General features: G+C 29.2%; 123 protein-coding genes, 3 tRNA genes, 1 pseudogene, 2 riboswitches and 5 other annotated features (2 of these 134 cut by a window edge). Of the genes and pseudogenes, 25 read left to right on the top strand and 102 right to left on the bottom strand.

The genetic code is table 11. The features are described 5' to 3' along the window. The 5 genes from BQ9840_RS00990 to pepV form a co-directional block, all read right to left on the bottom strand. Positions 1-292 carry the beginning of a TrkH family potassium uptake protein gene (locus tag BQ9840_RS00990; RefSeq protein ID WP_097677445.1) on the bottom strand. 1,076 nt of this gene lie to the left of the window's left edge, so the window shows 292 of its 1,368 coding nt (coding positions 1-292); it begins with the start codon at positions 290-292; its stop codon lies beyond the left edge, outside the window. Between the two features lie 89 nt (positions 293-381). Next, complete coding sequence (gene rplT / locus BQ9840_RS00985) at positions 382-732, bottom strand: 50S ribosomal protein L20 (RefSeq protein WP_077367191.1); 351 nt, start codon at positions 730-732, stop codon at positions 382-384. 35 nt (positions 733-767) lie between these two features. After that, positions 768-962, bottom strand: a complete 195-nt coding sequence (rpmI, locus tag BQ9840_RS00980) for a 50S ribosomal protein L35 (RefSeq protein WP_077367189.1) — start codon at positions 960-962, stop codon at positions 768-770. An 18-nt stretch (positions 963-980) separates the two neighbouring features. Beyond that, entirely contained in the window at positions 981-1,523 is a 543-nt protein-coding gene (infC, locus tag BQ9840_RS00975; protein WP_077367187.1) for a translation initiation factor IF-3, read from the bottom strand. A 7-nt stretch (positions 1,524-1,530) separates the two neighbouring features. Further along, positions 1,531-1,665: a sequence feature (ribosomal protein L20 leader region), on the bottom strand. Positions 1,666-1,746: 81 nt separating this feature from the next. Beyond that, positions 1,747-3,144, bottom strand: coding sequence for a dipeptidase PepV (gene pepV / locus BQ9840_RS00970; RefSeq protein ID WP_077367185.1), 1,398 nt, complete (start codon positions 3,142-3,144; stop codon positions 1,747-1,749). Positions 3,145-3,292: 148 nt separating this feature from the next. On the opposite strand from pepV, the gene BQ9840_RS00965 reads away from it, so the two are divergent. Continuing rightward, entirely contained in the window at positions 3,293-4,843 is a 1,551-nt protein-coding gene (locus BQ9840_RS00965; RefSeq protein ID WP_077367183.1) for an ATP-dependent metallopeptidase FtsH/Yme1/Tma family protein, read from the top strand. Between the two features lie 19 nt (positions 4,844-4,862). Here BQ9840_RS00965 and thrS read toward each other — a convergent pair whose 3' ends face one another. The 13 genes from thrS to BQ9840_RS00900 form a co-directional block, all read right to left on the bottom strand. Beyond that, the gene (gene thrS, locus BQ9840_RS00960) at positions 4,863-6,767 is read right to left on the bottom strand and encodes a threonine--tRNA ligase (protein ID WP_077367181.1); all 1,905 of its coding nucleotides are present in this window, start codon (positions 6,765-6,767) and stop codon (positions 4,863-4,865) included. Positions 6,768-6,832: 65 nt separating this feature from the next. Continuing rightward, positions 6,833-7,041 (bottom strand) — a binding site (T-box leader). Positions 7,042-7,099: 58 nt separating this feature from the next. Then, the gene (gene hisS / locus BQ9840_RS00955; protein WP_077367179.1) at positions 7,100-8,416 is read right to left on the bottom strand and encodes a histidine--tRNA ligase; all 1,317 of its coding nucleotides are present in this window, start codon (positions 8,414-8,416) and stop codon (positions 7,100-7,102) included. A gap of 94 nt (positions 8,417-8,510) precedes the next feature. Continuing rightward, entirely contained in the window at positions 8,511-9,368 is an 858-nt protein-coding gene (ytxC, locus tag BQ9840_RS00950) for a putative sporulation protein YtxC (protein ID WP_077367177.1), read from the bottom strand. Between the two features lie 73 nt (positions 9,369-9,441). Continuing rightward, positions 9,442-10,188 (bottom strand): DUF6873 family GME fold protein, encoded by a 747-nt coding sequence (locus BQ9840_RS00945; RefSeq protein ID WP_077367175.1) that lies wholly within the window; start codon positions 10,186-10,188, stop codon positions 9,442-9,444. Between the two features lie 56 nt (positions 10,189-10,244). After that, positions 10,245-10,318: transfer RNA gene (locus tag BQ9840_RS00940), tRNA-Cys, on the bottom strand. Positions 10,319-10,439: 121 nt separating this feature from the next. Then, a tRNA-Gly gene (locus BQ9840_RS00935) sits at positions 10,440-10,514 on the bottom strand. 7 nt (positions 10,515-10,521) lie between these two features. Next, positions 10,522-10,597, bottom strand: a tRNA-Phe gene (locus BQ9840_RS00930). 50 nt (positions 10,598-10,647) lie between these two features. Next, a complete protein-coding gene (gene hslO, locus BQ9840_RS00925) occupies positions 10,648-11,517 on the bottom strand; it encodes an Hsp33 family molecular chaperone HslO (RefSeq protein WP_077367173.1) in 870 nt (289 codons plus the stop codon). Positions 11,518-11,609: 92 nt separating this feature from the next. Then, complete coding sequence (locus BQ9840_RS00920; protein ID WP_077367171.1) at positions 11,610-11,810, bottom strand: cold-shock protein; 201 nt, start codon at positions 11,808-11,810, stop codon at positions 11,610-11,612. Positions 11,811-11,959: 149 nt separating this feature from the next. Beyond that, positions 11,960-12,697: a class I SAM-dependent DNA methyltransferase gene (locus tag BQ9840_RS00915; protein ID WP_077367169.1), complete on the bottom strand. Its 738-nt coding sequence runs from the start codon at positions 12,695-12,697 to the stop codon at positions 11,960-11,962. A 3-nt stretch (positions 12,698-12,700) separates the two neighbouring features. After that, positions 12,701-13,444, bottom strand: coding sequence for an SIR2 family NAD-dependent protein deacylase (locus BQ9840_RS00910; RefSeq protein ID WP_077367167.1), 744 nt, complete (start codon positions 13,442-13,444; stop codon positions 12,701-12,703). 33 nt (positions 13,445-13,477) lie between these two features. Continuing rightward, positions 13,478-13,672: a small, acid-soluble spore protein, alpha/beta type gene (locus BQ9840_RS00905; RefSeq protein ID WP_077367165.1), complete on the bottom strand. Its 195-nt coding sequence runs from the start codon at positions 13,670-13,672 to the stop codon at positions 13,478-13,480. Between the two features lie 49 nt (positions 13,673-13,721). Continuing rightward, positions 13,722-14,642 carry a type II CAAX endopeptidase family protein gene (locus tag BQ9840_RS00900; RefSeq protein WP_159436053.1) on the bottom strand — a complete coding sequence of 307 codons (921 nt, stop codon included), beginning with the start codon at positions 14,640-14,642 and terminating at the stop codon, positions 13,722-13,724. 133 nt (positions 14,643-14,775) lie between these two features. Here BQ9840_RS00900 and BQ9840_RS00895 point away from each other — a divergent pair, with 133 nt between their 5' ends. From BQ9840_RS00895 to dapB, 3 genes are read left to right on the top strand one after another with little or no spacing between them, the layout of a single operon-like run. Next, entirely contained in the window at positions 14,776-15,771 is a 996-nt protein-coding gene (locus tag BQ9840_RS00895) for an aspartate-semialdehyde dehydrogenase (RefSeq protein WP_077367161.1), read from the top strand. 12 nt (positions 15,772-15,783) lie between these two features. After that, on the top strand, positions 15,784-16,662 hold the full coding sequence (gene dapA / locus BQ9840_RS00890) for a 4-hydroxy-tetrahydrodipicolinate synthase (RefSeq protein ID WP_077367159.1): 879 nt from the start codon (positions 15,784-15,786) through the stop codon (positions 16,660-16,662). Between the two features lie 12 nt (positions 16,663-16,674). Further along, positions 16,675-17,433, top strand: a complete 759-nt coding sequence (dapB, locus tag BQ9840_RS00885) for a 4-hydroxy-tetrahydrodipicolinate reductase (protein WP_077367157.1) — start codon at positions 16,675-16,677, stop codon at positions 17,431-17,433. 29 nt (positions 17,434-17,462) lie between these two features. Here the strand turns inward: dapB and hpt are convergent, their stop codons facing one another. The 3 genes from hpt to pdaB form a co-directional block, all read right to left on the bottom strand. Beyond that, the gene (gene hpt, locus BQ9840_RS00880) at positions 17,463-17,987 is read right to left on the bottom strand and encodes a hypoxanthine phosphoribosyltransferase (RefSeq protein WP_077367155.1); all 525 of its coding nucleotides are present in this window, start codon (positions 17,985-17,987) and stop codon (positions 17,463-17,465) included. A 312-nt stretch (positions 17,988-18,299) separates the two neighbouring features. Then, entirely contained in the window at positions 18,300-18,977 is a 678-nt protein-coding gene (locus BQ9840_RS00875) for a single-stranded DNA-binding protein (RefSeq protein ID WP_077367153.1), read from the bottom strand. A gap of 163 nt (positions 18,978-19,140) precedes the next feature. Next, positions 19,141-19,920 carry a polysaccharide deacetylase family sporulation protein PdaB gene (pdaB, locus tag BQ9840_RS00870; RefSeq protein WP_077367151.1) on the bottom strand — a complete coding sequence of 260 codons (780 nt, stop codon included), beginning with the start codon at positions 19,918-19,920 and terminating at the stop codon, positions 19,141-19,143. A 173-nt stretch (positions 19,921-20,093) separates the two neighbouring features. Between pdaB and BQ9840_RS00865 the strand changes: the two genes are divergently transcribed. Next, the gene (locus BQ9840_RS00865) at positions 20,094-20,294 is read left to right on the top strand and encodes an alpha/beta-type small acid-soluble spore protein (protein ID WP_077367149.1); all 201 of its coding nucleotides are present in this window, start codon (positions 20,094-20,096) and stop codon (positions 20,292-20,294) included. An 82-nt stretch (positions 20,295-20,376) separates the two neighbouring features. Further along, the gene (locus BQ9840_RS00860) at positions 20,377-20,904 is read left to right on the top strand and encodes a DUF4364 family protein (protein ID WP_077367148.1); all 528 of its coding nucleotides are present in this window, start codon (positions 20,377-20,379) and stop codon (positions 20,902-20,904) included. Between the two features lie 4 nt (positions 20,905-20,908). Here BQ9840_RS00860 and BQ9840_RS00855 read toward each other — a convergent pair whose 3' ends face one another. From BQ9840_RS00855 to pgsA, 5 genes are all read right to left on the bottom strand, one after another. After that, the gene (locus BQ9840_RS00855) at positions 20,909-21,889 is read right to left on the bottom strand and encodes a YncE family protein (RefSeq protein WP_159436052.1); all 981 of its coding nucleotides are present in this window, start codon (positions 21,887-21,889) and stop codon (positions 20,909-20,911) included. A 47-nt stretch (positions 21,890-21,936) separates the two neighbouring features. Continuing rightward, complete coding sequence (locus BQ9840_RS00850) at positions 21,937-22,158, bottom strand: hypothetical protein (protein ID WP_077367144.1); 222 nt, start codon at positions 22,156-22,158, stop codon at positions 21,937-21,939. Between the two features lie 55 nt (positions 22,159-22,213). Beyond that, positions 22,214-23,509: a bifunctional folylpolyglutamate synthase/dihydrofolate synthase gene (locus tag BQ9840_RS00845; RefSeq protein ID WP_077367142.1), complete on the bottom strand. Its 1,296-nt coding sequence runs from the start codon at positions 23,507-23,509 to the stop codon at positions 22,214-22,216. A 38-nt stretch (positions 23,510-23,547) separates the two neighbouring features. Next, the gene (locus BQ9840_RS00840) at positions 23,548-26,193 is read right to left on the bottom strand and encodes a valine--tRNA ligase (RefSeq protein ID WP_077367140.1); all 2,646 of its coding nucleotides are present in this window, start codon (positions 26,191-26,193) and stop codon (positions 23,548-23,550) included. A gap of 44 nt (positions 26,194-26,237) precedes the next feature. Next, positions 26,238-26,453: a binding site (T-box leader), on the bottom strand. 56 nt (positions 26,454-26,509) lie between these two features. Beyond that, complete coding sequence (gene pgsA, locus BQ9840_RS00835) at positions 26,510-27,043, bottom strand: CDP-diacylglycerol--glycerol-3-phosphate 3-phosphatidyltransferase (RefSeq protein WP_077367138.1); 534 nt, start codon at positions 27,041-27,043, stop codon at positions 26,510-26,512. A gap of 100 nt (positions 27,044-27,143) precedes the next feature. Between pgsA and BQ9840_RS00830 the strand changes: the two genes are divergently transcribed. Next, the gene (locus tag BQ9840_RS00830) at positions 27,144-28,154 is read left to right on the top strand and encodes an ABC transporter substrate-binding protein (RefSeq protein WP_097677444.1); all 1,011 of its coding nucleotides are present in this window, start codon (positions 27,144-27,146) and stop codon (positions 28,152-28,154) included. Between the two features lie 47 nt (positions 28,155-28,201). Here BQ9840_RS00830 and trpS read toward each other — a convergent pair whose 3' ends face one another. Together trpS and BQ9840_RS00820 are read right to left on the bottom strand one after the other, a co-directional pair. Continuing rightward, positions 28,202-29,200 (bottom strand): tryptophan--tRNA ligase, encoded by a 999-nt coding sequence (gene trpS / locus BQ9840_RS00825; protein ID WP_077367134.1) that lies wholly within the window; start codon positions 29,198-29,200, stop codon positions 28,202-28,204. A 41-nt stretch (positions 29,201-29,241) separates the two neighbouring features. Continuing rightward, positions 29,242-29,450, bottom strand: a binding site (T-box leader). 102 nt (positions 29,451-29,552) lie between these two features. After that, the gene (locus BQ9840_RS00820; protein WP_077367132.1) at positions 29,553-30,035 is read right to left on the bottom strand and encodes a hypothetical protein; all 483 of its coding nucleotides are present in this window, start codon (positions 30,033-30,035) and stop codon (positions 29,553-29,555) included. Between the two features lie 158 nt (positions 30,036-30,193). Beyond that, positions 30,194-30,450, top strand: a binding site (T-box leader). A gap of 133 nt (positions 30,451-30,583) precedes the next feature. Here BQ9840_RS00820 and BQ9840_RS00815 point away from each other — a divergent pair. Continuing rightward, on the top strand, positions 30,584-31,099 hold the full coding sequence (locus BQ9840_RS00815) for a tryptophan transporter (protein WP_077367130.1): 516 nt from the start codon (positions 30,584-30,586) through the stop codon (positions 31,097-31,099). A gap of 63 nt (positions 31,100-31,162) precedes the next feature. Here the strand turns inward: BQ9840_RS00815 and BQ9840_RS00810 are convergent, their stop codons facing one another. Further along, positions 31,163-31,696: a cupin domain-containing protein gene (locus BQ9840_RS00810; protein WP_077367128.1), complete on the bottom strand. Its 534-nt coding sequence runs from the start codon at positions 31,694-31,696 to the stop codon at positions 31,163-31,165. A gap of 306 nt (positions 31,697-32,002) precedes the next feature. Here BQ9840_RS00810 and BQ9840_RS00805 point away from each other — a divergent pair, with 306 nt between their 5' ends. From BQ9840_RS00805 to BQ9840_RS00795, 3 genes are read left to right on the top strand one after another with little or no spacing between them, the layout of a single operon-like run. Beyond that, positions 32,003-32,866 (top strand): TraX family protein, encoded by an 864-nt coding sequence (locus BQ9840_RS00805; RefSeq protein WP_077367126.1) that lies wholly within the window; start codon positions 32,003-32,005, stop codon positions 32,864-32,866. Positions 32,867-32,880: 14 nt separating this feature from the next. Next, positions 32,881-33,561, top strand: coding sequence for a response regulator transcription factor (locus BQ9840_RS00800; RefSeq protein ID WP_077367124.1), 681 nt, complete (start codon positions 32,881-32,883; stop codon positions 33,559-33,561). A gap of 2 nt (positions 33,562-33,563) precedes the next feature. Further along, positions 33,564-34,997: a HAMP domain-containing sensor histidine kinase gene (locus BQ9840_RS00795; RefSeq protein ID WP_159436051.1), complete on the top strand. Its 1,434-nt coding sequence runs from the start codon at positions 33,564-33,566 to the stop codon at positions 34,995-34,997. 8 nt (positions 34,998-35,005) lie between these two features. Here BQ9840_RS00795 and BQ9840_RS00790 read toward each other — a convergent pair whose 3' ends face one another. After that, complete coding sequence (locus BQ9840_RS00790) at positions 35,006-35,890, bottom strand: LysR family transcriptional regulator (protein ID WP_077367120.1); 885 nt, start codon at positions 35,888-35,890, stop codon at positions 35,006-35,008. A 110-nt stretch (positions 35,891-36,000) separates the two neighbouring features. On the opposite strand from BQ9840_RS00790, the gene BQ9840_RS00785 reads away from it, so the two are divergent. Continuing rightward, the gene (locus BQ9840_RS00785; protein ID WP_077367118.1) at positions 36,001-37,017 is read left to right on the top strand and encodes a YeiH family protein; all 1,017 of its coding nucleotides are present in this window, start codon (positions 36,001-36,003) and stop codon (positions 37,015-37,017) included. Between the two features lie 68 nt (positions 37,018-37,085). On the opposite strand, the gene BQ9840_RS00780 is transcribed toward BQ9840_RS00785, so the two are convergent. From BQ9840_RS00780 to ribD, 6 genes are all read right to left on the bottom strand, one after another. After that, positions 37,086-37,673: a YdcF family protein gene (locus BQ9840_RS00780; protein WP_200804836.1), complete on the bottom strand. Its 588-nt coding sequence runs from the start codon at positions 37,671-37,673 to the stop codon at positions 37,086-37,088. 53 nt (positions 37,674-37,726) lie between these two features. Further along, positions 37,727-38,491 (bottom strand): YwaF family protein, encoded by a 765-nt coding sequence (locus BQ9840_RS00775; protein WP_077367116.1) that lies wholly within the window; start codon positions 38,489-38,491, stop codon positions 37,727-37,729. A 144-nt stretch (positions 38,492-38,635) separates the two neighbouring features. Further along, entirely contained in the window at positions 38,636-39,097 is a 462-nt protein-coding gene (gene ribE / locus BQ9840_RS00770) for a 6,7-dimethyl-8-ribityllumazine synthase (protein ID WP_077367114.1), read from the bottom strand. A 13-nt stretch (positions 39,098-39,110) separates the two neighbouring features. Further along, on the bottom strand, positions 39,111-40,313 hold the full coding sequence (locus BQ9840_RS00765; protein ID WP_077367112.1) for a bifunctional 3,4-dihydroxy-2-butanone-4-phosphate synthase/GTP cyclohydrolase II: 1,203 nt from the start codon (positions 40,311-40,313) through the stop codon (positions 39,111-39,113). A gap of 10 nt (positions 40,314-40,323) precedes the next feature. Continuing rightward, on the bottom strand, positions 40,324-40,971 hold the full coding sequence (locus tag BQ9840_RS00760) for a riboflavin synthase (protein WP_077367110.1): 648 nt from the start codon (positions 40,969-40,971) through the stop codon (positions 40,324-40,326). A gap of 12 nt (positions 40,972-40,983) precedes the next feature. Further along, positions 40,984-42,075, bottom strand: a complete 1,092-nt coding sequence (ribD, locus tag BQ9840_RS00755) for a bifunctional diaminohydroxyphosphoribosylaminopyrimidine deaminase/5-amino-6-(5-phosphoribosylamino)uracil reductase RibD (protein ID WP_077367108.1) — start codon at positions 42,073-42,075, stop codon at positions 40,984-40,986. 103 nt (positions 42,076-42,178) lie between these two features. Next, a riboswitch (FMN riboswitch) is annotated at positions 42,179-42,294 on the bottom strand. Between the two features lie 201 nt (positions 42,295-42,495). Between ribD and BQ9840_RS00750 the strand changes: the two genes are divergently transcribed. Beyond that, positions 42,496-42,852 carry a DUF1667 domain-containing protein gene (locus BQ9840_RS00750; RefSeq protein ID WP_077367106.1) on the top strand — a complete coding sequence of 119 codons (357 nt, stop codon included), beginning with the start codon at positions 42,496-42,498 and terminating at the stop codon, positions 42,850-42,852. Here the strand turns inward: BQ9840_RS00750 and BQ9840_RS12465 are convergent. After that, positions 42,817-42,987, bottom strand: coding sequence for a hypothetical protein (locus BQ9840_RS12465; RefSeq protein ID WP_159436050.1), 171 nt, complete (start codon positions 42,985-42,987; stop codon positions 42,817-42,819). The two genes, BQ9840_RS00750 and BQ9840_RS12465, sit on opposite strands and share 36 nt — an antisense overlap. An 87-nt stretch (positions 42,988-43,074) precedes the next feature. Here BQ9840_RS12465 and splB point away from each other — a divergent pair, with 87 nt between their 5' ends. Next, a complete protein-coding gene (splB, locus tag BQ9840_RS00745) occupies positions 43,075-44,115 on the top strand; it encodes a spore photoproduct lyase (RefSeq protein WP_077367104.1) in 1,041 nt (346 codons plus the stop codon). A gap of 3 nt (positions 44,116-44,118) precedes the next feature. Here the strand turns inward: splB and BQ9840_RS00740 are convergent, their stop codons facing one another. After that, positions 44,119-44,304, bottom strand: a complete 186-nt coding sequence (locus tag BQ9840_RS00740; RefSeq protein WP_077367102.1) for a cysteine-rich CWC family protein — start codon at positions 44,302-44,304, stop codon at positions 44,119-44,121. Positions 44,305-44,427: 123 nt separating this feature from the next. Then, positions 44,428-44,586, bottom strand: coding sequence for an aspartyl-phosphate phosphatase Spo0E family protein (locus BQ9840_RS00735; RefSeq protein ID WP_077367100.1), 159 nt, complete (start codon positions 44,584-44,586; stop codon positions 44,428-44,430). Between the two features lie 141 nt (positions 44,587-44,727). Between BQ9840_RS00735 and BQ9840_RS00730 the strand changes: the two genes are divergently transcribed. Continuing rightward, positions 44,728-45,111 (top strand): helix-turn-helix domain-containing protein, encoded by a 384-nt coding sequence (locus BQ9840_RS00730; RefSeq protein WP_077367098.1) that lies wholly within the window; start codon positions 44,728-44,730, stop codon positions 45,109-45,111. A gap of 42 nt (positions 45,112-45,153) precedes the next feature. On the opposite strand, the gene BQ9840_RS00725 is transcribed toward BQ9840_RS00730, so the two are convergent. The 15 genes from BQ9840_RS00725 to BQ9840_RS00655 form a co-directional block, all read right to left on the bottom strand. Beyond that, positions 45,154-45,750, bottom strand: coding sequence for a peptidylprolyl isomerase (locus BQ9840_RS00725; RefSeq protein WP_200804841.1), 597 nt, complete (start codon positions 45,748-45,750; stop codon positions 45,154-45,156). Positions 45,751-45,930: 180 nt separating this feature from the next. Further along, the gene (locus BQ9840_RS00720) at positions 45,931-47,070 is read right to left on the bottom strand and encodes a DHHW family protein (protein WP_097677443.1); all 1,140 of its coding nucleotides are present in this window, start codon (positions 47,068-47,070) and stop codon (positions 45,931-45,933) included. An 18-nt stretch (positions 47,071-47,088) separates the two neighbouring features. Then, positions 47,089-48,342, bottom strand: coding sequence for an MBOAT family O-acyltransferase (locus BQ9840_RS00715; RefSeq protein WP_200804835.1), 1,254 nt, complete (start codon positions 48,340-48,342; stop codon positions 47,089-47,091). Between the two features lie 185 nt (positions 48,343-48,527). Then, the gene (locus tag BQ9840_RS00710) at positions 48,528-49,004 is read right to left on the bottom strand and encodes a DUF4358 domain-containing protein (protein WP_077367090.1); all 477 of its coding nucleotides are present in this window, start codon (positions 49,002-49,004) and stop codon (positions 48,528-48,530) included. A 34-nt stretch (positions 49,005-49,038) separates the two neighbouring features. Then, entirely contained in the window at positions 49,039-49,962 is a 924-nt protein-coding gene (locus BQ9840_RS00705; RefSeq protein ID WP_077367088.1) for a GDSL-type esterase/lipase family protein, read from the bottom strand. Between the two features lie 195 nt (positions 49,963-50,157). After that, positions 50,158-50,880, bottom strand: a complete 723-nt coding sequence (locus tag BQ9840_RS00700) for a lysoplasmalogenase family protein (RefSeq protein ID WP_077367086.1) — start codon at positions 50,878-50,880, stop codon at positions 50,158-50,160. Positions 50,881-50,981: 101 nt separating this feature from the next. After that, positions 50,982-51,542, bottom strand: coding sequence for an orotate phosphoribosyltransferase (gene pyrE / locus BQ9840_RS00695; RefSeq protein ID WP_077367084.1), 561 nt, complete (start codon positions 51,540-51,542; stop codon positions 50,982-50,984). Positions 51,543-51,547: 5 nt separating this feature from the next. Next, positions 51,548-52,450 carry a dihydroorotate dehydrogenase gene (locus BQ9840_RS00690; protein ID WP_077367082.1) on the bottom strand — a complete coding sequence of 301 codons (903 nt, stop codon included), beginning with the start codon at positions 52,448-52,450 and terminating at the stop codon, positions 51,548-51,550. Further along, a complete protein-coding gene (locus BQ9840_RS00685) occupies positions 52,450-53,178 on the bottom strand; it encodes a dihydroorotate dehydrogenase electron transfer subunit (RefSeq protein ID WP_097677442.1) in 729 nt (242 codons plus the stop codon). The genes BQ9840_RS00690 and BQ9840_RS00685 overlap by 1 nt, the downstream gene beginning before the upstream one ends. Continuing rightward, positions 53,159-54,028, bottom strand: coding sequence for an orotidine-5'-phosphate decarboxylase (gene pyrF / locus BQ9840_RS00680; protein WP_077367078.1), 870 nt, complete (start codon positions 54,026-54,028; stop codon positions 53,159-53,161). Before pyrF ends, BQ9840_RS00685 begins: the two co-directional genes overlap by 20 nt. Next, positions 54,018-55,217, bottom strand: coding sequence for a dihydroorotase (locus BQ9840_RS00675; RefSeq protein ID WP_077367076.1), 1,200 nt, complete (start codon positions 55,215-55,217; stop codon positions 54,018-54,020). Before BQ9840_RS00675 ends, pyrF begins: the two co-directional genes overlap by 11 nt. Before the next feature lie 10 nt (positions 55,218-55,227). Beyond that, the gene (locus tag BQ9840_RS00670) at positions 55,228-55,650 is read right to left on the bottom strand and encodes an aspartate carbamoyltransferase regulatory subunit (protein ID WP_077367074.1); all 423 of its coding nucleotides are present in this window, start codon (positions 55,648-55,650) and stop codon (positions 55,228-55,230) included. After that, positions 55,644-56,573 carry an aspartate carbamoyltransferase gene (pyrB, locus tag BQ9840_RS00665; RefSeq protein WP_077367072.1) on the bottom strand — a complete coding sequence of 310 codons (930 nt, stop codon included), beginning with the start codon at positions 56,571-56,573 and terminating at the stop codon, positions 55,644-55,646. The genes BQ9840_RS00670 and pyrB overlap by 7 nt, the downstream gene beginning before the upstream one ends. Before the next feature lie 220 nt (positions 56,574-56,793). Then, positions 56,794-57,060 (bottom strand): spore coat protein, encoded by a 267-nt coding sequence (locus tag BQ9840_RS00660; RefSeq protein WP_077367070.1) that lies wholly within the window; start codon positions 57,058-57,060, stop codon positions 56,794-56,796. Between the two features lie 23 nt (positions 57,061-57,083). Beyond that, complete coding sequence (locus tag BQ9840_RS00655) at positions 57,084-57,290, bottom strand: hypothetical protein (protein WP_077367068.1); 207 nt, start codon at positions 57,288-57,290, stop codon at positions 57,084-57,086. 137 nt (positions 57,291-57,427) lie between these two features. On the opposite strand from BQ9840_RS00655, the gene BQ9840_RS00650 reads away from it, so the two are divergent. Next, positions 57,428-57,694, top strand: coding sequence for a YkuS family protein (locus BQ9840_RS00650; RefSeq protein ID WP_077367066.1), 267 nt, complete (start codon positions 57,428-57,430; stop codon positions 57,692-57,694). A 51-nt stretch (positions 57,695-57,745) separates the two neighbouring features. On the opposite strand, the gene BQ9840_RS00645 is transcribed toward BQ9840_RS00650, so the two are convergent. Beyond that, positions 57,746-58,309: a TIGR01440 family protein gene (locus BQ9840_RS00645; RefSeq protein ID WP_200804834.1), complete on the bottom strand. Its 564-nt coding sequence runs from the start codon at positions 58,307-58,309 to the stop codon at positions 57,746-57,748. 31 nt (positions 58,310-58,340) lie between these two features. Further along, positions 58,341-58,937, bottom strand: a complete 597-nt coding sequence (locus BQ9840_RS00640; protein WP_077367064.1) for an HD domain-containing protein — start codon at positions 58,935-58,937, stop codon at positions 58,341-58,343. Between the two features lie 149 nt (positions 58,938-59,086). Between BQ9840_RS00640 and BQ9840_RS00635 the strand changes: the two genes are divergently transcribed. After that, positions 59,087-59,269, top strand: coding sequence for a CDIF630_02480 family spore surface protein (locus tag BQ9840_RS00635; protein WP_077367062.1), 183 nt, complete (start codon positions 59,087-59,089; stop codon positions 59,267-59,269). A 26-nt stretch (positions 59,270-59,295) separates the two neighbouring features. Here the strand turns inward: BQ9840_RS00635 and BQ9840_RS00630 are convergent, their stop codons facing one another. Together BQ9840_RS00630 and BQ9840_RS12460 are read right to left on the bottom strand one after the other, a co-directional pair. Next, positions 59,296-60,147 carry a YitT family protein gene (locus BQ9840_RS00630; RefSeq protein WP_097677441.1) on the bottom strand — a complete coding sequence of 284 codons (852 nt, stop codon included), beginning with the start codon at positions 60,145-60,147 and terminating at the stop codon, positions 59,296-59,298. Positions 60,148-60,150: 3 nt separating this feature from the next. After that, positions 60,151-60,306, bottom strand: a complete 156-nt coding sequence (locus BQ9840_RS12460) for a hypothetical protein (RefSeq protein ID WP_159436049.1) — start codon at positions 60,304-60,306, stop codon at positions 60,151-60,153. A 156-nt stretch (positions 60,307-60,462) separates the two neighbouring features. Then, positions 60,463-60,650: riboswitch (cobalamin riboswitch) on the bottom strand. Between the two features lie 176 nt (positions 60,651-60,826). On the opposite strand from BQ9840_RS12460, the gene BQ9840_RS00625 reads away from it, so the two are divergent. Together BQ9840_RS00625 and BQ9840_RS00620 are read left to right on the top strand one after the other, a co-directional pair. Next, a complete protein-coding gene (locus BQ9840_RS00625) occupies positions 60,827-61,141 on the top strand; it encodes a hypothetical protein (RefSeq protein ID WP_077367060.1) in 315 nt (104 codons plus the stop codon). 71 nt (positions 61,142-61,212) lie between these two features. Beyond that, a complete protein-coding gene (locus BQ9840_RS00620) occupies positions 61,213-63,123 on the top strand; it encodes a M28 family metallopeptidase (RefSeq protein ID WP_077367058.1) in 1,911 nt (636 codons plus the stop codon). Positions 63,124-63,238: 115 nt separating this feature from the next. On the opposite strand, the gene nifJ is transcribed toward BQ9840_RS00620, so the two are convergent. From nifJ to BQ9840_RS00540, 16 genes are all read right to left on the bottom strand, one after another. Further along, positions 63,239-66,763, bottom strand: a complete 3,525-nt coding sequence (gene nifJ, locus BQ9840_RS00615; protein WP_077367056.1) for a pyruvate:ferredoxin (flavodoxin) oxidoreductase — start codon at positions 66,761-66,763, stop codon at positions 63,239-63,241. Positions 66,764-66,925: 162 nt separating this feature from the next. After that, the gene (ppsA, locus tag BQ9840_RS00610) at positions 66,926-69,289 is read right to left on the bottom strand and encodes a phosphoenolpyruvate synthase (RefSeq protein ID WP_077367054.1); all 2,364 of its coding nucleotides are present in this window, start codon (positions 69,287-69,289) and stop codon (positions 66,926-66,928) included. A 134-nt stretch (positions 69,290-69,423) separates the two neighbouring features. Continuing rightward, positions 69,424-71,016: a methyl-accepting chemotaxis protein gene (locus BQ9840_RS00605; RefSeq protein WP_077367052.1), complete on the bottom strand. Its 1,593-nt coding sequence runs from the start codon at positions 71,014-71,016 to the stop codon at positions 69,424-69,426. A gap of 74 nt (positions 71,017-71,090) precedes the next feature. Next, positions 71,091-72,449, bottom strand: a complete 1,359-nt coding sequence (locus BQ9840_RS00600; protein WP_077367050.1) for a L,D-transpeptidase — start codon at positions 72,447-72,449, stop codon at positions 71,091-71,093. 117 nt (positions 72,450-72,566) lie between these two features. After that, the gene (locus BQ9840_RS00595; RefSeq protein ID WP_077367048.1) at positions 72,567-72,764 is read right to left on the bottom strand and encodes a hypothetical protein; all 198 of its coding nucleotides are present in this window, start codon (positions 72,762-72,764) and stop codon (positions 72,567-72,569) included. A 28-nt stretch (positions 72,765-72,792) separates the two neighbouring features. After that, positions 72,793-72,975 (bottom strand): hypothetical protein, encoded by a 183-nt coding sequence (locus tag BQ9840_RS00590; RefSeq protein WP_077367046.1) that lies wholly within the window; start codon positions 72,973-72,975, stop codon positions 72,793-72,795. A gap of 90 nt (positions 72,976-73,065) precedes the next feature. Further along, positions 73,066-73,608, bottom strand: coding sequence for a class IV adenylate cyclase (locus BQ9840_RS00585; protein ID WP_077367044.1), 543 nt, complete (start codon positions 73,606-73,608; stop codon positions 73,066-73,068). Further along, complete coding sequence (gene nagA, locus BQ9840_RS00580) at positions 73,593-74,753, bottom strand: N-acetylglucosamine-6-phosphate deacetylase (RefSeq protein ID WP_077367042.1); 1,161 nt, start codon at positions 74,751-74,753, stop codon at positions 73,593-73,595. Before nagA ends, BQ9840_RS00585 begins: the two co-directional genes overlap by 16 nt. Positions 74,754-74,777: 24 nt before the next feature. Beyond that, positions 74,778-75,512, bottom strand: coding sequence for a glucosamine-6-phosphate deaminase (gene nagB / locus BQ9840_RS00575; RefSeq protein ID WP_077367040.1), 735 nt, complete (start codon positions 75,510-75,512; stop codon positions 74,778-74,780). A gap of 21 nt (positions 75,513-75,533) precedes the next feature. Continuing rightward, complete coding sequence (locus BQ9840_RS00570; RefSeq protein WP_077367038.1) at positions 75,534-76,217, bottom strand: metallophosphoesterase; 684 nt, start codon at positions 76,215-76,217, stop codon at positions 75,534-75,536. 33 nt (positions 76,218-76,250) lie between these two features. After that, complete coding sequence (locus BQ9840_RS00565; protein WP_077367036.1) at positions 76,251-78,986, bottom strand: ATP-binding protein; 2,736 nt, start codon at positions 78,984-78,986, stop codon at positions 76,251-76,253. After that, positions 78,983-80,083 carry a metallophosphoesterase family protein gene (locus BQ9840_RS00560; RefSeq protein WP_077367034.1) on the bottom strand — a complete coding sequence of 367 codons (1,101 nt, stop codon included), beginning with the start codon at positions 80,081-80,083 and terminating at the stop codon, positions 78,983-78,985. Before BQ9840_RS00560 ends, BQ9840_RS00565 begins: the two co-directional genes overlap by 4 nt. Before the next feature lie 85 nt (positions 80,084-80,168). Further along, a complete protein-coding gene (locus BQ9840_RS00555) occupies positions 80,169-80,660 on the bottom strand; it encodes a PTS sugar transporter subunit IIA (protein WP_077367032.1) in 492 nt (163 codons plus the stop codon). 101 nt (positions 80,661-80,761) lie between these two features. Further along, positions 80,762-81,697 (bottom strand): DUF5700 domain-containing putative Zn-dependent protease, encoded by a 936-nt coding sequence (locus BQ9840_RS00550; RefSeq protein ID WP_077367030.1) that lies wholly within the window; start codon positions 81,695-81,697, stop codon positions 80,762-80,764. Positions 81,698-81,814: 117 nt separating this feature from the next. Further along, on the bottom strand, positions 81,815-82,276 hold the full coding sequence (locus BQ9840_RS00545; protein WP_077367028.1) for a ribonuclease H-like YkuK family protein: 462 nt from the start codon (positions 82,274-82,276) through the stop codon (positions 81,815-81,817). A gap of 201 nt (positions 82,277-82,477) precedes the next feature. Then, entirely contained in the window at positions 82,478-82,675 is a 198-nt protein-coding gene (locus BQ9840_RS00540) for a hypothetical protein (protein WP_077367026.1), read from the bottom strand. 140 nt (positions 82,676-82,815) lie between these two features. Between BQ9840_RS00540 and BQ9840_RS00535 the strand changes: the two genes are divergently transcribed. Beyond that, on the top strand, positions 82,816-83,307 hold the full coding sequence (locus BQ9840_RS00535; RefSeq protein WP_077367024.1) for a superoxide dismutase family protein: 492 nt from the start codon (positions 82,816-82,818) through the stop codon (positions 83,305-83,307). Positions 83,308-83,428: 121 nt separating this feature from the next. Here BQ9840_RS00535 and BQ9840_RS00530 read toward each other — a convergent pair whose 3' ends face one another. Both BQ9840_RS00530 and BQ9840_RS00525 read right to left on the bottom strand, forming a co-directional pair. Beyond that, a complete protein-coding gene (locus tag BQ9840_RS00530; protein ID WP_159436048.1) occupies positions 83,429-84,433 on the bottom strand; it encodes a 3-oxoacyl-[acyl-carrier-protein] synthase III C-terminal domain-containing protein in 1,005 nt (334 codons plus the stop codon). Positions 84,434-84,515: 82 nt separating this feature from the next. Next, on the bottom strand, positions 84,516-84,872 hold the full coding sequence (locus tag BQ9840_RS00525; RefSeq protein WP_077367020.1) for a hypothetical protein: 357 nt from the start codon (positions 84,870-84,872) through the stop codon (positions 84,516-84,518). A gap of 750 nt (positions 84,873-85,622) precedes the next feature. On the opposite strand from BQ9840_RS00525, the gene BQ9840_RS00520 reads away from it, so the two are divergent. Continuing rightward, on the top strand, positions 85,623-86,288 hold the full coding sequence (locus BQ9840_RS00520; RefSeq protein WP_097677440.1) for a DUF6143 family protein: 666 nt from the start codon (positions 85,623-85,625) through the stop codon (positions 86,286-86,288). Positions 86,289-86,348: 60 nt separating this feature from the next. On the opposite strand, the gene BQ9840_RS00515 is transcribed toward BQ9840_RS00520, so the two are convergent. From BQ9840_RS00515 to BQ9840_RS00450, 14 genes and pseudogenes are all read right to left on the bottom strand, one after another. Continuing rightward, complete coding sequence (locus BQ9840_RS00515) at positions 86,349-87,230, bottom strand: patatin-like phospholipase family protein (RefSeq protein WP_077367018.1); 882 nt, start codon at positions 87,228-87,230, stop codon at positions 86,349-86,351. A 181-nt stretch (positions 87,231-87,411) separates the two neighbouring features. After that, positions 87,412-89,466, bottom strand: a complete 2,055-nt coding sequence (locus BQ9840_RS00510) for a serine hydrolase (protein WP_077367016.1) — start codon at positions 89,464-89,466, stop codon at positions 87,412-87,414. A gap of 171 nt (positions 89,467-89,637) precedes the next feature. After that, positions 89,638-89,958 carry a hypothetical protein gene (locus BQ9840_RS00505; RefSeq protein WP_077367014.1) on the bottom strand — a complete coding sequence of 107 codons (321 nt, stop codon included), beginning with the start codon at positions 89,956-89,958 and terminating at the stop codon, positions 89,638-89,640. Between the two features lie 167 nt (positions 89,959-90,125). After that, positions 90,126-91,904, bottom strand: a complete 1,779-nt coding sequence (locus BQ9840_RS00500) for an ABC transporter ATP-binding protein (RefSeq protein ID WP_077367012.1) — start codon at positions 91,902-91,904, stop codon at positions 90,126-90,128. After that, entirely contained in the window at positions 91,897-93,687 is a 1,791-nt protein-coding gene (locus BQ9840_RS00495) for an ABC transporter ATP-binding protein (protein ID WP_200804833.1), read from the bottom strand. Before BQ9840_RS00495 ends, BQ9840_RS00500 begins: the two co-directional genes overlap by 8 nt. Before the next feature lie 44 nt (positions 93,688-93,731). Further along, positions 93,732-95,177 carry an ABC transporter ATP-binding protein gene (locus tag BQ9840_RS00490; RefSeq protein WP_077367010.1) on the bottom strand — a complete coding sequence of 482 codons (1,446 nt, stop codon included), beginning with the start codon at positions 95,175-95,177 and terminating at the stop codon, positions 93,732-93,734. Then, on the bottom strand, positions 95,140-95,697 hold the full coding sequence (locus BQ9840_RS00485) for an energy-coupling factor transporter transmembrane component T (RefSeq protein WP_077367008.1): 558 nt from the start codon (positions 95,695-95,697) through the stop codon (positions 95,140-95,142). The genes BQ9840_RS00490 and BQ9840_RS00485 overlap by 38 nt, the downstream gene beginning before the upstream one ends. A gap of 6 nt (positions 95,698-95,703) precedes the next feature. Then, the gene (locus BQ9840_RS00480) at positions 95,704-96,309 is read right to left on the bottom strand and encodes an MptD family putative ECF transporter S component (RefSeq protein ID WP_077367006.1); all 606 of its coding nucleotides are present in this window, start codon (positions 96,307-96,309) and stop codon (positions 95,704-95,706) included. 148 nt (positions 96,310-96,457) lie between these two features. After that, a pseudogene (locus BQ9840_RS13035) lies at positions 96,458-96,694 on the bottom strand (helix-turn-helix domain-containing protein); the annotation flags it as partial. A gap of 33 nt (positions 96,695-96,727) precedes the next feature. Then, positions 96,728-97,447 carry a hypothetical protein gene (locus BQ9840_RS00470; protein ID WP_077367004.1) on the bottom strand — a complete coding sequence of 240 codons (720 nt, stop codon included), beginning with the start codon at positions 97,445-97,447 and terminating at the stop codon, positions 96,728-96,730. Between the two features lie 137 nt (positions 97,448-97,584). Further along, positions 97,585-97,842 carry a putative signal transducing protein gene (locus tag BQ9840_RS00465; RefSeq protein WP_077367002.1) on the bottom strand — a complete coding sequence of 86 codons (258 nt, stop codon included), beginning with the start codon at positions 97,840-97,842 and terminating at the stop codon, positions 97,585-97,587. A 4-nt stretch (positions 97,843-97,846) separates the two neighbouring features. Next, positions 97,847-98,998: a DUF362 domain-containing protein gene (locus tag BQ9840_RS00460; RefSeq protein WP_077366999.1), complete on the bottom strand. Its 1,152-nt coding sequence runs from the start codon at positions 98,996-98,998 to the stop codon at positions 97,847-97,849. 19 nt (positions 98,999-99,017) lie between these two features. Continuing rightward, positions 99,018-99,218 (bottom strand): hypothetical protein, encoded by a 201-nt coding sequence (locus BQ9840_RS00455; protein ID WP_077366997.1) that lies wholly within the window; start codon positions 99,216-99,218, stop codon positions 99,018-99,020. Positions 99,219-99,272: 54 nt separating this feature from the next. Then, the gene (locus tag BQ9840_RS00450; RefSeq protein WP_077366995.1) at positions 99,273-99,821 is read right to left on the bottom strand and encodes a DUF6512 family protein; all 549 of its coding nucleotides are present in this window, start codon (positions 99,819-99,821) and stop codon (positions 99,273-99,275) included. 215 nt (positions 99,822-100,036) lie between these two features. Here BQ9840_RS00450 and BQ9840_RS00445 point away from each other — a divergent pair, with 215 nt between their 5' ends. Continuing rightward, positions 100,037-101,452 carry a DDE-type integrase/transposase/recombinase gene (locus tag BQ9840_RS00445; protein ID WP_077366993.1) on the top strand — a complete coding sequence of 472 codons (1,416 nt, stop codon included), beginning with the start codon at positions 100,037-100,039 and terminating at the stop codon, positions 101,450-101,452. Between the two features lie 376 nt (positions 101,453-101,828). Here BQ9840_RS00445 and BQ9840_RS00440 read toward each other — a convergent pair whose 3' ends face one another. After that, on the bottom strand, positions 101,829-102,377 hold the full coding sequence (locus BQ9840_RS00440; RefSeq protein ID WP_077366991.1) for a hydrolase: 549 nt from the start codon (positions 102,375-102,377) through the stop codon (positions 101,829-101,831). Between the two features lie 115 nt (positions 102,378-102,492). On the opposite strand from BQ9840_RS00440, the gene BQ9840_RS00435 reads away from it, so the two are divergent. Next, on the top strand, positions 102,493-102,762 hold the full coding sequence (locus tag BQ9840_RS00435; RefSeq protein WP_369800151.1) for a GIY-YIG nuclease family protein: 270 nt from the start codon (positions 102,493-102,495) through the stop codon (positions 102,760-102,762). Positions 102,763-102,783: 21 nt separating this feature from the next. Here the strand turns inward: BQ9840_RS00435 and BQ9840_RS00430 are convergent, their stop codons facing one another. The 9 genes from BQ9840_RS00430 to BQ9840_RS00390 all read right to left on the bottom strand — a co-directional run bounded on the left by BQ9840_RS00430 (position 102,784) and on the right by BQ9840_RS00390 (position 110,789). Beyond that, positions 102,784-104,145: an MATE family efflux transporter gene (locus BQ9840_RS00430; RefSeq protein WP_077366987.1), complete on the bottom strand. Its 1,362-nt coding sequence runs from the start codon at positions 104,143-104,145 to the stop codon at positions 102,784-102,786. Between the two features lie 137 nt (positions 104,146-104,282). Then, entirely contained in the window at positions 104,283-105,014 is a 732-nt protein-coding gene (locus BQ9840_RS00425; RefSeq protein ID WP_077366986.1) for an HAD family hydrolase, read from the bottom strand. 36 nt (positions 105,015-105,050) lie between these two features. Beyond that, a complete protein-coding gene (locus tag BQ9840_RS00420; RefSeq protein ID WP_077366984.1) occupies positions 105,051-105,458 on the bottom strand; it encodes a C-GCAxxG-C-C family (seleno)protein in 408 nt (135 codons plus the stop codon). 13 nt (positions 105,459-105,471) lie between these two features. Continuing rightward, complete coding sequence (locus BQ9840_RS00415; protein ID WP_077366982.1) at positions 105,472-106,533, bottom strand: DUF2804 family protein; 1,062 nt, start codon at positions 106,531-106,533, stop codon at positions 105,472-105,474. A gap of 89 nt (positions 106,534-106,622) precedes the next feature. After that, positions 106,623-106,823, bottom strand: a complete 201-nt coding sequence (locus BQ9840_RS00410) for a cold-shock protein (RefSeq protein WP_077366980.1) — start codon at positions 106,821-106,823, stop codon at positions 106,623-106,625. A 219-nt stretch (positions 106,824-107,042) separates the two neighbouring features. After that, positions 107,043-108,092 (bottom strand): sensor histidine kinase, encoded by a 1,050-nt coding sequence (locus tag BQ9840_RS00405; RefSeq protein ID WP_159436047.1) that lies wholly within the window; start codon positions 108,090-108,092, stop codon positions 107,043-107,045. Between the two features lie 182 nt (positions 108,093-108,274). Continuing rightward, positions 108,275-109,066 (bottom strand): hypothetical protein, encoded by a 792-nt coding sequence (locus BQ9840_RS00400; protein ID WP_077366976.1) that lies wholly within the window; start codon positions 109,064-109,066, stop codon positions 108,275-108,277. Continuing rightward, entirely contained in the window at positions 109,067-109,990 is a 924-nt protein-coding gene (locus BQ9840_RS00395) for an ABC transporter ATP-binding protein (RefSeq protein ID WP_077366974.1), read from the bottom strand. Positions 109,991-110,153: 163 nt separating this feature from the next. Then, positions 110,154-110,789, bottom strand: coding sequence for a response regulator transcription factor (locus BQ9840_RS00390; RefSeq protein WP_077366972.1), 636 nt, complete (start codon positions 110,787-110,789; stop codon positions 110,154-110,156). A gap of 150 nt (positions 110,790-110,939) precedes the next feature. Between BQ9840_RS00390 and BQ9840_RS00385 the strand changes: the two genes are divergently transcribed. Then, the gene (locus tag BQ9840_RS00385) at positions 110,940-111,983 is read left to right on the top strand and encodes an alpha/beta hydrolase (protein WP_234978585.1); all 1,044 of its coding nucleotides are present in this window, start codon (positions 110,940-110,942) and stop codon (positions 111,981-111,983) included. A gap of 18 nt (positions 111,984-112,001) precedes the next feature. Then, a complete protein-coding gene (locus BQ9840_RS00380) occupies positions 112,002-112,985 on the top strand; it encodes an alpha/beta hydrolase (RefSeq protein ID WP_200804832.1) in 984 nt (327 codons plus the stop codon). Between the two features lie 18 nt (positions 112,986-113,003). Here BQ9840_RS00380 and BQ9840_RS00375 read toward each other — a convergent pair whose 3' ends face one another. Both BQ9840_RS00375 and BQ9840_RS00370 read right to left on the bottom strand, forming a co-directional pair. Next, positions 113,004-114,500: a hypothetical protein gene (locus tag BQ9840_RS00375; protein ID WP_077366970.1), complete on the bottom strand. Its 1,497-nt coding sequence runs from the start codon at positions 114,498-114,500 to the stop codon at positions 113,004-113,006. Beyond that, positions 114,497-115,343, bottom strand: the 3' portion of a protein-coding gene (locus BQ9840_RS00370) for a sensor histidine kinase (protein ID WP_234978584.1). Its footprint extends 590 nt past the window's final position; 847 of the gene's 1,437 nt are visible here — the last part of the coding sequence; its start codon lies off the right edge, out of view — the gene reads right to left on this strand; it ends in the stop codon at positions 114,497-114,499. The genes BQ9840_RS00375 and BQ9840_RS00370 overlap by 4 nt, the downstream gene beginning before the upstream one ends.

Genomic DNA, 115,343 nt, shown 5'->3' with positions numbered 1-115,343 from the left:
AACCTAATCCACCCATTTGAATAAGACATATAATTACAATCTGTCCAAATAAAGACCAAAATTCTCCTGTATTAACAACTACCAGTCCAGTAACACAAACTGAAGAAGCAGATGTAAACAAGGCATCTAAAAACCCAATACTTTCACCTGATTTTGTAGCTATAGGAAGATTAAGTAGTATTCCTCCCAAAATTATTAATCCAGCAAATCCTAAAGCCAATACTCTAGGTGGATTAAGTTCTAATGCATTAATCTTCTTTCTAATAAATGTCAATTTAATATCACCTACCATGTTTGATATCAATAACTATTATAACTGATTAATATAGATTATAATACTTTTTTAAAAAAATAAAAGCTCCGAAATCGGAACTTTTATAATTACATACCTTTTGCTATTTCTACTAATTTTGAAAAACCTTCTAGATCGTTTATTGCCATTTCGGATAACATTTTTCTGTTAATGTCTATATTTGCTTTCTTTAAGCCACTAATAAGTGTGCTGTAGTTCATTCCATTTAGTCTTGCAGCAGCATTTATTCTAGCAATCCACATTTTTCTAAAGTCTCTCTTTCTTAGCTTTCTACCTACATATGCATAGTCAAGTGACTTCATTACTGCTTGATTTGCTGGTCTATATAACTTACTTTTAGCTCCATAATATCCTTTTGCTTGTTTTAGAACTCTTTTATGTCTTTTCTTTGCATTAACTCCTCTTTTTACTCTTGCCATCTAAACTACCTCCTTCGCTCCTATATGTGTTTTTTCTAGTAAGGCATTACTTTATTCATTCTCTTTATATCAGCGTCGCTAACTAATGCAGATTTTCTTAAATTTCTGATTCTCTTTGGTGACTTTTTACCAGTCTTATGGCTCTTATATGCTTTATATCTCTTTAACTTTCCAGTTCCAGTTCTTTTAAATCTCTTAGCTGCTCCTCTATGTGTTTTCATTTTTGGCATAATTATTACCTCCTCTATCTATTCTGTTTTAGGCATTAAATACATAACCATATTCTTGCCTTCCAGTTTAGGATGTTTATCTATAACCCCTACTTCTGAGGTTATTTCAGCAAACTCAGATAATACTTCTTTTCCTTTTTCAGTATGTCCTAACTCCCTGCCTCTAAATCTTACACTAACTTTAACCTTATCTCCATCTTTTAAGAATTCTACAGCTCTCTTTGCTTTTACATTTAAATCATGTGTTTCGATATTAGGAGTTAATCTTACTTCTTTAACATTTATAACTCTCTGATTCTTTTTTGCTTCTTTTTCCTTTTTAGCTAATTCATACTTGTACTTACCATAATCCATGATTCTACATACTGGTGGTTTTGCATTTGGTGCAATTTTAACCAAGTCCATTTTTTTATCAAAAGCCATTTCCATAGCTTTTCTACTAGGAAATATTCCTAATTGACTTCCATCAACATCAATAAGTCTTACTTCCCTATCTCTTATCTCTTCATTAATTTGAAGTTCTTTAATATTACTACACCTCCTAAAATTTATGCTTTCTATACATTATAAAAAACAATAAAAGCGGGTAAAATTACCCGCTTTTTCCCAACATCACACAAAAGTATACTAAATACTTTTGTTAAATCATAAAACCTTAAAAGCTTTAGCCATAAGGTGAGAAGCGGTACTTCTACTTTCTTTACCCCAATATTTACTTTCTTTAGTCATTATATGATATATTCTCTAATGTGTCAACGTTTTTTATATTTATTGTTTATGTTATTTATTTTGACAATTCATAAATAGCTTTAGCATACATCCTAGCTAGTCTCATGAGATGATCTATGGAAATAAACTCATCTTTTTGATGGGCTAATTCTATTTGCCCAGGAAATATAGGCCCAAAAGCCACTGCATTATCCATTGATCTTGCATATGTTCCACCACCTATAGCTATAGGTTCGCTATCATTATCACCAGTTTCTTCTCTATATACTTTCATTAGCTTTTGAACTAATTCATTGTCTTTTGGAACATATAATGGTTTCATTTCATCATCATCTTCAATTACCTCGATGCCAGTTCCTTCTAGTTCACTTCTAATTCCATCATATACAGCTTTTGCACTAGATTTAATAGGATACCTTACATTTATAGATAATACTATTTCATCATCAGTAGTTTTTATAACACCTGGATTGAAATTTAGTTTTCCAGAAACATCATCATCAAAACCACAGCCTATGTTTTCTCCATGATTCTTTAATGCAATTTTTTCATTATACATTTTTATAAAATTACATATATCACAATCACAATTAATTATTTCCCCTAAAAATAGCATCATATAACTAATAGCGTTTTCTCCCTTTTCAGGTGTACTTCCATGAGCTGAAACCCCTTTAGCCTTAATAGTTACTTTATCGTTTTCTTTTATCATAGAAATATTATATCCTGTTTTTTTAACAAAATCATTCAATTTTCCTTCTAATTCATCTACATTTTTAACATCTAAAACAACTTCACAATTATCTGGAACCATATTAACTGCATTTCCACCTTTAATTGACTTTATTGCAATTTCCCCACATGAATGTTTTTCTAACTTTTTAACTAAATCAAAAGCTATAATTCCCTTTTCTCCATGAATTACAGGAAAATCAGCATCTGGAGTAAAAGCCATATCTGGTGCTTGTTCATGTTTGAAATAATATTTCATACATCCCCAACCAGTTTCTTCATTGGTTCCAAATATTATTCTTATCTTTTTGTTTAGTGGAATATTAGATTCTTTTATTGCTTTCATTGCATATAGAGTTGCTATTGCTGGCCCTTTATCGTCAATAGTACCTCTACCATATATTTTATCATCATGAATTTCTGCACTATAAGGTGGATATGTCCACCCATCTCCTTCTGGAACCACATCTAGATGAACTAATATACCTACAGTTTCTTCACCTTCTCCAAATTCTGCATAACCAGCATATCCGTCAAGATTCTTTGTTTCAAATCCCATTTCTTTTGATAGATTTAAAGCATATTCTAATGCTCTATATGCTCCTTCACCAAAAGGCATTTTGGGTTTTGCTTCACCTTCCACACTTTTTATGCTAACAATTTCTTGTGTCGATTTAACGATATCATCCTTGTAGCTTTCAACCAACTCAATAAATTTCATAAAAATACCTCCTCTCATTTATTCCCATAAATATATTACTAATTCTATTATACCTTTTCTATTTATTTCCTTCAACATTGTATTATTTTTTATATAAAAAATAAAGTTGGTTACACTATTAATAGTAAAATGCAAAGGTGGGGATAGTTTGCAAAAGAAAAAATTAGTGTTTATTTTATCCCTCTTAGGGATAGTTGTTTCTTCAATTCTATTTTTTGATAAGTTCTTTCCAACTACGCAGCTAAAACATATAGCAAATAGTGATAGATATATAATTTGGTCACTAACAATTATTTTTCTAATATACTATTTAAAACTTGAATCAAACCCTCAATTAGTCCCATTAACTATATCTAATGAAAAAGATGGAGTTAAAAATGATAACAAGTTAAATATCTCTTTTAAAGATGTAGCCGGACTAGAGGAAATAAAAGAAGAATTAGAAGAAACTATAGGTTTTATCAACAATAGTGACAAATACATGAAAATGGGTGCAAAAATACCAAAAGGTATACTGTTTTATGGTCCTCCTGGCACAGGTAAAACTTTGCTTGCAAAAGCTGTGGCAGGAGAGACAAATTCTACTTTTCTCTATGCTAGTGGTTCTGAATTCGTTGAAAAATATGTAGGAGTAGGGGCAAAAAGAGTTAGATCTTTATTTGAAAAAGCTAAAAAAGAATCTCCTAGTATTATTTTTATAGATGAAATAGATGCCATTGGAGCTAAGAGAAATCTAGATTCAAATAACGAAAAAGATCAAACTCTCAATCAATTACTTGTTGAAATGGATGGTTTCAATACAAGTGATACAGTGGTCATCATAGGAGCAACAAATAGACTAGATTTATTAGACGAAGCATTATTACGTCCTGGTAGATTTGATAGACACATTTTTATAGGCAATCCAAATATGAAAGCCAGAGAAAAAATATTAGAAGTTCATACTAAAAACAAACCACTACAAAAAGAAATCTCTATAAGCGAAATAGCAAATAAAACACATGGCCTCTCTGGTGCAGAACTAGCTAATATTGCCAATGAAGCTGCTATAATTGCAGTTAGAAAGAATAAAAGCAAAATAGATAAAGAGGATTTTAATCAAGCAATAGAAAGAGTATTAGCTGGTTTAGAAGTAAAAAATCCTTCTGTATTACTTAAAGAAAAGAAAACAGTTGCAATTCATGAATCAGGTCACGCACTTGTCAGCAAAATACTTAAAACAGACATGATTCAAAAAATATCTATTATCCCCAGAGGGCAAGCCTTAGGATACGTTTTAAAATTTCCAGAGGAAGAAAGATATCTTTTGACAAAAAGAGAATTAATATATAAAATTACAGGTCTCCTTGCAGGGAGAGCTGCTGAACAAGTAATATTTAATGAAATAACCACTGGAGCAAAGGATGACTTAACAAAAGCAACACAAATTGCTCAAGAAATGGTTTGTTCCTATGGAATGAGTGATTTTGGAAACATTTCAATAGATGAATACTATATAAGAAACAGTTTCGACGAAATAAGGGAAGAAATAAAAAAGATTACTGATAGTTGTTTTGAAAATGCCTTAAAGATAATAGAAGAAAATAAAATAATCCTTTTCCATATAGCTGATATACTTATGGAAAAAGAATCAATAACCAATGAAGAACTAGATAAAATATTTAAAGAGTATGAATCAAAAATGGACTATGCAACATAAAAGGTAGGAGGAAAACCCCCTACCTTTTATCTTCAACTTCATCTACTATTCTTTCTATAAATTCATCTACGCTTAACTGACCTAAATCTCCTTCATCTCTTTTTCTTACTGAAACTGAGTTTTCCTCAACTTCTTTTTCACCTACTACTAACATATATGGTATCTTTTGAAGTTGTGCTTCTCTTATTTTATATCCGATTTTTTCTGTTCTATCGTCAACATGAACTCTTAAGCCATTTTCTTTGAATTTTTTCTCAAGTTCATATGCATAATCATTGAATTTATCTGATATTGGTAGTATAGAAACTTGCACAGGTGCTAACCAAGCAGGAAACTTCCCAGCATAGTGTTCAATCAATATCCCCATGAACCTTTCAATACTTCCTAAAATAGTTCTATGAATCATAATAGGTCTCTTCTTTTCATTGTCCTTATCAACATAAGTTAAATCAAATCTTTCTGGCATTTGGAAATCTAATTGTATAGTACCACATTGCCAAGTCCTACCTATAGCATCTTCTAAATGGAAATCTATTTTAGGACCATAAAAAGCCCCATCTCCTTCATTAACAATATAGTTAATTTTCTTCTCCTCAAGAGCAGCTATCAAACTATTTGTTGCAATCTCCCATTGTTCTTCACTTCCCATTGAATCTTCAGGTCTTGTTGACAACTCTACATGATATTTAAATCCAAATATACTGTAAACGTAGTCTGCCAACTCAATTACACCTATAAGCTCATCCTTAACCTGACTTTGTAACATATATATATGAGCATCATCTTGAGTAAAGCTTCTTACTCTCATAAGTCCATGCAAAGTACCAGATAATTCATGTCTATGAACTAAACCTAATTCTCCTAATCTAAGTGGTAAATCCCTATAACTATACATCTTTGATTTATATACAAGTATTGAACCAGGACAGTTCATAGGTTTTATAGCATAATCATTTTCGTCTATAGTTGTAAAATACATGTTTTCTTTGTAGTGATCCCAATGTCCTGATCTACGCCACAATTCCTCATTTAAAATCATAGGAGTTTTTATTTCTCCATATCCTCTTTTAGCATGTTCTGCTTTCCAAAAATCTTCTAATATATTTCTTAAGATCATTCCCTTAGGATGGAAGAATGGAAAACCTGGTCCCTCTTCATGCATACTAAATAAATCTAACTCTTTACCTAATTTTCTATGATCCCTTTTCTTTGCTTCTTCTAATCTTTCTAAATACTCATCTAAATTTTTCTTCTTATCAAAACTGATTCCATATATTCTTTGAAGCATTTTGTTCTTTTCATCACCACGCCAATAAGCGCCAGCAATACTCAATAGCTTTATAGCCTTAACCTTCTTAGTATCCATTAAATGAGGTCCAGCGCAAAGATCTGTAAAATCTCCAAGTTTATAAAAAGATATTATCTCATCTTCAGGTAGATTTTCAATAAGCTCCACTTTATAAGGCTCATCTTTTTCTTTAAAATACTTCAATGCTTCATCCCTAGGCATAATAGTTCTTTCCATTGCATGCCCTTCTTTAGCAATTTTAATCATTTCCTTTTCTATTCTTTCTAAATCTTCTGGGGTAAATCTATGTTCTAAATCGAAATCATAGTAAAATCCATTTTCAATAGATGGCCCAATAGCAAATTTTACATCAGGGAATAGGTTTAAAACAGCATGTGCCATTATATGTGCTGATGTATGCCAAAAGATTTCTTTTCCCTCTTTGTCTTCAAATTTTACTATTTTAACCTTTGCATCTTCATCTATAGTCTCTTGCATCCCTTTTATTTTATCATTTACAACTGCTCCAAGAGCAACCCTAGCTAATCCTTCGCTTATATCCTTAGCTACTTCAAATACAGTTATACCTTTTTCATATTGCTTTTCTGTACCATCAGGTAATGTTATTTTTATCATGTTTTTCCCTCCTATTTTCAATTGTTTATAAAATACAAAAAACCCCTCATCTCCATGTAAAAATACATAGGGACGAGAGGTAAATCTCGTGGTCCCACCCTAATTGGTGCTTGAAATTTTAACGCAATTAACGTAAATCCTTCTTCATAATTAGTATGAATGGATTTAAGCTCAGGGGTGGTCTTCGGTTAACAATATCTTAGGATAGCTTCCAGCCTAGACTATCCCTCTCTTAAAGAATTATTTAACTTACTCTTCCCTTCAAAGCTTTTAATATATAGTTTTGATTTCATATTATATATACTATATTCCCATTTGTCAATGATTTTAAACTAATCATCATTAATTATTTTAATAAGCTCTTCTATAGAATACATGATTTGTTCTCCAGTATCCATTTGTCTTAACGTTACTTTTTCATTCTTAATCTCTTCAGAACCTATTATTATAACATATGGAATATCAAGCTTATCAGCATAATTAAATTTCTTCCCTACTTTTCCACCTTCTAAATAGATTTGAGTGTTAATATCATAACTACGCAATATATTTCCAATTTTTATTCCCTCTTCTTGACATCCTTCCATAGGTATTATTAAAACCTTAGTTAAATTGTTCCATTTAGTCTTAATAATATTTGCTTCTCTTAGTTGGTAGAAAAGTCTTGTAAGACCAATAGATATGCCAACCCCAGGTAATTTTTGTTTAGTATAATATTCTGCTAAGTCATCATATCTTCCACCTGAACAAACACTACCGATATCTGGATACTCATCTAAAAATGTTTCATACACTGTACCTGTATAGTAGTCTAATCCTCTTGCTATTGTCAAATCTACTTTAAGATTATCTTCAGGTACTCCAAAATGTTTTACATACTTTACTACATTTTTCAATTCATCTAAACCTAATACAAAAGTTTCATTATCTATATTGAACTCTTCTAAACTATGTAGTATTTCTTCATTCGTACCCTCTATTTGAATAAACTCTATTATTTTATTAATAGTATTATCATCTAAACCTATTTTTCTTAATTCTTCATTTACTCCCTTTAATCCTATCTTATCCATTTTATCAATAGCTCTTAATACTTCTACAGAATCATCAATATCAAGACCTTGGAAAAAACCATTTAATATCTTTCTATTATTGATTTTAATAGTAAAAGAATCAAAACCTAATTCTTTAAATGTTGAGTAAATAATACTTGGAATTTCAGCGTCATTTATTATATCTAATTTTTGATTTCCAATTATATCAATATCACATTGATAAAACTCTCTAAATCTACCCTTCTGATTTCTTTCTCCCCTATATACTTTGCCTATTTGATACCTTTTAAAAGGAAAATTTAAATCAGAATAATGTTGTGATACATATCTAGCAAGAGGCACTGTCAAATCAAATCTTAATGACAAGTCAGTATCACCCTTTGTAAATCTATAAACTTGTTTTTCTGTCTCTCCTCCACCTTTTGCAAGAAGTACCTCAGATTTCTCTATAACTGGCGTATCTATAGGAAGAAAACCAAATTTTTCATAATTACTCTTTATAGTGTCCATCATATGGTTAAATAATATTTGATCCGATGGTAACAATTCCATAAAACCTGGTAGTATGGAAGGTTTAACTATTTCTTTAGCCATTATATCCCCCCTAATTATTAATTTATCTAGTATTTATAATATCATTATTCGTTTGTTTTTAAAAGTAAGAAAAAACAAAAGCTTAATTTCGCTTTCATTTTTCCTTACTTTTATTCATTTTTAAAGAACAGAGTTCACAACCAGTACAATATGTTACTTTTTCAAGAAATACATTTTCAAGTATTTTTATTAATTCATCATTTCTATTTTTTTCGCTTCCATGAATAACTATGTTTTTAGGTGCAATAGTAATTATTGAACTTATTAAAAGATCCTCCTTGGTTATTCCATCAATAGATAATTCATTTATTACTTCATTAAAAAAATCATTTTCAATTAGTTTATTATTTTGATCATATAGCTTATAGTTGTTTTCTTCCATTATAATATTGACCAAATCCATTTTGGGTTCTTGTATATCAACAAAATACTTAAGTATTTTTATAAATTCTTTATATTCTCTTTCTTCATAGTATTTTTGGTTACTTTTTTCTATTAATATATCTAAAGAGGAATTTAGTGCACTTAGTCTGAAATTTACAAATCCGTCTATTATTATTTCATCATTTTTGTTTATATAATTTCTCACTTCATCAAATATTAGCTTTTTCTCATTATCCAAACTATTATCTCTACTTATGGTTTTAAAAGCGATTTTACCTATTTCTATTTTTTCTTCTTTGAATAAATCATTGTATTTGGTAAATACTTTCTTATATATAATATCCTTAATATAGTACTCCAAAATAATCTCTGTTATAAGCATAGATAGCATACTATATAATGTGTTATCATTTTTTGAAGTATTTTTGTCTTCGGTAGTTATTTTTACAAATAACCTATTTCCTATTTTTTCTTCTTCTATATCAACATTATATAAAAAATCATAATCATATATAATATTAAGAACTTTATCTTTATTTTCTTCAACTCCAATTGATAGTAGTTCCATCTCCAATCTCCTTTCTCTCGTAACAGTAGTATGTGTTTTACATTTAAGCTTATTCTCTTATATTGTTACTCCATTAACAATATAAGCAAATTATCGTGCCTAAATCAACAATTTCGTTATTGTCTAAAATCAACAGGTTTTTCTTATGTTTTTTAAAAAATTTTAAGATATTTTCTTTATCTGGATGATTTTCAAAATTACCTGAAATAGCAATACTGTCTTTTGATAAATTGCCACATGTACCACCAATAAAACCATAGTTTAAACCTTTAAGTTTTATATAACCTGGCTTAATGTGTAACACATCTATGTCTAATTTTGAAAGTTTATTATAAATTGGATAATCTGAAGTTATGATTGCTTTTTCATCAACTACAGCCATAGAGCACTTAGAATATCCTTGTTTTATATCTATTAGCTCTATACCACTTTTTTTAAAATAAAAAAGTAATTTCTCATCTGTATATTTAAAATTATGTATTGCATAACCATGAACTCTTCCTACATTATATGCAATATCGTCAGGGTATTTACTAGATAAATATTTTTCACCTTTTATAACATTTATACCCTGTTTTGTTAGTTTTTCTTCATAATAATCAAAAACATTTGGAGCAACAATCATTGTATTGTAATCAATTGGATGCATAACTATATCTGGATGATATGAAATAGGTTCAAGCACATCATCACATTTAATAGTCTTTATAATATTTATATTTAGTTTCTCCAAGTTCTTAATAATATTTTCATTTGCTCTTCCATCAATAATTGCTAAATTAGCAAATGATTGTGGAATAAAAGGATTTTTTATATTCATAATATCACCTTGTTTTTTTAGATAAAAAAATAAACCTTCAATTTTGAAGGTTTCTCTGGAGGCGGCACCCAGATTTGAACTGGGGATAAAGGTTTTGCAGACCTCTGCCTTACCACTTGGCTATGCCGCCATTTAAAACTTATTTAATAAAAAAAGTTTATCTTGAAGCCAACGGCCCGACTAAGCGATTCACACCAAATCAAAGATTTGGGTTCTCTGCTTATGCCTTACCACTTGGCTATGCCGCCATATGGAGCGGAAGACGGGATTCGAACCCGCGACCCTCGCCTTGGCAAGGCGATGCTCTACCACTGAGCCACTTCCGCATTTTTTTGGTGCCCAAAGGCGGAATCGAACCACCGACACGGGGATTTTCAGTCCCCTGCTCTACCTACTGAGCTATCTGGGCATTAAAACCACAATTGTTAGTATACAATATATAATCTATATTGTCAACATCTAAATTAATGATTTTAAATCTTCCTTTGAAAATTGATGTTTTTTATTGCAAAAATGACACACTACCTCAGCTTTTCCATCCTCTTCAATTATTTTATTTATCTCTTCTTTTCCTAAACTTATTAATGCTTCTTCCATTCTCTCCCTAGAGCAATCACATTTATATAAAACTTCACTTTTTTCTAAGATTTCCATATTGAAAACACCAAAAATCTCTTTTAATATATCTTCAGGTGTATATCCCCTATCTATAAGCGAAGAAATAGATTCTGCATTCTTAATATTATTCTCAAGAAGATCAATATCTTCCTCTAAAACATCTGGCAACAATTGAACTATATAACCACCTGAAGCCTTTATAGATAAATCAGTGTCTACTAACACCCCTAAATTTACAGCTGATGGTTGTTGTTCTGAATATAGATAATAATTAGCCAAATCCTCTGCTACTTCTCCTGAAACTAAATTTGATTGGCCAACATAAGGATCTTTTAAACCTAAATCCTTTATCACAACTATTCTTCCATTTTTACCCACTGCACCACCTACATCAAGTTTGTTGTCATGTTTTAAGGGAAGATCAACCAATGGATTTCCTACATAGCCTTTAACTTCTCCAAATGAATTAGACATGGCAAAGACATTTCCAATAGGACCATCACCTAATAATTGCATCGATATGGTATCTTTTTCTCCTTTCATCATTTGTCCCATCATAGAAACAGCTGTTAGAGTTCTACCTAATGCTGCAGCAGCTACTGGTGATAAACTATGGATTTTAGTTGCTTCATTGACTGTATTTGTAGTAGTTGCAACAAATACACGCATAGTTTTCTTTTCATCTATGGCTCTTATAACATAGTCCTTCATAACTAACCCCTTTCAACTCTCCCTAAAATATTTAAAGCCCCTATAGAGGGGCTAATTTGCTACTGTTAAAAACTAGTTACTTATATCAAATCTTATAGTTTTATAACGTCTGTAGCTTGAGGACCTTTTTCTCCTTGAACTATTTCAAATTCAACTTGTTGTCCTTCTTCTAGAGTTTTGAATCCGTCTCCACTTATAGCTGAATAATGTACGAATACATCTTCGCCTTCTTCAGTTGAAATAAATCCATAACCTTTTGTAGCATTAAACCACTTTACTGTACCTTTAACCATTTTAAAACATTCCTCCAATGCAACTAATTTATATAGATGAGTATGTATTATCACCTACTTTTAATTATACTACCATAATTATAAACCCTTGTCAAATAGTATTACCCTAAATATAATTAATATTCAGATACATAAAAAAGACCTCCAACTCACTTTTTAACAACAAAATTAATCCTCTCACTATTCTCTTTTGGACTATCAAATGTAAACGATTCATAATAATCTATATAATTAAATCCAGCATCTTTTAGTAGGTTTATAATCTCATCAATATTATAAGCTCTTTCTATATGTTCTTCATCAAATCTTATATACATATCTTCATCTTTTACAAAGAAAGAAAGCATAAAATGAGACAAGTTAAGTTCTTCCTCAAAATAATTTTGCCATACATAGAATATATCTTCCCTATCTTCAACAAAAGTATTATTGCCTATTATATTCCTTAACTTATAAAAAGAATTAATATCAAAAATAAATAATCCTTCTTCATTTAGATGCTCATATACATTTTTAAAAACTTTTAAAAGATCTTCTTCATCAATAATATAATTTATACTATCACAAATACTTACTATACAATCAAATTCTTTATTTATATTAAAATTAGTCATATCCTGATTTAGAATTTTAGTTTTTCTAAAAGACATCAGTTTATTATATGCAACAGAAAGCATCTCAGAAGATTTATCAAAACAGGTAACACTATAACCATTACTACATAAATAACGAGTCAGATTACCTGTTCCACATGCCATTTCTAATATATCCTTTGGTTTAAAATTTGTTTTTTTGAAAATCTCCTCAATATATAAATACCATTGTTCGTAATTAACATCATCCATTAGTTCATCATAATAATAAGAAAAATCACCATAGTAACTCATCACTTACTCCTTATTTAATTCCATTAAAATTTTTTCTAGTACAACTCCTGCCTTATCTTCTATTTTTAAATCACAACGATAATCCATAGCTGTCCTACCTTCATTTATTATTATAAATTTTTCTGCCATAGATGGTAAATAGTTTACTGGAGATACCGCTAAGCTAGAACCAATCACTATAAGCAGTTGGCAATCCTCCATTTCTTGTAATGCTATATTGAAATCCTCTGGTAACATATCTCCAAAAAATATAACATCTGGTCTAAGTAATCCACCGCATTGATTACACTTTGGAGGAATTTCATTATTGTTTACCTTTTCAGTTAACACATTTATATCTACTACTTTCCCACAAGTAGTACAACTTCCTTCTCTAGTATTCCCATGAACTTCTAGTAAATATTTAGTACCTGCTTTTTGATGTAAATTATCAATATTTTGTGTTATGACCCCTTTTATATAGCCTTGCTTTTCCATTTCAGCTAAAACATAGTGAGCTGTGTTTGGTTTTGCATCTGTCATTCCTAACAAAATTTTATATCCTTCTGAATAAAATTTCTTTGGATTATTGTATAGTACTGTAGTAGATAAGGCTTCCATGGGATCCATGTTTTCCCACAGTCCACTACCGGGACTTCTAAAATCAGGAATACCACTTTCAGTTGAAATACCAGCACCTGTTAAAACCATTGTCTTTGAAGAATTCTTTATCATATCACTAGCTTGTTTAATCTTTGAAAAATCCATGTATTCACCCCCTACTGATTTAATTCTATTACATTAATTTTCTTTATTCAAGTCATCTTTACTTTTCATTTCTCTCTTTTTAACCGTTATTAGACCACCTATCCTACCTGATTCTTTAGCTGTAAGACCTGCCCATCCAACTTCATTAATTTTCTCCATAAGACCTAATTCCTCTGCAATCTCATATTTTAATTTATCTTCTATTGTTTCTATCTTCTTTTTTTTCATTAAAATCCCTCCTGACCTATATTATGTCGGAGGGATAATTGTTTTATTCTTAATGAAAGAAAGCCAAATAATTAAATATAACAAATAATATAAGAACTAAAAGAATTGGAATGTAGTGAATAAATCTAGATTTGTATTCATCTTCTAATAATAACATTTCAATATCTTCGCCCTTAGGTAGTGCTTTATATAGATTAAGTGCAACTACCCCAGAAACAAAAGCAAAAACACCACCAATTATTATAGATAAAATCGTAACTAATGGCCCGTTAGATATACTAATCGCTTCTGTTTCCATAGGAATGTTTTGTATTCTATCAACTAAAAAATAACTCATTGATAACGATATTGCATTATTTACTCCATGTGCTATCATAGAAGTAAATATGGAACCTGTTCTATAAACCAAATAACCAAAAATGATACCTAAAAATATAGGTCCTATAAGATTTTGAATATTAAAATGAAATATTCCAAATAGAATAGCAGATATAAGTATTGCACTTTTCTTTCCAAGTTTATTATAAGATGACATCACCATTCCTCTAAACAAAACTTCTTCACAAATACCTGGAGTAATTGATATTATTATTAAACTAAATAAAAATTCTTTCGAATTTTGTGGTATAGGTATTGGTACAGGTTTAAGTTCCATAAAACCACTTAATAAAAGCATTAGTAAATAATTTAAAAAAATTGCAACAGGATATGAAAAAATAACTATTAATGGAATAAGTACTACTTGCTTTAAAGATATCTTGTTTAGTTTTAATACAGTTTTTAAATTGTAACCCCTTATCTTTAAGTAAATAATAGTTGGAACTAATATTAGTAAGTATTGGGTGATGAGTAGTCCAGAGTATATCTCTCTAGATTGAACATATCCTCCTAAAAATAATAATAAAATACCTTCAACTAGATAAAATACATTGGTTTCTAATACACTAGGATTAAGTTTTTCTCTTTCCATGTCAACCTCCTTATTCATTTTATTATATTGTAACTTTAAATTATATATAATTCAAATATATTGTTATAGAAGCATACTATCTATTATAATATAATAGTATGTAAGTAAATAATTTTAGTGAGAGGTGAATAATTTGAAAAAAGTAAATTTAGGAATAGTAGGAGCTACAGGAATGGTTGGTCAAACCTTTCTTAAAGTAATGGAACAAAGGGACTTTCCAATAGACAATCTTTACCTATTTGCTTCCAAAAAATCAAAAGGCCAAAAAATAATTTATAGAGAAAAAGAATATATAGTAGAAGAGTTAAACGAAGAATCATTTAATAAACCAATTGATATATTGTTATTCTCTGCAGGGGGCGAAATAAGTAAAAAATACGCTCCTATAGCCGTTGAAAAGGGAATAACTGTCGTAGATAACAGTAGTGCTTGGAGAATGGATGAAAATGTTCCTCTTATTGTACCTGAAGTTAATCCTGAGGATATTAGCTGGCATGAAGGAATAATATCTAATCCAAATTGTTCTACAATACAATGTGTGGTTCCACTAAAGCCACTACATGGTGCTTTTAAGATTAAGAGAATAATTTTCTCAACTTATCAAGCTGTATCTGGCTCTGGGGTAGGAGGAATAATGGATTTAGAATATGGTATAAAATCATATAAACCAAAAAAATATCCATATCCTATTGCATTCAACTGCTTGCCTCATATAGATGACTTTTTAGACAATGGCTATACTAAAGAAGAAATGAAGATGATAAATGAAACACATAAGATTCTGCATGACGACAATATAAAAATTACTTCAACTACTGTTAGAGTTCCTGTTCGTTATGGTCACTGTGTATCAGCAAATATAGAGTTTGAAAATTCATTTGAAATGGATGAAATATTCAATGTGCTAAATAATGCAAAGGGAATTACTGTACTTGATGATATTGACAATATTCTATACCCAATGCCAATTGATGCAGAAGGAAAAGATGAAGTATTTGTAGGGAGAATAAGAAGAGATTTTAGTGTTGAAAATGGAATTAATATTTGGATAGTAGCAGACAATATCAGAAAAGGTGCAGCAACAAATACTGTTCAAATAGCTGAGTTATTAATAAATAATATTAAATAAGGGGGTATTTTAATGAAACTTTTTAAGGGTTCAGGTGTTGCTATAGTAACGCCATTTAACGACGAAGGTATTGACTTTGATAAGCTTAAGGACTTATTAGAGTGGCATATAAAAGAAGAAACAGATGCAATCATTATATGTGGAACTACTGGTGAATCTGCAACCATGTCTGATGAAGAAAAAAAAGAAGCTATAAAATTTACAGTAGATGTTGTAAATAAGAGAATACCTGTAATAGCAGGAACTGGAAGCAATAATACAATGCATTCTATTGAGTTATCTAAATTCGCAGAAAGTGTTGGGGCTGATGGTCTGTTAGTTGTAACACCATACTATAACAAAACTACGCAAAAAGGACTTATAGAACACTACACTGCAATAGCTGATAATGTAAATATTCCTATTGTTATTTACAATGTTCCTGGTAGAACTGGTCTTAATATTTTACCTAAAACCATAGCTAAACTTGCTAAACATCCTAATATATGTGCAGTAAAAGAAGCTAGTGGCAATATTGCGCAAGTTGCAGAAATTGCAAGACTATGTGATGACAATTTCCTTATTTATTCTGGAAATGATGATATGGTAGTACCATTACTTTCTCTAGGTGGTGTTGGTGTTATCTCTGTAGTTGCTAACATCCTTCCAAAAGACACTCATAATATGGTAATGTCTTATTTAAATGGAGATTTAGCTACAAGTAGAAAACTACAATTAGATATGAAACCACTTATTGATTCTTTGTTTATTGAAACAAATCCTATACCAATAAAAGAAGCAATGAATCTATTGGGAATGGAAGTAGGACCAACAAGATTACCTCTTACAACTATGGAAGAAAACAATCTACAAATATTAAAAAACGAATTAAAAAACTACGGTTTAATGTAAGGAGGTAATATAATGATTAAGGTTTTAATCAACGGGTACTGTGGAACAATGGGAAAGGTAATTGCAAATGAAATCGAAGCTGAAGATAATATGAAAGTTGTTGCAGGAGTAGATAAAAAAGCTATAAATCTACAAGATGATATAAATCTTTATAACGACATCAAAGATTGTAAAGAAGAAATAGATTTAATAATTGACTTTTCTCATCCTAGTTCACTACCTAGCTTATTAGAATATGCAATCAACAAAAATGTACCTATTGTTATGGGAACAACTGGACTTTCTGATGAAGATATAAATAGTATTAAAAATGCTTCAAAAAAGATACCTGTTTTCTATTCTGCAAATATGTCTCTTGGAATAAACCTACTTGTATCAATAGTTAAAAACATTTCACCTATTCTCAATGACACATTTGATATAGAAATAATAGAAAAACACCATAACAAAAAAATAGATGCTCCAAGTGGAACTGCTTATATGATTGCAAATGCTATAAATAGTGAACTAGATAATTCTAAGGAATATGTTTTTGATAGACATGCAAAATCACAAGCTAGAAATAAAAATGAAATAGGTATTCACTCTATTAGAGGTGGAACTATTGTAGGAGAACATTCTGTTATATATGCAGGTACTGACGAAGTTATTGAAATAAAACATAGTGCATCCTCAAAGAAAATATTTGCTCAAGGTGCTATTAAAGCTGCTAAATTTTTATACAATAAAGAATGTGGATTTTATAATATGGAAAATCTGTTTTTACACTAAAAAAAGAGGGAATTTAAATTCCCTCTTTTTTAATCATCATAAGTATATATATATGGCACATTTCTACAATAGTCTCCATAATTCAAACCGTAACCAACTATAAATACATCTGGTATACTAAATCCTGTATAATCTGGCTTCAAATCAACTTTTCTCCTACTAGCCTTATCTAATAATACACAAGTTTTTACAGAATTAGGATTCTTCCCTTTGATATGTTTAATTACCTGTTCCATTGTATAGCCTGAATCCATGATATCATCAACTATTAACACTTCTTTTCCTTCTAAATCACTTCTTATGTCTGTTACAATTTCAACTATTCCTGAAGACTGTTCTTCATTTCCATAGCTTGATGTAGTCATAAAATCTATTTCTACTGGTATAGTTATCTCCCTCACTACGTCCGCAGCAAAAATAAAACTACCTCTTAATAATGATATAACTACTAATTTTTTGCCTTGATAATCTTTAGATATTTCTTTTCCTAATTCTTCGTTTCTTATATTTATTTCTTCTGCACTAAATAGTACACGTTTTTTTCCATTGTTCATTTGACTTTTTCTCCCTTCATCATTTTAATCTCGATCTCTTTTGCTCATAAGAATTTTTTTTATTTCTCTCAATTCAAATAATATCCGATTCAACGAATATTGAATGCTTATAAATACAATAAAAAATACAACTAAAACAATTGTTTTTAATTGCATGAAGTCACCCTTCCATCATATCTATATAATGTGTCATTAAGCCATTAGGAAAATTTATATTAGATAAATTATAACTCAATATATATGTAATGGTCAACTGTTCAAAAAAAAAGAAAATCTCTGAAAAAAACCATATCAAAGATTTTCTTTAAAACATTATCCTTCTATATCCACTTTTCCTTCTCTGTTATTATCATTTTTTATATATTCAAGTTTTGATATAGATACTTCATAAGCAACCCTATTTGAAACCTCTCCATCAGGATGTTTCTTCTGATATGACCTGCTTTGAACTCTTCCCCAAAGTTTTACATGATCTCCAATTGTTAGTCTGTCACAAAATCTAGCATTCCTGCCCCAGGCAATACTTGGAATGTAGTCTGATTTGTTATATGGTCTATTTACAGCAACCAATAAATCTGTGATTTCTCTTCCAAATGGAGTAGTTCTATAAATTGGATCTTTACAAACGTATCCATCAATATAAATTTCATTTGGTTTCTTTAATAGTTCATTTAGTCTTTCTTCATCTTCAGGTACATAGATATCTCTTGCAAATACAGTTAAAACTAACCTATTAGAATCATTAATATACCTATTATAAGACCTCAGTTGCCCTTCGATTAAAACGTACTCTCCTTTCTCTAAATCTAAATTAACAATCAATCTTTCAGAAATAGTTACTGGAAGAATATCTACAGAATTGCTAAGCCTTGGTATTTCCAAATCAAATGTATAAAACCCTTCCCCAAACATTTCATGGCTAAATTCTTTCTCTGTAACTATCTTCCCCACTACCGTTACAATATTTGTATCAATAACCTTTTCAAACATTCTAATCCCGCTCCCCCTTTATTCTTATGTTTCCTTTAATATTTTATATATCTATATTTATGCTTAAGTTTTTCCTAATATGATTTATCTTTAGTGTATTAAATTATATATTAGACATTTATTTGAAAAATCCTTTAAATAATCAAAATATTCACTTTTTTATTTAATTACCATCTTCAATATCTTTACTATGTTGCTTGCCCGTATTATCCATATAAAAATTTTCCTTATATATTAGTTTTGAAACTGGAACAATTTCATATCCTTCTTTTTGAAGTTTTTCTAAAACTATCGGTAGATACTCACTTACATATTTAGCATTATTGTGAAAAAGTACTATAGAACCATTGTTAACATTCCTTGTCACCCTATCAACTACAGCTTGAGTTCCAAGTTCCTTCCAATCTAGCGAATCTACATCCCATTGAATTGGATAATATCCATTTTCCATACACACTTTTATAAGTTTATCATTGTAGTCCCCATATGGTGGCCTAAATAAAATTGGTCTTTCTCCTGTTAATTCTTCGATTTTATTACCAGTTTTGCTTAATTCTTCAATGATTTGTTCTTCGGAGAGTTTTGACATATATGGATGATTTGTAGAATGATTTCCGATTTCATGTCCTCTATCATGTATCTCTTTTACTAGTTCTGGGTATTTATCTACCCAAAATCCAACTAGGAAAAAAGTTGTTTTTACCTCATATTTGTCTAAAGTATCTAAAATATCTTTTGTATATTCTGTACCCCAAGCTGCATCAAAACTTATAGCTATTTTTTTATCTTCCGTAGCTACAGAATAAATTGGCAATTCCTTTGTTTGTGAAAAAACTTCCAATATGCTTATGTTATTTGTAAAACTCGTATAAATAATCGATATAAAAAGTATAACTACAACAAGCAAAATTCTTATAACAATATTCCTATTTACATTTGACATATCAGCTTATCATCTCCTATTAACAATTGTTAATACTAATTTATTCTTTAAATTTTTTTATATTACAAGTAAATAATAGAAGAACAGTGTAATTTTGAATGGATATATTACTTTGAAAAGGTTAAATTAATAATGCAACTAAAAAATTAATCTTCTAAAGGGAGGTTAACAAAATGGCTAACAATAAAATTATGGTTCCTGAAGCTAGAGCTGCACTAGATCAACTAAAACTTGAAATAGCAAATGAAATAGGAATTTCTAACTACGACAATATCGACAAAGGTAACTTGCCTTCTAGGGTTAATGGCTATGTAGGTGGCTACATGGTTAAAAAATTAGTTGAAGACGCACAAAGACAGTTGTCTGGAAAATAATATTTAAAAGAGGAGGGAATTCCCCTTCTCTTTTTATTGTGTTATAATTATGTTATATACATTATTTAAGAAGGTGGTTAATATGTTTACAGAAAACACAGAAGAATTAGCACAAAACAAGCTGTTGCTATTATATATTATTGATAAATCACAAACTCCTTTTTCCAATAGTCAAATAACAGAATTTGTTCTTGAAAATAACTATATGAACTACTTTCTAGTTCAGCAATTTTTAAGTGAATTAGTAGAATCTAAATTTATCGAATATACAAAAAATAAAGGTAAGGAAGTATATATTCTTTCAAATAAAGGTAAATTAGTATTAGATTTTTTCATTGATAGAATACCCAAACAATTGATAAACGATGTTAACGAAAAATTCCAAATTAAATTAGAAAAAATCAAAAGAGAAACACAAGTTATTGGAGATTACTATATGAAAGGCGAAACCGAATACATTGTATATTTGAAATTGGTAGAAAACGGCACCACATTATTCAGTTTAAATTTAAATGTAGTATCAAGTGAACAAGCTAAAATGATCTGTGAAAATTGGAAATCTAAGCCTGATAGTGTTTATCAAAATATACTTAGTACTCTTATTGACTAATCTATTAGATTAAAATTAAACCATTTGGTTCATTACCAACTTTTATATTTGTTACTACTTTATCCCCTATTGTATCAAAAATAGTAACACAATCTTTTGATATATTTGATATCAATAATTTGTTGTTTTCAAAATAGATAATTTTATTAGGCATACCATCTATAAATCTTTTTATTATTATATTGCCTGTATATAAATCCATTTTGAAAATATATCCATTTTCAAAACTTGTTATATACAATAGTTCTTTACCAAATGGTTTAATCATATTGTTATAAATTCCATTCATATCTATGCTTTTGATTATGGTATTATCAGTTAATTTCATAACAGATATATTGGAACAATTTAATACACCATTGTTAATATTAGAAAGAATATACATTAAATCTTTTTCTATTTGAATTTTAATTGGATTCTTATTCAGTTTAATGCTATTAATACTATCTTTTTTAAGATCTATAACATCTATACTATATCCGTTACTATTAGCTATATATATTTTTTGACTTAATCTATCTATTTCAATATCTCCAGGCTTTTCACCCAATGCTATATTCCCTATCAGTTTAAAGCTATTCTCATCTATTATAGAAATAGAATTAGAATCTGAACATAGAACATAAATTAGTTCTTCATATACTTCTACACATACTGGAAATTTGCCTACTGGTATTAAATCTTCAATCTTCATAGTACTGATATCTATTTTATATATGGAATTATCATAGATATTTGATAAATATATTTTCTCTTTATTGCTACTTAGACATAAAGCATATGGACCTATATGATATGTGTCTAAATATATATTTAAATTATTGTCTTCTTTTATTAAAGATTTAATAGGAATCTGTTCTGTAATATAATTATTTTTTAAATCTATTATACCAATTGAATCTTCTCCAGTATTAGCTACAATCACTTTTAATTCCATGGTATAATCCTCACCTCCACTATTATGTTCATATAACAATCTATGCATATTTCAATATGAAGGTGATTCAAAAAAACAGATTGGACTATTCCAATCTATGCTTTTAATATATTTTTAATTAATCTATCCTTTCTAATAGATAAATTCCTTTTTTTTATTTCAATTATCATATTGTTTAATAACATTGCTTCTTTCCAATATTCTTCACCATCTTCATAGTCAATTAATTGTTTTAAAACATCTATTTGCATGTATATCATTTCTATTAACTCTTCATCACTCGTCCTTTCATAAAAAGAAAGTTTAATCACATTCATAATAAACCTCCTAAAGAATATATATTAATATACTATTCTCTAAGAGGTTTATAAATTACTTATTAGACAAAAATAATTTACGTACATCACCAATCAAATAAATTGATCCTGAAAAAACAACTAAATCATCTTTATCTGCTATTTCTAAAGTTTTTTCTATTGCTTCATTTACATTCTTTTTAATTATAATATTTTCATTATACATCCTAATTTTATCAGCTAGTTCATTTGCATCCATTTTTCTAGGACTATCAACTTCAGTAACTACTACCACATCAGCTAAACTAGAAATAGCTTTTATCATAGAATCTACATCTTTATCTTTTAATATGCCAATTCCAAGTATAAGTCTTTTGTAATTTAATAATTTAAGTGACTTTGCCAAGGCATTTATACCTTGAAGATTGTGTGCGCCGTCTATTAGAAAAATGGGTTCTCTATCTAATATCTCAAGCCTGCCTCTCCATTCTGTCTTTAGAAGTCCTTCTATAATTTGTTCATCAGAAATATCTAAAATCCCTTTACTTCTCAATTCTAAAATAGTAACTAAAGCCAATGATGAATTGTAAACTTGATGCTCTCCCAATAAATTTATTTTTATATTTGTAAATTCCATATTGTTGTATTTAAAGTCATAAACTGCCCCTCTATCATTTAACTCCTTTATTTCAATGTTTTGAGTAGGACATACAATTAATTTTGCTTTCTTTTCTATTGCTTCTTCTTCTAAAGCCATAAGGGCTTCTTTTTGTTGAGGATAAGAAACTACCAGACCATCTTTTTTAATGATTCCAGCTTTTTCTTTGCCAATTTTATATAGGGTATCTCCTAATATTTCCATATGATCATAGTCGATAGTAGTAATAACTGAGATAAGTGAGTCATCTATAATATTTGTAGAATCTATTCTTCCTCCAAGTCCTACCTCTAAAACAGCTATATCAACTTTTGCTTCCTTAAAATATAAAAACATAGTAGCAGTTATAAGCTCAAATACTGTAGGATGAGGATATCCATCTTTGACCATTTCTTCAGTTTTGATCTTAACTTTTTCAGTTAACTTGGCAAAATCTTCATTTGAAATATCTTCACCATTGACTTGAATTCTTTCATTGAATCTTTCTAAATAAGGAGATGTAAATACCCCTACTCTATATCCTGCTTCCCTCAACATGTGTACTATAAAGGAAGTAGTAGAACCCTTACCATTAGTACCTCCAACATGAATAAATCTTAAATCCTTCTGAGGATTTCCTAATCTATTCATTAATTCTCCAATCGTTACTAGACCTAGTCTAGAACCAAGACCTTCTGCACTATTAATAAAATCTAAAGCTTCATTATAGTTCATACTTACCTCCTATGTTTTTAAATTTATTGTTTACTCTATTATTTTTTTAAATTTTCTAGTCTTTCTAATACCTTCTCCATCATTTCCTCATATTTCTTTTGTTTTTCTCTTTCAGCATCTACAACATTATTAGGAGCTTTGTTTACGAAATTCTCATTAGAAAGTTTTCCTCTAACTCTCTTTAGCTCTCCTTCTAATTTTTCTTTTTCTTTTTCTAGTCTTTCTATTTCTTTATCAAAATCTATCAGATCACTTAATGGAATAAATATTTCACATCTATCTATTACAACTGCTACATTGTCTTCTCCTATGCCTTCTTTGTTAGCCCTTATCTCGATATCTTGTGCAGAAGCTAGATTAGTAAAGTATCTTTCACCATAAGTTAATGTTTCCTTTACCCCTTCATCTGTAGTTACAAATATCATTTTAGCTTTTCTTGAAGGCACTACATTCATTTCTGCTCTAGCATTTCTTATTCCCTTTATAGCTTTCATTATATAAGAAATTCTCTTTTTTGATTCCCCAAAGTTGAACTTTTCATCATAAACTGGCCAAGAACTTATAATCAAAGCTTCATCATTTCCTGGTAAGTGACTCCAAATTTCTTCTGTTATATAAGGCATAAATGGATGTAATAGTTTTAAAATATCTTTTAGTACTGATAATAGTACAATTTCAGCAGTCTTTTTACTTTCTGATCTTTCTTCATAAAGTCTTGGTTTAACCATTTCAATATACCAATCACAATATTCGTCCCAAATGAAATCATAAATCTTTTGGCCAGCTATTCCTATTTCATATTTTGTTAAATTTTCACTAACTTCACTAATTACATTATTAACCCTTGATAATATCCATTTATCTTCCTCTTCAAGCATATTTATATCTAGTTTTTCCTTTACTACCTCTTCTTCTAAGTTCATAAGTACAAATCTTGTTGCATTCCATAGTTTATTAGCAAAATTTCTATTTGCTTCTACTCTTTCCATATAGAATCTCATGTCATTTCCAGGCGTATTTCCTGTTATCAAAGTAAATCTTAATGCATCTGCACCGTATTCATCTATTACCTCTAATGGATCGATACCATTTCCTAGAGACTTACTCATTTTTCTACCTTGAGAATCCCTTACAAGGCCGGTTAAAAATACATCCTTAAATGGAACTTCATCAGTCTGTTCAATAGCAGAGAAAACCATTCTTACTACCCAGAAGAAAATAATATCATATCCTGTAACTAATACATCTGTTGGATAGAAGTATTTTAATTCTTCTGTTTGCTCTGGCCAACCTAATGTTGAAAATGGCCATAATGCTGATGAAAACCAAGTGTCAAGTGTATCTGAGTCCTGTCTAATATTTGTACTACTACATTTGCTGCAAGCCTTTGGTGCTTCTCTTGTAACCATTATTTCACCACAATCATCACAATAATATACAGGAAGTCTATGACCCCACCAAAGCTGTCTTGATATACACCAATCTCTGATATTTTCTAACCAATGAGTATAAATCTTTCCAAATCTATCAGGAATAAAATTAACTTCTCCATTTTTATATGCTTCAAGGGCAGGTTTTGCAAGAGGTTCCATCTTCACAAACCATTGCTTAGATATTATTGGTTCAACTACAGTTTTACATCTCTCACAATGTCCAACACTGTTTTCTCGATCTTCAACCTTTATTAGATAACCAGAATTATCTAGGTCTTCAACTATTCTTTTTCTAGCTTCATATCTATCTAAACCTTCATACTCTCCACCATTTTTATTTATTGTAGCGTCATCATTCATTATTATACATTGACCAAGACCATGTCTTTCTCCAACTTCAAAGTCATTAGGGTCATGAGATGGAGTTATCTTTACAGCACCTGTACCAAATTCCATATCTACATATTCATCAGCTATAATTGGTATTTCCCTATTAACTAATGGTAATATTGCATACTTTCCAACAAGATGAGTATATCTTTCATCCTCTGGATGTACTGCAATAGCTAAGTCTCCTAACATTGTTTCAGGTCTTGTAGTTGCAATAGTTATAGTTTCATCACTATCTTTTACAGGATATTTAATATGCCAAAATCCACCTTTAGAATCTTCATGTTCAACTTCAGCATCAGAAATAGCTGTACAACAATTTGGACACCAATTAATGATTCTATCTCCTCTATAAATAAGACCCTTTTCATATAATCTAATAAATACTTCTTCTACAGCATCACTTAATCCCTCATCAAGGGTAAATCTTGTCTTTGACCAATCGCAGGATACTCCTAACTTTCTCAGTTGATTGTTTATATTCCCACCATACTTTTTAGTCCAAGCCCATGCTTCTTCTAAAAACTTTTCCCTTCCAAGTTCTTCTTTGCTTTTTCCTTCACTTTTTAATTTATCTACTACCTTTGCTTCAGTGGAAATGCTAGCATGATCTGTTCCAGGTAGCCATAGTGCTTCATAACCTTCCATTCTCTTCCATCTTATTAAGATATCTTGAATAGTATTATTAACAGCATGCCCCATATGAAGATTTCCTGTAACATTTGGTGGTGGCATCATTATTGTAAAAGGCTTTTTATTCTTATTTACATTGGCCTTAAAATATCCACCCTCATTCCAAAATTTATAGATTCTATCTTCAAAATCTTTTGGATCATACGTTTTTGGTAAATTTTCAAACATTTTTATTCCTCCTCTTTTTTTCAAACAAAAAACCCTTCGTCCAATAAAAGGACGAAGGGATATTCGCGGTACCACCTTAATTCCATAGAATACTATGGCTCTTAAATATATAACGGTACAAACCGTTTAAGCTTACTGTATGTTCAGCTTAAAAACTCTGGAGCTACCTTCAGTAAATATTTCTAAAAAAAGTCTTTCAGCCTATGGACCTTTCTCTCTACTTAGGATATTTACTTACTCCTCTCCTTCAAAGTTTATAACTTATATTATCTTATTATTGATATTATATATAATATACTTATTCTTTGTCAACAACTTATATTTCCTTATCCTTCATTATTCTATTGAATATAAGAAAATAGTTAAAAAATGCAATTAGATGCAATGCCACCGTTAAATATAAAAGCATTGTAATAAATATTTGAGGTAAATTAATTATTATTGAAATAATTGCAATATAAAAAGAAAACGTAGCATTTTTCCCAAATCTATCTGCTGGAATTACCTTTTTATTTCCCGAATAATATAATATCCCTCCTCCTATTAACAATGATAATTCTTTTAAACTCAATAAGATTAATAACCATAGTGGAATAAGCTTTTGAGATGTAAAACTTATTAAAATTGAAAATGTAGTCAATTTATCCGCTATTGGATCTAGCATAGTACCTAGCTTTGTAACCATATTATACTTCCTTGCAACATAACCATCTAATAGATCAGTTATACCTGAGATAATTAAAATCATTCCAGAATATAAAAGTCTGTTTTCAAAAGAAGAATAAAATATAATCAAATATATAGGTACTAAAAATATTCTTGTCATTGTTAGGATATTCGCTAAATTCATATTGTTCTCCTTTTTTGTTTTTTTGTAACTATTTGTATACTTAAACCATATAATGAAAATAACCTAGTCTCTATCTATATTTATTGGGAGGGATTTAATTTTGAAAAAATTAAAATTAATTTCATTACTATTAGTATTGACAATTGTATTTAGTTTTACTTTAACAGGTTGTAAAAAAGATGAATTAAAAACAGTTAAATTAATAGAAGTAACTCACTCTTTATTTTATACCCCACAATATGTAGCTATAACACAAGGTTTTTTTGAAGAAGAAGGATTAAAAATTGATTTAATCAATGGTAAAGGTGCAGACAAATGTATGACTGCGCTACTTAGTGGAGAAGCTGATATTGCATTTATGGGACCAGAAGCTTCAGTATATGTATATAACAAATCTAAGGAAGATTATGCAATCAACTTTGCACAGCTTACACAAAAAGATGGTTCATTCCTTGTTGGAAGAGAACCAGATCCAAATTTCACATTTGATAAATTAAAAGGAAAAACTGTTATTGGTGGAAGAAAAGGCGGTATGCCTGAAATGACTCTAGAATATGTACTCAAAAAAAACGGTTTGGACTTAGAAAAAGATGTAACTGTTAGAACAGATATTCAATTTGATGTAATGGCAGGAGCATTTATAGGTGGAGAAGGTGATTATGTAGCACTATTTGAACCGGTTGCAGCTTCTCTTGAAAAAGAAGGTAAAGGATATGTAGTTGCCTCTATCGGAAAAGAAGGTGGATATATTCCTTATACATGCTATTGTACTACAAAGAGTAATATAGAAAAAGATGCTGACATGGTTCAAAAATTTACAAATGCTATATATAAAGGAATGCTTTGGGTTCAAAATCACAGTGTTGAAGAAATAGCAAAAGCTGTTAAACCTCAATTCCCTGACACAGATGATGAAGTACTTATTGCCCTAATAAATAGATACAAAGATCAAGATACGTGGAAACCTGATTTAATCCTTACTGAAGAAGGACTTAATCATATGATGGATATAATGGAATTAGCAGGAGAATTAGACAAAAGAGCAGATTATGATAAAATAGTTACTACTAAGTTTGCAGAAAAATCTATGAAAACAGTTAAACTAAAATAAAAAGGAGGATATCCTCCTTTTTATATATAATAAGTGATTTTCTGCACCTATCCTCTTGGTATAAAACCAACCTTTTTATATACTTTTCTCAAAGTCTTTCTCGCTACTCTTTCTGCGTTTTCTGCTCCTTCTTTATATATGGTTTCTAGATAATCTTTGTTTTTCATATAATAGTCATATTTTTCTTGAAGAGGTCTTAGCCCTTCTACTACTACATCTGCTAAATCTCCTTTAAACTTTCCATATCCTTCACCTTCATATTTTTTCTCTAAATGTTCAACAGATTCCCCTGAAAATATGGAATATATATTCATCAAATTTTTAATTCCTGGTTGTTCATCTCTATATCTTACTTCTCCTATTGAATCTGTTACAGCTCTCTTTATCTTTCTTTCAATAGCATCAGGTTTATCTAACAATAATATATAGCCATTATCATCTGCATCTGATTTTGACATTTTGCTCTCTGGATTTTGAAGACTCATGATCTTTGCTCCTACAGTTTTAATTAATGGATCTGGCACCTTAAATGTATCACTATATTTATTGTTAAATCTTTCTGCTAAATCTCTAGCAAGTTCAAGATGTTGCTTTTGATCTTCTCCTACAGGAACTAAATCTGTTTGATATAGAAGTATATCAGAAGCCATAAGAACTGGATAAGTAAATAACCCAGCATTTAAATTAGCTTCATTTCTCTGTGCCTTTTCTTTAAATTGAGTCATTCTATTCAACTGTCCCATATAGGATATGGTATTTAATACCCAAGTCAGCTCAGTATGGGCACTTACATGAGACTGTATGAATACAGTTGCCTTTTCTGGATCTACCCCACTAGCTAAATATAATGCCAATAAATCCAATGTGTTTTTTCTCAAATTTTTTGGTTCTTGTGGAACAGTGATTGCATGAAGATCCACTACACAATAAAAACAATTATATTCGTCTTGCAGATCTATCCAATTCTTTATAGCCCCAATATAATTACCAATTGTTAAAGCTCCTGATGGTTGTACTCCACTAAAAACAATCTTTCTCTCGTCCATAAAAAAACCTCCTTATAAAAAATAAAACCTTTCATCTCGATAATAGAGACGAAAGGTTAGTTTCCGTGGTACCACTCCAGTTGGCTAAAAGCCCACTTAAATCTTTAACGGTGATAAGCCGTAAAATCCTACTTATATTTCAGATTTTCTCTCCCAAGTCCATTCAATATAAGAGTATCGCCAAGTTTCCACTCACCTTAGCTCCCTATAGATCTTTCTTATATCTACTACTCTTGATCATAGATTTAATATTACTATTGTTATACATTATACACAATATTTTAAAAATGTAAACAGCTAAATTATTTTTTTAAGAATGTTAGAGTATATCCATGACTTAAAGGGCTTTTACTTATATCTTCTCCCTTAATCTTATTCTTAATCTTTTGAACATTAGACCCAATCCCATAAGTAAAGATGGGAACAAATTTGTACACAAAGATAATAATGGTGTTACAGGTATACTTAAAAGAAAGTAAATCATCGTAAAAGGAGTATAATAAACATTGAATAATATCCAATATTCACTTAGTTCAATTGGTACTTCTAATAAATTTTTACCAGATATGAAAAATGTATATATCCATAATCCAATACCAATAATAGCAATAATACTTCCTACAAAAAAATCATATCTTTTATCTTTATTAATATCTAAAAAAGTACCCATATAAACATAAGAAATTATTAATAATATCACCAAAACCAATCTACTTATTATATTGGTTGTATACTTGCCAAGTGTAGGACCAGTTGCAACAAAGATTATCAATAAAATAAAAGACACCACTACAATAATTGAATGTAATACTAAAGCTTTTAAGTTATTTCTCATTATTAAATACTCCTTATACTCAATTTAAGAAAATTACCCTATCCATATTTTGTTACCGTTCTATTACTATTATATCATCTATTTTTTATTGTTGTTAGCCATTTTAATTTTGTTATTGACTTTTTCACTCCATTGTATTAAACTAATAGAAAATAGTGATAAATTCGATGAGTAGAAATAGTAGTTTACAAAGTAGAGTTATAGCGAGTCGGAGATAGTGGAAGCCCGATACCAGCTTGTTTATGAATGGGTCTACAAGATACTTGATGAAATGAACTGTTCAAAGTAGTCAATGTCGGGGATTTCCCGTTATAGAAATAGGATATCAAATCATATGATTTCGTATCTGTAGAGAAGGGTTATCTAATTGATAGCCTAAAGGTGGTACCACGAATATAGGTCTTTCGTCCTTTTTGTAAGGATGAAAGACTTTTTTTATTAATAAAATTTAAGCAAAGGTGGTGAGTAATATGTTGTGAACTGAAGAAAGTGACTGGAAATACAAAAATTCAAAATTAATATTAGTCGAAAATAAGGAGGATATTATTATGAAATTTAAAAACAATATTATCACAGCATTATTATTAACCATAGGTTTTATTTTGCATCAAATTACACCAGGTATATTAGGGGGAATGAAGTTTGACTTTTTATTGTCATTTATCTTTATATCTCTACTTATAAATAGAACATTTAATAATGCTATATTAACAGCATTATTAGGGGGGATACTTTCTGCTATGACTACTACTTTTCCAGGGGGACAATTGCCTAATATAATTGACAAATTAGTAACATGTTTGATTTTGTTTGTTATTATTAATAGCATTAAAAATCTTAAGCTTAATAGTATTGTAGTATCTATACTTAGTGGATTGGGAACTTTTATAAGCGGAACAACATTTTTGTTATCTGCTCTTTTAATCACAGGATTACCTATACCTTTTGCAACTTTAATGTTAACTGTAGTTTTACCTACTATTTTTATAAATGGATTAGGTACTGCCTTTCTTTATGAAATAATAAAAAGAGCATTGAAAATATCAGGAGTTACTATAAGTTAGATGTAAAAAAGCTACCGGTTTTAGTGACAGGTAGCTTTTTTATCATTGTCAATTCAACTTATATTAAATTTTATGATGCATTTTATCATCTTCTTTAGTTTTATGAATTGTGCCATGTGGATGTTCTGGCGGTGCATAAATAGAGTACAATTTTAGTGGAGTACAACCTATATTAATTAAATTATGCCACTTACCTGCAGGTACTAATATTACATAATTGGCAGAAACTCTTTGTTGAAAATATAATCTATCTTTACTGTCTCCCATCATAACGAGACCTTCGCCTTCTTCAATGCGTATAAATTGATCTACATTTGGATGCATTTCTAAACCTATATCTTCCCTAGCGTTTATACTCATTAAAGTAAGTTGTAAGTGTGTTCCTGTCCATAAAGCTAATCTATAATTATAATTTTGATTAGTGGCTTCTTCAATATTGACTACATATGGCTCTGGTCCATAATCTCTTAAATCAATACAATCCCTACAGTAACCTAAATAGTTATCAGGGTTATTATACCAACAAGGGTTTTGATAATTGTACATATCATTTGAGTTATTATAAGGGTATAAATATGGATTACAATCTTTGTTCATACAAATCTTCCTTCCTTCTACTTTTTATTATTGTATGTTTTATGGTTTTAAATTGTGATATGTTTTGACTAAACCCATTATCAAAGTAATTTTTATTCTTATCTGCAATGTTTACTACATTAGCTAGATGTGCAAAGTAAAAGGCATATAATCCAACTTATTTTAATACCATTGTTATTTTGATAATTATAAATTATTCTTTTTGTATTGTCTATTCTTTATTGTTTTAGTCTTTTTATATAAACTTTATAAATTCTTTATAATTAGGTGTTAGGCTATATGTAGAATTTATAAGGGGGAATTAATATGACTTTAGAAGACAGTAAAAAAAGATTTAAAGGACTCACAGGATTTCAAATTAAGTTTTTAGCTTTAATATTTATGTTACTTGATCACATTCATTATTTTTTTGAATTTACAGGTAAAGTTCCTGTTTCATTTTCATGGATTGGTAGATTAGCAGGGGCTATGTTTTTATTTACAATGATAGAAGGCTATATTCATACTTCTAACAGGAAAAAATATTTTACAAGAATTTATTTAATGTCTGTATTTATGACTCTTATTAAATATTTAATTCAGTTTTACAAGCCACTTCAAAGAGGGGATGGATTTTGTCCTGAGAATGGTATATTTTCTACTTTTGTAATTTTGATTATAATGTTTAAAGGGATAGATTATATAAAAGAGAAAAAGATATTTAAGGGTATTGGACTAGTATTATCTCCATTTATAATAAACTATGCCATAGCTTATGTTTTTCAACTTTTAATTCTTCCATTTGCATCAATGGATATAGCAAATACCATTTATGTAATAGTATCTAGTTTTATTCCATCACCATTTTTGGTTGAAGGTGGGATATATGTAATTTTAACTGGTTTAATACTATATATATTTCACGGAAATAGAAAGCTACAATTTATATTTTATGCTGTTTTTACATTAGCTTGGATGATTGGCATGCCTTTAGCATATATTAGACCTATTAGTTTAAAGCTTATGTTTACAGATTATTATGAGTGGATGGCTGTATTTGCTCTAATACCTATGTTTTTGTATAATGGTGAAAAGGGTAAATCTATGAAGAAATTATTTTATATATTCTACCCAGCCCATATTTATATATTGTATGGATTATCTGTTTTACTTTATTATTTAAAATATTAATTAGGAGGACTTTTATGGAGACTATACTTGTTATAGATGATGAAAAAGATTTAGTTATGATAATTAAAGATGCACTAGAGGCCAATGGATACAATGTTCTAACTGCTTATAATGGATTTGATGGAATTGAAATATCTAGAAAAAAACCAGATCTTATTATTCTAGATGTCATGATGCCAGATATAGATGGTTTCAATGTCTGTAATCTTATAAGAGATAATGTGGATTGCCCTATACTGTTTCTATCTGCAAAAGACAGTGAAGGAGATAAAATCAAAGGACTTGCCATTGGTGGAGATGACTATATAGCTAAACCTTTTAGCTTAAAAGAGTTAGTCTCTAGAGTTAAAGCCCATTTGAGACGTGAAAAAAGAAAAACTAAAAAAGAAGACAATAACTATTTAAATTTTAGAAATTTAGATATTGATCTAAAGGGTTTAAATGTAAGGATAAATAATGAAAATATAAACCTTACTAAAAAAGAATTTGAAATAGTAGAACTCCTAGCTTTAAATCCTGGCCAAGTATTTTCAAAAGACCAAATATATGAAAAAGTTTGGGGATATGACGGACTAGGAGATGCCTCTACTGTTACAGAACATATTAAAAAAATTAGATCTAAGATAAGTTCCCTTGATAAAGAAAATAAATACATTGAAACAGTTTGGGGACTAGGCTATAAATGGGAGGCCTAAGTGTGAAAAGTAAAAGCTTTAAAAAACAATTTGTAGTAACTTTTATAAAGATACTACTTTTAAGTTTTATTTTTTCTTTTCTTTCGTTTTTTATATGGATTAGAGTCTTTGATCATATTAGCTACCCTGCTAATTATTATGAAAAACAGATTGCAGATATAGTTGAAAGTATAAATGAAAATTATGACAATGTACTAGACAAAAGTTTTGAAAATAAAATGAATGAAATAATACCTCATAAAGGGGTACTTTATCAAGTATTAAATAAAGATGGAAATATAGTATACGGAACACTAAACAAAAAAGTAATAGAAGATAAAAAAGAATTAGTCACCAATATAAACTCTACTAAATCCTTTAATAGAACTTCATTCGCTAGAATTATTCCTATTCTAGATAAAGATGACAATATAAAAGGTGCTGTTGTATTAAGCTATAAGTTAGTAAGTACACAAAAAACCAGTAATACTGTTTTATTCTTATTAGCTAAATCAATGATATTTTTACCATTTATATTTATAATAATGTTTACATTTATCTATGCTAAAAAATTAAGTAAAGAAATAAATAAACCAGTAAATATACTATTAAATGCTTCAGAAAAAATCAAAAATCAAGACTTAGATTTTACTATTGAATATAATGAAAATAATGAGTTTACAAAACTTTGCAATGCTTTTGAAGACATGAGGGTAAATCTTAAGGACTCTCTTATAAAGCAATGGGATTTGGAAGAAAAAAGACGAGAAAATATAGCAAATATTGCCCATGATTTAAAAACTCCTCTTACCATTGTAAGTACTTACTCGGAAGCATTAATAGATGATACAGTTAAAGAAGAAAAGTTTAAAGATTATATAGAAGTAATTAAAAGAAATAATGAAAGAGCTTTAATCTTATTAGAAGATATGAACAAAATTTCTAATATTGAAAATCCTAATTTCATTTTAGAACCTGTAGAAATTAATATTGTTAAGTTTTTAAAATTAAAAGAAAAAGATTTCAAACTTCTATGTGAAGAAAAGGGAATAAATTTCAAAATAGATATTATAGACTCAAGAGAAAAAAAATTTATAAATAAATTTGATATTAAATCCATAGAAGAAATATTAGATAATTGTATATCCAACAGTATTAGATATACAGAAAAAGGTGAATCAATAAAATTAAATATATTATGCAATGATGAAGATATAAAATTTTCCATTATAGATACTGGAAAGGGCTTTAGTAATGAAGACTTAAAAAATCTATTTAACAAATTTTACAAAGGAGATAAATCTCGTTCATTTACAACAGGACATTCTGGCCTAGGCATGTATATAGCTAAGACTATCGTAGAAAAACATGGTGGAAATATTAAAGCTTATAATAATAATCCAAAGGGAGCTATTATTGAATTTAATATAAAACCTAAACACGACACAATATGTTGATAGATAAATCATCTATCAAACTTAAAATTAAAACAATAATCCCAAAATTCTTCAATTTCCTTGGATATATATTTGTTCTTATGATAGATAATATTGAATTTACGTTTCAATTCAATATTATCTATTTTTATATGAAACAATTTTTTACTTTTCAACTCACTATCAACAGCCATTTTTGAAATAACTGAAACACCTAAATTAGATATTACTGCATTCTTTATAGCCTCAGAACTATTAGATACACATTTAATAGTTAAATCTAGACCTTTTGATAACATAATATTTTCAAATAGTTCCCTTGTACCACTACCACTTTCCCGAAGAATAAAATTTGCCTTAGACAATTCCTTAAGAGTAATATAAGGTTTTTCTCTAAAGGGATGCTTATCTCCACATATAAGAATTAATTCATCATCCATAAAAGCTTTAGATACTATATCTTTACTATGGATAGGCCCTTCAACGATACCAAAATCCAATTCGTTTTTTAGTACCATCTCTTCAATAATTGTTGTATTATCTATTACTGATTCTATATCAATATTAGGATAATCATCAAGAAATTGTCTAGTAAGTTTACCTAAAACATAAGTCCCTACTGTTATAGAAGCACCTATTCTAAGTAGACTATTTTTATCTGTTTGTCTAATACTCTTTTCCATTTCATCAAACAAGGTAACTATATGCCTAGCATAGCTTAAAAACTCTTTCCCTTTTTCTGTAATATATAGTTTTTTAGATAATCTTTCAAAAAGTTTAATGTTATAATATTCTTCAATTTCTTTTATTGTTTGACTTACAGATGGTTGTGCTATAAAAAGCTCTTCCGCTGCTTTTGTCATGCTACCAGTATCTACAACCGTTATAAAAATTCTTAAATGTCTTATATTCATAATTTCCTCCTTTCATAGGTAATTACCTATCAATTATATAAGATTATAATATTTTACAAATAAAATATCAAATGTTAAACTCAATATGATTACAGCTTAGGAGGGATTATATGAGAAAAACAAGTAGTTATTTACCTGGAATTTTAGTATGTGTTGTTATTGCATTGATCTCATCTTATTTAGGAGGGCAAATACCTTTAGTTGGAGGGCCAGTTTTCGCTCTTTTATTAGGTATAATAATAGCTTTGTTTATTAAACCTAATGAAAAAATAAATCCAGGTCTAAAATTTACATCAAAAAAAATGTTACATTTTGCAATCATATTATTAGGATTTGGACTTAATATTGGTCAAATATTAGAAGTAGGAAAGTTTTCACTTATAGTTATGATATTTACTTTAACAGCTTCATTTGGATTTGGATATTTGTTTGGCAAATTATTTAATATGAACTGGAAGCTTTCAAGCCTTATTTCAGCTGGTACTGGAATATGTGGAGGATCCGCTATAGCTGCTTTATCTCCAGTTATTGAAGCTGATAATAGCGATATAACTTATGCTATTTCAGCTACTTTTATATTTGATATTGTAATGATTGTACTATTTCCTATAATGGGAAAGAAACTTGGACTTTCTGACTTAGCTTATGGCCTTTGGGCAGGAACAGCAGTAAATGATACTTCATCTGTAGTAGCTGCAGGCTATGCTTACTCTAATGCAGCTGGAGAATTTGCTACAATTGTAAAATTAACTCGTACGCTTTCTATTATACCAGTAGTTATAATATTCTCTTATATAAATCAAAAGGTAAAACATAAAAATTTAATAGCTGAAGATGGATCTGAATATCAAAAGATATCTCTTAAATCTATTTTCCCCTATTTTATTGTGTTATTTATTCTAGCTGCCATAATAAATAGCTTAGGCTTAATTCCTACTAAATTAGGATTAATCATAAAAGACACTAGTAAGTTTTTTATGATAATGGCACTAGGAGCAATAGGACTTAAAACAGATCTTAAAGAAATAAAAAACTCAGGTCTTGCACCTATGCTTCATGGCTTTATAATATCAGCTATTGTTGTTATTGTATCACTATGTGTTCAATTTACATTAGGTCAAATATAAAACAGCAATAAAGTAAATGAGGATATATGAACCATATATCCTCATTTATTTTTATTTATTAATTTTTTCTATAGCTTATCAAAGAAAAAAGACTTTATTACTGCAAGATATTCTCTGATATGTGAATATAAAATTATCGTTGGAGGTGTTTTAGCAGGAAGTCCATAGGGAATTGCTCCAAGCCTTTTAGCTAATAGTTTTGATCTAAAAACATGATACCTATTAGTTGCTATTAAGATACTTATGTTTTCTTTATCATCCACTTCTCTTATTTTGTCTAAGCTGAATTTTAGATTTTCAAAAGTTGTTGTAGATTTATCTTCTAGAATTATTCTATCATTTTCAATACCATTATCTACTAAGTATTTCTCCATAGCCTGCGCTTCTGAAACATCTTCATCTATACCTTGTCCACCAGATACTACCACTTTGATATCATTATTTTCAATTAAATATTCTCTTGCAATACTTAGTCTTTCTTGTAAAGATGGAGAAGGCTTATCCCCATATAGTCTTGCTCCTAAAACAATCACATAATCTACTTTTTTAGTTGACATATTCCTTCCCTCTATAATAATCAAACTTTCAATAATTATAAAAGATATTGCTAATATTGAAAGCAAAGTAATCAATATTCTAGCCATTATTTTTTTCATAGTATATCCCCCTAGTATACAATTACTATATATTAGTATACTATACCTTAATGCTATAGGTCATCTTTTTCCAAGTTAGTAACTTCATTATATTCTAATTTACCTTTTATTAATAACCACAAAAAATTCATTACTGCAAATAACAAGAACATACCTCCTATGAAAATTGGTATGAAATATGGATATTCTGGCAATATATCAAAAAATGGATTTTGTGGTTTAACTGCCAAATAGGCATAATTACCTCCAGTAATTTTATTTAATATTATTACTATTAAAATATATAACATGCTTATTTTATAGCTATTTAGTAGTGACTTCTTTGTCGGAGTATAATCATATATAATTCCTAAAAATAATATAGTTAGTATGATTCCAATATGGCCTAAAAAGAATTGAATAAACATTGCATTAGGAAATCCTAAATTTGAAGTATCAGGATTTAATAGTGCCATTATAGCTCCTGAAAATCCCCAATAGAATAGTAAATCAAAATATTTATCATTCATCTTAATTAACAAAATTATACATAATAACTCACTTATCCTACATGGATATAATGGTAAAGATTCTTTTAATGTAAAGTTTCCAGTAAATATATACCATGAATATAACAAAATTTGTTGTATAATTAATATAGTTAATAAAAGTCTCTTTCCTACTATTTGATGTTTATTATTATTCCTTAAATCTCCTTTAAAATGAACTATTATCATACCTAATAATACTACCGATAACATTATTTCTAGATGTATTTTTGAAAAATAAGCTATTCCTGGATTGTTTGAATGAAAAAGTGAAGAAATGAAATATTTCATATTGAAATCTCCTATCTAATAAATTTAATTAATAATAATTTATTTTACCACTAATTAAATTCTAATACCAGAAAAATTCCTTATATACAAATTATATTTATCTAGAATTAAGTGAGCAAGTGAGTCAAAGGACCGTCCCCTGACTCATATTTCTTTTAATAAATTTGCCATTTCTATTGCTGTTATTGCTGCATCATAGCCTTTGTTTCCACTCTTAGTTCCTGCCCTTTCAATAGCTTGTTCTATATTGTCCGTAGTAAGTACCCCAAATATGATTGGTATCTCTGTATCTAGAGAAATATTAGCTATTCCTTTTGATACTTCACTTGATACATAGTCAAAATGAGGAGTTGAGCCTCTGATTACTGCACCAAGACATATTACAGCATCATATTTTTTAGACTTTGCTAATTTCTTTGCAACTAGTGGAATTTCAAAAGCTCCAGGAACCCAAGCAATTTCAATGTCTTCTTCTTTTGAACCATGTCTTTTTAATCCATCTAGTGCTCCAGATAATAGTTTACTACCTATGAATTCATTAAATCTTCCTATAACGATAGCAAATTTGAAACCATCAGCAATTAACTTTCCTTCATATGTTTTCATCTTTCCATCTCCTCTATTTTATATTTAATATATGTCCCATCTTTTCTTTTTTGGTTTTTAAATAGAAATAGTCTTTCTCATTTGGATTTATTTCTATTGGAACTCTTTCAACTACTTCTAAGCCATAACCAGATAATCCATGAATTTTTTTAGGATTATTTGTCATGAGTCTTATCTTTTTTGCTCCTAAGTCTGCTAATATTTGAGCACCTATTCCATAGTCTCTCAAGTCTTCTGGATACCCTAATGCTAAATTTGCTTCTACTGTGTCCATGCCTTGTTCTTGAAGCTCGTAGGCTTTGATTTTGTTTATTAGACCTATTCCCCTACCTTCTTGTCTCATATATAAGATTATTCCTCTTCCTTCTTTGTCTATCCTTTTCATAGCTTCATGAAGTTGTTCTCCACAATCACATCTTAATGAACCAAATACATCTCCTGTTAAACATTCAGAATGAACCCTTACAAGTACTGGTTCGTCTTCTTTAATATCTCCTTTAACTAATGCCACGTGGTGTTCACCATTTATTTTGTTTACATAACCAACTAGATCAAAATCACCATAAATAGTAGGCAATTTCGCTTGTGAAACCCTTGTTACAAGTATTTCATTTTTTCTTCTGTATGCTATCAAATCAGCAATAGTTATTATTTTTAAATCAAACTTCTTAGCATATTCAAAAAGTTGTGGTGTTCTTGCCATTGTACCGTCTTCATTCATTATTTCACATATTACTCCTGCAGGGTATAGTCCTGCCAATCTAGCAAGATCTATTGCAGCTTCTGTATGTCCTGCTCTTTTTAATACTCCGCCTTCTCGTCCTTTCAATGGAAAAATATGTCCTGGACGTCTAAAATCCTCACCAAATATATTTGGGTCTAGTACCTTTTTTACAGTAAGTGCTCTTTCTCCAGCTGAAATTCCCGTAGTTGTGTCTTTATAGTCAATAGAAACAGTAAATGCTGTTTCATGATTGTCTGTATTGTCACTTACCATTTGCTCAATATTTAACTTTTCTAGTCTTTCTCCTGCAATAGGCATACAAACTAATCCTCTTGCATACTTGGTCATAAAGTTAATCTTTTCATCCGTCACTTTTTCAGCTGCTATTATTAAATCTCCTTCATTTTCCCTATCTTCATCATCAATAACTATTACAAAATTACCTTTTGCAATATCTTCTAAAGCTTCTTCTATGGTATTAAACTTTGTCATTTTAGCCCTCCTAAATAAAACCATTTTCTTTTAAAAAATTCATATCTATATTACTTTCTTTTTTAACATCTGTATAATTAAGTAATTTCTCAACATATTTCCCAATTACATCACATTCAATATTAACTAAGTCCCTTGTATTCTTTTTGGTTAATGTAGTGGCTTCTTTGGTATGAGGAATTATGGAGACTCTGAATATTTCTTCATCTACATAACTAACTGTAAGACTAACCCCATCTATAGCAACAGAACCTTTGTAGACTATATATTTAAGTATTTCCTTAGAAGATGATATACTTATCCAAATTGCATCTCCTTCATTTTTGAACTCACTTATTAAACCAGTTCCATCTATATGTCCAGATACTATATGTCCTCCTAATCTGTCTCCGATTTTTAATGCTCTTTCTAAATTAACAAGGCTACCACATTTTAGGAATCCTAGATTTGTCTTTCGTATAGTTTCAGCCATTACATTTGCTTTAAACGAGGAATTGTCAAATTCATTTGCTGTTAGACATACTCCATTAACAGCTATACTATCTCCTATTGATATATTTTCAAATACTTTCTTGCATTCAAAAGTTATAGTCCATATTTTGTTTTCCTCTACTATGTCTAATACCTTTCCAACTTCCTCTACAAGTCCAGTAAACACCTAATCACTTCCTTATTTTAAATAAGCTTCAATCATTATATCTTTGTCCATATTAGTCATTTGTAAGTTTTTAAGATTAATTACATTCTTTAAATAATCTATCCCTGGTCCTTCAACGGGAGTCTTAGCATCTCTTCCCCCTATAATCTTTGGAGCAATAAAAAACACAACTTTGTTTACTAAATTTTCTTTTAAAAAACTAAAGTTTACTTCTCCACCTCCTTCAACAAGCAAACTATCTATTTTTTTCTTTCCCAATTCCTCAATTAGAAATTGTAAATCTACTTTATTGTTTTTAACTGGAGTTATTATTACCTCTGCTCCCCTTTCCTTAAATGCTCTTATATTTTCTTCAGATGCAATATCAGTTACTGCAATAATAGTGTTAGAAGAATTTATGTTTAATACTTTTGAATTAAGAGGAGTTCTTCCATGGCTATCAAGTACTATTCTTACAGGGTCACTACATTCAACATTATTTAATCTTGTATTAAGCATAGAATCATCCATTATTACCGTGTTTACACCAACTAATATAGCTGATACTTTCTGCCGTAATAGATGCCCGTATTCTCTAGATTCTTCCCCTGTTACCCATCTTGACTCTCCTGTATGTGTAGCTATCTTTCCATCTAAGCTCATACCAGCTTTCATAATAGTAAAGGGTCTTTTAGTAGTTATATATTTAATAAATATTTCATTAAGCTTTTCTGCTTTTTCTCTTAAAACTCCGACTATTACATCAACTCCATTATCTTTAAGTATCTTTATTCCCATACCTGATACTATTGGATTAGGATCTTCCATAGCTATAACTACCTTTTTAATTCCACTTTCAACTATCCTATTAGCGCAAGGTGGAGTCTTCCCATAGTGAGAACAAGGTTCCAATGTAACATACATAGTAGCATCGTGGACATCTTGGGTTGCATTATTTAGTGCATTAACTTCAGCGTGACTTTCTCCATATTTTTTATGATAGCCTTCAGCGATTATATTCCCATTCTTTACAATCACTGCTCCTACTAAAGGATTGGGGCTTGTAAATCCCATACCTTTTTCTGCAAGATTTAAAGCTACTTTCATAAAATATTCATCATTCATATTATCCCCCCAAAAATTATTAAAAGCCCCGAAATTTATTTCAGGGCTTGATTAAGCACTTTTATATAACAAGAATAATAATTACAATTACTCCTATTAATATTTACACCTTCTTTCATCCAGACTATACTGTCGGCTTCGGAATCTCACCGAATCATGCCTATTAGGCTCGTGGGCTTTACCACCGGTGGGGAATCACACCCCGCCCTGAAGGAATATTCAGTTTTCAATATTATAATAACATTGTACAACACATTTATCAATACTAATTATTTCTCTCTGTATATATTTTATTCTTAATAAACTAACTTATATAGATTATACACTTATTATATAAGATTTAATAATATTTTATTGAATAAATTTATATGATATAATTTTTTATAATGATATAATTAATACTAAGTAGAGGTGTTTATAATGCACAAAACAAAATGTAAAGCTTGCCCAATAGGTTGTGAACTAACGATAGTTAAAGATGAAACTGAACCTTCTAAATATATTGTAACCGGTAATAAATGTAATAGCGGTAGGGAATTTGGATTAAAGGAAGTAACAGAACCTTCAAGAATCATTAATGGTAGAGTACTTCTTAAAAATGGTGTCATAAGTCGTCTCCCAGTTAAAACTACTGGAATTGTTCCACATGATAAAATAAATGAATGTATGAAAATAATTAATTCAACAGAAGTAATAGCACCTATAAAAAAAGGTGATATTGTTATTGAAAACATACTCGGTTTAGGTATAGATGTAGTAGCTGCAAGAAAAGCTTAATAAAAATGAATCTAATGATTTTACTTTTTCATAATCAGGTCCAATATTACCTACAATAAAAGGAATAGGTTGAAATCCATATCCCATGTTTAATATGTTTTCTGCTATCCTTAGATGTGCAATCCAAGTTGCCATATTATCGTCTCCTTTGATTAAATATTCCAAACTAGCTTTGATTATAAAAAAACATTATTTGGGTATTCTAAGTTTGAGGTGAATCGTATGATAGATTTTGTACCTAAACAAATATTTTATGAACCAGATGCACTTAATTACCCACTTGGGAAAAAACTTGTTGAATATTTTAGAGAAATAAATATTCCAATGAAACCTACTACTTCTCACAATAGAGTTACAGGTATAGTTGGAGATACACCAGGAGAAGCTTATGGTGCAGCAAAACAAACACTAGTTATTGGAGTTAGGAGAAGTAAGGAATTTCAAACTTGTAAACCCTCTGCCAACTATCAACTTCCACTAGCTACATCTTGTCCTGGTATGTGTGAATACTGTTATCTTTCAACAACCTTAGGTCCAAAACCTTATCTAAGGGTATATGTAAATATTGAAGAAATACTTGATATAACAAAAAATATAATTGAATCTAGATCTCCTGAGATAACAATATTTGAAGGTGCAGCTACATCTGATCCTATACCTGTGGAAAAATATACTGGCAATTTAAAAAGAACTATAGAGTTTTTTGGTAAGGAACCTTTAGGTCGTTTCAGATTTGTTACTAAATTCACTAATGTAGATAGTCTTTTAAACATAGAACATAATAACCATACAAGATTTAGATTTAGCTTGAACTGTCAACAAGTCATTCAAAATTTCGAGCACAAAACACCATCTCTTCTTGATAGAGTAATTGCAGCCTCTAGGGTATTAAAAGCAGGTTATCCTATTGGATTTATTATTGCTCCTATATTTAGATTTGAAAATTGGAAAAATGAGTATACAGAGCTTTTTATACTATTAGATAAATATTTATATGATAATATGCCATCAAATTGGACTCCTAGTAATTTAACCTTTGAATTTATATCTCATCGCTTTACAACAAGGGCAAAATCAAACATAACTAACGTTTTCCCTAATACTAAACTTCCAATGAATGAAGATGAAAGGAAGTTTAAATACGGTCAGTTTGGATATGGTAAATATATATATCAACCTAATGAAATGAATGAATTAAAGGAATTTTTCTTAAGTAAAACAAAAAAACACTTTCCAGGAGCCAAAATTGAATATTTTGTTTGAATTTTATTTTGTATATTTTTCAATACAAGATTTACAAATACATGCTTTACCTCTTTTATCCTCCGGAACCATTTCTAAAACATATTTTGGTATTTCAATATGTTTACACCAACAATCTTTACTACCATGTTGACAATTGTTTCCTTTTCCACAAATAGGACAAATTTTTTCAGTTTCTTTTAAAGTCACTACCTTCACTCCTTCTATTTATTATAAATATATTTTATCATAATAAATCAATTTTAATCTAAAAAAATAATAATTTCATTTAACACAAGATTAAGACCTATTCCTAATATGTATTTTATATTGTTAACGTTTATCTTTTTGTTCTTGATTTTCTTTATAATACTCAACAATATATTCGTCTAATTTCTGACTTATTTCCAAAATTATTTCTTTACTAAAATTCATTTTATTTGCATTATGCAGTATATTTCTAGTTACTTCCATTTTATCTTTTATCTTCATGCTATATACACCCCTAAAATAACAATCTATATAATTTTATACTATATATTGGCTTATTGCAAGCATTCTATTTATGCTAATTGCAAGTTATAATATAATGTATTTTTCGTTAAAGTATATACTAGGTAGGGAGTGAATAAAATGGAAAATAAAATCGTAATAGATAATAAAGCTATAGGTAAAAGAATACAAAGAGAAAGAAAAAAACTTGGACTCTCACAAGAAAAGTTTGCAGAAATGGTAGACCTTTCAAATTATTATATCGGTCAATTAGAACGAGGAGAAAGACAAATGAGTTTACCTACCTTAGTAGAAATTGCAAATTGCTTACATATATCATTAGATCAACTTGTATTAGGAGAATCAGCATATGAAGTTAATCACATTACAGAAACCTCTGGTATTTATAATCCTAATAATGATAAAAACATAGAAATAATTAATTTAATTAATAAATGTTCGCCTAAAGAATTAGATTTATTTATCGAACTTATTAAAACCATCTTGCCTTATATTAAAAAATAATCCCTAGAAAAATTATTTTCTAAGGATTTTTTCGTATCATTATTAATATTCAACAATTTCTACCTTTTCCATAACTACAGGTTCTAGTGGTTTATCATTTCCATCAGTCTCTACTCCTGCAATTTTATCTACTATTTCCATTCCTTCAAATACTTGCCCAAATACTGTATGCCTACCATCTAGCCAATATGCACCACCTAGTTCTTCATAAGCTTTCACAATAGCTTCAGGAAATCCTTTTTCTTCACCTAATTCTTTCATTTGAGCAATAATTTCTTTATCTACTTTAGTATTTTGTACAATAAAAAATTGGCTTCCATTTGTATTTGGTCCACTATTTGCCATAGATAGTGCTCCTCTAATATTTCTACAATTTACATCAAACTCATCTTCAAAAGACTCACCCCAAATACTTTCTCCACCCATACCTGTACCATCAGGATCTCCACCTTGAATCATGAAATCAGGTATTACTCTATGGAAAGTAACTCCATCATAATATCCATCCTTTGCATGGGTTTTGAAATTTTCAACTGCTTTGGGAGCTGCTTCTGGAAAGAACTTGATTTTAATAGTACCATGATTAGTTTTTATTATAGCTATTTCTTCTCCCTTTTGTGGTAATCGTAATTGTTCCATTTGATCTTCTCCTTTAATTATATTTTCTTTTACTTCTCCTTCAACTACCTTTTCTTTACTTTCACATCCAGTCAATATAATAACCGTAATAGTAAAAATAATTAAAATAGCACCAAGCTTTTTTCTTTTCATATCTCTATTGTCCCTTTCTTAGAATTTTATATTTATATATATGATACATCACCAAGAAATTTTTTCAATAGATTCATCTTCACAAAAAGATTTTACATTGTATAATAGAAGTACATCTTCAATGTTCTTGTCTCTCATGAAATCACTTAAATCCTCATTGTAATATCTAAGATCAACCATATAAATCTCACTAAAATGTTCTGTTAAAAATGGAATAAAACTATTTGCATATGAATCCTTAATAACTAATAGTGTCTTTCCATTATTAACATTAGTACTAATCTTTAATACAGGATGATTCCCATTTAAAAAAACTGTATACTTGTCTTTTTTATTTAGATTATCCATGTCATAAATAGATTTTGAAGTTTCTCCTTCGTCATAATATTCAACTTCATATGTATTCTCAGCTTTAGGAATATATAATTGAATACTATCAGGGTCTAATCTTCTAAATCCTCCCTTTGAATATAATGAACCATAAAAGCTGTCTGAAACCTCTTTTATCTTAAAATCGTCTTCTAAATAAGGTTCAAAACCCATATATTTACCTAATTCTCTATAAGCATAATATGCTCCCTTTGTTGTCCAATGATGGTCTGTTTTATAATAAATATAATCATCCTTATTATTAGATAATACTCCATATACATCAACAAAATCAACACTATCATCTATTGAGTATTTAACTTTATCTATAAAGTCAAGTTCATTATCTACAGGTGCAAACTTTGGTAATTTTTCTTCCATTACCTTTACCGAATTAGGCACCAACATAAAGTATATATTTGTTTGAGGATTTGAAAATGCAAAAGAATTAATAGCATTTAACTTTTTATTGAAGTCTTCAACTTCTGGCTCATTAAACTTTTCCATTAGATATCCATCTTTACATAAAAATACTTCATTGTTTTCCTTCTTGCCAATCATTCTTTCACAATCACTCTTTACCCCAATAAAAAAATCTCTAAAAGGAAATTGGTCAGAAATGTATTTTTCAAAATTTGAAGTATAATCTCCTTTAAATAGCTTTTCCATTGAAAACTGTGGTTTTTGCTCTAATCTTCTATTTTCTATATCTGAAAAATCCCTATCTGGAACCAAAATATTAATAGTACCTATAGTACCAATATATATGAGTAAAAGTGATCCTATTAACTTTTTATATATATTTTTATTTACCTCCAAAATAATACCTCATTTCATTTAAAATCTAAAATATAAAAAAGGATTATAACTTTCATTTACTAAATAAGCAGTACAAATAAATAATATCAAAATTATTATGAGTGAATATATAATAGAATTTAACATCATTGGATTTTCCTTTAATTTACATGCACCTTTTTTAATTATAGGTGTTGAACAAATAATAAGTAGTATAAAAATCAATCCATAGGTAAGTAGATAATAAAGTGATGTACTGTCATAAGCAAGATTTCCTCCAAATCCAAACATAGTACCAATATATCTAAACCCTTGTCCAATGTTTTCAAACTCAAAAAATACCCAACCTATTATTACTACTAACATGGTATAAATACGACTAAGAAATATAGACTTGTCTAACCACTTCTTTAGAAATGCCTTTTCTATAATTATAAATATACAGTAGTACAATCCCCATAAAATGAAATTCCAATTTGCACCATGCCAAAGACCTGTTAAAAACCATACCACAAATAGATTCCTATACTGTTTCAATTTCCCCTCTCTATTTCCACCTAGAGGGATATACACATATTCTCTAAACCAAGTTCCAAGAGAAATATGCCATCTTCTCCAAAACTCTGTTATACTCTTTGATGTATAAGGGTAATCAAAGTTCTTCATAAAATTAAATCCAAACATCTTTCCTAATCCAATAGCCATATCCGAGTATCCACTAAAATCAAAATATATTTGAAATGTAAAAGCTATAATACCAAGCCAAGCTGACAAAATAGAAATATTACTAATAGATGCAGCTTTTACACTATCCCAAAGGATTCCGATATTATTAGCCAAGAGAACCTTTTTAGCTAATCCTATTACAAATAGTTCAGCCCCTTCACCAAATAGTTTAAAACTTTCCTCTCTATTATCAATTTCATGAGATATATCACTATATCTAACTATTGGCCCTGCTACTAATTGAGGAAACATAGTTACATATGTACCAAATGAAATAATATTATTTTGTACTGGAACATTCCCCAAGTATACATCTATTGTATAAGAAAGAGTTTGAAATGTATAAAAAGATATCCCAAGAGGAAGGGGAAAATTTAAAAGTTTAAGATTTAAATTAAAAAGGCTATTTATATTTGTAACTATAAATCCATAATACTTAAAAAAACAAAGTATTCCTAGGTTAACAACCAAGGAATTAATTAAAACTAACTTTGTTATTTTTTTATTTTCTCTGTGTTTATCAATGAGTAATCCATTAAAATAATCAAAAAAAGTAGAAAACAACATTATAAGTATATATATAGGTTCGCCCCATGCATAAAATACCAAGCTAGCAATAAAAAGAACAAGGTTTCTTATGGGTTTAGGACTAATATAATATACAAGTAAAGTTAATGGCAAAAATACAAATAGAAATAATAGACTGCTAAAAACCAAACCTTGTCCACCACCTTGTCATAATAGTTATAATTTTATTTAAAAGATTCATCAAATATATTTTCTATCTTTTCTGCTTCTTCAGATATCACGAAAATAATATAATTACCATTTGACTTCAATATATTTTTTTCTATTAAATAATATTCATCTGGAAGATAATCTTTAAAACTACTTGATTGCGTTTCTATTCTATCTTTGATATCTTCTTTAATATCTTCTATATCTTTTTCTTCTTTAACTTTTAATAATAATAATTCATTTGCTTCAATATTAGTTTTAGCTGTATATAATTTAAAATCTTCAACTTCTTCAATATCAATATCATATAATTTTTCAAGCTTATCGCTATCACTTTCCACCATATTTGATATATCAACAGCTTCTTTTATATTTTGATCAATCTCATCAATAGATGGTTCTTTTGCAGTTGTATTTTTTGAAGAACACCCTGTCAATAGTGTAAACACGATAACTACAATTCCCATAAGTGTAAAAGCATTTTTTTTCATATATTAATCCGTCCTTTCATGATGTTTTTTGTATTTATTTTACATTATCTATAATATAATCAAGCCACAACTTGTAAAATTTATATTTTAAATGTATTCCATCTGGTTCAATTAAATCTTCATTTTCTTCAAATATCGGTCTTAAATCTAAAAAAGATACATTCTCATCTTTACACATTGTTTTAAGTGCTTCATTAAATTTATCTATATTCTCATTGTTTAAGAGTGGCTTTTTTTTCTTAACATGAGATGAAACAGGTGGAATAGACTGAACATAAATATTAGCATTAGGCAGTTTCTCATGAATACTATGTATGAATTCTGCATATTCATCAGCAAACTGATTTCCATCTATCTTCCTTAGTATATCGTTCATTCCAAACATCAAATAGATATTTGATGGATTTACCTTAACAATATCATCTATTTCTTTTTTACCTCCGATTAAAGTGAGTCCTAATTTAGCAATAACATTTTTATCTTCCAATATTTCATAAAAAGATAAACTATCTGTTAGAGAATCTCCTACAAATAAATCATTTTTAAAATGTTCTTTATAGTTACTATTTTTAACTTTTTTAGGTTGAGTAACCTTTTTTTCTTCGCTACTTTTATTGTTATCTTCAACATTATTTTCTTCTTCTACTAAAACTTCTTTTTTTTCTTCAATCTCTTTGCTTTTTTGATCTTCTTCAATCTCTTTTATCATTTTTTTGATAGTCAATTCTTCATCTATTATTTTATTATATGATGATGGAGTTTGCTCATGATTTCCTTCTACAGCTGAGGCTATTGTGTTTTTTTCTTTAGCAACATTATCTTTATTACTTCTATCGTATATGGCCTTTATTGAATGGCTTAAAATAAATATAATACCAATGATTAAAACCACAGAAAAAGCAAACCTTTTTTTGTTAACTATTCTTTTTCTTGTAAATATATTTTTCCTTCTTTTCAATATAATTCCCCCATCACATCATATATAAGCTTCAATATATATTATAGTACATTTCTCAATAAAAATGGTTACAATATTGTATCAAATGCTGTCATTATAAGTCACCACTGTCTATATCTTGTATATAATAATATTTTCACTTGTTATTAAGCTTTTGTAACATTAATATACTAACTTCAACCAGAAAAAATGCATCTACCGGAAACTTTTTCTTTTAAATTTATAACCACTAAATGAAAGTAAAAACTGTGACGGAATATAAAACAACCATACTAACCATTTTGAATTTTTGATACCTATAATGTTATGAAGAAATACATTTATATCACATAGTAAAAAAAGAATCATACCATAAGCTATCATATATCTATTTGGAGATGGAAAATTATTGTTTTTACATGCTTTTATAGCCTTCCATACACTAGTTATTAAGCATATAGAATAATATAGTCCTATAAATAGTATAACATTAATTTTCTTAATTAACCTACTAAATATTATATATAATATTGCTACAAATATAAAAATTAATATAAAGTTTCTGATTGTTTCCTTAGTATTGTCAATATCATATCTTATACAGTAAAGGATTTGAACTATACAAAAAGATGCTACACCAAAAGAATTCTTATATACAATAAGGAAAAAGAAATCTGATAAAACAGTAAAAAAAAGACCAAATTGAAGTAATATAACATCTTTATCGTTAAGCTTATTTTTTCCTATCATTAAAGATATAAAGAAACACATTACTATAATAATAAATTTAAAAACATCTGACAGTATTTTTTCCACTTTTATCACCTTTTTATTATCATTTGTCTCAAATTCATAATGAATTAAATCACTCGTTTTATTAAAACTATCTAATACAAAAGTTTTATCGTCTTCAATACTATTAGAAATGAATATAATCATCCTCTAAATATTAAATTTATATCCTATATTTAGTATGATTATTTAGAGCTAAAATTATGAAAATAGCTTTAGATAAAAAAATAAGTGCTGAAATTCAGCACTTATTTTTTTATCTTTCTACTACCTGGTTTTTCATATGGAATTCCTTTTTTACATAAAGGACATTTTTCTTCATCATATACATCTACTTGAATTTTTACTGCACTATATAGTGGTATAGAAATCTCTTCACTAGTTCTATCTACTATAGAAGCTATACCTACCACTTTCCCACCGAGACTTTCTATTACTTCAACAGTCTCAAAAGATGATTTACCTGTGGTCACTACATCTTCTGCTATTAATACCTTTTGTCCACTTTCTATTTTAAATCCCCTTCTCAATGTCATTTTTCCATCTACTCTTTCTGTAAATATAGAAGGTTTCCCTGTTTGTCTACCTAATTCATACCCTACAATTATTCCACCCATAGCAGGTCCAACTATAATATCAAAATCTACATCTTCAAGTTTTTCTATTATTGCACTTATAGCTTTTTCTGCCTTATCTGGATACTGCAATAATTTTGCACATTGAACATATTTATCACTGTGTTTTCCTGATGAAAGTAAAAAATGTCCTTCAAGAAGTGCTCCTGATTCTTTTAATAGTTCTATCAACATAAATATTACCTCCTCACAATACCTCTTATTTCTTCTAATTTTTCTATACCTTCTCTTTTCATAAACTCTTCAATTCCTTCTATTATGTCTATACATAAATCTGGTTTTACAAAATTACCACTACCTACTTGAATTGCTGTAGCTCCAGCCATGATGAATTCTATTGCATCTTCAGAACTCATGATACCACCTATTCCTATAACTGGAACATCTACTTCACAACATACTTGATAGACCATCCTTAAAGCTATGGGCTTAATACAGGGACCAGATAGTCCTGCTATTATATTGTTAAATACAGGTTTCCTCTTATTAATATCTATAGCCATTCCACTAAATGTATTGACTAGTGAAAGCCCATCAGCTCCTGCCTTAACACAACTATAAGCCATGTCGACTATATTCTCTGCATTTGGTGAAAGTTTTACTATCAATGGTTTTTTACATACACTCTTTACTTCCTTTACTACCTTGTATGCTATTTCCGACTTAATTCCAAAGGCCATACCACCTTCTTTTACATTAGGACAAGAAATATTTAGTTCTACAAGAGGAATATTAGTTTTATTTATCTTTTCTACCGCAGTTATATATTCTTCAATAGAACTGCCCCCAAGATTAGCTATTATTGCCGTTTCATATTGCTCCATATGAGGCAATTCATTTTTTATAAATCCATCTACTCCCGGATTTTCTAATCCTATACTATTTAATAATCCTCCCGTAGTCTCATGAATTCTAGTGCCACTATTTCCGATTTTACTATGTAAAGTTAGGCCTTTCGTACATATACCTCCTAATTTTGATGGAGAAAAGAAATCTTCATACTCTCTACCAAATCCAAAGGTTCCAGAAGCAACAATGACTGGGTTTTTTAAGTCTATTCCACATATATTTACTCTAGTCATTAAAAAAATACCTCCTCACCTTTAAATACTGGACCGTCTTTACATACCTTTTTCATCCCCAAAGTAGTTTCAATACTACACCCCAAACAAGCTCCTATCCCACAAGCCATTCTTCTTTCCATTGAAATATATACTGGAATATTCTTGCCTTTACACATTTCTACAACTTTCTTCATCATGGGCACTGGACCACATGTATATACTACGTCATATTTTTCAGGTTCAAATATTTCAGTTATCAAACCACTATGACCTTCTAGTCCACTATCAGTTGAAATATATAGATTTTCAACACAGTTTTTGATTTCATCTATATAAAAAGACTTTTCCCTAAACCCAACATAAAAATCAATATTGTTGTGTAAGCTATTGCATAAATAAATCATAGGTGCTAGACCTATTCCACCAGCAACTATTCCTATTGGGCCGCTCTCCACTAGTGGAAATCCTGTTCCTATAGGTCCGGTTAATTTAAGTAAATCTCCCTTTTTTAAATTAGAAAAAAGTTTTGTCCCCTTTCCTTTCACTTCATACAAAAATGTTATAGTATTTTCTTTCAAATTTGAAATACTTATTGGTCTTGATAAAAAAGGTTCTATATCCCAACTTCTAAGCATATAAAATTGTCCTGGTTTCCCCTTAAAGTTTCCATGTAATTTCATCTCATATATATTAGTTGATACTTGTTTATTTGAATAAACTTCACAACTACAATACTCTGGATTCACTTGATATATCCTCCTTCATATTCAAAACAGCTTTTCTAGTATATTCTTCAAACTTTTCTACTCCGTCTTCATACTTTTTATATGCTGTGATTATTCCCCTTGAAGAATTGACTATTCCACCATTACCATCCTTTAAATAGTGAGCTACATCTCTTCCCTTTCCCCCTTGTGCTCCGTAACCAGGTATCAAGAAAAACATATTTTCAAATCTATTTCTTATCTCGTCAGCTTCTTCTAAATGTGTACCTCCTACTACAACACCTATTGAACTATATCCACATTTACCCATTTGTTTTGTAGCAATTTCTTTAAGTTTATCTCCTACATAATTGTATACCTTTTGTCCGTTATCAATATTTAAATATTGTATATCTTTTGCTCCCTCATTTGAAGTTCTAAGAAGTATAAATAGTCCCTTGTTTTTCTTTTCTACATATGGAAGATATGGAGTAATACTATCTAATCCCATATACGGATTAAGAGTAATAAAATCACTTTCAAAATCTCCATGAAAATGTGCCTTTGCATACATGCTTGCTGTTGACGAAATATCTCCTCTTTTAATATCTGCTATAACTAATGCATTTTTATTTCTTATATATTTAAGAGTCCTCTTATAAGCAAGCATTCCTTCTATTCCATAAGCTTCATAAAAAGCAATCTGAACCTTGTACACTGGTACAATATCTATAGTTGAATCTATTATTCTCCTATTAAATTCAAAAATCATATCTTCAATAGTTTTGTTTCTATCAATAATATTTGAAGGAATATAATCCATACTAGTGTCTAATCCTACACAGACATTGCCTTTTTTCTCTACTTCTTCATACAATCTATCAATTATCATATTCAATCCCTCCATTGTACTTAACTATTCCCCTTTTAATAGTTGCCAGTATTTTCCCATAGTACTCTTTTCCTTGAAAAGGGGTGTTTTTGCCCTTGGAGGCAAAGTTCTTAGAATCCACTTTTATCCTGCTATCTAAATCCACTATAACTAAATCCCCATCATACCCTATTTTTACTTTTCCCTTTCTTACATTCATCAACTCACCTGGGTTTTTTGACATTATTTCAGATAATTTGTTTAGAGAAATATGTCCATCTTTAACTAAGCTTGTATAGCTTATTGAAAAAGATGTCTCTATTCCAGATATTCCACAAGCTCCTTTTCTTTTATCTTCTTCACTATGAGGTGCATGATCTGTAGCTATTGCGTCAACATATCCATCTACTATTGCATTAATTAGAGTTTTAACATCTTCTTTTTCTCGTATTGGTGGATTTACCTTGTAGTCATTGTCATAAAGTGCTAAATGATGAGGAGTGACCTCACATGTGATAGTTACTCCTTCATTTTTAGCTTTTATAATGTCAGTTATAGCTTCTTTAGTACTAACATGTGCAAAATGTAATTTACCTTTTGTAGACCTTGCAAGTTCTATATCTCTTTTAGTCATTATATTTTCTGATAGTCTAGTATCAAAGCATACTAAGCTTTCATCTTCTTCATGTGCTATAATAGTAAGTCCATTTTCTTTTGCTAATTTTAATGCATTATACATCACTAGATTGTCCTTAACACCCTTACCATCATCAGATAACAACTTCACAGTTGACTCTAAATCATCTATATGAGATAAAGTTTCTCCATCAAAATTTTTAGTTATGGATACAGTTTGATGAACATCTATCAAATCAAGTTCTCTTGCTCTATTTAATACATAATCTACTATCTCCATACTGCTACATATTGGATTAGTATTTGCCATAAGATTTACATAAGTATATCCCCCTCTTAATGCAGCAAGGCTACCCGAATGAATATCTTCTTTATACTCATATCCTGGTTCCCTAAAATGAACATGCATATCTATAAATGAAGGCATTATAACTAATCCATCACAATTTATAGTTTTACAACTGTAATTTAAGTTTTCTCCATATTCAACTATCTTACCATCGCTTATATAAATATCTCCATGGAAGTCAGTATTATAATCTACAATCCTTCCTCCCTTGAGTAATAAATCCATTTTAGTCCTCCTAATCTTCATAAATGTGGTCACAATATTCACATTTATATATTCCCTTTTCCTTATCTACTAGTACAAACTTATGATTTATATTTCTTTCTATAGATGTTACACATCTTGGATTTTTACATTCTAATATATTTTCTATTTTTTCTGGTAATGAAAGAGTAATTTTTTCTTTAATTTTTTCATCTTCAATAATATTTATAGTAATATCAGGGTCTATAAATCCTAACATTGTCAAATCTAAGTCCATCACATTTTCAATTTTAATTAAATCCTTCTTGCCATGTTTTTTACTACTAGCATTCATTATCAAAGCCACTCTACAATCTGCTTTATCAAGTCCTAGATAGTTAAATATTTTAAAACCACAACCTACTTTTATATGATCAATAACTATACCATTAGCAATACTATCAATATTTAACATTGTTCCACCCCCAACAACTTTAATATCAATGCCATTCTTACAAACATACCAAATTTAACTTGTTTAAAATAACAAGCTCTAGAGTCATTATCCACTTCATAACTGATTTCATTAACTCTTGGTAATGGATGCAAAACTGATAAATCTTTCTTTGCTAATTTCATCTTTTCATGATCTAATATATAACTATCTTTTAATCTAATATAGTCAGCTTCATTGAAAAATCTTTCTTTTTGAACTCTTGTCATATAAAGTATATCTAATTCTCCTATGACATCTTCTAAACGTTCAACTTCTTTGTATTCAATACCTTTCATATTTAATACTTCATTTTTTATATAAGATGGAATCTGTAATTCTTGAGGTGATATAAGAATAAATGAATTGTTTTCATATCTCGAAAGAGCTTTGATTAATGAATGAACTGTTCTTCCAAACTTTAAATCTCCACAAAGTCCAATAGTTAAGTTTGAAAAGGTCTTTTTAGTATTTCGAATTGTCAGTAAATCTGTTAGTGTTTGGGTAGGATGTTGATGTCCTCCATCTCCTGCATTTATAACTGGAACTGGTGAGTAAATCGATGCAAGTTTTGGAGCACCTTCTTTTGGGTGTCTCATAGCAATAATATCAGTATAAGAAGCTACTGTTCTAATAGTATCAGGAATGCTTTCTCCTTTCATTACTGAACTAGAACCTGGTTCTGAAAAACCAACTACTTGGCCACCTAATCTCAACATTGCTGATTCAAAACTAAATCTTGTTCTAGTACTTGGTTCATAGAAAAGAGTTGCTAATAATTTCCCACTACAGGAATTTGAAAATTTATTTGGTTCCTTAATGATTTCATCAGCCAAAACAAAAATTTCTTCTAATTCTTCCTTTGTGAAATCTTCTGGTTCTATTAAATGTCTGTCTTTTAACATAAAATTCCCTCCTTTTATTATCTAAACTAGACTTAAAAGGAAAGTGCATAAAAAAATCCTTCCTGTTTTTTTGCAGGAAGGCATAGTTATGCTACGCTTTCCTTTCTGACCTCACAGGATCAGTTTAAAGGCCTATATTTGAAATAAAAATATCACATATTAATCTATTTGTCAATATGTTTTAAATTGAAAAGGACTCCTTTGGAGTCCTTTTCAATTATTATTTCATAATATTAGGCCCGCCACCTGACAAACCATTTTTAACTGATTGAACATCTTGTTGATTAGCTGTTGGAGCTGGCGTATAATACCCTTTTTGTTCTGCTATTTGAAAAAGTTGATATTGAAATTGTTCTGCTTCATTTCTAAGTTGTTGTAATGTTCCTCTTAGTTGTGCATTAGCACATTCAGTTATTGCAGTAGCGTAATTAGTAATACTAGATTTTGTAGTTGAAAGAACATCACTTACCATATCTTTTTCTTGCATATTTTTACCTCCTTTTTTCTTTTTTATAATGAATTAAGCAAATTAGTTGCAGTTGTTTGAGCATCTTGCCCTGACTGTTTAAACAATTGTTTTAATTGTTGATCTTGACATTGATTGGAGTAAAAATCCATTTTACTTGCCATAGTTTGATGTTCGCCAATTATATGCCTTACACTTTGAAGTTCTTGTTGATTTAAATTACCTAGATTAATAGTATTTTTTAATGCCATAACATAGCTCCTTTCATTAGTTTATTTAATAATCTTTTAATATTTTGTGTTTTTAAGCATCTAATTATTCATGGTAAAAAAGTATAAAATAATACAAGTAAAATTGGAAACAATATATTTTAACTGGAGGTGAAAAAATGTCTGGCAAAAAAGTAGTTGTTGAAAATACATTAACTCCCTATAAGGATTTTTTAAAAGATTCTGGATATGACGTTTATACTTTATACAATAATGAAAATATAAATAACATAACTACATCAGAATATCAAGCTATAATTGTATCTGGATTAGACGTTTTAAGTACAACTGATGCATCTTATACAAATCCTCCTGCTCCAATTATTGAGGCAAAAGGAAAAACTCCTGAAGAAATTTATAACCTTCTTGAATCAAAATACAGTTAAATTAACTCCACCTAATTAGGTGGAGTTAATTTAAATTTAATATTCACTTTTTTATAGTTTATAATGTTTAGCACGTTCTCCACCTATTAGCTTAGGTCTTGTTCTTATCATACTTAGATTAGCATATCCAATTTTTTTAATGTCACTTCTTACTACTACGCCAACAGGTTTTAGATGCATACCAATAAATACATCACCAATATCCATTCCAGCAGGAACACTTACTTTTTCAACTACAACAGGATTATCGAAAGACTCCATAGCTGCAGTAGAAAATCCTCCTCCTGCACATTCAATTGGAACTACATTAACAGCTTCTAAATTGTGTTTTAGCGCATATTCCTCTTCTACTACTAGAGCTCTATTTATATGTTCGCAACCTTGAACAACAAGTTGTACATTGTGTTTTTTTGCTATTGGTAATATAGAAGTAATAATTGCTCTAGCAACTTCCATATTAGTAGATGAACCTAACTTTTCTCCAATTATTTCGCTTGAACTACCTCCAATTACCACTGCCTCACCAGGTTTTAATTTTGCAGCTTCTAACAATTCTAAAAAAGCTTTTTTTATATCTTCCTCGATTTGCACTAAATCAATATTTCTTTTCTCCATATTATCTTCCTCCTATAATGATTTTTGTGATTTATTTTAATTTAGGTATATACCCTTTTTTAAAAGCATCTTCTATTAGATCTACTGTAAATTCCCAAAGTTTATTTGAAGTATATTTAATAGGTTCACTTCTTTTATATACTTGTTCTTTAGATATATCATGTTCTTTCCAAGTTCCACCTTCAGTATAATAATTTATTAAAAAAGGTTCAAGCCTATCCATAGAATTGGCAAATAATGATTCTTTAGTATTCATCTCTTCAAATTCTTCCCAAAGTTTTCTCAAACAATTTCCTTTTTCTACTGGAAGCATTCCGAAAATTTTATCTGCTGCTTTTAGTTCTCTTTCACTCTTATCACTATTGCCTACTTCATCATAACAAAATGTATCTCCTGCATATATTTCGACAAGATCATGTACTAACACCATTTTTATAACTTTTGAAGTATCTATATCCTCATCTGCATATTCAGAAAGAACCATAGCCATTATAGCTATATGCCAAGAGTGTTCCGCATCGTTTTCCCTTCTAGATTTATCAATAAGACTAGTTTGTCTAAAGGTACTTTTCATTTTATCTAATTCTATTATAAATTCAATTTCTTCTTGTAAGTTTTTATCAATCATTTTGAAATCATCCCCTTTATAATTTTACAATTAAAATCAATTTATATTAATTTTATCACATGTATATATTTATTGAAACTAAAGTATTAGTGAATATATGTTTATTTTTTATATTAATATCAAATACTAGACATAAGAGGAGGATTAAAATGCATATAAACAATAAAAACAAAAATGATATCAAAGAAAAAAAAATGTCTATTCCAATAGAAAAACAAACAACAGCAGCTTATTTTGATATTAAGGGTTTAAAACCTGAATCAAAAGTTCCCATACCAACACTTGAAGGTGTAGTTAAGGCTAAAGAATGGGTTGACGAAAACCAAAAATAATAGTAAGCAGATTGCTTACTATTATTTTAATGTTCTATTGTCTTAAATCCATCACCTAATACTTCATAAACATTGCTTACAGTAATAAAAGCATTTTTATCTACACAACATATATAATTTTTTAATTTAATGAAATCCTTTCTATCTAATACAGCTACAATGACATTCTTTTTATCCCCTGTATAGGCACCTTCAGCATAATATAAAGTTGCACCTCTTTTTAAATTTGTGACAATATACTCTTTAATATCGTCATTTTGATCACTAACTATATTTACTTGTTTAGATAAATTTATCCCTTCAATAGTTGTATCTATTACTAAACCATTCAATATAACCCCAAGTAATGAATACATGCCAAGTTCAGGTCCAAATGCAAATGCAGCTCCTAAAGTTATTGCAAAATCCGAAAATAGAACTGCCCTTCCAATTTCTATACCCCAAAATTTATTTAATATTTTTGCTATGATATCTGTACCTCCAGTAGAAGCATTCTGATTAAATACTATTCCCATACCAATAGCAGATATAAATATACCAAAAGTAAGTTGTAATATAATATCCTCTACTAAAGGTTCATTAATTGGTATCACTTTTTCAAATAATAACACTAATAACGAAGTACCTAAGCTAGCATAAATGGTCTTAATACCAAAACTTGTTCCAATAATTAGAAAAGCTATTACAAATAAAACAATATTAATAATAATCATTAAAACCCCTACAGATAGAAATGGAATTACATGATTTAATACAAGAGCAAGTCCATTAGCACCACCTGTAGCCAAATTTGCTGGCATAAGAAAAAAGTATAGTCCTATGGCTACCATCAACATTCCTATATTTATCAATATGAATTCTTTCACATTTCTTCTCAAAAATCATTCCTCCTTATTATTTAAGATTTGAGCTCTATATTTTGCTATACTCTTTTTTTCATTCTCTGTTATTGATAATTCCTTACTTATATTTTTAGCTTCTTTTAATTTTTGCTTAATAATTTCTTTTTTACACAACTTATTTAACATTTTTTCCATCAATATCACCCCCTATTCAATATTTAAAAACAGCACAAAAAATCTCCTAAACTCTCAAGTTTAGGAGACATAAAGGCATAGGCAGATTACAAGGATAACTTACTATGCCCTATTTTAAATAATCCGCTCTAAACACCCCCTATCTACCGTAGAGTTCTGTGGTGTATAAATAAAGGCAGGTCTTCTGACTTTAGTTCATTAGGATCTTAGAGCCTTCCCAATTGTCTCAGTGGCGCTTAATTCAAAATCCTTCACTATTACAGCGGCGGGACCGTACAGGACTTTCACCTGTTTCCCTTTTAAACAAAGAATCACTTCTCTGTACCTTTACCTATATATTTAATTTTACCTACTTTAAATATATAGGTAAATATATTTAAAGTCAAGGAATATTAACCAAAAATAATAGTAAGCAAATTGCTTACTATTATTTTTCAGTTTGACATAGTACAAGCATTCTGTTATAATCGATATGTAGTATATGGTAATTTATGTTTTTTTTACAAGCGAGGTGATATTAGTGTTTAAATCCAAGAGATTCCTTTCAATATTCTTAGTTCTAACATTTGTTTTATCAACAACAGCTGTATTTGCAGAAACTAACGATGTTGAACCATGTGGACCAGTTTGCGAAGCATGTGGTGCATCTATGAGGGTAAGTTACAATTACGGAAGTTGGTTTTGGACTGGAAATATAAGAGTTTGCCAAGTTCATGGTGGACGTTGTGTGGAACGTGAATACGAACGTTCCGTTGAAAAAGTTTATTCCTGTCCAAAATGTGGTTATGGTACAAGCGTTCAGCTCTCAAATCAAACAAAGTGGTCATGTAGTTAAAACACTGCAAACAAGATTAGGCACTAAATAGTGCCTAGTTCTTGTTTTATTCCTAAAAGAGGAGGATATGTATGATAAGAAATAAAAAGCATATCACTATTCTGGCATTAACCATATTATTATTACTTACTCTGCTCTTAACTTCTTGCTCAAATACCAATAATAAATATAAAACAACTAAGGAAAGTATGATATATTTAACATCAGATGAGTGTGAAGGCAGACGCCAAGGAACTCCTGGAAATGAACTGGCACTAGACTATGCTTTAACTTTCTTTAAGAAAATTGGATTAAAACCTTATGAAGGAAGCTACTATTTTAAATTTGAAAAACCATGTGTCGAAATAAATGAAGAAAATTCTTCAATGAAGGTATTTACTGATAAAGATATAATAGCTTATGAATATGGAAATGACTTCATTGAAAATGTAGTTTCTTCAAGTAATTATAATATTGATGTAAAATCAAAGCTATCTGACAATTGCAATGATAATACCTGTGCTATATTAACTAAAGATAATACATTAATTAGAAATAAGGATATTAAAACACTCATAATTTTGAATGAAGAAAAACGTGGTTGTATACCCTTTCCAACTATTGATGATCGCAACATTTTTTTAGTTTCCAAACAAGTGTATGAGGATTTATGCAAAAATATAGGAAATGAAATTCATATCTCTATAGATGGAAATGTCGAAAACAAAGAACAAAATCATGGTGTAGGTATGATAGCTGGAGACAACAACAGCGCTGCTATTGTTATTAATGCTCATATAGATCATGTAGGCAGTGCTGGAAATTACATCTGGCGTGGTGCTTTGGACAATGCTTCAGGAGTTTCTAGTTTGCTCCATATTGCTGAAAAATTGTCACACAAATATTCAGATGAAAAACCTCCAGTAGATATAATATTTTGTATTTCCAATAGTGAAGAAGTCTATGAAAAATATGATTTTGGGATATCTAATTTTGCTAATCATTTGCAGGACAAATACAGCAATGTTTATAATATCAATTTAGATTGTATTGGACAAAAGACAGATGACAAAGAAATTGTTATTTTCCCAAACGAAATATCCGATGAATTATTTAACGATATGGCACAATCCCTATCAGATTTTTTTATAGAAAATGGCTTGAAAGCAGTCGTTAAAGAAAATTATTATGCCGAACAGGCATGTTTCAAAAACGGTCTATTGATTTCAACTATTACAGATAAAGATTTTAGTCAAATACATGTACTTGATGATACAATAGATAGAATAGATTTTGAATATTTGTATAATACTGCTGATGCAATAGGAGAGTTTCTAATCAAATATCTAGATGAAGAAAATCTCAATATTGTAAGTTTCTCAAATATTTCAAATAAGCAAATAGATAAAATAATGAATGAAGAAGAAAAAGCACTTGATTTTGGTCAATTAAAGATTATTGATATAGACGGTTCCAAGTATCAAATATCTAACAATACTCAAATTTCTACACTAGATGAATTTACACAAAAATTTGAACTTAATTTGAATTCTTATCCAGATTCAAAACTTACTTTAGTATATAACCCTGGAATTTATTTAAATAAGTTGCAGATTAATGAAGTACACGAATTTGATACAAATATAAATAATGTAAATTATATAATATTAGATGATTATTTAAATACTCCAATTTATTTTCATATTATTAGAAAAGATAATCTTGAACAAGAAAAAGATTTGTATAGGAATTGCATCAGTGACATACAAGACAAATTCACTATAGATGATACCACATATGGAGTAAATGAAAACTACAATTCAATAGTAACTAAAAATGAAAATGAAGAGTATATTATTATTTCAATGGTAGAATTAAAAAGTACTCAAAAATACTCAAATACAAAGGATATAGCTGAATACCTAAAAACAAGCAATACACATGATTTCATTCAACAATTTAGCAGTGAATTGATCAAAATATTTACCGCTAATTCATATTAATAAAACTTCTTTCCCATGCTATAATAGTCTTTAAAATATATTGCTAAACCTCTATGAATGTAATTTGTTAATTTAAAAAACTAAGAGTAAGCAAATTGCTTACTCTTAGTTTTCATTAGTTTTCATCAGATAACTCTTTATATGTTTCATACCTCTCCTTTGCATCCAACTCAGCTTTTTCATAGAGCTTATCAGCAAGATGAGGAAATGTCTTTTCAATTTGAGAATATCTTACCTCTCCCATTATAAATTCTCTAAATGATTCTTTAGGTTCCTTTGAATCTAATATGAATGGATTCTTTCCTTCTTCACTAAGCCTTGGGTCATATCTATACAGATGCCAATATCCAGATTCAACAGCTTTTTTCTCTTCATTAACTGTTCTTCCCATTCCCAACTTAATACCATGATTAACACAAGGAGCATAACAGATTATTAGTGAAGGACCTTTGTAATTCTCTGCTTCTACCATAGCTTTCAGCGTATGATTAAGATTTGCTCCCATAGATACTTGAGCAATATATACATATCCATAAGTCATTGCCATTCTTCCTAAATCTTTCTTTTTAGTTCTCTTGCCTGCTGCAGCAAATTTGGCTGCAGCAGCTGTTGGTGTAGCCTTTGAAGCCTGCCCTCCAGTATTTGAATATACCTCTGTATCAAACACTAATATATTTACATCTTCACCAGATGCCAATACATGATCTAATCCACCATATCCAATATCATAAGCCCAACCATCACCACCAACTATCCATTGGGATTTCTTTATCAAGAAATCTTTTTTCAATAATATTTCATTAATAATTTTGTTGTCCTTGTACTGAGGTTTTTCTAATTCCTCTAATAATTGAATCGATATTTCTTTTGATTTTTCACCATCCTCCATATTTTCAATCCATGATTGGAAAATAGAGTTTAGTTCAGCATTATCATTTTTTTCAATAGCTTTTTCCATTAAATCACGTAATTTTTCTCTAATCTGTTTAACTGCAGTATACATTCCCAATCCAAATTCTGCATTGTCCTCAAATAATGAATTTGCCCAACTAGGACCTTTTCCTTCTCTATTAGTTGTATAAGGAATTGATGGAGCACTAGCACCCCATATAGAAGAACAACCAGTTGCATTAGCTATCATCATTCTATCTCCAAACAATTGAGTAGCAAGCTTTAAATAAGCTGTTTCACCACATCCTGCACAAGCACCATGAAACTCAAGTAATGGTTTAGCGAATTGACTTCCTTTTAAATTATACTTACTCATTAAATTGTCTTTATATCTTACATTATTAACTGCATATTCCCAATTATCCTTTTGTCTTTCAATTTCTTCTTCTGCCTTAACCATTACCAATGCTTTTCCTGGTGCTGGACAAATATCTGCACAATTTCCACAACCTGTACAATCAAGTGGACTCACCTGTATCCTATATTCTAATCCTTCTAACCCTTTTCCAACAGCACTTTTCGTTTCAAAACTTTCTGGTGCATCTCTCTTTTCACTTTCATCTAACAAAAATGGTCTTATCACTGCGTGAGGACAAATAAAACTACATTGATTACACTGAATACATTTATCCGTTTGCCATTGTGGAATAAGTACTGCTATTCCTCTCTTTTCGTATGCACTAGTACCTAATGGAAAAGTTCCATCTTCAAGTTCTTTAAAAGCACTTACAGGTAAATTATCTCCTTCCATTTTGGCCATAGGTCTTTGAATTTTCTTAACAAAATCCGGTTCATATTTCACTTCTAATTGCAAATCTTCATCGTCTTTACTCCAATAATCCGGTATATTTACTTTTATAATGCTATTGATTCCCTTGTCAACAGCTTTATAATTCATTTCAACTATTTTATTTCCTTTTTTCCCATAGGTTTTTTCTATAAATTCTTTAAGATATTTTTCTGCATCTTCTATTGGTATGACTTTTGAAAGTTCAAAAAAGGTACCTTGCATTATCATATTGATTCTTGTCCCTAAACCAATTTCTTGAGCTATACCTTCTGCATCTATTATATAAAAATTAATATCATTCTCTTTTATATATCGTTTAATGTAACTAGGCAATTTGTCATCTAATTCCTTAATACTCCAAGGACAGTTGAGTACAAAAGTGCCTCCTTTTTTTAAACCTTTTAATAAATCATAATTATAAATATAAGTCTTATTGTGACAAGAAACATAATCTGATTCATATACTAAATAAGTTGATTTAATTGGATTTTTCCCAAATCTTAAATGAGATACTGTAGTCCCTCCAGATTTTTTACTATCATAAGAAAAATACCCTTGCGCATATAGTTGAGTATTATCTCCAATTATTTTTATCGCCATCTTATTGGCTCCTACAGTTCCATCAGAACCAAGTCCCCAAAATTTACATCTAATAGTTCCTTCTTTAGATGTATCCACCATTTCCCTTACTTCCAATGATGAATGAGTCACATCATCATCTATTCCTATTGTAAATCTATTTTTCGGATTATCTGATTTTAAGTTCTCATATACAGCAATAATCTGAGCTGGAGTAGTGTCTTTTGAACCTAGACCATATCTTCCGCCTACAACTACAGGTCTATTTTCAGCTTCATAGAAGGCAGTTTTTACATCTATGTAAAGTGGTTCACCAATTGATCCTGGTTCTTTTGTTCTATCTAAAACAGCAATCTTTTTTACAGTCTTAGGTAATACTTTGATTAAATGTTCTACGGAAAATGGCCTGTAAAGATGTACACTTATTAAACCTACTTTTTCACCTTTATTTATTAAATAGTCTACTGTTTCCTCAATAGTTTCACAAACTGAACCCATAGCTATAATAATTTCTTCAGCTTCTGGATGTCCATAATAGTTAAATAACTTGTAGTCTCTCCCTGTTATCTTATTTATTTCATCCATATATTTTTCTACTATAGCAGGTATTCTTTCATAATATGGATTAGAAATTTCTCTTCCTTGAAAATAAATATCTGGATTTTGTGCTGTTCCCTTTACTACTGGTCTTTCTGGATTTAAGGATCTATTTCTAAACTCTTCTACTGCTTTATAATCCAATAACTTTTCTAATTCTTCATATTCTATCAATTCTATTTTTTGAACTTCATGACTTGTTCTAAATCCATCAAAAAAATGTAAAAATGGTACTCTTCCACTTATTGCACCTAAATGAGCAACACTTGCTAAATCCATTACTTCCTGAACACTATTAGAACAAATTAATGCAAAGCCAGTTTGTCTTGTTGCCATAACATCCTGATGATCGCCAAATATGGAAAGAGCATGGGTAGCCAATGCTCTTGCACTAACTTGAAATACAGCTGGTAATAATTCTCCCGCCATCTTATACATATTGGGTATCATGAGTAGTAGTCCTTGAGAAGCAGTATATGTTGTACTCAATGCACCACCTTGAAGAGAACCATGAAGTGCCCCTGCTGCTCCTGCTTCAGATTGCATCTCCACTACTCTTACATTTTGTCCAAATAAATTTTCTTTTCCTTGACTTGACCACAAATCAACAAGTTCAGCCATAGGTGAAGAAGGTGTAATAGGATAAATTGCTGCTACTTCTGTAAAAGCATAGGAAATATATGCTGCAGCTTCATTTCCATCCATTGTCTTTGTTCTTCTCATATTTTAACCTCCATTAGTATTATTTCTCATCTATATCTTTTCAATTATAATAAAATTTATTCTCTTATTTAGACAGAAAACACCCTATACTCAATTGAGTATAGGGTGTTTTCTTTTATAGGGGTTTTTACATTTTTAAAATATATAATTAATTTTTATTAATTATAATCCTCTTATTTTGTTTAGAATAATTCTTTTTTCTACTGCAGCTACTAATCTTCTTGTATATGCTACTGTATCTGGGTTAACGCTCATAGAATCTATTCCTTCTTTTACTAAGAACTCTGCAAACTCTGGGTATTGAGATGGTCCTTGACCACAAATTGAAATAGTCTTTCCATGTTTATGAGCTGCTTTAATAAGTATAGATATTGCTCTCTTAACAGCTTCATTTCTTTCATCAAAATATCCCATATTGTTTAATATACCTGAATCTCTATCAGCTCCCATAACAAGTTGAGTCAAGTCATTTGAACCAATACTAAATCCATCTACAAGTTGAGCAAACTCTTCTGCTTCAAATACTACTGCAGGAACTTCTGCCATTATCCAAAGTTTAAAGTTTTTATCTTGAACCAATCCTTCTTCAGCCATAATCTCTTTAACCTTTTTTACTTCCCAAGTTGTTCTTACAAATGGAAGCATTGCCCAAACATTAGTCATTCCATATTCTTCTCTTACCTTTTTAAGAGCCCTACATTCAAGTCTGAATCCTTCTTCATATTCTTCAGAAATGTATCTAGATACTCCTCTCCATCCAATCATAGGATTGTTTTCTATTGGTTCTACTTCATCTCCACCTTTTAATCCTCTAAACTCATTTGTTCTAAAATCACTTAATCTTACTACCATTGGTCTTGGATAAATCTCTTGTGCTACAGTCATAATTCCTTCTGACATCTTATCTATTAGTAATTGTCCTTGACCAGTCTTAACCAAATACATAGGATGAGCTCCAACCATATTTGTAAATATAAATTCAGTTCTCATAAGTCCTATACCATCAAATGGTAAGTTTTTGTATCTGCCTATCAAAGATGGTTCTCCAAGATTCATATATATTTTTGTAGCTGTAACTGGCGCTAATTGTTGAAGAAGTTCTTCGCTAACAACAGCTGAACCTGCTGCAGCTTCTGATTTTTCATCTTTTTGTTTTTCTTGTAGTACAATACCATCATATACTACACCTCTTGATGCGTCAACTGTTATTTCCATTCCTTCTTTAAGTGTTTCACTTGCTGTTTTTGCACCTACTATACAAGGAATTCCAAGTTCTCTTGATACGATAGCTGCATGACAAGTTCTACCCCCTTCATCTGTAACTACTGCACTTGCTCTTTTCATTGCAGGAACCATATCAGGATTTGTCATTACAGTAACTAAAACGTCCCCATCTTCTACTCTTGAAATTTCACTTATATCTAATATATTTTTAACCTTTCCACTAGCAACACCAGGAGATGCTGGTAATCCTCTAACTAACATTTTTAATTCTTCATTCTTCTCAGTCACTGGTTTTGTCTCCTCCTCACTTTTTAATGTTGTTATAGGTCTTGATTGTAGTATATATAGTTCCTTTGTATCTTCATCAAAACCCCATTCAATATCTTGATGACTTCCATATAAATTCTCAATTTTTAAACCATAATCAGCTAATTTTATTATTTCATCATCAGTTAAACATTGTTCATTAACTTTTGCATATCCTAAATATTCTTCTACATCTACATCTACTGTGCCAACACCATCTTTTTTCTTAACAATCATTAATTTCTTTTCTGAAATATATTTATCATCAATTGATTTGTCATCTTTATTTACAATATATTCATCTGGTGTAACTGAACCTGATACTACTGCTTCTCCTAATCCCCAACTAGCATTAATTATTATTTCACTCTTATTGTTATTAACAGGATTTGCAGTAAACATTACCCCAGATTTTTCACTGTTAACCATCTTTTGAACTACAACACTTAGTGCTACATCAAAATGATCAAAACCTTGTTCTGTTCTATAATAAATAGCTCTTGCAGTCCATAGGGATGCCCAACATTTTCTTGCATGATTTAAAACTTCTTCTTTTCCGCTAATGTGTAGATAAGTATCTTGTTGACCTGCAAAAGAAGCTTCTGGTAAATCCTCAGCTGTTGCAGAACTTCTTATAGCTACTTCAGGATTATTAGTCTTTACCTTTTTGCTAAATTCTTCATAAGCTCCTTCGATCTCATCTTTAATTTCTTTTGGCATTTCTGAACTATTAATTAAATCTCTTATTTCCGCTGCCTTTATTTGAAGTTCATCTGAGTCTTCAACATCAAGACCTTCAATTTTTCCTCTAATAGCATCTTCTAATTTTGCAAGTTTTATAAAGTCTTTATAAGCACCTGCTGTAACACAAAATCCCGGTGGTACATCTACGCCTTTTTGTGTCATTTCTCCTAAATTTGCTCCTTTTCCTCCTACAACTGGTATATCATTCTTATCGATTTCATCAAACCATTTTATATAATTGTATTTAGTCATAAAGTATGCCTCCTCGCAATTAATTATATATATATTATAACACATATTCTGAAATGTGCTATACTATTTATCAAATTTTTTTAAAAAAATATCGAATAGACATAAAAAACATCTATTCGATATTTAAACACGTATTAACTTTCTATTTCTAAATCCAGTCCTAATACTCCAACCAATCTATTATTTGTATCTCTTACTTGACTTGCAATAGTTATACAAACTGTTTTAGTATCATAACTAATATAAAAATCAGAAGTATATATATCCTGTTTTAATCCCCCAACAAACCAAGGTCTATTAGTTACATCTATATCATCTAAATATTCACTAGAAGATAATAGTTTCCCTTCAGTATCATATAAATATACAATACAAAAATCAGGATACCTATTCATGACTTCTTTATATATCTCTTCATGTTTATCTAAATTACTTAAATCTCTTATATATTTATTTTCTCTAATTTCATTAACTCCTTTTAAGTTATTATCAATTATTTGATTTATTGTTTTTTCATCCATTACAATTTTTGAATGCTGTTCGATTGTATCATCTAACTCTTTATTCATTGTCTCTAGATAATGCGTATTATCACTAATTTCATTAATTATAGCTGTTTGCTCTTCTATAGAAGCAGATATTTCTTGTGTTCCAGAAGCAGTTTCTTCTGTTATTTTTGCAACAATACTTAAATTAGCTGTAATTTCATTTATTTCTATTAGTTGTTCTTTCATCTTATCATCAGTTGTTAAAATCACACTTTTAATATTATTTAAATATTCACTAGTTTTTTCAAAGTCATCTTGTGTTTTTCTCGCAAACTTTGAGTCTTCTTGTTCGTTGGAAATACCAGTTTGAAGATTAGAAAGTAATGCTCTAATATCCTGTCCAAATTGTTCAACCTTATAATTAATTTTATCTGTAGCCTCATCTGTCATCTCTGCAAGTTTTCTCACTTCTTCTGCAACTACGGAAAATCCTTGTCCATATTCCCCAGCTCTAGCAGCTTCAATAGCTGCATTTAATGCAAGTAAATTTGTTTGAGCTGAAATATCTTTTACCATATCTACAATTTCATTAATTTCTTTAATATTTCCAGAAATAACTTGTGCTTCATCTATTAATCCTTCATTCTTAGACATTCTATTTCCCATATTTAAAATTAACTTGTTTAAACTTTCTCCTGTATATTTAAATGCTTTATTAGTCTTGTCCCATTGTTCATGTGCACTTTTATTTGCCTTTGTTGTATCTTCTGATATTTCTTTCAATTTATTACTCATAGATAATACATCTAATACTTTATTTTCTTGTTCTTTTGATCCTACCGCTATATTTTCTATTGCCTTTGCCACTTCATTTATTGTTTCACTGGTTCCCTCAGTAGCAATAACTAAATCTTCAGTTATACCCGACATCCTATCTGAAGAATATGCTATATGAGATAAAGCTTCTCTATAATTATGTAATATCTTATTTAAATTCTCAACCATACTAGCATATTTTTTATCAGAAGTTTTAAATTTTTTTGTTAGATTCCCTTCAGCTACTTCTTTAATCCCTTTTTCAATATCATTGATATCTTTACCCTTATTCCCAATTTTAAATGACAATATCTCCAATACCATTAATATCCCTATAGACAAATAAAAATAAGTCTCATTGGGGAAAAATTTGGTGATAATAAAAACTAAAACAATTAATGCTAGTTTTAAAATCGTAAACATGTAGTAACCCCCCTTTATTTATATATTTATTATATCATAAAATTTATTCCATATATTGTTTTTTGTAATTTTCTCTATTTTATTACTATTATTACAGTATCATTAGAATCTGTCCAATTATATAAAAATTTAGCATGACTAGTAAAATTCCTTACACATTTATGAGATCTAGGTACAGTGCCAATAGTGTGTAGATACTCTTTAATTCCTGGATCTGTCTTCTTTCCATTTATAATCTTAAACTCTACAGGAACTCCATGGATATATGCCCCTTGTGTAAATCTAACACCATAAGGTGCATAACCCGTTACTTCATTGGTGTTGTCATCTACATAATAAAATCTTTCTTTCTTATCCATAACTTTAAAATATCCTATTGGTGTTTCATATTTTCTTTTTCCTTTTACTCCAGTAGTCGCCAGAGTATAAGATACTAAGGTCCATTTTGAACCCATTTTTTCAAAAGCTACTTGATTTTGATTTGTGGTATCTACAACAACGCATTTAGCAAATCTGTCTAAATTGTTGTCAAAAGATATATATTTTTTAGGAACCCAATATTCTCCTTCATATTCAATACACTTTACCTTAAAATACCCTTTGACTTCACCTAATATAAAAACCATCATCCCATCTGGAAAATACCTAAAATTATTTAAATCGTTTAAATTTGAATAGGCAGGTGCACTTTGATATGCTTGCATTCCGTAATTGTCAATTGCCTTACCGTTTAATAATGGCGGTGAACCATTTGTATCTTTATAGTTAGAAATATATCCATGTTTGTTTTTTGCCAATTCATCTTCTAATCTTTTTATAACATTGTACATGTTTTGAAATCTAAATGTTCTTACATCTCCAGAACTAGAAGGAATAAATCCTTGAACTATTTTCCCATTTGAATCATAAAAGCTCACTCCATACCAATTATCTTCTACTTCGTTGACTAATTGTATTTTGTCAAACATCTTACCTTCTCCAACTATTTTACTGTTTAAAGAAGGACTATCATATATAGAAACACTTTCACTTGTCACCAACAAATAGTCATAAGGCATCAAATATTTATTATACATTAGAGATACATTAAAAACTGTGGGTACAAGAGTTTGAAATGTTCTTTTAGTATTCCAATTTCCAGCACTAAAATTAGTAATCTTTTCACTGTATTTAACAAGTTCTTTATCTCTAAGAAAATAGTCAATATGACCCTTCTCTTTTAAATTAGCTGTCAATTTATTGTCTTCACCTATACTAATATGGCTGATATCAGGTTCAATATCATTTTCATCAAGCGTTTCTAAATTTTTCTGTTCTTTGCCCCTATTTTTATTTATATTAGGCCCTTCTGAAACTTTAGGTGTACAAGAAACAAATAGCATAATACTTATTAAAATTAAAATGATAATTAGTTTGAATTTACACCCTTTCATTGAATACCTCCTATGTTTTATAAAATTTCCTCTCTTTTATCTCAATATTAATACTATTATGCCAAATAAATGCATATATAATGCATAAAAAAATCCCGTTTTTTAAACGGGATTTTTTTAACACCAGCAAAATAGTACTACTAGTAATAGGAAAAAGAATAATAGACTATCATCTCCAGTTCCTGCCCAGCCACAATTACAGAAGAAAACAACTAATAGCAAGAAAAAGAATAGTAAGCTATCATTATCTCCACCCTTAAATAAATCTAAAATACCTCCCTTTTTATTATTTGGAAGACTTAGATTGTCTGTCATAAAAAATACCTCCTTATAGTTTAATTAATTATATTCCTACAAATAATAAAAATATCAAGAATATAAGTAATAACATATCGCTTGAACCACCAAAAAGATTTCCTAAATCTCCTAGAAATCCTCCACTACCTCCTCCTAAAAACAATATTAAAAATAAAAATATCAACAACCAACTATTGTCGCGACCAAAATTTAATATCTCATCAAGCATTATCAATACCTCCTTTTATAGAAAACTATTTATTATATTTTATTCAAATAATCAATTATGGTGACTACATTTAAAAAAAGACCTAGGTAATTATTTACCTAAGTCCTCTCTCAATTCCACTATTGATTTAGTTGAAATATTTTTTTTATCAATATTTAAAAGATTGATAGCCTTTTCTAAGTCTTCTTCTTTATTAACTTCAATCTCCATATAAGTATATGGATAAGTTGATTCATCCCATGTATCAATATCAAATCTTATACTTTCATATTGATAAGAAATCCTTTCTTTAAAACCCTCTTTAACTAATCCATATCCTAATACATCAAGTATATATAAAAGAGCTTCTTTGTCTTCTATTTTCGTATTTACCTCTACATTTTCCCTCATATGTTCATTAAAGATATTCTGTTTAAGGGTTAAAGTAAAACTGGTCTTCTCAGTATCTAAGTCTAATGATTCCCTTATCCTTAGATAACTGTTATTATTTTTTTCAATATTTCTATCTTCCGAGTCTATTAAGTAGTTTCTCTGGTGTTCTCTCCTAAGTAATTTTGCACCTATTTCTAATAGCTTTTTTTGTATTTTATCCTTATCAATATTTAACACTTTAACTTCTAATTCTTTATCCACTGTATATCGCCCCCCACTATAGAAGCTAGAATATTTATATCACTATCAAAAATGATCATATCTGCATCTTTTCCAACTTCTAAACTACCTTTTCTATCATCTATTTTTATAGCCTTTGCTGGATTTAGGCTTGCCATTCTCACTGCGTTGTGAATTGGTATATTCATTTTAAAAACCATATTGTGTACCGCTTTTGTTAGATTTAAAGTTGAACCTGCCAACGAACCATTTTCAAGTCTTGCAGCACCTTTCTTTACATATACCTTTTGCCCACCCAGTTCATATTCTCCATCTTTAAGCCCTGCTGCTCGCATAGCATCAGATACAAGTACTATTTTATCTATTCCTTTCATATTCACAGCTATTTCAACACTTATATCATGAACATGAATAGTATCATATATTAATTCACAATAAACTCTATCATCAGTAAGAGCTGCTCCAACTATTCCTGGCTCTCTATGAGAGAAACTCCTCATGCCATTGTACAAATGAGTGGCCATTGATACTCCCTCATAAATGCCCTTTTTAGCCTCTTCATAGCTAGCATTGCTATGAGCCATAGCAACTATTACATTATTTGACTTAAGGTATGAAATTACTGATAATGCACCTTTCAATTCTGGTGCTAATGAAACCATCTTCATCTTACCGTTAGAAATACTTAAAAGTCTATTCATATCTTCTAAATTTGGTGTTTTTATATGCTTTTCAGGCTGGGCTCCTTTCCTGTCTATAGAGAAAAAAGGCCCTTCCAAATGAATTCCTATTAAATTAGCTTTGTCTACTTTGTTATCATAGTTTACAAGATTTTTTATAGCCTTTTCTATTTTTTCATAAGAAGAAGTAATTACTGTACCTAAAAAAGATGTAACTCCATTCTTTAGGTGAAACTCAGCTATATTATCTATCGCTTCTTCAGTACTATCCATAATATCAAATCCTGAATTTCCATGATTATGAATGTCAATAAAACCAGGAGAGAGATAGTTCTTTTTTCCATCAATTACATTGTCAAAATATTCCATCGATAATTTCTCTTCTCTATCAATACTAGATATGATACCATCTGTAATTACCAATCCTTGTCCTCTTAATATTTCATAAGGAGTAATTATATTAATATTTTTAATTAATGTTTTCATTTAAACTTCTACCTCCTACATCTACTATTCTAAGTACCCTTTAGCTGCATCTTCGTCCATTATTATTGTAACATCTGGATGAAGTAATAGTAGAGAAGCAGGTATATGAGTAGTTACTACTTTATTTTTTAATATTTTTGCAATAATATCTGCCTTCTTTTCACCATTTGCTAAAAGCAAAATCTTCTTTGACTTCATTATACTTCCTATACCCATAGTAATAGCTTTTTTAGGTACCTCATCTATAGAATCGAAAAATCTTGAATTTGCATTTATTGTAGATTCTGTTAACTCAGTAATATTGGTTTCTAAAGGTAGAGTTGGAGCAGGTTCATTAAAAGCAATATGACCATTTTCTCCAATTCCTAATATTTGCAAATCAATACCACCAGTTTCTTCTATTTTTTTATCATATTCAATGCAAAACTTCTCAACATTTTCTGCATTTCCATCTGGTATATGGATGTTTTCAGCTTTAACATTAATATGTTTAAACAAATTGTCTTCCATAAAATAATGATAACTATTTGGGTTACTATAAGGAATATTTAGATACTCATCTAAATTAAAAGTTACAACTTTGGAAAAATCTAATGCCTCTTCTTTGTGCATTCTAATAAGCTCATTATATGTTCCTATTGGAGTGCTTCCTGTCGCTAAACCTAGTACCATGTTTGGATTTGATTTTAATTCATCACCTATGATACTAGCTGCTACTTTGCTTAATTCTTCATAATCTTTTTTTATAATGATTTTCATTTTAAAGCCTCCTAACAATCCTTATAATATTTTTTTAGGTATAAAGTTAATATAATCACTTGAAACACAAATAAACTTAATCTTCTCTATATCTCCTTCAACTACATATTTATGTCCTTCAGAATGGAGATGTCCATATATACAAATATCAACATTATACTTTTTCATTAGAAATACAAAATCATTTGGATCAGCGTCTATATTAAAAGGGGGATAGTGAATCATAGTTATTATTGTACCATCTTTTTTTTCAATTGATTTCAATGATAATTCTAATCTATTAAGTTCTCTATTGTATATCTTTTCATCATGTTGGGTAAAATTTTCATAATCCTTAGATATCCAACCTCTACAACCAGCAATATTAATATTCTCATAAGTGAAGCTATCATTTTGAAGAAAAAAAATCGAATTTAAATTAAGTTCATCTAATTTCTTCTTGCTTTCCCACCAATAATCATGATTTCCTTTAGTTATAACTTTTGTCCCTGGTAGTTTATCTATCCTTTTTAAATCATTATAAGCATCATCTAGCTTGAGTCCCCAAGACACATCACCAGGAATAAGAACCAAATCATCTTCTTTTACTATATGAGTCCAACTATCAAATATTTTAGCCTCGTGATTTTCCCATTTAGGCCCAAATATATCCATGGGTTTTTCTTTCGAATAGTCCAAATGTAAATCTCCTAATGCATATATCATCTAAATCCCCCTATTCAAATTCAAAAACACTAACTACAATACAATATATTCATATTCAGCATTAAACATATCTAGTAATTCTTTTTCCCTAGTATGACAAGTAAACAATATAACTTGTCTACTATTTGAAGTTTTCACTAATACTTTTAAGATGTTTTTCAATCTTTTATTATCATATTGAACAAAACAATCATCTAATAATAATGGGGTACTGTCATCTAATATAATATCTGTTATACCAAATCTCGTAGCAAAATAAATTTGATCAATTGTGCCACCACTTAAATCCTCAATATTAATAAGAATATTACTGTCAGGATCCACTACAGAAACATCTATATTTTCATTGATTTTCACCTCGCTGTATCTTCCATCAGTAACAGTATTTATTATATTACTTACTTTTTCATTTAATGTAGGTGCAAAATCCCTCTGTATGTTTTTTGATATATTTTCAATAGTATCTTTTGCAATTTCCAGAGACTTTAGCCTTTCATCATATTCTAATCTTTTATTTTCATTTACCAATAAATCTTCATCCATTTCAACTATTGGTCTAAAGTTATTTCCAAGACCATTGATTCTTTCCTCTATTCTAGTTATTTCTAATTTTATTTTTCCAATAAATTCTTCTACATTTTTAGCTTTTTCAATTAATTTGTCTTTTTCCTCTATATTTAACTCTTTACTCATATCACTTTTTCCTTCTAGATATGCCTTTTTAAGTTGATCCAAATTATTATTACCCAAAATATTATTTAATAATATTTTCTTGTTTTCTAAATCTTTTACAAAGCCATCATATATTTCTTTGTATTTTAGACCTTCTTCCATCTCTTTTATACTAATGAAATCATACTCTTTTAATATGTTTTCTATCTCATCATTTACACTTGAATTCTCATTTTTTAAACTTGTAATCTTATTTATTATATATTTTTCTTCTTCATCCAACTTTTCTTTTGTATTTAAAAGCTCTATGCTTTTTAAATACTCTTTCTCTATAGTCTTTATATCTTCTAAATTGAAAGCTAATGGTTCAATTAATATTGAAGCTTGATTATTTAATATATTTTCTAAATTAACAATCTCTCCTAACATTCTATCTTTTTCATTTTGTAATGCCACTTTGGTTTCAAACCTATTTTTATAATTAATACTTCTTTCATAATTTTTATTTTGAAGCTTTTTTAATTCAACTTTATTAGAACAATTGTATTTTTCTAATATTAACTCCATATCACTTTCTATTTTCTTTAGCAACGCATATTTATCTGCTTCTTGTGCTTCAATATCTATTACTTGATCATTTAACTTTTTTACATATTCCTTCATCTCTTTACGGGAATATATTATATAAATAAACAATACTAGAAAAAAAGCTGCTACGATAAAGAATGCCTTATTTACAAATCCCAAAGTAGTTGAAACAAACGTAAATATTAATGAAATAATAGTTATAGTGTTTTTCTTCTTTAATTCACTAGATTTTTCTTCTAATCTAGTTTTTATATAGTTTGAATTAGAAAAGTCTTTATTAAATAATATAGAGTTCCTCTCTTCTTCAAGTTCCTCATACTTGTAAATATCATCAACTATGTCTATGATTTTGTTATCTTTTTGATCATTGAAATCATAGACCAAAGCATTAAGTTTTTCTTCTATTTCAATTAATTGAACTCTATTATTGTACAACAATTTATAGCTTTCAACAATATTTTCAAATTCTTCTTCATCTATATTTCTATATTTAATATACTTCTTTAATTCTGTTTGTAAATTTTTTTGCCTTTCATTTACCTTTCTCAATTGTTCATTCCACTCATTAAAACTCTTTTCAAATACTGCCTTCTCTTTTTCTAAAGAATTTAGTCTTTTATATTTTTCAAAATCCAAACCAGAATATTTCTTTAGTTTGTCCATTTCAATTGTTAAGTATTGTATTTCCTTGGAAATTCTAAGAGACTCCTCATATCTTTCTTTTATCTCTATTTTTTTTATTATTTCTAAATCAGTTTCTATATCCTTTTTTGCTACCATTAATTCATTCAACTCATCTTTTAGTTTTTTACATTCCAGTTCTTCAGCTTTTATTTGATCAATATAATTTAAAGCTTGATTTCTTTCTTCACAAAGCTTATTTATCTTTTCTACTGTCTGACCATAGGGAGAAGATTTCTTTTGTCCAGCAGTACCTATAGAGTTTATTTCATTATTTAACTTAGCTAATGCATTCTTTACCGAAATATCTTCATCAAGGCTTCCACCCATATTTATTAGGCTATCCTTAACTTCTTTTGCCAAGTTTTCATCAGTTTTGCTACCTAATTGCTTTATACTCACAGTATTGTTATATACTACACTATTTAACCCTAGTATCTGTGAATCAAGTGAATGAAGTCTCAGTGTAGAATCATAATCAAACAATCTAGTTATATCTTCCCCAGTTTTATCATCATATATTTTTAACTCATCACTGCCTTTGACAAAATTTCTCTCTAATCTATAAATTTCACCTTCATACTCAAATTTCAATACTCCCCTATAGTCCTGTCTATTCCAAGGGTAATATTTTTCATACTCATCAGTATATAGTCTTCTCTTTGAATAAGGTTTAAAAAATCCAAAAAACATACCTTCTATGAACTTATGAATAGTAGTCTTACCAGATTCATTTTCACCATATATCAAGTTAATTCCATCAGTAAGATTAACTACTTTGTTTTCGTACTTTCCAAAAGAGATAAGATTTAGTTCCTTGATTTTCATCCTATCACCTTCTCTTTCAAAAGAACTTCTAAACCTATATACAATGCATTTTTATTAATCTCATCATCTAAGTCCATTTTGCTCATTTCTTCAATAAAAAGTCCTATTATATTATTTGAATTTTCTACTCTCAGCTTTTCCAAATCATAATCTGGTATAGTTTCATCTACAATCTCCAAATAATAATAGTAGTGCTTTAACTTTTCATATATTTCTTCTAGGTTTAAATCTATATCCCTATCTCTTATTCCCTTTAACACTATTCTGTAAAAGTTCTTTTCTCTTTTTTCTTCACAATCATAATTTTGAATTTTTTCTATGATATCCATATAACTCATAGTCTCAGATATAGTTATTTCGCCGATATTAAAATTTCTATTAGCAAAAGGTAAAAAACTCATATTAACATTACCTTTATCTATTGTTCCTTCAACGATCCCATGTTCACCTAGCTCACCAAAATCTAAGGGTTCTGGACTTCCACAATATACAATATTGTTTGTGATAAATTGTGGCTTATGAATATGTCCTAATGCAATATAATCGAATCCTATAGTTTCCAATTTATTTTTATCAATAGGTAAATAAGGAGAATTTTTATTTGTTAAATCTCCATGTATGATCAATATATTGATTTTGTTATTATTTTCCAAATGAAAATTTGCTAATGGATCTATTCTTTCTTCTTTCCTATCCCAACTGTACCCCCAAACAACTGTATTGTATTCCTCAAATTCTATTGAAGATATTCCATTTGAATCAAATATATGTACATTTTCTGGCCATTCCACTGAATTATATAAATTACCTTTATTTAAAGGATCATGATTTCCTGTAGTAATAACTACATTAGTATTTTCTAAATTAGAAAGTATATCTCTCACTCTTTTTATATCCCCAATAGTAAAATATTCACCTTCATACATATCCCCTGCAATAAAAAGAAAATCCACACTTTCTTCTTTTGCTCTATTTATTATTCTTTCAAAAGTATACATTAGTTCTAATCTTCTCTGTTTGCCAAAATTATTATCAAAACTTGCAGTTTTAAATTGACTTCCCAAATGTAAATCCCCTGTATGAATGCATTTAATCATGAAAAGCACCCCCAATAATTAACCAAGTCATACCTTAAAGTATAACACAAAATAACCCACTATCTTATACAGTGGGTTAAAAAATCTATTCCTTCTTTAATGTGACTTTCATAAGTAAATCTTTTCCTTTTTCTACTTGTCCATTCATTTTTTCTATTGATTCTACATATCTTCTATTTGTTATTATTACAGGTGTTATAATAGATTTACCTTTTGACTTTATGAGTTCTAAATCTGCTTCCAATAATAAGTCCCCAGTATTTACTTTGTCATTTAGTTCAACATATCTCTTAAAACCTTCACCATTTAATTTGATAGTATCAATACCTATATGTATAAGTACTTCCAATCCACTTTCTTCAGATCTAACAACTAGACAGTGATTTGCATTATATATGCTTGTTATTTCACCATCAAAAGGTGCAATGATCTTTCCGTCAGTTAGTTCAACTCCAAGACCATCACCTGATCTTTTCTTCGCAAAAGTTTCATCTGGTACTTCTTCAATGGGAACAATTTTCCCTGTTACTGGAGATAATATTTCAACAACTTTGTTTTTTTTAAAAAATCTAAGCATAAAACCACCCTTCCGAAAATTTAACTTATTCTTCCTAAATATAATTATACAACATTATCTTAAAAAAATCTTCATCATATATTTTATGTAAAAAAATTAGCTCATCTTGTCAACCATTTTTCTAGTTCTCTATCAAATCCTGATGCTATCCCCCTCTCTCTACATATTTCTATGTATTTTTGAATTAATACCTCATAGTTAAAATTAACTGTCCATTCATCTAATGTAATACTACCTTTATCTTCATATATAATTTTAGAAATTATATATCCTATTACATATACATTGATTTTATATATTAGATTATAATCAGGATTATTATGCTTTATTGAAAAAAGTGCGTCATTTAACACTTCAAAATGTTCTTTCTTTAATAGGATATCTCTATTAGTAAGTGTACCTACAGGATCATCTGTTTCAAAATTTACCCCATGTTGTATTAAGCATGCAATCCCCTCTTCAAAAATTCTACCTAATGAATCATATTTTGCCCTATTAATATAAAAACTCATTTTAAAAAACAATTTGATTTTTTTATTTATAGGAACTCGTCTTGCATGATAAAATTCATGAGCAAGTACTTTTTTAAATTCCTCTATATTCCCTATATATTTAATATAATTTATATACACATCCTTAGTAAATGTAGCAAATCCCCCATCAACACCACCTACATACAGTGTAATATCAGGTTTTATCTCAACCCATTTTGGTATATATCTATATATCTGTTCTAAAACTTGAGATATAATATCTTCTTCATTATATTTAATATATTCTAAATCTTTTTTTGCTAATTCCATATTTTCTTTAAGTATATAAAAACCATATAAATCCTTATATTTAGGATTATCAAAAATCATTTTTATTTCTTGTTCAACTATTAGTGGACTTATCTTCCTCCTAAGTTCTATTTCATGATTTAAAAAAATTTTTCCTACTTTAGAGTTCATATATTTTTTAAATTTTTTCTCATCAAAATATGTACTATCTAACAATTCTATAGCTAATTCTACTCCCTCTGTTATGATTCTCACAATATACCCCCTCATCCACATAAATACCTTTAATTAATGTATACGAAATGTGGTTGAGAGGTATGATGAAAAATTTAATTATAATGCTTGTCCAAATATTTTTCTCTGAATATATAACTATTTTGAATATTTATCTGCTATTGAAGATGCAGCATATGAATTTGGTTTTGTTTCACAGTCAAATCCACAAGCCTTTATCCACCCTATTATCTCTGGAATTAATTTTGATGTCTGCCCATTTTTACCTGCATCAACATGAATGCTTATTCCAAAGTCAATTTCTTCTCTTTGTAATGTTTCTGAAAGTTTAGTAGCTATATCTAAACTAGAACTAGTTTCAAAAAATAGTTTTTGACTTATATTGGTTATCTTTTTGACCTTTTTTATATCATAAAAGAATATTCCCCCACTTCCAACTCTGTGTACAGCTACTACCATAACAGTTTTTGTATAATCAAAGTTTTGGCTGTCTGTACCTACAGAAATATTGTAAGTACTATGTGGTGATTTTCCTATGAAGTTTTTGATTATTTCAATCATTTTTTCATATGTTACTTCACCATAAGTTGGACTAAACATTTTTTACCTTCTTTCAAAGTTAATATATATTTATACTATGAAAAAATCAGTTTTTTGACTATCAGAAACTACAAAATATAGTATGTGGATTATTAGTTTTTTTATAACATTGAATTGTTGGAATTATATTTTAATTTAAAATACTATTATACTTAAACATAATAGTAAACTCTCGTAAATACGAGAGTTTACTATAAAAACCTATTCATCTTTGTCATCATTGTTTGTAACGTCAATATTTTCTCTTTTTGACTTAATAAATGGTACTTCTTTGTTTTTAACAAAAATATTTAAAACCTGCACTATCTTAATCAATAAGAAAATGATTGCTACTTCCTTTGCTAAAGATACTACGAAAGAGATGATACTTAATATTCCAATTCCCATAGATCCATTCATAATTTTTCCTCCTAATATCTTAATATATTTATAATTGATCATATAAATCAATTATTATTTTGTTACATTTCATACTATATAACTCCTTCACATTAAAAATTTAATTATCATACAATAATACAAAAGGAGGTATATGCTATATGTACTATAATATAACAAATTGTACACCTATTGCAAGTGTAGCTGAAATAAGAGGGGGACCACTTGCTCCTAATCTGTATGGAGTAGTAACTTTTAGAGAAGTTCAAAATGGAACTGAAGTAACTGTTGAAGTTTGGGGACTTCCACCTTATAAACCTGCTGAAAATGGTAAATCACCTATTGGTCCACATGGTTTTCATATCCATGAAAATGGAATTTGTGAAGTAGGAGATCCTGAGAATCCATTTCAAGCTGCAGGAGGTCATTGGAATCCAACAAATCAGCCCCATGGAAATCACGCTGGAGATTTTCCTGTACTATTTTCAAACAATGGCTATGCAAGAATGAGCTTTTTTACAGATAAATTTAAGCCTGCTGACGTTGTAGGAAAATCGGTGATAATTCATGAAAGTCCTGATGACTATAGAAGTCAGCCTGCTGGGAATTCTGGTAAACGATTAGCTTGTGGAGTGATACGTAGACTTTATTGAAAAATTAAGGTCAGATTACTTAATCTGACCTTAATTTAGATAATCGTCCTTAGTAATAACTTTTTATATTATTCTTTCTTTTAACTTATATGAGCCTTTTTTCTCTTGTAAATGAAATACATTAAAGCCATTTGTATAATATTGCAGCCATACTATATCCTATTCCAACAGAACAAAATATAACATAACTATTTTTTTCTACCTTGCCCTTTTCTAAAGCCTCGTGTAATGCAAATATAGGTGAGCAACATCCAGTATACCCGTACTTATGAGATACAAAAGTATATTTTTCCTCATCATCTCCTAACTTTATAAGTGTTTCCTTAATATCTTTTAAAGAAAATTGAGAGAATAAATAATGTTTAACGTCTTTAATGCTTAAGTTATTCCTCTTTAATATATCTTTTATCATCTTTGTCCATTCATCAGAAAAATAACTAACATCATGTGGTATAAACCTTAGTTTAACATCTTCTGTTAGTACATTTCCACTTGCTACTTTAGACATTCCACACCCAGGTAGTCTCATATTTTCTTGATTCCTTGAATTAGTTAAATATACACTATCTATAACTCCACTAATATCTACACATTCTTCTTTTTCTAATATTATACTAGCAGCACAATCTCCACCTCCAGGAGTTATAACAGGATCATCTTCCCTTGTAAAATATGATATCCCTTGCATTCCGATAATCATTGCTCTTTTTACTTCTTTTCTTTGCTTCATTATCCCAGTTGCTATATCCATAGCTGTCAACATAGATATACAATTATTATTAAGATCAAAGGTTAAATTCGCATTCACTAACCCTAACTTATTATTTATAATTAAAGCATTAGAAGGTGCAAAATACTCAGGGTTATCAGTTGTTACTATTAACATATCTATATCTTCAGGATTTAAATTAGCACTTTTTAAAGCTCTTTTCCCTACATTTACAGCCATTGTTATCACTGTTTCTTCATTATTCTTTATTATCCTTATATTATCTCTGCCTAAGCATTTTAGTAAACCCCTAATATCTATTCCTTGTTTATCAAATTTCTGTATAAAATAATCCTTATTTACTTTATTCTCTGGATAATATATACTTACATCTATTATATTTATATTCGTATTCAATTGCTCATCCCCTTCATTGTATATAAAAATAGATAATGACATTTATTTTATATGTCATTATCTATTTTTTATCTATATTTTATTATAAGTTTAATAGTATATCTTCTACACTTTCACCCATAACCATATCTAATTTATTTTCTTCTAGTAATTTCTTTAGTTGCATCCAAGCTGTAGGTGATGTAGGTTTTGTAGTATAATACTTCTTAAATCCTGAAGCTTTATACATTTTTAAACAATTATCTAATATATCTATCATATCTTGAGATGATGTTTTTAAATCTTTACCACATATTATAAAATTATAATTCCCTGGATTAATACTTCTAACTTTATCTTGATACTCTTTTAAAAATTGTTCTCCCTCTTCTTGTCTAAAAAAACCTCCTGTCTCAATAATAAAAGCCTTCTTTTCATCATTTACTTTAATAGTATACATTTATATTATCCCCTTTCTCTTATGTTTATTTATTTTACCCTTTTCATTAGTAAATTGTCTTGTACATAAACTCTATTATAACTTGTACACTTAATCCTATCCTCCTGATATTCTTCTATATGTATTGCTTCCTTTCACTACTTACACCTCCTTAATGCATAATCTTTATATTTAAGGGTTATGCCTCTTTCTTTTGTGAATGATGTGGCAATCTACCCTCCTTTTTCCGATTACCTTGTACTTATAATATCATTTAATGTATTCAATTTCAATATATAAGCTAATTTCTGACCTTGTAAATTATTCACCTCTTTCAAATAATTTATTACATCAATATTAACTGCCTTAATTGATATTTTAAAACTCTTAAATATATCTTTAGTTATGAATTTTTTCTGTTATCTTCTCATCTAACTTTATATACTAATTTCTCTATGTTTTTATAAATTGCTCTTTTCTAATAAACACATTCATATAATTGACATTTATATTTCTTCTTCACTTCAGGATTTTCCAGTACTATTTTCAAACAATTGATATGCTAAAATGAGCTTTTTACAAATAATTTTAAGCCACAAGATATTGTAGAAAAATCGGTAATCATTCATGAAATCCTGATGATTATAGGAGTTAGTCTGCTGGGAATCCTGGGAAGAGGATGGCTTGTGGGGTTATATGTAGGGATAAAACGTACCTTTAATATTATTTAGCATATAATAAACTAAATAAAATGCAAAGGAGTAATCTTTTATGGACAATAATTTAAATTCTTCTGTATATTGTAATGATGTTTCTAATCAAATATCATCTAGTAAAACGAACTATTGTAACAGGCCTTGTATATATTTCCCACCTTGTAGCCTACCTAATCCATCTATATATAAACCATCTATAGAATATGTAGTTGATGTACCTATTAACTTAGCAAAGTCTCTAGAAGGTAAATATTATGTAGGTTATGCTGATGAACTTTCTTTCGGAAAAGGAACAAGTGCTTGGGCTAGGTTATTTAATCCTCCTAATTCAAGAGTAAATTTACATGTAACAGTTTGGACTGTAAGTGATGTTTCCGAATCTACATTTCGAGCACAAATTTGGTTTAATACTGAACCTCCTGGAACACCTAAAGAGTCCACTCTTGTTACTACATCTAATATGGCATTTTGCCCTATTCCAATACCAAAAGTAAAGCTGCAATATGCTACAAATGTAACTGGAGAACCAATTGATGGTATAAAAGCTTTTGTAAGAAGAGGTCAACCTGAAACTACAATTGTTGATGATGAACAAGGAAAATTTATCTTTCCACCCGGTGGTTCATTTTTAATATTTCTATCAAATCCAGAGTCACCTGAACTTTCAACTAATGGCCGAATTGCTTTTGGTTGGTGGGAAGAACCTATTTGTAATAAGTGATGTAAAAAAGCAGAAGAGACAGTCAGCTGTTCATATTCATTACTGTCCCTTCTGCTTTGCTTAATCATTAATTATATTACCTAACCATTTCTTGAAATTTTCCTTTTGAGAAGTCGCTTCTTTATACCCTTGTTCGTATAGTTGATTTAATCTATCAATATTCTTCTCTAGCCTCTCTACCTTTATTTCTTTAATAGGTCTAAAAACATATGTAAAACCTTTATCTTCTAAATCCTCAATCTTATCTAAGGTATTATTGTATTTAATATGTCTTGTTTCTATAGCATGTAAAACTTTAGGATATCTTTTTAAATAATGTCTAGTACAAATCCCTAATGCTTGTTTTTCTTTACGATATCCTTCATTCCTAGTAAGTATTATAACATTATATTTGTTGCCATCTTCTATCGATTTATCTATAGGAATAGAATCAGAGATTCCACCATCAAAATATAACCTTCCTTTAATTTTAACTGGTTTTGCTAGAATTGGTAAACTACTAGATGCTCGTAGCACTTTATTTATAAATTCATTACCATTATTTTTAGCTTGGGATTTTTCAAAACATACTGATTTCCCTGTTATACAATCTGTTACACATGCCTTAAAAATCGTTTTAGAATTTAGAAAAGTTTCATAATCAAAAGGAACTAGTTTATTTGGTAATGTATTAAATAAAAAGTCCATATTAAAATAGCCATTGCCTACTATCCAATGTTTAAAACCAGAATAATCTTTATGTCTTACATAATCTACAAAAACTTTTTTATTTCTTTCTCTTTGTTCAGCTACAAAACTTGCACCATTATTAGCACCAGCAGATACCCCTATTACATAAGGAAATTTAATATTCTCATCCATTAATGCATCAAGAACTCCTGAAGTATATACTCCCCTCATGCCTCCTCCTTCTAGAACAAGACCAACTTTATTATGCTTCATATTATCACCCCTGTAACAAATATTGATAAATATTATTTTATAAATCTACATATATTTTACACAATTTAATTCTTTTTTCATAATATCTAATTTGAAACTCATTTCAGAAAGTTTTATATTATGGGAAACTAGAACTTTCCTATTCATTATAAAAAAGGATACCCTAAAGTATCCTCTTAATTTATTTTACTTTAATTGCAGGCATATCTTGCCCATTTTGATGCAATACCAAGTTTGCTACCTTGCCATTTTCATCTCTTTCAAAAGTAATCTTAGCATCAACTATCTTGTAGAAGTAATCACTTTCTGACATAGGGAATATTTCAAATGCATCTTGACCTGTAAGCTGAGCATATATGTGATTATCCTCAGTTGTAATGGTAATAATTAATCCTGGAATTAACTCATACTCTCCAACATATTCCTCATATATTTTAGGATCTACAGTTACTTCGATCTGCTCTTCAATATCTTCTACTCTTTTGCAAATAAACTCCATACCTATTTGTTCAAATATTAGTTCTGTAACTTCTCCCTTATCATTAGTTTTAAATTCAATACTAGCATCAATTACTTTAGCAAAAAATTTATTATTTGTTTCTGGAAATATTTCAAAAGCATCTTGACCTGTTACTTGAGCAAAAAGTTTTTTATCTTTTTTAATTATATCAATGTATGCTCCATTTAGAAATTCATACTTTCCTTCATAGCTATCGTATAATTCTGTATTATCAATTTTTATTTCCTTTTTAGCTTCTGGTATTTTATAATCTTTTTTAAATACTATATTTGCTAGAGTCTCTGTTAAACTCGAAATATTATAGTAACCATTATTAGTTAAAATAATAATAGTAAGATCTTCATCTATATACTTGGCTATATTAGAAGTAAATCCAAAAGTATTTCCACCATGCAAAATTTGTTTACCTTTATCCGTATGTGCAATCATCCACCCATAGCCATAACTACCACCTTCTGATACAGCTACATGTTCTGTAAATATCTTATCTAATGTTTCCTTTTTTACAAGTTGTTCAGTTTTTAAACCTCGATCCCATCTATATAGATCTTCAACTGTTGAATATATATTTCCAGCACCATAAGCTTGAGTAAGTACTAGTTCGTCATCTACAGGAACGACTTCCAAATAGCCTAAATATGGCGTTGCATCATAAAGTTCATTATTTTTACCATAACATATACCTGTACTTGACATATTTAGAGGAGCAAATATATTTTTTTGTAAATAATCCTCAAACGACATATTAGTAGCCTTTTCAATTATTATTCCTAATAATGTGTAATTTGTATTACAATATCTAAACTCCTTACCAGGTTCAAATTCTAACGGCATATCTTTTATTAAATCAATAACTATCATTGGATCTTTACTTTCTGGTTTTAAAGTTAGAAATTCTTTTATTTCAGTATAATTCTTAAGCCCTGATGTGTGAGTCAATAGATTATGTAGAGTAATTAGATCTCCGTTTGGAAAATCAGGTAGATATTTTGAAACCGTATCTTCTACATCTATTAAACCTTGTTCATTCAGTTGCATAATCGCCATTGCTGTAACTTGCTTTGTCATAGAACCAATAGCAAATTTTGTTTGAGATTTATTCAAAGTGTTTTGTTCAAAGTTTGCAAATCCATAACCTTTGTTGAGAAGAACTTTTCCATCTTTAGCAACTAGTACACTTCCATGAAAATTATGATGCTTTTGGAGTGCTTTCATATAAGTGTCTAATTCATCTTGTAACTTTTCATCCATGGACATTGTAAAAAAGTCCTCTTTATTTTCTTTAGGTTGATTTATTTTTAGGACTTGTTGTTTATTATCCCATCCTATAACAAGGTTCAAAGCTTTACTAAATAATTCTACTGGTACATAAGTTTTGCCTTCTTTAATAATAGGACTTGAACTTATATCTATATTTTCTTTATTTACAGTAATTCTATGTTCTCCAACTTTTAGTTTTACGATTTCGGAGTCCTTTGAAAGAGTAATATTCCTATCACTACAATTCCAAGTAACTAAATAACCCATCTTTTCTGCTAACTCTCTTAAAGGACACATTATTAGCCCTTTTTCATTTATATATGTTTCATCTTCTAAAGAAATTCTTGTATCATTTAATACAACAATAGGTTTCATCTGAGAATCACCAAACGTGATAGTAAACATACCTAAAACCAAACTAAAAGTTAATATTACTGATACTAATTTTTTAAACATATTTATTCCCCCTTAAGTATCATATTAAGTCAATCAAAGCTTACTCCAAAGCACTATCAAAAAAGACAGATGAAACTTCAGACTGTTTTTCTGATCTACTTATGGATAGAAAAAGTCAGATTAAGTAATCTGACCTTAAAATTTTAGATAATTATCATTAGTAATACCTAATTATATTATTCTTCTTTTCAATCTTCTAATATCTACTTCATGTCTACCATTTATCTCTTTTATTATGTCATTTTCTTCAATTAAAATATCCAACTTTTCATTAGCTTCTTGCCTAAATTCTGTTAACCCTACAGTTTGTTCGATTACAGCTTTTAAATCTTTCTTTATCTCTTCTTGTCCAATCTCTAAATGTTTTTGACCTTCTTCTAGTTTCGTTTGTCTTTGTTCTAATCTTGTTTGACCTTGTTTTAGTTCTACTACTTCTCCCCTTAACGCTCTAATTTCTTCTAGGATTATCTTCTGAAATTCTTCGTTGGTCATGTTAACAACCTCCAATCCTCTATGATATTAACATTATATCATAAAACAAAACTTAAATAATAAAAATAGTAAATAAAATTCGTCTTATTACAATCCCAAAAGTAAAACTGCAATATGCTATAAATGTATCTAAAGTACCATATCCCTATTTGAAATTTTGTTAAATACTATTGTTCTATTTCCATTGCTTTTTTATCAAAATTTAATTCCCATTCTAAACTTTGATTTTGTAACTCTACCATATGTTTATATAGTCCTCCTTCATCCATCAATTCTTCTGGTCTACCTTGCTGTGCTACATAACCATCTTCCAATACCACAACCTTATCTGCATTGGCTACTGTACGCATTCTGTGAGCTATGATAAGTACTGTTTTATTCTTAATAAGTTGTGAAATAGCTATTTGAATCTTTGTCTCATTTTCCACATCAAGGGAAGCAGTTGCTTCATCTAATAATATAATTGGTGCATCTTTTAAAATAGCACGTGCTATAGAAATTCTCTGTCTTTCTCCTCCAGATAAACTAGCACCATTTTCTCCTATAACTGTATCATAACCTTGTGGAAGACGCGATACAAATTCATCACACATGGCAATTTTAGCAACTTCCATAACTTCTTCACGAGTGGCATCTCTTCTTCCAATTTGTATATTTTCCATAACTGTACCATTGAATAATACTACATCTTGAAAAACAATTGCATAATTTTTAAGAAGTGCTTCTGGATCAATAGTTGAAACATCCACTCCTCCTAATATAATCTTTCCCTTATCTACATCCCAAAAACGTGCCGCTAATTTTGCAGCAGTACTTTTCCCTCCACCAGATGGACCAACTAAAGCTGTTACTTCACCTTGCTTTGCTGTAAATGATACATCTTTTAAAACAGTTTCTCCTTCATCATAAGAAAAACCTACATGTTCAAATACAATATCATACCCATTTGTTGCATAATCTTCTACACCTTCTTGAACTATTTGATTTTCTATCTCCCTCATTCTATTAATACGAATATCCACATAAAATATTTGTGCAATATAACAAAATACTCCTATAATAGGATCATAAATTCTAGAAGCTGCAATTAAAAACATCAAATAAGTTAAAAAATCTGTTTGTCCTTTTATAAGCATATTGCTTCCAACTAGAATTACTGTTGCTAATCCTAATTTCAAAACTATTTGTGCACTATTTATTAAAATTCCTAGTGCCAATTCTGAAGAAATTTGTGCCTTTTCAGCCTTATCTAGTTTTTTATCTAATCCAGCTAAGTAGACCTCTTCTCGATTATAAGATTTGATATCTTGTATTGTTTCAAAACATTCTTGTATTCCATCTGCACAAGCACGTTTCGCTTTATAATGTTTTAAAGCTCCTTTTTTCTGTAATTTCTTCGAACCAATAATGATTATTAAAGCTACAGGAAAAACCCATAATAACCCTAATCCCATCCTCCAATCCTTAACTAATAATCCTATAATTATTAATGCTGTGGATATAATAGCACCAATAAATTGTGGAATAGCATGAGAAAATGCCTTTTCCAAGTCTGCACAGTCATTCATAATTGTATTTGTTAAATCTGAAAGGTCCTTCTTCCCAAAATAAGAAAGAGGAAGTTTCCTTAACTTTTCTGCTAAAGAAATACGACGTGTTGCACTTTCATTAAAAGTAGTTATATATACACTACCATATTGTAACCAGTGACATATAAACATAAAGCCTAATATGGTAAATCCTAACACAATATAAATTATAATACTAGTTTGCCCATTAGTTTCAAATCCTAATATAGGCTTAAGTAAATCATTTAATACCATAATCAAAAGCCATACTGGTAGCATCAAACTAATATTAGCAAAAGCACTATATATACTTCCCCTTACTAAATCCTTAGCTCCTTGTTCACTTAAAGCAAATCTATCCTGCAAAAACTTAAGCATAAACAGCCTCCTTCCCAACTTTCCATTGTACAGACTGTTGATATTCTTGCCACATTTGTGCATACAAACCTTTTTTATTTAAAAGTTCATTATGAGTTCCTTGCTCTTTTATTTCACCATCTTGTAAAAACAATATCCTATCTACATTTTTTATAGAAGATAGTCTATGAGCAATTATAATTACAGTTTTACCTTTAATTAATTTTTCAAAAGCAATTTGTATTTGATATTCATTTTCTGGATCTGCAAAAGCTGTAGCTTCATCTAAAATTACAATAGGTGCATCTTTTAAAATAGCACGAGCTATAGAAATTCTCTGTCTTTCTCCTCCAGATAAATAAACACCTTCCGTTCCAATAACTGTATCTAAGCCTTCAGGGAATTTATCCAAAACATCAATGCATTGTGCTAATTCTGCTGCCTTTAGTGCTTCCTCACGAGTAGCCTCTTCTCTTCCAAAACGTATGTTTTCTAAAATACTTCCTTTAAACAAATGGTTGTTTTGAAAAACAAAAGCAATTTGTTCCATCAATTGTTTTGAATTTATTTGGCGTACATCAATACCTCCTACTTTAATTGAACCTTCATCTACATCCCAAAAACGAGGTATTAAACTTGCAATAGTTGTTTTCCCTCCTCCAGATGGTCCAACCAATGCAAAAGTCTTTCCTTCTGGAAGATTAAAATTAATATCATTTAAAGCTTTTACTTGACTTTCTGGATAAGAAAAGGAAACGTTTTTAAAAGAAATGCTATTATTTTTAGGCTTTTGAGGAGATTTTACTTCAGCTAAAGACTCTATATTTAAAAGTTCATCTACACGATTCACTGCTTCTTTAGCTGCAAAATAACTTTCTCCTAAGTGCATAATCTTATTCATCATCAATGCACAAACAGGCGAAAACAAAATATAGAATATTAGATTAAGTAAAAAACCTTTATAATCATTTGTATTTTTAATCAACAATAAACCTATAGGGATCAACAAAATAAATGTTCCATTAATTGTTATAGTGTATTTTACCATTGGCAATCTACAATTAAAAGCAAAACTCAATGCCAAGTCTCTATACTGCATAATAGTTTTATGAAAATTCTTAAAAGAATAAACTGTTTGTTGAAATACCTTTACTACTGGAATTCCACGAATATATTCAACAGCCTCTGTATTCATTTCTTCCAGTGAATTCATATATTGCTTCATTAAATCACCACTATCCCCACCCATCATCTGTTTAAGAAATTTTACACTTAAAAAAAATGGAATAAGACATACTATTCCCAATCTCCAATCAAAAACAAATAAAAGCACTAATATAGCAATAGGCATTACAACAGCACTTGCTAAATCTGGCAACTGATGAGCTAGAAAACTATGGGTTAATGTTGCATTATCATCTATAATTTTCCTCATACGTCCACTGGTATTATGTCCAAAAAAACCCAATGGCAATGTAACAATCTTATGCATAGCATTTTTTCTCATGTTCTTTTCAATTCTAAAAGCTGCTAAATGCGAAAACATAGATGCACTGAAAGAAAAGATGATACTCAAAAATGCAAAAACCACTGACATCCAACTATACTTTGTAATACCTGCTACATAGGACAAATCTGGCAATGTATTGAAAATCTCCCGAATTATAAACCATATGCAAACAAATGGGCATAATGACAGAACTGCACTAATACCAGACAATATGCAAGCTAAAACAATGAAACTCTTATAACATCCTGCCATTTTTAAAAATTGTGAAAATCCTTTCTTGTCCTTCGCTTTCACAAAAACTCCTCCTTCTATAAAATAATATATCTTCAAAATACTCACTAATATTCTTGTTTCTTACCTCTCAGGAAACTAAGACTTTCTTTTTCTCCACCCTTAACATGTATTTTTCTATTTGAATTACAATCTAATAAAAATGCAGTTGAAGCACATTTAAATAATAATTCCATATCATGAGTTACAAGAATTATTGGCATCACTTCTGCTGCTTCTCTAATAATCTCTGCCATTTGATTCATCCTTCGATAATCCAAGCCTGCTGTAGGTTCATCAAGGATTAAAAGTTTTCTTGCTTGGACTATTGCTGTTATTACTGTTAGTCTTTGTTTTTCACCACTTGAAAGTTCTTGAGGATGATTTAATCTTTTATCCCAAAGATCAACTTTTTTTAAAAGATACTTTACCTTTTCTAAGTATGGCTTATGCAAATTCCCAACAAGTATTTCATTTTCTACAGTGTCATAAAAAATTTGCGAGTCTGCATCCTGCATAACATAGTATACATTTTTTATCCGCTCTCTTTTATTTTTTCCCCAACTTGTAAATCCATTCATATTCAAAAGGCCAGCGAGCTGCTTTAATAAGGTTGTTTTACCAACACCATTTTTCCCTAGGATAGCCATGATTTCACCTTTTGCCACAGTAAAATTAATGTCTTTAGATAAAATTCGATCTTTAACTTTTATATCGATTCCTTTTGCTTCCAATTCACTTTCAGTTTTATTGTAAATACACTGACCTTCAAGCTCTTCTTCTTTAAAACATCTAAGATCCAAGTTTTTTCTCAATTCACTCGTAAGCATATCTTTATCATATATTCCTTCTATTGTTTTATCTTTCATATAAACAAGTCTGTCACATAAATCTGTAAGATAAAACAATCTATGCTCTGCTATAATAATGGTTTTACCCATTTCTTTTAATTGTTTTAAAATACTTTTTAAACTTAAAGTAGAGACATAATCCAAGCTTGCAGATGGTTCATCAAAAATAATGACATATGTGTCATATACTAAACTTGATGCTATAGCGACACGCTGTTTTTCTCCTCCAGATAATTCAAATACAGATTTATCTCTAAGATCTTTTAAATCCAAAACCTCAATAGCTTTTTCTACTCTTTCGAAAAGAGTACTCCTATTCATTCCAAGATTTTCCCCTACTAAAGCAATCTCATCTTCCACTTGCGTTGAAAAAAATTGATCTTTAGGATCTTGGAATACATTGCCCATATATTTTGCAAGCTCACCCTTTTTGTATTGGCTTATGCTTCTACCTTTAAACTTAACATCACCAATAACTATTCCTTCATAAAATTCAGGTATAAGCCCATTGATTATTCTAATAAGAGTAGACTTTCCACAACCTGATAAACCAGTTATAACAATAAATTCCCCTTTTTTAATTTGTAAAAAAATATCTTTTAAACAATCTTCATTGTCATTATATTTAAATCTTTCGATATTGAGGAACCACCAGTTGCTCAAAACTCCTTTTAATATGAAAAGGACTCATAGATAGCCCTCTTATCTTCGCACCCTGTTTAACTTCCTGTATCTGATGTTTGAATTCAGGTAAATATCGGAAAAATATAGTTATAGCAATGGAAATATTTTCATGAATTCCTATTTTTCTAAAAGAACTGGTTAATTCCGAAGGACTATAATCCATCAACGCTTTCACTAATAGAAAAACTGGAATCAATTTAACAAAAATTAAAAGCATCAAAAATATAGATCCTAGCCAGGCATTCTTAGGAGCTAATGCACGAAGTGGATAAAGCAAACAATTCATAATTATAATCAAAGATAAGGGCTTTATAATATTCTCCTTTGTTGTGATGATATAAGTGACAAATCCAATTATTAAAAATATATAATATTGAACTTGATTAGCAAATATCAACATAATCGAAATACCAATCATCATAAATAATATGGTTAAAGGATTAAAAAAGTGAATTCTTTTTGCTTTTAATTCTTCATTTTTTACAACTATTTCATCCATATTATTTTATTCTCCAAAAACACTCTTTTTCTTAGATTTGTTACTATCAAAGTATTTATTATAAATTCCAATACCTATATAAGCCCCTAAAACAGAACATAAAAGTTGAATAATTAAAACAATGGACAAATTAGTTGTATTTAAAAAGAAATCCTTGACTTGTTGTGCACGCTCAACTGTAAACATGGTTGGAAATTGTTTTGCTAAGCCTTGAACTCCAATAAATACTATAAAAAATACTCCATGCAACGATAAAATTAATTGTCCTACAATGTAGGATATTTCAACTCTTGTATTATTATGGTAATTTTCTTTCTTTCCTATAATAAATTCTCCAAGGATGCCACTGCCCAAAAGCACGATTAACATAGGCCACATACCCATAATGGAATATATCATTCCACTAATTAAATAAAATACAATAACTGTTCCACGCTTAGGAACTTTTCTACACATTGCCACAAATATAGGTGCTGCTAATATTGTTGCTAGTGCAGTGTGGATATAAGTCCCATAAACTCCAAAAATCGAAATTGCATAATTTCCAATCATCATTAATACAAAACCAATAACTGAAAATACTATTACTTTAACAAAATCTTTTAATTTCATAAAAATTCCCCCTTCTATAAAATAATATATCTATTGTTTATTGTAGATGATAATGATTATCATATTCAGCTCCAAAAAATATTATTTTTAATCCAAAAAATAAAAAAGACTTCTATTGGAGCGTTAATAGAAATCTTTTTTATTTATATTACCTATATTTAAATCTATACTCTGAAGGAGTCATTTTCATATAGGACTTAAACACACTAGAAAATTTACTTGGATTTTCATACCCTACTTCATTTGCAATTTCAATTATAGGTATATCTATATTTTTTAAAAGAGTTTTGCTTTTTTCAATTCTAAGTCTTTTAGTATACTCATATACGGTATTTCCAAATATTTCCTTAAATCCTTTTTGTAATTTATAAACTGTAATATTTAATCTTTGAGCTAGTTCATCAACTGAAAGTGGATTTTAAATATTTTGTAATAATATATTTTCTGCCTTATATATAATATCCACTTCTTCTTTTGTAAAATTAGATAAACTATGCTTTTTATTTGATTTAAAATGTAAACATAAAATAAGAAATTCTATAACTTTAGATTTAACATTCATATAATCCATCATGTTTCTTATATCGATATCTTTTATCTCTTCTGCTATTACTTTAATATTGTAAGGAACTTTTTCTATACTTAAAACATTATTTGAAAATATATTATCTATAGAATTTTGCCACTGTGCTACAATCTTTTCTTCCCATATGGGATTTATAAAACTTTTTACAGAATCTAAGTTCATATGAATAGAAATAGCCTTAAATCCCTTATAATGAAAGTTAAAACCATCTATATTGTTGTTCATTCTATAAAAAGCTACATCCCCTTTTTCAAAAAAATACTTTCTTTTATTAGGAAGACTTTGAATTTCTGCACTGCCCTTATAGCAATATGATATTTCTATAATATTAGAACCATTCTTTTCATTATCATATGACCATTTCATGTTAGTTGAGCTATCCCAATGAGCTATTTCCAAGCCTTCATCTATTATTATTCTTGAAACAGTCCCTTCTCCTACATCTTTAGGTATTGAATATCTTATTCCCAATAACTCATCTGACATTTTACATATGTATTTGTTTTCCAATTGTTTATAATATCTATCCACCGTACTAATTCTATTTTTCATATTCTCACATCCAATTGATAACGATTATCAATTTAATTTTATCAAATGTTTCTATGTCTGGCAAGTGTACATTTTGCTCCAAAAACAAGGTTATATTTACTGATATAAGAGAACACATTCTAAAGTACCATATACTCTCATTCATCACAAGTAAAATCATTTAAAATTTCTTTTGCTTTTTCAAATGTTGATTTTTCCACTAATATATCGGTTCCATAAAGTGAAGAACCCGTAGCTATTCTCATATATCCTCCAATACCATGATCTTTTAACAAGTATGGAATATCATTTTCATCTAGTAGATTTTTTATGAAATTTAACTCAGGACTACTATTAGTTGTTTTCAAAACAACCATTTCAATATCATCGTAGTTTTTTTCTTTTTTATTAGACATAATATCACCTCCTATTAAATATCCTTTCATGTATTATATGCTTTTTAATATCTATTGCCTTCTTAGGACATAATTCATGACAACAAAAACATCTTATACATCGCTTTAAGTCAACTTCTGGTCTACCATTTGACATATCAATCGCCTTTGGTGGACAATTCTCTGCACATACTCCACATGATACACATATATCATAATCAAAAACAGGACTTGGCCTAAAGTTATTTAAAATCCAATTTTCTAAAAACTTAGGAACCCTACCACCAATAAAGTTCACATTCATTGAAGAAGGAAGCTTAAACGGTTCTATATCAATCTCATCTGGATTAAGTCCTATAAATTCTACATCCTTTATTTCTCCACTAAAAATTTTTCTATTCTTAGCAACCTTCAATGTGGGTATAGATAAAGGAGTTATACCAATTAACTTTGAAGCAACAGTATCTAATGCATATGGATTTTTTGAAGCTAATATTAATCCTACAAATCTCTTATCTCCAGAAGAAGGTCCATCTCCTTCCATTCCCTCAACTCCATCTATAATTGATAAATCAGGACTTACATATTCACAAATATCTACTAAGGCATTTGCAAAATTATCAATATTGTTCATTTTAAAATGATATTCTGCTTTTGTAACCCCTGGTATTGTTCCGTAAAGGTTCTTTACTGCGCCTGTATATGTCATCATAGCATGGGTTTTAAGCTTAGCTGCAGACACAACATAGTCAACTTCATCAAAAGCTTTGACAATTTTCATATTTTTAAGCATCTTAGCCTTATCATTCTTCACTTCATTATATGAAATATCAAAATTTAGCTCACAGCCAGTTCTCTCTTGAACCTCAAACATTCCTGTAGCTCTATATACTGCTCGAAGGGATTTTTCGGTGAAAGGCCCTCCTGGACTATCCCCAACCAGTACAGTACACCCAAGCTTTTGAAAATATCTAACTATAGCTTCTACAACAGCAGGATGTGTAGTTATTGCATCATCAGGCGAATTTTTTCTTAGTAGATTTGCCTTAATTAATACTTTGCTATCTCTTTTTACTTTATCTTTTATTTCATTTATATTGTCTAAACATTCAAATATTTTCCCTTCTACCAACTGATAATCATAGCTATCACATTTTACTATACTAACCTTTTCCAATACCTTATCCCCCTAATTCTTATCTATTACTCAATTTTTGATTTATCTCATCTAGTGTATTCTCAATCCTTTTCATTGTTTCTCTCTTCTCTTTTAAATATCTTGGTATCTTAATAAGTGTATAAAAGATTAGACAAATTAAAGCTATTACAATAAGCAAATTAATTATTTCAAAAATCATCGTACCAATAGATGGTTTAGCAACTACATTCATGTCCATTATATAATCTCCTTTTCAACTACTTGTCCAAACTTATAAAAATAAAATAATACTTTATTTTAACTTATATATCCCATATGTTTTTGTAATAGGATCCATAAATATAGGAAGTTTTGGAGGATAAAATGTAAAATATATCAAAACAAATCCTATTAGTATTAAAAGAATTAGTCCAATTATTTCAGCTACTTTAGACACTCTCTTTTTAATGATGCTTTTACTTACAAGTTGACAAAGAATAGTACCAACAAAATAAGCAGAAACATCAACCCATAATATGTTTTTTTTAATTATAGCTGTGTATGAGTAAAATATTATAATAATTACAGCTTCTAATGTAATAATTCCTAATGCCTTTCCTAAAAAGAAACTATCTATATATCTGTTAATAAAAGGATATTCAAGTATAGAAAATAATATCAAAGACCAATATCCCAGTTTTAGATGTTCCCAAACACTTTCATTTACTGGACTAAATATTCCAACTATCATAGAATTATTTGACCATTTATATGTAAAATGTAAAAGCAAACCGACAATTATTATCCATAATATGCCGAAGTATTCCCATTTATTCACTTTCTTTCTCTTACTATAAAACATAATTTTCCCTCCCCTATATTGATGGTATTGTCAAAAATATTAATAAACATCTCTGACAATCCTTGATTTTCAAACATTTATCTTAATAAAAATATTTACCCCCTAAAGAGAGCTAAATATTTTTTATTTTTATATACAAAAATGGATGACAAATATCCATTCATTAGTTATAATATCGTCGTCAAACAAATCTAACTAGAAAGGAATTGTCATCCATGTTCGATATTATAACTTATTTACTATACTTTATTCAAGTCCAAAATAACATTATTTTATATCTTCTATTTTGTTTAGGTGCTATTAAAGCTTCGAAGCTACCTGATAAACCCATTGATAAGCCTTATCGTAAACTGAAAGTCGACGAAATGCCTATCTTTGATAAGGTTAAGAAATATGATCACAAAGTTCTTTTAAAGAATTATTTGTTAGATAAAGGAAAAGAGCTTAAACCTGTTAACTCTAAAGTTCCTGTTCCTGAATCTATTTCTTGTCCTTGTTGTGGTGCTCCTCACATTTACATATACGATAACAACGGTGGCAGAGGCCAATTTAAATGCAAGGTTTGTGAATCAACTTTTAGCCGAAAAAATCAATTTTCCAAGTCTGTTATTTTAAGATGTCCTCATTGTAACAAGGCTCTTGAGCCTATTAAGGATCGTAAATTCTTTGTTATCTACAAGTGTAAAAACAATGAGTGCTCTTTTTATCTTAAAAACAAAAATTCTTTATCTAAAGAACAAAAGGAGCTGTTTGAGATTAAGCCTCATTCTTTTAAAATGCATTATATTTACAGAGCTTTTAATATTAACTTTAAGCCTTTATCTAGAACTTCTCCTGTTAAAGGTTCTGTTTCTTTGCCAAGGATTTATGCTTCCAATCATGTTTTAGGTCTTGTTTTAACTTATTATGTTAATTATGGCCTAAGTGCTAGAAAGACTGCTGCTATCATGAAAGATATTCATCAGGTTGATATTTCTCATCAAACTGTTCTTAATTATGCTAACACTGTAAGTGTTATTACTAAGCCATTTGTTGACAATTACCCTTATGAGCTATCTGACTCTATTTGTGGTGATGAAACTTATATTAGGGTTAATGGTAAATGGCATTATATCTTCTTTTTCTTTGATGCTGTTAAGAAGATTATTTTGTCTTACCATGTTTCTCCTAATCGTGACACTCCTTCAGCTATTATTGCTTTAGATGATGTTTTGTCTAAATTTAAGGAAATTCCAAAGAATCTTAATATCATTGTTGATGGTAATCCTATTTACCTTCTTGCTCAACATTTTTTTGCCCAACATGATATATTTTTTGATGTTTCACAGGTCATTGGTCTTACTAATGATGATCCTGTTTCAAAAGAATTTAGACCACTTAAGCAAGTTATCGAACGTCTTAATCGCACTTTTAAAGGCAATTACAAATCCTCTCATGGATTTGGTGCCCAGCATGGTTCTGTTACTTTTGTTACATTGTTTGCTGTTTATTTCAACTTTTTAAGACCTCACGCTTCATTGGAAGCTAGTGTACCTGTTGTTATTCCTGAACTTGAGGATTTACCCAATATGCCTGCAAGATGGATTAAATTAATACAACTGTCTGAAGAATACATATCTTCTTGTGCTTAAAGTCTTGTTTTTAGATTCTTTGAGCCCAGCAGCACTAGCCACCGTAGGCTTGCCCTTGACAAAAATGTTTAAGAAAATGCTATAATGAACATTTCAAGGGCTTATTTGCGTTGTCTTGTTTTTGAGTTCCCCTCGCCCTTGTTAGTTTTAACTAAGCATTTTCTTATTTTTTGTCAAGGGTGGCTGGAGATCCCACTCAAAATTTAATTGAAAAGTATTATTTTTGACTTTTATTTTTTCATAAAACTTTTTACATTACCATATTGATTGTATTACTGTTATATAATACCCATTATCATTATTTTATATCAATTACCAATATAGCGTAGGTACATAATATTGACAACAATAGAAACATTATGTACCCTTCCGTATTTTACTTTATTAGTTTTGATAGTACCTTAAACTCAGGTGTTCCTGCTTTTTTTAATAAATCAAAAATAACTGTCTCTGTATTTGTAACAACAGCTCCCATTGATTCCATCATAGATAATCCATTTAGATAATTATCTTTAGTCCTTGAGCAAACACTATCTTTTACTACAAATACATCATAACCATCATTTATTAAATCCCTTGCTGTTTGAAATACACATATATGTGTTTCCATACCTGTTATTATTATCTTCTTTCTCCCAATTTCTTTAAGAATTTCTTTCACTTCTTCTATATAAGCTGTAAAATGTGTCTTTTCAAATCTCTTGGCATTTTTTAATCTTTCTTCTAATTCTATAACAGTATTCCCCAATCCCTTAGGATACTGTTCTGTATAAAGTATAGGCATATTAAATTCTTCTGCAGCTGATATTAATATATTTGTATTTTCTATCACTTGGTCAGCATATTTCATAGGCTTTACCAACTTATCTTGAATATCAATTAAAAGTAAAACTACATCTTCATTGTTAATTGTAAACTTATCCATAATTTATTTCTCCCTTCAGTTTTTAATCCTCTTAAAATAATATACTATGCTTATATTCTATAAATAAAACATTTTTCCTGCAATAAGTATTTTTAATGTTATAATATTTATGGTGATGAATATGTGTTATGTTTATATATTAGAGTGTTCTGATAATACTCTCTATACTGGATGGACAGTTGATCTTGAAAAAAGAGTTAAAACTCACTTAAGTGGAAAAGCTTCAAAATATACAAGAGCGAGACTTCCCGTTAAACTTGTATACTTTGAAGAACATAACGACAAAATATCTGCTCAAAAAAGAGAATATGAAATAAAACAGTTAGCTAGAAAAGAAAAGTTAAAATTAATTAAACTCAATAATAAAAATCTGTATTCTACATAATAGAATACAGATTTTTTATTTTTACTCAAAATTAAATTCTTTATTTCTCCTTAAATATATTATAAACCAGGTAGTTAATACTACTCCTTTAAAAACACTACTCATACTAATACTCCACCATACACCTTTTAATCCCAAGGATGTATAATTCGATAATATCAATGAACCTGGAACGCGAAGTATATTAAAAACTATACCAACTAATGCTGGAGGAACTGTTTTACCTAAGCCATAAAATGCCCCTGAAGTTGCTATTTCTATACACATAAAAAACTGAGATAATCCTAAAATTCTTAAATAAATTACACCTTCCCTAATTGCTTCAATATCATTTGGAATAAACAATCTAAATATAGGCTCTGCACCAAATATAAGTAAACAATTAGCAAAAATCCCTACTATACCTACAATGTACATTGCCTTCCTATAACCTTCTTTTATCCTATCAATTTTATTTGCACCATAATTTTGACCTACAAATGCACTTAATGCTGTAGAAAACCCTCCTGCTGTCATCCACGAAATAGCTTCAATTTGAGAACCAATATTTTGAACTGCTATTGGCGTAGATCCCCATTTAGCTAATATCCTTGCTATAAGTACTGCGATACCAGAAAAGAAAAATTCTTGCAGAGATACTGGTAAACCAAGCTTAAATATCTGTTTTATAAAACTTGAATTAGGAATTTTGAACAATTTTAATCCTGAAAACAATGATATTTTATTTCTACATACTTTTATAAATATAATAGTAGCTATAAATTGTGCAATAATTGTAGCCAATGCAGCCCCTTTGATTCCCATCTTTGGGAAAGGCCCTAAGCCAAAAATCAATATAGGATCAAGTACAATATTTAAAGCTAGTCCAATAGAATTTATGATAAAAGGTGTTAAGCTATTGCCAAATCCATTAAATATTCCTGCAAAAACAGGGTTTATAAAGAAAAATACCATTCCTAAAGATACAATAACCAAGTATTCTATAGACATACTTACAACTTCCATATCTTTTAACCCAAAAAAACCAATTACTTGATGTCTAAATATTATCAAAAATAAAGAATATATAATAGCTAGTACTACACTTAACTGTATTGTATGCACTATATAATTTTTAACTTCATCTAAATCTTCCCTACCATAAGACTGTGCAACTCCTACCTCAGCAGCTACTTTTGGTATAAGTAACAATGCTGTACCAATCCACAAGAAAAATCCTGCTGTACCCGCTGCAGCAACAGTTTTAGTTCCCACTCTACCTAGCCAAATCATATCCATAAAATTGTATGCCATTTGCACAAATGAATTTGCCATAATAGGTAGTGCTAGCTTAATCATAGCCCCTGATATACTTCCTTCTGTAAGTTTCACTTCTCTACCCATAGTTTTTCTCCTTATCCTACCATAATATTATTTTAATTCGTAACTCTAAATATATATTCTATAATAAATAATAAGAAGCTTCAAGACAAAATAAAAATCTCTCATTTTTTATAAGAGATCTTTTTTATTATAATATATTATAATTCAATGACATCTACATTAGGATTTAATTTATATATTATATCCTTTCTTTCAACTATAATAGAAACTTTATCTTTTAGTTCCCTATCATCTTTAATAGATTTTAATAAATTCATATTTGGATTAATGGCTATGGGGTTTCCTACCATTTTTAACATTGAAAAATCTCCATTAGTATCACCATAAGAATAGCTCAAATCAAGATCAACATCATATTTGTTTACAAATTTATCAATTGCTTTTTGTTTGTTTTCAGAATCCCACATTCGTATGACTTCACCAGTAAAATTATTGTCTTCATCTACTAAATAGACACTACCTTTGTATTCTGTTACATCATACTTTTCAGCCATCTTCTCTACTAAAAAATCAGGCCCTCCAGAAATGAATAACAGCTTATGACCATTTTTCTTATGCCAATCAATTCTTGATCTTGTATATCTATATACCTTATCACCATTTATTTTTATTACTTGACTTGCTATAAAATCTATATGCGTTTTATTGATTCCTTTCAATTCTTTTACATAATAATCAGCTAATTCTTCTAAATAAACTTCAAAATCCCCATATCTATTTTCCCATTCAGAGTAAGTGTGTTTTACATGATTATGCCAAATAGCGGGATCTATAACTTCATACTTAATGAGTTTCTTAAAATGCTGTATCATAAGAGAATTTCTATACAATGTACCATCTATATCAAAAAATGCTCCAGTACTACTCATCACTTCACCTCCATAAAATATTTTTCTAATCACTTTCTATCTTTTTAACTCTTCCCTAATTATATCATCTAATATTTCAGCAGATTTTAGTATTACATCTGCACACTTTTTTTCTTCTGTTCTATACTCTTTCTTTAGAGGATTGCATTCAATATAACCCATTTCAGCTTTATACTTATCAAAAAACTTTTTTGATAAATCCCTTGTCTTTTTTATTTCTTGAGTATTTTCATCTGCAAAAATACATCCAATAGCCATAATAGCGCCAGTTATTGCTCCACAAACAGATTCTATACCCATTCCACCACCAAAACCTGAAGCTACTTTTAATGCTTCCCTATCTAAACCTAATTGATAAACTTCATTTGCTCCATACAATATCTTTTCAGCACAATTTAATCCTTCTTCATCTCCATATCCGTTTTTTATCAATTCTGCTAACATTATAAACACCTTCCTATATTCTTATTCTCTTTTTTTCACCCATGCCAAAGCATGTGTTTATATGTATTAGTTTATCTTTTGCTTTTAAATACCCTTCATATCTTCCAAAAGGTGCTTCATAATCTGAAGCCACAACTAAACAATTAAATTTGATCTTTGTCTTTTTAGCAATATGAAAAGTAAGATTAACCATATCATGTTTATCTTTGATTTTCCATATTTCTTTAGAATTATTTTCTCTTTGTACCTTTATTGGTGGCAATACATTCATCTTGCCATTATACCATATACAATTTTCATTGTATTTTTCATGATCTAAAACTTGGTTATCAGTTAAATTAAATGCAAAATCATTACCTGATTCATCTTTTCCCCAACCTGTTACCCAATCATACTTCATATTATAAGGATAATATCCCTTATGATCATCAATAATCATATGAGATGAGCTTTTATCAAAATCTATTCTTTCATCTCCTATAAAAATATTCCCTTCAGCTGGCATAAAATTCTTATGAGAATAAAGCCCTCTATTTTCTCCAAAAGGTTGACATATTACAATTGGTTCAGTAATATGATAAGCCTTTAATTCTAGCTTTATCTCAGGTAATTTACCTTTATGTTTCATATGGGCATTAATTCTAATAACTCCATCTTTCAATTTGTTTATATATTGTATATAAATATTTTTAGATTCTCCCTTTGTCTCACTATCTAACAGGCCCTTACCGACAGCAGCCTTTGAAGGATTTACGATTTCACTATATTCATATAGTTTATCATATCTTTTATCATATACTATTAAATATAATAACACACTTACTTTAACATTATAAACAGCACCTAATATAAAAACATCTTCATTTCCAGCTTGGAAGGCTTCCCATTCTTTCAGCCTATAGTTTTCAAACCATTTAGGTGCCAAATACCCTAAAGGCCTATATGCCTCATGCATATTCACATTGGGAATAGTACTATTGAATGTACCAAAATCAAACTTTCCATCCTTCTTTACTAACTGTTTAATACTTTCCCTTACTTCCCTATAGTATGTGTTTTTTACATAAGTCTCCATTATAACCACCTTCCATGTGTGAATTTTAAAAAAACACCCAAAGAGTAGTACCCTTCAGGTGTTTCCTAGGTTTTCAGATTCGTATATTATTAAGCAATAGTTACGTTTTCTGCTTGTGGTCCTTTTTGTCCTTCAACAATGTTAAATTGAACATTTTGGCCTTCTTCTAATGTCTTGAAGCCTTCTTTGTTGATTTGTGAATAATGAACAAAAACATCTTCTCCAGTTTCTGCTGTGATGAAACCAAATCCTTTTTCTGCGTTAAACCATTTTACTGTACCGTTAGTCATTTAAGTACCTCCAAATAATAATTTATTTCTTTCAATCCTTTAAACACTTTTTCTATAAAAATTTTGGAAATCACCACAATCAGTATGTTAATACAGATGTTTTTTTAATCTCACAAATTTTTAGATACTCGTTAAAGAATCAAAGCTTACTTAAGTATAACACTTTACGATTATTATTGCAACCATTATTTTCTTATTCTTATAAAGATTTATTATTTTCTATGAGATTATAGCTTTAATTTTAAAACCACTACCTGCCTTTGTTGTATATCGAATATGACCACCTATACTATTTATCCTATCTTCGATGCCATATAGTCCATTTCCTTTAACTATTTCTTTACATCCTACTCCATTATCTTCAATGGTAAAATGTACCTGATTTGATTTAATATAAATATTTATATTAAATCTATTGGCCTTGCCATGAGTAATTCCATTAGTCAAAGCTTCTTGTACAGTTCTATATATTATATTTTTATATTCAGGCGGAAATTTTTCAACATTCTCATCAAATTGTAAATCAACACTTATTTTATCTTCATGACTAATATTTTCAATCAATTTTTCTATCGATTCTTTAAGAATAAAATGTTTTTCTTTATCTCTAAGGGCATAAACTGCCAATCTTAAACTATCCATTGAATCTTTAGCAACATTTTTAGATTTAACAATTATATCTTTTGCTTTTTTAGGATCTCTTTCAATAATATTTGCAGCTACATCTAAATTCATATTTAATGCTACTAGGCTATGGCCTAAATAATCGTGGATTTCTTGGGCTACTCTATTTCTTTCTTTTTCTACTGTAAGTTTTTCTATTTCTTCTGATTGCTCTTTAAGAGTTTTATATGACTCTTCTAGTTTATTGTTTAGTTTCTCTACCTTGGCTTTCTCTTTATATAGTACCTTGTAAGAATAGCCTACTAAAGAATAGAAAGCAATAGATGCTAACATTATCATTATATCAAATAAATTTTCTTTCCAAAAAGCAATATCTATTAATGTTTTAAAAGAAGGTACTTGTCTTAATGTAGCTACACTCATTATCATTAATACATCTATTAAAAAATATACCTTTGCAATTTTTCCACTATTATAGAGAATTATTTCATATAAAATCATAAACATATAAATATCCATATATCCATGAACAAAATAAGCAACTATACAACCAACTAATGCTGCTGCAAATAAAGATATATAATAACCTTTCTCATATTTATAAAATCCATATATTCTTAAATGGTCATTTATTGTAATTGCCAAAAATATGCTAATTAATAATATAGAATTGATATTGCAACCTCTCGATTTATGCAATATATCTATGAAAATAAAAACATACATTAATCTGCCCAAATAGAAATTGTATTTTGAATATTTGTTACTCAAGTTCATCCCTACTCTCAGTATTTAGGACAAACAAAGGTTTCCACTACTTACCTTTATTAATATTGCCCTAGTAGCCCTCTACGCTTTGCTACTTTTACACATTGATTAAAAATTATTAATCCTAATATAAAATATAAAAGTGAGTTACCTACCATTATACCATAATCTACTACTCTAAAATCCGTAAAGGAACATCCCCCCATCATAGTAGAAAAAACACCTCTTGCAGCATAATTAAAAGGTAGTAAACCCGATACAATAATACTATCTGGATATACAGCAACTAAACCTATTAAAAAATATTGTATTACATTCAATAATGATTGAACTCTTTTAAATATAAGTGCTAAACCTCCACATATTAATCCTATACCTAATATACTAAAAACACCGATGAATATGGGAATTAAAATAGAGAGAATTTTTATTTCTAACCAATGGTTAGTTGCTTGCATAATAATTAATAATAGAATAATTGAAAATACTATGTCTAACAATAAATTTGAAAAACTTCTCACAACCAATATCCGAGATAGACTCATATTGGACATGTTTAGTTGTTCTAAAGTTCCTTTACTTGCATCATTTACTATACTATAAGCAATATCAGAGTAAGCCGCCATAATAATAGTCCATAAAAAATAACCAACTATAAATCCTTCTAAATTATCTCCCATATCTACAGGTGATACTCCTAGTGAAATACCAAAACCTCTAATACCTGAAAACATTACCATAAATAATATATAGAGAATTAAGAGATTGGAGATTGTATCAAATTTATACCTAATCAATTCCTTAATAGTTTTTTCTAAAGAAACCTTAAATAGATAATACATTTTCTTCAATTACTCCGCCTCCTCATTGGTGATATTTAAAAATATTCTCTCAAAGTTGTTATCCTTCTGTTTTATTTCTTTAATATATATATCTTTTTCTTTTAATTTGTCTATGATTTCATATATTTTATCAAACTCTGAAATATCTACCTCTATTTTTGAACCATTGTTAATAAAATAAAAATCATATTTTGTTTTTGACAAATATTCTTCATCTTCTTCTGATAAGCTTTCTGTTAATACTATTTCATAAGTCATACTTTTAAACATATCCATAAGTGCTTCTACACTATCTTGGGTGGCTTTCTTTCCCTTATTTAATATAACTACATCTTCACAAATATCTTGAACTAAATTCATATTGTGTGTACTAAGTAAAATTGTTTTATCCATAGTAGAAACTATATCCATAAGCATATTTTTTATTTCTATATGACTTTGAACATCTAATCCAAGAGTTGGTTCATCTAACAATATTATTTCAGTATCACATAAAAGTGTCATTGCTATGGCAACTTTCTGTTGCATACCCCTAGATAAATTGTTAACCATTGTATCTTTTTTGTCTGATAAATTGAACCTATCCAATAACTCATCTATATCTCTTTCAATTTTTCTTCCTCCAAGACCTCTTATACCTGCGAAATAACGTAAATTTTCCCTTGGAGTCAATCTCCAGTAAAGATTCCTTGTTCCTTCAAAAAGTGCTGATATATGACCTATAGCTTTCTTGTTATCTTGACCAAATATTTTAATCTCTCCACTATCAGGAATGATTAAATTACAAATACTTTTTATTGTAGTAGTTTTTCCGGAGCCATTAGGTCCAAGGATTCCACATATCTCTCCTTTCTTTATAGAAAAAGAAATATTATCTACGGCTTTTACTTTTCCATAATATTTAGACAATTCTTTGACCTCTATTGCATTCATACTACCCCTCCTTTGCGACAGCTGGGACGGTTCTTTTTGTCGCATTTGTCTCTTTAATATTAATATATAATATTTATATCTATAATTCTTCAAACAAAAGTAACTATTTTAGTAATGTTTTATATATGACTTTAGTCATAATAAAGAGGTTTTTTCAACCCTTCTAATCTATGTCCTTAATAATTAATGCCAATTGAGTTCTATCTCTAATTTCTAGTTTATCAAGAGTTCTAGTTATGTGATTTTTTACTGTTCCTTCTGTTATATACAATGTTTCGCTTATCTCCTTGTTTGTCCTTCCCTCAGCTACAAGATAAGCAATTTCCCTTTCCCTAGGGGTTAGTTCTTTAAGAACTACATCATCACTTTTATTAACAATATTGTTTTTCATAGCACTTACAACCCTTGTGGCTACCTCTGGTTGAAGTAATACATTGCCTTCATAAACCGTTTCAATTCCTTTTACAAGTTCTTTTGAACTTACATCCTTTAAAATATATCCATCAGCACCATAATTAAGACCTTGGAAAATGTATTCATCTTCATTAAAAGTTGTTAAGATAAGTATTTTAACATTTGAATATCGTTTTTTTATAATTCTAGTTGCCTCTACGCCATCCATTACAGGCATTCTAATATCCATAAGTACAACATCTACTTCATTAACCTCGATTTTCTCTATTGCCTCTTTTCCATTATTAGCTTCAGCTACTATCTCTATGTTTTCGTACAAACTTAACATCATATTTAATCCCTCTCTTATGAGAGCTTGGTCATCTACTATCATTACCTTTATCATAATTTCTAACCTCCATAAATGTCACAGCAAAAACCGTAAGGCTGTATCACTCTTTTATTGTATTTATTCTACATTTACAAGAATAATCCTTCTATTATACTATTACTTATTTTACTTTGTGGTATAATATTATGGAGAAATTATTATGTATTGTCAAAGAAAGGATTTGTTATGAAAATAGATTTTACTTATAAAAAAAAGAAAATTGAATATGTTGCTGGGTATATATTTAAGGGAAAAAACTATAGATGTAGTTTTATTAGGTTTGATAGTCTTTATCATAACCCTGCTCCTGGTACTGAAAGAGTCGAAGTTTATAATTATGCCCCAAAGGAAAATATAAAAGCTTCAACCCTTATACTTCATGGACTAGGTAGTAGAAATATAAAGTTTTTACTATGGTTAGGCCCTCACTTAGCATCTGTTGGAGTAAACACCTCAATAATCATATTGCCTGGTAATTATACTAGAGTTGAATCAAATTCAGTTAGTGGTAGAAGTTTTCTATATCCTGATTTAGATACTATGTATCAATTTTGGGAACATGGAGTAGTTGATACATTATCTACAATAGACCTATTAGAACAAGAAAATTTGTGGAGAGAAAATAATGTTGTTATGGGATATTGTCTTGGGGGTATGATTAGTACAATAGTAGGTTGCTTAGATAAAAGAATCAATCACAAATTGTTTATGACAACTGGAGGTCATATACCACAAATACTATATGAATCGCCTACAACAGCTTTTGCAAGACGACTTATTGACAATGGATATAAAACTAGTCATTACCTTGATGATAAAAATAAACTCTATAATATCTACAAAGAACAATTTCCAAAAGTTAAAGAGATGAGCTTGGCAGAAATAATTAATGACAATAAAATTCATCCATTATTTAAAATAGACCCTATATCCTATGCCCATTTACTAGATATGAAAACTGTAACTTTTGTAGATGCATTGTTTGACTCTACTCTTTCTATACCTTCTAGAAAAATTCTCTATAGGGAAATGGAAGGGGCAAAGAGAAGAATATGGCCTATTAGTCATGTAAGTTGGCTACCTTTTGAATATATTATTGCAAAATATATATTGCATAAATTAGATATCAATGACAAAGAAGCAAGAAAAGCTTTGCTTAAATCAGAAAAAATGGAAAATCCACTTAAAGACATGATCATAGGCAAATAACTATTTAGGAGAATATATATGGATAAAATAAAGAAAAACTTAAAGAAATCATATTTTGTTGTTAATAAAATATACTTATTTTTGATATTTATTTCCCTATCACTAATTGATTTTACTTTAGGTTTTTATTACTTTGTCTTATCCTTGATTATTTATATTTTTAAAATAATGACTTCTCGTTTGCCATTAGAACCAAATAAAAAGTATAATTATGAAACATATACCTATAAAGAGTCAGATAAAAGATCGCTAAAAATTGATATTTGGTACCCATTAGAAAAACAAAATATAAACTATCCTTTAGTCTTTTTTGCCCATGGTGGCGGATGGATTTCTGGATTTAGAAACCAAGCAAACAATGTATCTTGGTGTAAATACTTAGCTTCAAAAGGATTTTGTGTTTCTAGTATAGATTATAGATATGGTTTTAAAAACAATATGGAAGATATATTATCCGATTATACTGATGCACTTAATTTTATAAAGGAAAATAGTGAAAAACTAAATATAGATAAAAACAATATTGTTTTGATGGGATTATCTGCAGGTGGTCACCTTGCTCTTTTATATTCTACTCACAATACTTTTATAGAAAACAATGAAAATATGGAAGGAATTAAAGGAGTTATTGCCTATTATTCTCCATCAGATTTAAATGACATATTTATTACAGATAATAAATCTATATTTGCTAGATTTGCCACTAAAAAAACTTTAAATGGAGATCCTTTGGATAAAAAGGATATATACGACTATTATTCTCCCATAAACTGGGTAAGTGAAAAAATGGTACCTTGCCTAGTGGCTCATGGGAAACTCGATACAACAGTACCATTTAAATCATCGGTAAATCTAATCAGAAAACTAAAACATTATAATATAAAATGTGACTTTTTAGTCCATAAAAAAGGTAAACACTCCTTTGACACTCAGCTTAATGACTTAACTACTGTAAATATTATAGAAAAAACAGCTAGATTTGCAAAGAAAATGACTAAGTAATTACTTAGTCATTTTATATTATTCTATCTCTGATACCATATTCTTTAAAAATTCTTCTTCCCATGTGTAGATATACTTTCCTGTAGCCCATTCATTCATAACTACCTTTTCGCCTAGGTGTAATTCTATTTTTCTTATAGGTTCTTGGGATAGTTCCCCATTTTCAATAGTATATATCAACATACTATTATTAGTCATAACAATTGCAATGTCTTCATTTGGAGATGTAAACACATCTACAGCTTGTGGTGCCCTTAACTTTACTGCATTCCAAGACACTGCCAATTCGTCATAATTAACCAATTCCTTTGGTGGAATGGTCTTTACACTAAAGTCCATATAAGAATTTCCACTCTCATGAGAAACATTGATCCTACCCTTAAATGTCCAATGTCCATTTCTTCTAACTAATCCAAAACTTTCTTCATCAGGCTTTATATCTACGTAATTGTTTTTTAGTTTGTAATCTGATGATAAATATTTGCTTGCCCCTTCATAAAAAGCAATTTTCCCGCTTTCTCCTGTTATATCTGATATCTTTATAGGACTTCCATTTCTTATATTATCTACAGGAAGAACCTTTAATGTGCTTTTGCTTTTTCCATTTTGATCTACAGTCTCAATGGATATATAGTCATTTCCTATATAGTTAATAGATTCAACTATACTTCCGGTTAATTTCAATGGTGCTATATCAGATTCCAATAGATTTGAATCTTTGTTTATTGGATAAGCATATATTAAATCCTTAATACTATCATCAAATTCTATACTGTCTATCCCGACCTTCCAAAAACCAGTTTTTCTTGGAACAAATAAGTCTTCAGTATCATATATTTTATCTATAACTTTATTCTTGCTACATATCCAAATAGTTCTATATTTATATTTTTGCAAGTCACCTTCAAATTCATTTTCATCAGAATACTTTAATCCAATAAGAATACCTGATCTCAATATTTCATCATCTTCTACATTTGAGCCTTTTGTTAAATTAACACCATTATCTAGATATTTCTCTAAGCTCCCCTCTTCTATATCATCAGATATTTTATTCATATAAAAAAATACTCCATCAATGCTAACTATCATTTTGTCATCTGTTTCTTTGATGAATTCATAATAACACTGTCCCTCACCTGTCATAGATATTATTTGAATTTTATTTTTCTTTATATTTAAAAAATCAGGATTAACTTTATATTGATATAGTAAATAATCTAATGTATTTACACTCTTTATCTTATATGATGGATTTAGAAACAAGTCATTACCAATAACTACAATCTTTTCATGAAACAATGCTTCACTACCCATAATCTCTTTTGCTTCTTCATCAGTTATTCCATTTGAACTAGCTCTTTTATATTTTTCAACTCTCCATTTACCAGATATAGGTGGCAAACTGTTATTAGGAGCAATTATTTTTTCACTAGTTTCGAAATTGGTGAATTCACAAGCTGTAATAGACAATAACAAAATTATAGAAATAAATACCATTATTATCTTTTTCATTGTCCTAATTCCTCCTTGACAGGAAAGTAAACGCAAACTTTTGTACCTATATTTTCTTCACTTTGTATCTCCATATATCCACCATGTAATTTCACTATTTCATCACAAATAGATAATCCCAACCCAGCATTGGACTTGGCATTTCCACCCTTAAAAAACTTCTCCTTTACATATGGAAGTTCTTCTTTAGAAATCCCACAGCCATTATCTTCTACACATATTAGTATATTATTATCCTTTAGTTCTCCTGAAAAAACTACATATCCACGGTCCGAGGTGAATTTCAATGCATTATCAATTAAATTAATAAATACTTGCTTAATTCTGTTCTCATCTCCAAAAATCATTGGCAATTTATCTTTTATCTCAAGTGTTAATTCTATATTTCTTAGATTTGATTTAGGTTTAAGCTGAGTAGCTATCTGATTCATTATAGAATCTATGTTTACTTCCTCCTTATTTAGTGTTATTCTACCTGATACAAATCTAGAAAAGTCCAATAGTTCCTCCACCATTGAAGTTAATCTATCACTTTCCCTTTCAATTATGTCTAAACCATCTTTAATTATTTCATTTTCATGTAAATCTTCAGCCTTTAAGGTTATAGCCCACCCCTTAATAGATGTCAATGGAGTTCTTAATTCATGAGAAATAGATGAAATAAAATCATTTTTTAACTGTTCTTTCTTTATTAGTTCTTCTGCCATATAGTTTAAAGTATCTGATAATTTTCCGATTTCATCATCAAATTTTTTCTGACTTCGTACTTTCAACTGTCCATCTGCCATCTTTTCTGCAATTAAAGTTACTTCTTTTAACGGTTTAACAATACTATTTGCAAGA

The organism is Anaerosalibacter sp. Marseille-P3206, from assembly GCF_900155565.1.
GTDB lineage: Bacteria > Bacillota > Clostridia > Tissierellales > Sporanaerobacteraceae > FUHM01.
This window is presented reverse-complemented; position numbering and strand designations above follow the sequence as displayed.

Bases quoted from the DNA above. Each gene is read 5' to 3' on its own strand.
- rplT (WP_077367191.1), bottom strand. From the start codon at position 732: ATGGCAAGAGTAAAAAGAGGAGTTAATGCAAAGAAAAGACATAAAAGA.
- rpmI (WP_077367189.1), bottom strand. From the start codon at position 962: ATGCCAAAAATGAAAACACATAGAGGAGCAGCTAAGAGATTTAAAAGA.
- pepV (WP_077367185.1), bottom strand. From the start codon at position 3,144: ATGAAATTTATTGAGTTGGTTGAAAGCTACAAGGATGATATCGTTAAA.
- thrS (WP_077367181.1), bottom strand. From the start codon at position 6,767: ATGATAAAAATAACATTACCTGATGGTACAGAAAAGCAATATGAAAAA.
- hisS (WP_077367179.1), bottom strand. From the start codon at position 8,416: ATGGCTAAAGAAATAGTTAAACCTTCCATACTACCAGGTTTTATGGAA.
- ytxC (WP_077367177.1), bottom strand. From the start codon at position 9,368: ATGGAACTACTATCAATTGGAGTTGAAGAAAATAAAGATAAAGTTCTT.
- BQ9840_RS00945 (WP_077367175.1), bottom strand. From the start codon at position 10,188: ATGAATATAAAAAATCCTTTTATTCCACAATCATTTGCTAATTTAGCA.
- hslO (WP_077367173.1), bottom strand. From the start codon at position 11,517: ATGAAGGACTATGTTATAAGAGCCATAGATGAAAAGAAAACTATGCGT.
- BQ9840_RS00920 (WP_077367171.1), bottom strand. From the start codon at position 11,810: ATGGTTAAAGGTACAGTAAAGTGGTTTAATGCTACAAAAGGTTATGGA.
- BQ9840_RS00915 (WP_077367169.1), bottom strand. From the start codon at position 12,697: ATGAGTTACTATGGTGATTTTTCTTATTATTATGATGAACTAATGGAT.
- BQ9840_RS00910 (WP_077367167.1), bottom strand. From the start codon at position 13,444: ATGGATTTTTCAAAGATTAAACAAGCTAGTGATATGATAAAGAATTCT.
- BQ9840_RS00905 (WP_077367165.1), bottom strand. From the start codon at position 13,672: ATGAAAAAAAAGAAGATAGAAACAATAGAAGATAAATTAAAATATGAG.
- BQ9840_RS00900 (WP_159436053.1), bottom strand. From the start codon at position 14,642: ATGGAAAGAGAAAAACTTAATCCTAGTGTATTAGAAACCAATGTATTT.
- dapA (WP_077367159.1), top strand. From the start codon at position 15,784: ATGAAACTTTTTAAGGGTTCAGGTGTTGCTATAGTAACGCCATTTAAC.
- dapB (WP_077367157.1), top strand. From the start codon at position 16,675: ATGATTAAGGTTTTAATCAACGGGTACTGTGGAACAATGGGAAAGGTA.
- hpt (WP_077367155.1), bottom strand. From the start codon at position 17,987: ATGAACAATGGAAAAAAACGTGTACTATTTAGTGCAGAAGAAATAAAT.
- BQ9840_RS00875 (WP_077367153.1), bottom strand. From the start codon at position 18,977: ATGTTTGAAAAGGTTATTGATACAAATATTGTAACGGTAGTGGGGAAG.
- pdaB (WP_077367151.1), bottom strand. From the start codon at position 19,920: ATGTCAAATGTAAATAGGAATATTGTTATAAGAATTTTGCTTGTTGTA.
- BQ9840_RS00865 (WP_077367149.1), top strand. From the start codon at position 20,094: ATGGCTAACAATAAAATTATGGTTCCTGAAGCTAGAGCTGCACTAGAT.
- BQ9840_RS00860 (WP_077367148.1), top strand. From the start codon at position 20,377: ATGTTTACAGAAAACACAGAAGAATTAGCACAAAACAAGCTGTTGCTA.
- BQ9840_RS00855 (WP_159436052.1), bottom strand. From the start codon at position 21,889: ATGCATAGATTGTTATATGAACATAATAGTGGAGGTGAGGATTATACC.
- BQ9840_RS00850 (WP_077367144.1), bottom strand. From the start codon at position 22,158: ATGAATGTGATTAAACTTTCTTTTTATGAAAGGACGAGTGATGAAGAG.
- BQ9840_RS00845 (WP_077367142.1), bottom strand. From the start codon at position 23,509: ATGAACTATAATGAAGCTTTAGATTTTATTAATAGTGCAGAAGGTCTT.
- BQ9840_RS00840 (WP_077367140.1), bottom strand. From the start codon at position 26,193: ATGTTTGAAAATTTACCAAAAACGTATGATCCAAAAGATTTTGAAGAT.
- pgsA (WP_077367138.1), bottom strand. From the start codon at position 27,043: ATGAATTTAGCGAATATCCTAACAATGACAAGAATATTTTTAGTACCT.
- trpS (WP_077367134.1), bottom strand. From the start codon at position 29,200: ATGGACGAGAGAAAGATTGTTTTTAGTGGAGTACAACCATCAGGAGCT.
- BQ9840_RS00820 (WP_077367132.1), bottom strand. From the start codon at position 30,035: ATGAGAAATAACTTAAAAGCTTTAGTATTACATTCAATTATTGTAGTG.
- BQ9840_RS00815 (WP_077367130.1), top strand. From the start codon at position 30,584: ATGAAATTTAAAAACAATATTATCACAGCATTATTATTAACCATAGGT.
- BQ9840_RS00810 (WP_077367128.1), bottom strand. From the start codon at position 31,696: ATGAACAAAGATTGTAATCCATATTTATACCCTTATAATAACTCAAAT.
- BQ9840_RS00805 (WP_077367126.1), top strand. From the start codon at position 32,003: ATGACTTTAGAAGACAGTAAAAAAAGATTTAAAGGACTCACAGGATTT.
- BQ9840_RS00800 (WP_077367124.1), top strand. From the start codon at position 32,881: ATGGAGACTATACTTGTTATAGATGATGAAAAAGATTTAGTTATGATA.
- BQ9840_RS00790 (WP_077367120.1), bottom strand. From the start codon at position 35,890: ATGAATATAAGACATTTAAGAATTTTTATAACGGTTGTAGATACTGGT.
- BQ9840_RS00785 (WP_077367118.1), top strand. From the start codon at position 36,001: ATGAGAAAAACAAGTAGTTATTTACCTGGAATTTTAGTATGTGTTGTT.
- BQ9840_RS00780 (WP_200804836.1), bottom strand. From the start codon at position 37,673: ATGAAAAAAATAATGGCTAGAATATTGATTACTTTGCTTTCAATATTA.
- BQ9840_RS00775 (WP_077367116.1), bottom strand. From the start codon at position 38,491: ATGAAATATTTCATTTCTTCACTTTTTCATTCAAACAATCCAGGAATA.
- ribE (WP_077367114.1), bottom strand. From the start codon at position 39,097: ATGAAAACATATGAAGGAAAGTTAATTGCTGATGGTTTCAAATTTGCT.
- BQ9840_RS00765 (WP_077367112.1), bottom strand. From the start codon at position 40,313: ATGACAAAGTTTAATACCATAGAAGAAGCTTTAGAAGATATTGCAAAA.
- ribD (WP_077367108.1), bottom strand. From the start codon at position 42,075: ATGAATGATGAATATTTTATGAAAGTAGCTTTAAATCTTGCAGAAAAA.
- BQ9840_RS00750 (WP_077367106.1), top strand. From the start codon at position 42,496: ATGCACAAAACAAAATGTAAAGCTTGCCCAATAGGTTGTGAACTAACG.
- BQ9840_RS12465 (WP_159436050.1), bottom strand. From the start codon at position 42,987: ATGGCAACTTGGATTGCACATCTAAGGATAGCAGAAAACATATTAAAC.
- splB (WP_077367104.1), top strand. From the start codon at position 43,075: ATGATAGATTTTGTACCTAAACAAATATTTTATGAACCAGATGCACTT.
- BQ9840_RS00735 (WP_077367100.1), bottom strand. From the start codon at position 44,586: ATGAAGATAAAAGATAAAATGGAAGTAACTAGAAATATACTGCATAAT.
- BQ9840_RS00730 (WP_077367098.1), top strand. From the start codon at position 44,728: ATGGAAAATAAAATCGTAATAGATAATAAAGCTATAGGTAAAAGAATA.
- BQ9840_RS00725 (WP_200804841.1), bottom strand. From the start codon at position 45,750: ATGGAACAATTACGATTACCACAAAAGGGAGAAGAAATAGCTATAATA.
- BQ9840_RS00715 (WP_200804835.1), bottom strand. From the start codon at position 48,342: ATGTTGTTTTCTACTTTTTTTGATTATTTTAATGGATTACTCATTGAT.
- BQ9840_RS00710 (WP_077367090.1), bottom strand. From the start codon at position 49,004: ATGAAAAAAAATGCTTTTACACTTATGGGAATTGTAGTTATCGTGTTT.
- BQ9840_RS00700 (WP_077367086.1), bottom strand. From the start codon at position 50,880: ATGATTATATTCATTTCTAATAGTATTGAAGACGATAAAACTTTTGTA.
- pyrE (WP_077367084.1), bottom strand. From the start codon at position 51,542: ATGTTGATAGAACTATTAAAAGAATCAGGAGCACTTCTTGAAGGACAT.
- BQ9840_RS00690 (WP_077367082.1), bottom strand. From the start codon at position 52,450: ATGACTAGAGTAAATATATGTGGAATAGACTTAAAAAACCCAGTCATT.
- pyrF (WP_077367078.1), bottom strand. From the start codon at position 54,028: ATGATAATTGATAGATTGTATGAAGAAGTAGAGAAAAAAGGCAATGTC.
- BQ9840_RS00675 (WP_077367076.1), bottom strand. From the start codon at position 55,217: ATGGATTTATTACTCAAGGGAGGAAGGATTGTAGATTATAATACTGAC.
- BQ9840_RS00670 (WP_077367074.1), bottom strand. From the start codon at position 55,650: ATGTTAAATATTGATAGTATTGCTAATGGTATAGTTATTGATCATATA.
- pyrB (WP_077367072.1), bottom strand. From the start codon at position 56,573: ATGTTAAAAGACAGACATTTAATAGAACCAGAAGATTTCACAAAGGAA.
- BQ9840_RS00660 (WP_077367070.1), bottom strand. From the start codon at position 57,060: ATGCAAGAAAAAGATATGGTAAGTGATGTTCTTTCAACTACAAAATCT.
- BQ9840_RS00655 (WP_077367068.1), bottom strand. From the start codon at position 57,290: ATGGCATTAAAAAATACTATTAATCTAGGTAATTTAAATCAACAAGAA.
- BQ9840_RS00650 (WP_077367066.1), top strand. From the start codon at position 57,428: ATGTCTGGCAAAAAAGTAGTTGTTGAAAATACATTAACTCCCTATAAG.
- BQ9840_RS00645 (WP_200804834.1), bottom strand. From the start codon at position 58,309: ATGGAGAAAAGAAATATTGATTTAGTGCAAATCGAGGAAGATATAAAA.
- BQ9840_RS00640 (WP_077367064.1), bottom strand. From the start codon at position 58,937: ATGATTGATAAAAACTTACAAGAAGAAATTGAATTTATAATAGAATTA.
- BQ9840_RS00635 (WP_077367062.1), top strand. From the start codon at position 59,087: ATGCATATAAACAATAAAAACAAAAATGATATCAAAGAAAAAAAAATG.
- BQ9840_RS12460 (WP_159436049.1), bottom strand. From the start codon at position 60,306: ATGGAAAAAATGTTAAATAAGTTGTGTAAAAAAGAAATTATTAAGCAA.
- BQ9840_RS00620 (WP_077367058.1), top strand. From the start codon at position 61,213: ATGATAAGAAATAAAAAGCATATCACTATTCTGGCATTAACCATATTA.
- nifJ (WP_077367056.1), bottom strand. From the start codon at position 66,763: ATGAGAAGAACAAAGACAATGGATGGAAATGAAGCTGCAGCATATATT.
- ppsA (WP_077367054.1), bottom strand. From the start codon at position 69,289: ATGACTAAATACAATTATATAAAATGGTTTGATGAAATCGATAAGAAT.
- BQ9840_RS00605 (WP_077367052.1), bottom strand. From the start codon at position 71,016: ATGTTTACGATTTTAAAACTAGCATTAATTGTTTTAGTTTTTATTATC.
- BQ9840_RS00600 (WP_077367050.1), bottom strand. From the start codon at position 72,449: ATGAAAGGGTGTAAATTCAAACTAATTATCATTTTAATTTTAATAAGT.
- BQ9840_RS00595 (WP_077367048.1), bottom strand. From the start codon at position 72,764: ATGACAGACAATCTAAGTCTTCCAAATAATAAAAAGGGAGGTATTTTA.
- BQ9840_RS00590 (WP_077367046.1), bottom strand. From the start codon at position 72,975: ATGCTTGATGAGATATTAAATTTTGGTCGCGACAATAGTTGGTTGTTG.
- nagA (WP_077367042.1), bottom strand. From the start codon at position 74,753: ATGAAAACATTAATTAAAAATATTAATATAATTACTCCTTATGAAATA.
- nagB (WP_077367040.1), bottom strand. From the start codon at position 75,512: ATGAAAATCATTATAAAAAAAGATTATGAAGAATTAAGCAAAGTAGCA.
- BQ9840_RS00570 (WP_077367038.1), bottom strand. From the start codon at position 76,217: ATGATATATGCATTAGGAGATTTACATTTGGACTATTCGAAAGAAAAA.
- BQ9840_RS00565 (WP_077367036.1), bottom strand. From the start codon at position 78,986: ATGAAAATCAAGGAACTAAATCTTATCTCTTTTGGAAAGTACGAAAAC.
- BQ9840_RS00560 (WP_077367034.1), bottom strand. From the start codon at position 80,083: ATGATTAAATGCATTCATACAGGGGATTTACATTTGGGAAGTCAATTT.
- BQ9840_RS00555 (WP_077367032.1), bottom strand. From the start codon at position 80,660: ATGCTTAGATTTTTTAAAAAAAACAAAGTTGTTGAAATATTATCTCCA.
- BQ9840_RS00545 (WP_077367028.1), bottom strand. From the start codon at position 82,276: ATGTTTAGTCCAACTTATGGTGAAGTAACATATGAAAAAATGATTGAA.
- BQ9840_RS00540 (WP_077367026.1), bottom strand. From the start codon at position 82,675: ATGAATGGATCTATGGGAATTGGAATATTAAGTATCATCTCTTTCGTA.
- BQ9840_RS00535 (WP_077367024.1), top strand. From the start codon at position 82,816: ATGTACTATAATATAACAAATTGTACACCTATTGCAAGTGTAGCTGAA.
- BQ9840_RS00525 (WP_077367020.1), bottom strand. From the start codon at position 84,872: ATGTATACTATTAAAGTAAATGATGAAAAGAAGGCTTTTATTATTGAG.
- BQ9840_RS00520 (WP_097677440.1), top strand. From the start codon at position 85,623: ATGGACAATAATTTAAATTCTTCTGTATATTGTAATGATGTTTCTAAT.
- BQ9840_RS00515 (WP_077367018.1), bottom strand. From the start codon at position 87,230: ATGAAGCATAATAAAGTTGGTCTTGTTCTAGAAGGAGGAGGCATGAGG.
- BQ9840_RS00510 (WP_077367016.1), bottom strand. From the start codon at position 89,466: ATGTTTAAAAAATTAGTATCAGTAATATTAACTTTTAGTTTGGTTTTA.
- BQ9840_RS00505 (WP_077367014.1), bottom strand. From the start codon at position 89,958: ATGACCAACGAAGAATTTCAGAAGATAATCCTAGAAGAAATTAGAGCG.
- BQ9840_RS00500 (WP_077367012.1), bottom strand. From the start codon at position 91,904: ATGCTTAAGTTTTTGCAGGATAGATTTGCTTTAAGTGAACAAGGAGCT.
- BQ9840_RS00485 (WP_077367008.1), bottom strand. From the start codon at position 95,697: ATGGATGAAATAGTTGTAAAAAATGAAGAATTAAAAGCAAAAAGAATT.
- BQ9840_RS00480 (WP_077367006.1), bottom strand. From the start codon at position 96,309: ATGAAATTAAAAGATTTTGTTAAAGTAATAGTATTTTCAGTTATTGGT.
- BQ9840_RS00470 (WP_077367004.1), bottom strand. From the start codon at position 97,447: ATGAAAAATAGAATTAGTACGGTGGATAGATATTATAAACAATTGGAA.
- BQ9840_RS00465 (WP_077367002.1), bottom strand. From the start codon at position 97,842: ATGTCTAATAAAAAAGAAAAAAACTACGATGATATTGAAATGGTTGTT.
- BQ9840_RS00455 (WP_077366997.1), bottom strand. From the start codon at position 99,218: ATGGACATGAATGTAGTTGCTAAACCATCTATTGGTACGATGATTTTT.
- BQ9840_RS00450 (WP_077366995.1), bottom strand. From the start codon at position 99,821: ATGTTTTATAGTAAGAGAAAGAAAGTGAATAAATGGGAATACTTCGGC.
- BQ9840_RS00445 (WP_077366993.1), top strand. From the start codon at position 100,037: ATGTTCGATATTATAACTTATTTACTATACTTTATTCAAGTCCAAAAT.
- BQ9840_RS00440 (WP_077366991.1), bottom strand. From the start codon at position 102,377: ATGGATAAGTTTACAATTAACAATGAAGATGTAGTTTTACTTTTAATT.
- BQ9840_RS00435 (WP_369800151.1), top strand. From the start codon at position 102,493: ATGAATATGTGTTATGTTTATATATTAGAGTGTTCTGATAATACTCTC.
- BQ9840_RS00430 (WP_077366987.1), bottom strand. From the start codon at position 104,145: ATGGGTAGAGAAGTGAAACTTACAGAAGGAAGTATATCAGGGGCTATG.
- BQ9840_RS00425 (WP_077366986.1), bottom strand. From the start codon at position 105,014: ATGAGTAGTACTGGAGCATTTTTTGATATAGATGGTACATTGTATAGA.
- BQ9840_RS00420 (WP_077366984.1), bottom strand. From the start codon at position 105,458: ATGTTAGCAGAATTGATAAAAAACGGATATGGAGATGAAGAAGGATTA.
- BQ9840_RS00415 (WP_077366982.1), bottom strand. From the start codon at position 106,533: ATGGAGACTTATGTAAAAAACACATACTATAGGGAAGTAAGGGAAAGT.
- BQ9840_RS00410 (WP_077366980.1), bottom strand. From the start codon at position 106,823: ATGACTAACGGTACAGTAAAATGGTTTAACGCAGAAAAAGGATTTGGT.
- BQ9840_RS00395 (WP_077366974.1), bottom strand. From the start codon at position 109,990: ATGAATGCAATAGAGGTCAAAGAATTGTCTAAATATTATGGAAAAGTA.
- BQ9840_RS00390 (WP_077366972.1), bottom strand. From the start codon at position 110,789: ATGATAAAGGTAATGATAGTAGATGACCAAGCTCTCATAAGAGAGGGA.
- BQ9840_RS00380 (WP_200804832.1), top strand. From the start codon at position 112,002: ATGGATAAAATAAAGAAAAACTTAAAGAAATCATATTTTGTTGTTAAT.
- BQ9840_RS00375 (WP_077366970.1), bottom strand. From the start codon at position 114,500: ATGAAAAAGATAATAATGGTATTTATTTCTATAATTTTGTTATTGTCT.